The sequence below is a fragment of the Pseudomonas sp. IT-P395 genome, from assembly GCF_949767675.1.
Classification (GTDB): domain Bacteria; phylum Pseudomonadota; class Gammaproteobacteria; order Pseudomonadales; family Pseudomonadaceae; genus Aquipseudomonas.
This window is the reverse complement of sequence record NZ_CATKPW010000008.1, coordinates 1-115,343: the sequence shown is the minus strand read 5'-3', so window position 1 is coordinate 115,343 and position 115,343 is coordinate 1. Positions and strand designations below refer to the sequence as shown.

Sequence of the window (115,343 nt, the reverse complement as noted above, 5' to 3'; positions counted from 1 at the left end):
GGTGTCCAAAGACAAGAAAGTCGCGATGCTGGTGGCCGAACTCGGCACCAAGCAGGACGACGCTCAGGCGCAACTGCGGGCTTATCAGATCGTGCGCGGCATCGTCGCGCAGTATCAGGCCGAGCACCCGGAGTACAAGGACGAAATCTTCATTGCCGGCATGCCGATCTTCATCGCCGCGCAGCAGGAAATCATCGATCACGACCTGGCCGTGCTGTTCCCGATCGTGTTTTTGCTGATTACCTTGCTGCTGATTTTCTTCTTCCGCAAACCGCTGGGCGTGCTGTTGCCGCTGTTCAACATTCTGTTCTGCACCATCTGGACCTTGGGCCTGATGGCGCTGTTGCGGGTGCCGTTCGACCTGCTGACCAGTGTGCTGCCGGTGTTCCTGTTCACCATTTGCTGCTCGGACGCCATCCACGTGATGGCCGAATATTACGAGCAGAAAAACGCCGGCAAGAGCAATCGTGAGGCCAACCGCGAAACCCAGCGCTTGATGGTGGTGCCGGTGGTGTTGACGACCGTGACGACCATCGCCACGTTCATGATTTCCACCACCAACAACATTGTCAGCATCCGCAATTTCGGCGTGTTCATGTCGATCGGCCTGACGGCGGCGCTGATTATTTCGCTGTTGCTGATTCCGGCGTGGATCTCCATCTGGGGCAAGGATCAGCCGCAGCAGGCCAAGGCTGAGGTGCACAAGGAATCGATCATCTCGCGGTATCTGGTCGCGTTCTGTGCCTGGATGATCCGCTTTCGCAAACCGATCCTGATGGTCATGCTGCCGCTGCTGGCGCTGGCCACCGTGTTCACCTTCCGCGTCGATATCGAAGACTCCGGCATTGCTTACTTCAAGCCTGAGAGCCACATTCGTGTGTCCGATCAGTTCATCAACCACGCCAAAGTGGCGGGCACGGCGCCGGGCTGGATCGCGATCGACAGCAAAGAACCACGCGGCGTGCTGACCACCGAAGTGGTGCAGTTCATCGACAAGCTCGACCACTTCATCAAGCAGCAACCGAACGTCAGTTACGGCTACTCGCTGGCCACCTACGTCAAGCGCATGAACCTGGTGCTCAACGACATGAACCCGGAGTATCTGCGGGTGCCGAATGCCGTGGAGAAAGTGACATCAGTCAATGACGACGGGCAGATCGAGCGTTTTGAGGTGCCGGGCAATTCGCTGATCGAGCAGCATGTGATGTTGTTCGAAAACGGTGGCGGTTCCGACCTGAACAACGTGCTCAACGCCGATTTCTCCAAGGCCTTGACCCTGTACACCATGACCTCGTCGGTCGCCAGCGACTATCAGGGCATGCTCGATCGCCTCGATGCCTGGTTGCTGGTGAACAAACCGGCGAACCTGGAGGTGACCCACGCGGGCACGCCGTTGATCTGGACGGGCGTCCTGCAGGAAATCACTCAGGGCCAGGTGCTGAGTTTTTCCCTGGCCTTGCTGGTCGTTACGCTGATGATGATGTACTGGCTCAAATCGGTGCGCCTCGGTGTGCTCGGCATGTTGACCTTGCTGACCACGTCGGTGACGGTCTACGGCTTCATGTTCCTGTTCGGTATCGAGCTGAACATCGGCACGACGCTGGTGACGTTCCTGGTGGTCGGGGTGGTGGATTACGCGGTGCACCTGCTGTCACGCATCAAGTTGCTGGTGCAGCAGGGCATTGAGATCGACGCGGCCATTTTGCAGGCGATGCACAGCGTTGGTCGTTCGACGGTGATCAACGTGGTGATCTTCTCCGTGGGTTTTATGGCGCTGCTGTTTTCCGACTTCAAGCCGATTGTCGATCTCGGCGCACTGGTGGCGATGGCGCTGTTTTCCAGCGGGGTAATGACCATTGTCCTGGTGACACTGGTATCGCCGTGGTTCTTTGCGGCGATTGCGCCGGTGCTTGCGCCGGCCCCAGCACTGCGCACAGAGGGGGAGCCGGTGCCGGGCTGATTTGCCAACGCACGGTCGCGCCTGCCCTGAGACGGCAGGCGATTCTGGTCATGCGGCGCAGCAGGGTTTTCAGTTCAGTGTATTGACCGGGTTTTTTTCGCCATAGCGGGCGATGCGTTCGAACTGGCATTCCTGGCGGGCGTCGTTGAGGTTGTGTTCAAACGCCTCGAGGCCATCATGCAATTGCTGCAAATCGCCGATCTGGGTTACCAGTTCGGCTTTTTTTTCGGCGATGGCTCTTTGTGCCATGTCCCACGGGAATTCGTCGCCGCGGTAGTTGTTGAGGATCACCTGCAGCTCTTTGAGCTTGAAGCCCAGTTGCTGGGCGCACTTGATGAACGTCAACACTTCGACACTTTGCTGGCTGTAGATGCGGTATTTGCCTTCACGCTTGGGCTCGGGCAACAGGCCGATTTCTTCGTAATGGCGAATGCTTTTGACTGTGGTGCCCGACAGCTGGGCGGCTTTGCCGATATACATAAAGGTCCGTCTCGATGGTCAAACATAGCTAGCGCGATCAGGCGTCATGCCGGATCGGCGGCGATTATATGTCCAATACCATCTGAAAATTGCAACTGCGCGTAAATGACGTGCACAGGCGACGGACGGGCGCGTGAAGGGGAGCCCGAAGAGGCACTGACGGCGGCTTGTGCGCCGTCAGCTGAGGCGGCTGGAAAGCCTTAGACGGCGGCGGTCACGCGCGCCTGTTCCAGCCAGGCATCGCGCTGGTTTGGCTTGGAGCCGAGGATCGGCCCGAAGGTCAGCGTCTTCAGGGGCTTGATGCCGCAGAATTCCAGCGTGGTCTTGCGCATCTGATGCAGCCCGGGCATGCCATAAATCCATTTGTAGTACCAGTACGGCGTGTCCATGGTCACCAGCAAATGCGCGGTGCGGCCCTTGAGCAGCTTGTCGGGGAAGGCTTTGCCTTCGCGGTATTTGAAGGCGAAACCCGGCAGGAAAATCCGGTCGACGAAGCCTTTCAAGAGTGCCGGAATCCCGCCCCACCAGATCGGATAGACAAATGTCAGGTGCTCGGCCCAGGTGATATCGGCCTGCGCTTGCAGCAGGTCCGGCTCCAGTGGCTGCACCTTGTTGTAGCCTTCGTGCAGGACCGGGTCGAACTCCAGCGCATCCAGACGCAGCAACCGCACGTCATGCCCGGCGTCTTTGGCGGCCTGAACATAGGTTTCACTCAATGCCCCGCAAAAGCTGTCGGTGGAGGGGTGACCCAGTATCACGAGCATTCGTTTGCTCATTGTGTGTACTCCTGAAATGAAGCGCACAGGATAGAGTCTGCCCCTAGCGGTAGAGTCAAGGCACCAGCGCATCAAACAAGGCCCGGGCGTAACCGGGCAGGTTGTCGAAGTCGCGTGCGCACAGTTGCAAGGTGCGATGCGCCCAGACTTCGTCCAGCGGCCGGCACGTTACCGAGTGCACCGCCGCCCAGCGCTCGATGGCCACCTTGGGCACGATGGCCAGCCCCGCACCTCGCGCCACCATGCGCATGACCCCCTCGAAGCCATCGGCGCGGATCCGGATCGACATGCGCTGGCCGATGTGCAGCGCTTGTTCCTCCAGGTGAATCGCCAGCGCGCTGTGGCTGCCAAGCGCGACATAGTCGTGCGCCAGGGTTTCACCAAACGTCAGTGACGGCCGACTCGCCAGAGCATGGTCAGGGGGCAGGATCAGTACCAATGGATCGTCGCGAAAGGGCCGGGTTTGCAGGCCATGGGTGTCGACCGCATCGGAGACGATCCCGAGGTCCGCCGCGCCTTGGCGCAAGGCGTGGGTGATGCGCGCGCTGGGCAGCTCCTGCAAGTCGATGTCGAGATTGGGATGATCGCGCAGAAAGTCCGCGAGTACTTCCGGCAGGTATTCGGTGATCGCTGTGGTGTTGCATAGCAAGCGCACCTGACCTTTGACGCCTTGGGCATAGTCGGCCAGATCCTGCTGCAGGCGTTCGGCTTGTTGCAGAAGGATGCGCGCGTGTTGGGCGAGGGCTTTGCCGGCCGGCGTCGGCGTGACGCCACGGCGGCCGCGCTCGAGGAAATCGGTGCCGAGTGAGGCTTCCATGGCGCGGATTCTGGCGCTGGCGGCTGCCAGCGAGAGATGGCTGCGGGCGGCGCCGGCGGTGATGTTGCCGGTGTCGAGGATGTGCAGGTAGAGGCGCAGGTCGGTGAGGTCGAAGTGCATGATTGGCAGCCTCTGGTTTTTGTGGTGTCTGGGCTGGCCCCATCGCTGGCAAGCCAGCTCCCACAGGTTTCAGTGTTGATCTCAAAATGTGTGAACAACAAAAAAACTGTGGGAGCTGGCTTGCCAGCGATGAGGCCAACAGCTTCAAAAAAATATCAGCCTCTTGTCAGGAGAGAGGCAGCCTCAGTATATGGCAGATTTTCAGCCAACCCCGACTGGCGCAGAGTAGCGCCATGCACACACTCACAGATTTCTACCAGCACCTCGGCCTGGCCCTGTCCATGCTGGTCATCATGACCTTCATCCTCGCCGGCCTGATCAAAGGCGTGATCGGCCTCGGCCTGCCGACCGTTGCCATGGGGCTGCTCGGTCTGGCTATGGCGCCGTCGCAGGCAGCCGCGTTGCTGATCATCCCGGCAACCCTGACCAATGTCTGGCAACTGGCATTCGGCGGTCATCTGAAAGGATTGATCAAACGCCTGTGGCCGATGTTGCTGATGATCTTCTTCGGCACCGCAATCGGCACGTTATCGATCGGTATGGCGGGCGGGCATTGGCTGGTGCGCGGGTTGGGCGCGGCGCTGTTGCTCTATGCGTTGAGTGGCTTGTTTCTGCCAACACTGCGCATCCAGCCGCGTCATGAAACCTGGCTCGGCCCGGCGTGCGGTTTGATCACGGGCGTCATCACCTCAGCCACCGGCGTGTTCGTGATTCCGGCGGTGCCATACCTGCAAGCGCTTGGCTTGAATCGCGATCAACTGGTGCAGGCGCTGGGCCTGTCATTCACCGTTTCGACGTTGGCATTGGCCGCTGGATTGCTCTGGCGTGGCGCGCTCGGTGGCGGCGAACTAAGCGCTTCGCTGCTGGCGCTGATCCCGGCCATTCTCGGCATGTTGCTTGGTCAATGGCTGCGCGAACGCATCAGCGCCGTGCTGTTCAAGCGGGTGTTCTTTATCGGTCTGGGCGCGCTCGGCGCCCATTTGTTGATCAGCGGTTAGCCGAGGCTTCGCTGAGCATCTCGATCTGGCGGATATCAAAATCACGCTCCAGATAATCCATGCGCCGTTCAAAAAACGCCTTCATGTGCGGCAGATTCGAATGCACATCCAGGTGCGCCTGCGACGCCCAGATCTCGTAGAAGATGAACAGCGTTGGGTCTTCCTTGTCGCGCAGCATGTGGTACTCGATGCAGCCCGGCTCGGCGCGACTTGGCTCAACGTAGGCGCGGAACAGCGTCTCGAAGGCTTCGGCTTTTTCCGGGCGGGTCTTGGCGTGCAGGATAAAACCCTGGCGTTCACTCATCGCAGCAACTCCTCAAATTCTGATGGCCGCAAATGCTATGGCAACAATCGGCATTCGATTCGTGCTTTTTGATCAAATGTATTTTGCGCAAAACCGGCTTATTCCGCGCGAGGCGGATCGTTAATCTGCCGCCATTCCCATTTCTCTTCTCCACCCAGCCCAATGGCTGCGCCGAGGCTTTCTCATGAAAAAAGTGCTGTTGCTCAATGGCGGTAAAAAATTTGCTCACTCCGACGGTCGCTACAACACCACCCTGCACGAGGCTGCACTGAGCGTGCTCGATCGCGGCGGTGTCGACGTCAAAACCACCTTCATCGACGAGGGCTACGACGCTGCCGAAGAGGTGGCGAAATTTCTCTGGGCCGACGTGATCATTTATCAGATGCCAGGCTGGTGGATGGGCGCACCCTGGACGGTGAAAAAGTACCTCGACGAAGTCTTCACCGAAGGCCACGGCAGCCTCTACGCCAGCGATGGCCGCACCCGTTCCGACGCGTCGCAGAAATACGGCAGCGGTGGCCTGATTCAGGGCAAGCAGTACATGCTGTCGCTGACCTGGAATGCACCGCAGCAAGCGTTCGATGACCCGACTGACTTCTTTGAAGCCAAAGGCGTGGATGCGGTGTACTTCCCGTTTCACAAGGCCAATGAATTTTTGGGCATGACCGGGTTGCCGACCTTTTTGTGTGTGGACGTGATGAAGCGGCCGAACATTGAGGCTGATGTGGCGCGTTATGAGCAGCATTTGACCGAGGTGTTTGGTCTCAAGGCCTGAATGGTTTCGGGCTACTATCGGTGGTAACAGCAAAAGATCGCAGCCTGCGGCAGCTCCTACAGAGAGTTGCAGTCATCTGCGATCTTGGCGATCTCAAAGAGGACACCCGTGAAAGCCAGATCCGATGAGTTGCAGATTTTCGTCTGCGTGATCGAGTGCGGTTCGATCTCCGCCGCCGCCGAGCAAGTCGGGCAAACGCCGTCGGCGGTCAGCCGCACGTTGTCGAAGCTGGAAGCCAAGCTCGACACCACGCTGATCAACCGCACCACGCGGCGCATGGACCTGACCGAGGAGGGCAAGTATTTCTTCGAACAGGCCAAGTTGATTCTCGATCAGATGGATCAACTCGAAGAACGTCTGTCATCACGTCAGCAAACCCCGTCCGGGCGCTTGCGGATCAATGCCGCATCACCGTTCATGCTCCACGCGGTTGTCCCGTATATCGACGAATTCCGCCGCCTCTATCCGGACATCCAGCTCGAACTCAACAGCAACGACCTGATCATTGACCTGCTGGAACAAAGCACCGACGTCGCCATCCGCATCGGCACTCTCGCCGATTCGACGCTGCACGCGCGCTCGCTCGGCTGCAGTCCGCTGCTGATCGTCGCCAGCCCGGCCTATCTGGAAAAGCACGGCGCGCCGCAGCAAGTCGCAGACTTGAGCGAACACACCTTGCTCGGCTTCACCCAGAACGAAGGCCTCAACCAATGGCCGCTGCGCTATGTGCACGGCGACCGCTGGCCAATCACCCCAGCGATCAGCGCCTCCAGCGGCGAGACCGTGCGCCACCTGGCGCTGGAAGGTCAGGGCATCGCCTGTCTGTCGCACTTCATGACCATCGATGACATTCGGGCCGGGCGCCTGAAAGTCCTGCTCGGTGAATTCAACAGCGGTTATCGCCAGCCGATCAACGCCGTGTACTACCGTAACTCGCAACTGGCGTTGCGCATTCAATGCTTCCTCGATTTTATCCAGAGCAAACTCGCCGCCTACGCCAGCGCTGATTTCAAGGGCTGATTCGTGACCTCTGCGCAAGAGTGAATTGGGCGGGGGCGGGTTTTTCCCTTCGGTTCGCGGGCCGATACTCGTCCCATCACTTACTCACGCAGGGAGTTTCTCCATGAACGTATTCGTCACCGGCGCTGCCGGTTTTATCGGCGGCTCGATCGCTACCGGTCTGGTCAAGGCCGGGCACAAAGTCACAGGCCTGGTGCGTAGCGCCGAACAGGCTGAAGAGCTGAAAGCCATCGGGATCACCCCGGTCATCGGCACTCTCGACGACAAAACACTGCTCGCCGAACAGGCCCGCGCTGCCGACGCGGTGATCAACGCCGCCAGCAGCGATCATCGCGGCGCAGTCGAAGCGTTGCTCGATGCCTTGCGCGGTTCCAACAAAGTGTTCCTGCACACCAGCGGTTCGAGCATCGTTGGTGATGCGTCGGGCGGCAAATCCAGTGACGTCATCTACTACGAAGACAACCTGCCAGAGCCGACCGTCGACAAAGCCGCGCGTGTGGCCATCGACAACCTTATTCTCGCGGCGGCAAAGCACGGCGTGAATTCCGCCGTCATCTGCAACACGCTGATTTACGGCCACAGCCTGGGCGTCAATCGTGACAGCGTGCAATTACCGCGACTGCTCAAACAAGCACGCAAAAGCGGCGTAGTGCGCCACGTCGGCACTGGCCAGAACATCTGGTCCAACGTGCACATTGAAGACGTCGTCGCCCTGTACTTGCTGGCGCTGACCAAGAACGTCCCGGGCACTTTCTACTTCGTCGAGAGCGGCGAAGCGTCGTTTATCGACATGACCACCGCCATGGCCGAAGCCCTGAACCTGGGTCAACCACAAGACTGGCCGTTGAAAGACGCCGAAGCCGAATGGGGCTACGAAATGGCCAACTATGGCCTCGGCTCCAACAGCCGCGTACGCGGCAAACACGCCCGCGAACTGTTGGGCTGGGCGCCGAAGCGCACGTCGGTGGTTGAATGGATTCGTGAAGAGATGGTGTGAGCGGCTTGTTTGACGTTGTAAGTCGCAGCGGGCAGACGAATCTTGCCCGCTGCTGCCGAGACGCCCCGCGCCATCGTAGGAACCGGTACAGGACGTTCTGGCATTAACCGGAAATATGCCTTCGGCGAGAGGCCCCGGCATGGCGCCCTAACGGCAGGATGCCGGTGGCAACAGTAACAATGTCAGGAATGATGCCGGTGCAGTTGCCACAGGCCGGAAAGTCCTGATTGAGTCCAGGGTTAGTCAGTTTTTGTACAAAAACGACGCTGTCGGACAACGCTCGTTTGAAGCCCCTCGAATCGAATTTTCCGTCCCTGAGAGGTAATTTATTGGCAATGTCGTTGACGGTCTGCACGTCAGCATGCAAGCCGGCAATGCCTGCGCGGATCGGGATTTCGGGATGTGCCCGAACATGATTCATGATCAGTTTCATTGTTTCGGGATGCAGAAATACCCCGTTGCGTCTGTATTCTTCACGCAGGCCCTTCTTGAATCGTCTTCTCGACGCCACGGTATACGTACCCAAATCACCCGGGGGCAGAAAGTCACTGTCTATCCTGTCTTCCTCCTTCTTCTTAGCGCCTTCCATAGTTGGAACTTGAAATTCCCGGGGTCTTTCTGTCGGGTATGAGTTAATGCCTGGAAAAATATTGTTTCCCGATGGGCTGCCTTGAAAGTTATGGAAGGCGACCATCTCTGAAGAATTGCCGCGCATGACGTAACTGGCATGTGCGATGTACTTTTTCAGGTTTTTTCCGCTGGGCGGGCCAGGGTCAGACTCGGATCGCTTATGCGCTCTTCTTCTGGGTTTGGCTTTAGCCTTGGGCTCGGGCATGGCATTTTCGTCTGGCGTGCCGGTCAGCCACCGGGTTTTTGCCGAAAACCTGCCGTAGGAACTGTTCGGTTGATCTATCAAATGAGCGAGAGGGGCTCTTTCAATCGCGCTGGCTGGAATGTCCAGATGGTTTAACGATTCGTACTTCTGCAAGCCGCCCTGATCGCTATATCTGATCGGGTTGTTGCCCACCATGCAAAACAGGTTCAAGCCGTCGACGGTTCCGGCGGGGTCCGCGCTGATCCAGCGTTGCAACCAAGGGGCGTAGTAACGGTGGCCGTAGTAATACAGGCCGCTGCTGTCGCGTTCCTTGCCCGAGTAGCGCACCGTTGTGTATTGCGCCTCGATTACTGACCGCGCGGCGCTCCAGGCCGTGCCGCCAAAGGGGTAGTACGCTTCCTGGCTGATCAGATTTGCGTCGTCATCAAGTTCCAGCATGCAAGATCCACAGGGTTCGTCCAGGCTATAGCGCAGTTGCTGGCGGGAGCCGATGGCTGCAGGTTTGCCCTCAGCCCAGTGCAGATAACGGATGTTGCATCGACCGGCCTGCAGAGTAATGACTTCCAGACGCTGCTTGTTCTGCGAACGCAATTCCAGTCCCGGCAGATAAACCACCTCATCGCGATGGGTGAGCGTCCCGCCGTGAAACGTGCGGGATTTGCGCACCCGCTGGCCGCTGCCATCATAGGTGTAGCGTTCCTCGTCATTGACGCCGTTGGCACGGCTGACCAGTGTCACGCCAGCCAATTGGTTCAAGGCATTCCATTGCAGCGGCTGACCGGGCTGCAAGGTCAGCAGGTTACCGTGGTCATCCGAGCCTGTGGCGGTGCCGGTGGCCGAGTCGCCCTGATTCCAGGCAACAAGACGATTGCTGTCTTCGGCAATGTTGAGGTTTCTCGTGTATTGATTGCCATCGCGAACATGGCGCAAGGTCGTCAGATTGCCCCCTGTGTCGTAATCAAAATGCTGGGTGTAATTGAACAACTCTCCGACCGCAATGGTCATGCTGGCAGCGGGCACCAGTTTCGGCTGGGTGATTGCTGCCTGTGCCTCGCGGCCGGTGGCGCTGGTCAATTGGTAAAGGCTGTCATACGTGAAGCGGCTGACGGCCTCTACCTGTTGATTGTTCGCGAAGCTGGCGGGCTGAGCCTTGTCGGTAATGGATAAAACGTTGCCCACCGCGTCGAAGACATACTGCAAATCCTGCAGGACCCGGCCAGCCTTCGAGGCATTCAGCTCACAGAGACGACCGCTGGCCATATCGTACTTCGCGCGGTTGAGCACGCCGTTTGCGGCCCGTTGGGACTGGATCTGCCCAAACGCGTTGTACTCGATGTCGCTGATGATCAGGCGTTCTGCGGGCTGGTCGGCGATCTTCAGGTGCAGCGTTTTGAGCTGCCCGGCGACATTGAAGCTGTAGCGTTGGGTGTGGCCTTTCGCATCGGTTTGTTTGAGCATCGTACCGCTGCTGTCGTACTGCCAATGTGTGGTATGGCGTCGATCCTCAAGCAGGGCGTCACGTTTTTCGACGGTGTCTGGCCAGTCGGGCAATTGTGCAGCGATTAACAGTTGCCGTGTCTGGTCGGACGGTTCTCCGCACAGCGCATAGGCATTGTTCGACAGCGTGCCCGCACTGTCATCGTGACGCACCAGTCGGGCGCAGCAATTGCGCTGTGCCGAGTCGACAGAGCTGTCGCCATAGGTAAAGCGTTCGGCAACGCGCATGGCTTGACCGGGCGATTGTTCATCGACCCTCACCGGGCGTAACTGGCGATCATATTCCATGTTCCAGAGGTTGCCGCGTTGATCCCAACGCCTGCCAGTCTGGCCGGTGGCCTGAGCCAGTGACAGGCTCCATCCGGAATCGGCACAAACCACGCCCAATGGCGTGCCGGCCAGCGAGTAGGACATCGTGCGATTAGGCACGAGTTTTCGTGCGTCCTGTCTGGCATCCCACTGCTCGATCAGGTGTCCGGCAGTGTCGTAGGTATGCCGCGTGACCCTGGGGGTTGCGGGTACCTCCGATTCACTGCTGCGGTAATAAGCGATGTGGCGCACCATCAGTCCACGGCTGTCGATGACGCTGACGTCAGGTGTCTTGTTGTGCAGGCGGGCGCTCATGCTTGCACTCCTTTCGAGGCGGCGGACATGACTTCTTCAAGGGTGTCGTTCTCGTCTTCCATGACTGAATACCAAGGGTGATAACGGTGGCGACGCAGGTATGAAATCGCGCCCTGTTTTGCCAGAAATGTTTCGGTCGGTCTGCCCAGTGCGTCGTAATGCTGAAGGTCGTAATGGTCCAGTGTGCGCATCGACGTGTCCTTGACGTAGCAGTGACGATCGGCGAAGTACGGTCGATAGATGCGGATTGGCAGGCCCTTGTTGTTGTATTCCTGCCTGCCGGTGACGCACCAGCGTGTGGTGGTGGCGCTTTCGTGCGCGACGTCGTTAACGAGGACGAGTCTGTTGTCGTCGCCGACGAGGTATGCCAGTCCCGGATCGACCTTTTGTTTGCTTTGCAACTCCCGCCCGAAGCCATCAAGGCAGCTCAGGGAAATATGGATCTGCTGCTGATCGTCGGGATAACGGTCCGCACTCAACAAGGCTGTGTGCACGGGCTCGCGATGTGCCTGCTTAATCAGTGCTGCAAGCTGTTGCGCATCACCGCTCAGCCGAGCGCCACTGGCGGCAAGTTCGCGGGCGCGTGTGCAGATGTGGCCGTCGGGTAACAGAAGACCTTGTGCTACGCAGCGCTTCAGCCATTCGATATCGCGCCGTGCGTTTTCTTTAATGCGGCCCATCCAGCTGAACACATCGTAGGCTGCGATACTTGCGGCGTTCTGCAGTGCGCCCTGCGGATCGGCAATTGCGCTCGACGGTGTCAGCGAGTCCGGTCGTCGGTAGCTGCTCAGCCTGGCGAATCCGACCGGTCGGCCCTGCTCGGTTCCATGCACACTGCTGGCCAGTACCTGACCGAAAGGGTTCACCAGCACTTCATTGATGTTGCCATTGGCGTCGGTGATTTGCGTTGGTGCCATGACACGGTAATCGTATCTGGCCTGGGTGGTGCAGCCATCCTCCTGACGAATGGCGAGCACACAGCAGTGATACGCATCATGCTCTACGGTCACCCGACCCTGGAGTGCGGTGGCTTGCAGGGACTCAGGTTTATGGAAGCCTTTTCCTGAGGCCACGCTCACGAAGCCGCTTTTGACCGACCAGAACTTGTTTTGCGCCCCGGCGGGCGCGAGCCAGTCGCTCATGCGCTCATAGCCAAAACGGCTCAGCAACGCGTCGTCTGGCCGAAGATCGGGCGCCAGGGTATCGAAGGCACGCAGGGCTGATTGATCAAATTCAGCTGTTTCGACGTAGGCGCCAATGCCGGCGAATTCAGCCACGCCGTCGGGCAATACCAGGCCGCTCCGGGCGTTTTGATAGCGTTGTACAGACAATCCGGTCAACACTCCCGTCTTCGCAACGCCAGAGTCGACAAGCCATTTCGCGAACTTTTCGTAATTGATGTCACTTGGGTTCAACCCATCGACTGCCGTTGACTTACCTGCTTCGTATGCCTGGCTGCGCTGGCGCCATGGCAGGCCGAGACGCCAGCCCTGATCATCGCTGAGATGAATGTATTCGGCACAGTGCTCACTGATGTAGAAGCGCTGTTGCGCCGGATCATGAGCGTCTTTCCACCAGTCGCTTTCATGGATTTGATCGAAGGGGGCGGTGTCACTGGCGGTCATGCGTCGCGCGTAATGGATCTGGAAACTCTGCTCTACGGCACCGAACCGGTCCCGGCGGGCATTGATCGTGTGCAGGCATTGCGGATCTGCAACGAAGCCGTCGTAGTTGTAATTAATCGATTCGAGTTCCAGAGGCAGTACACGGACGTGGTCTCGCGCAACCTGTTGTGGTGTCAGCAGACGGACGTGATAACGGTGTTCTTCAACCTGCAGCAGCTTGCGCAATTTCGACCCTGCGCCGAGATCAAAGACCTCGCGCCGCAGCAGGCGCCCGCACAGGGCCCTGGCAATCGCCCGGCGGGTGGCTTCATCGGTCGCTTCGACGGCGAGGTCTTTTGCGTCCTGATACCGACTCACATAGACATTGCCCAAGGGGCGCGCGTGTTTGTCGGATGTGTCATAGCCGCGGCGAGATGGCTCGCTTGGCTGGCCGGTATGAAACCACTGGCGGGTTCTGCTCGGCGGCATGAAGTCGGCACTGGACAAGCGTTCGCTGCTGCTTTCGATCAGCAGCCCAAATCCGCGCAGTTGCCGCTCCTTGCTGTCGTAGTAGCCCTGGCGATAGTTGAAGCGTCGAGTCAGCTGATTTTCAGTGATTTCATCCCGTTGCGTCTGGCTCCTGACCAGATGCAAGGCAAAGGGCAAGTGGCAGGTCAGGTCGACCTTTTTCCCCTTCATGCGCTCGGTTTTTTCGTCCAGCCATTCCTGCGCGGAACTGCGGTAAACAATGCTCGTGGACTGCCCCATGTTGTTGTTTGAGGTGGTCAGCAGGTAGGGCTTGTGCTGGACGAAGTCATAGCGCCAGTGATGTGGGGAGTTTCGGGGCGCATGGAGCACCAGACTGGAGCAGCCCAGACCACGGGTGTCGACCAGATCGACACGGGACAGATCGTCGAAGCGCCAAGTCTCGGGCCAGGTCAACGTCACTGCTGAATCGAAGCCGTGGCCGGCGCGATTGATGAAAATCAGCGCGCGTTCGGCTGTCAGGTAAATCAGGTCTGCCGCGCCCGAACCGTCCAGATCCGCAAGACGAATGCGCGAAGCGTCGAAAGTTTCGCGCGCTAGACCGGGCCAGGTTAAAACCCGGCCCGTGCCAAAACGCCCGCGACCAAGGTTCGGCCACACCTTGATTTCATCGTGACGGATGCGCACCAGATGCTGCTGGCCGCTGCCAAGCAGATCGCTGAACGCGACCAGCTCCTGCTTCGAATCGCTGAAAATCGGAAGGTTATCTTCGTCATCGGAGCGGGCGACTTCATGTGCAGGGCTGAACCCGTCACTCCTCTGGTTGGCGTACAGCCGGACGCTGCGTGGCCCGATCATTGCCAGATCGGCCAAGCCTTCGCCCATCAGATCGGCCTGAAGGGCCTTGTTGTTGAAGAAGTCCAGAGGAAACGCATTGAAAGCGTTGAAGTCGGTCCACGACCGATTCGGCGACATGGAGAAAAAACCGCTCATGGCCGGTTGCGCAATGACCCAGTCCAGACGCCCGTTGCCGGTCAGGTCGGACAGCGATTGCCGGGATGCATTGTTCAGCGTTGGCAGGGCGGGCAGAAGCTGCCCGTCGCCGTACACGACGTGGTCGGTGTTCGGCTTGCCGCGTAACGGCTCACGGTAACGCCAGTGGTCTTGGTGTCGGTAGAGCAACCCTGGCAAGCCTTCGCCATACAGGTCGACCCACTCCATGCGGTGGCTCTCGACCGTGGGCATCTGGCTGAAGGATGTCCAGGCAGAGGCCGATGGTTGCAAATTGAATTCGCTGTAGCTGAATTCAACAGGCGGATGGCTTTCGGGCTCGGGCGCCGCGTCGAATGCCTGCTGATGGGCGGCTGACAGCAAATGGTAACCCGCCTCGGTTTGCTGATAGTCGAGCAGCAGGCGCCTGACTAGCTGCGGGTCGTCTCCCAGTTCGGTGGGGAACCAATGGAACATCAGAATCTGCCGGCACAAGCGCTTCGTGCGCAACTCAAACCCGTAAGCGTAATTGAGAACTTCATCTTCGCGATGGACTGCATTGCCAGCGACATATCCGGGTTTTTGCGAGTACCCGGTATCGCGTCCGCCGTAGTCCAATACCAGTTCAAAATGCCAGCGCACGGACTCCAGACGCTTCGGATGCCACAGATACAGGTGTTGCTGAGATTTTTCGTTGCCGTAGCAGACACGGCTCAGATAACGCTGTGCCGTCGCTTTACCAGCAGCAACGTCGGCCTGATATTCATAGTAGATGTGCTCGCCTGAAGCGTTGACGCTTTCTTGCAGCAGCCATTCGCCGACGTGCTGTAGATCCGCAGGGTCGGCCCGTCGTGCAATGGCCTGGCGGCCGAACAGGTGAAGGGTGCCATCGGCGGCATGAACCAGCCAGAAACCGGCGGGGTCATCGTCGGTAGACCAGTGTTCAATCCGGTCGAAAGCGCTTTCCACTCGAGCCAGATAGCGCGTTACCGTGTAGCTTTTTTTCAGATCAAGATTATTGTACTTGTCGTGTCGGCTCGACTGCGCCGGATACCACTCGACGCCGTCCGGGCCGGCAACTTCGTCTTCGCTGGTGTAAGTGGGCGCCCCTTTGCCGGTCACGCGGGTCACTGCCGGTGTCGGCAGATTCCATCCGATGCCGAACACGCCGTTGCCTGCCGAGCTCGAATAACCCAGCGTCATGGCCGGGTCAAACCCGCGCCCCGTCGAGATCGGCAACGCCAACTGGAAACTGGAAGCGCCGGTCGGTCCTACAGGCCCCCAGCCTTTACCCACGCTTTGAATGGCACCACCACCCTTGGGCAGCGCCGGAATATAGATGGAAACGGACTCAGGGCGACTCATTGCTGGCCTCCCGTCGACCTGGCCGTGTAGCTGATGTGAACAAGCACGTCAGTCAGCGAGTCGATGAAAGTCGTGCGCTCTTCTTGATTGGAAAGGCACAGACTCCAACTGGAAATGGCGCCGGTGAATTCGAATGGCAGGTAGCGCTCGTCGTTGAAATTAAGAGTGAACAGGCCGTTATCGTCAACGCCGGTCGACAGCGCGATCATTTCGTTGACTCGTTGGTTTTTCAGGGCTGGCGAGCCCGGTGCGGATGTCAGCTGGACTTCGCTGGAGAGCTGCATCAGGGTCGCCCGAACGTTTTCATACGGCGCGAGAACTGCCGGGAAGGAAACGCTGATGGTTTTGATCCGGCGCAGATAGTGCTTTTTGTAATCCTGCTCGAACAGGTTTTTTGTAAAGGCGAAATTGCACTTGCCCGTGGATTTGAAATCACTCAGGACTTTGCTCCAGTCCTCATTGCTGGCGGCTTTGAGCTGACGCAACGATACCGTTTTGCGAATCTCCAGTTCCCTGCAATTGCGTTGCAAGTAGTCTGCATGCATTTTCATCAAGGCCAGCTTTAGCGGCTCCCCGGCTCCAAGCCCACGCCGGGAATTTTGCCACGTGCCATGCGGCAGGAAGACTGTGCTGAAATCGGCAATCTCGTACTGCCAGGCTGCCTCGGCGGCCTTGCACAGTACCAGGGTCATGTCGTAAGCCTGACTGTAGATAGGGGCGAGTTGAGTGCCAAGCCACTGATACAACTGTGCCTGGGAGAAGCGCGTGCTGAGGAAGTCGTAGTTGCTCTTGGCCTGGGACAAAGTTGTTTGCGCCTGACGCATCAATAGCTCTGTGGCTTTCTGCTGTTCCTCCTGCGATTTCAACTGGGCGTCGATCTGGGTCAGCTCCAGTGCGGCTTGATCACGCGCAAGTGTCCATTCTTCACGGCGCCGGGTGAATTGTGCCGTACGATCCAGGTGGCTGGCGGCCGTTCGGTCAGCGGCCGCTCCCCCTTGGGCGATGGCGCTCAAGGCATGCAATGCGCCCTCCCAACGCATGCCGCCATTGGCCAGGCCGAAAGTGTTCGGCGCCAGCATCAGGGCACCGGCACCTGCCTGTGAGGCTAAAGCTAGTTGTTCGGCTACACCGCTGCGCAAGTACAACTGACTGGCATTGGCCTCCTCGGCACTGAGGTCCTGTTTGAGCAACGTTTCAAAATGCTCAAACCGCTGCTGCACGATCGCTTTGCCCACCTGCAACGCTTTGAGATTCTGCTGTTCGCCGCGCAATGCCTGTGTCTGTAAGTCAACCGCCAGCGATGCCTGCGCCCAGGCTTGCTGTTGCTGCACTTCCTGAAATTGCGATTGTTCCTGACGCTCGATCAGTGAGAGGAGCGTAAAGCCGAACTGAATCAGACTGTCAACGGCGCTCAACGCCTGTCCATGCATCACATTGAAGCGGTAATGCGGGATTTGCGTCGAGGCAAGGGCCGAAGGCGTGCCGCTCTGGCCACCGGCGTTGGCTGTCAGCAACAGCGTGCGTGGGTCTTGAGGCGATTCGAACAAGCGAACGGACTGGCGTTTACCGGCGATGTCCAGACCATGCCTCAAGTTATACAGGCGACTGTCCACCTGATCCCAACGCTTGAGTAAATCCGGATGGAATGGAATACGCAGATGTTTGATCGCCGGGAGCTGCAGTTGTACCGGGTTTTTTTGCCTGTTCAGATGCAGCGGGACGTTGCCATCCTTCTTGATGAGCTCCTGTTCAAGCTCTTTCATCTCCGTCAGGTCATCGTTTGCCAGTGTCTCAAGTGTGATCGGCTTCCAGAGGTCTTTCCGCCCGTTGATCACCGGGCGATTGCCAAGCAGATGACGCGCTTGCAGATAGAGCGACTTCGCCTGGTTAAGACTCTCGGTTGTCAGGCGGCGATAAGCCTCGTCTGCGCGATTGAGCAGAATGTCGATATAGAGAAAAAACACCGCCTTGCGAAAATGCACACGATGGCTGAGCGCAATCTGATGCGGGTCGTAGGGATTTTTATGCGCATAGGAAGGCTCTTCGACAGGATTCAGGGGTTCTGATTTCCAGAGTTGTTGCTGGCCATTGTTATCCTGGCCCCAAGGGTCGAAGAGGTAACTGACCCATTTTATCGCTTCTTCGTAGCGGTGCTCGGCATTCAAGCGACTCGCGAGCAGCCATGGGACGTACAAAAACAGTTCTGTGAAGTACTGTCCGTAAGCGCCATGAAAATCCAGCGCCTTATCCCTCGTGTGGGCTGAACCTGGCGCGGACAGTTCGGATGTCGGTGAGTCGAGGTTGAACAGTTCGTCCAGACTGTTTTCCGCGCGGCGAATCATTTCGGCGGCGAAACCGGTGTCGAGACTGATCATGTTCTCATGGGATAGAGTCGTTTCATCCGGTTGAACGGTACGTTTCAATAGTTGCGATGAGTCTTCATCAACGATATCCCAGTAAGTGTTTTCATTGTTTTTCGTCATTACGCGTCGAGGGTTGACGGCCTCTAAAAGGGCCTTCAATTTCTCTGTTTGTGCTTTGGTAAAGGTGCTTATATCCGTTGCTTTAACAAAAAAGTTCTTATCGATATGGCCAGTCAGGCTAACGTCACCCAGCGTCAGGCCTAATACGATCTGATTATCTTGTTCATAAGCGTAGATCGAGACACGTTTATTAAAATCCTCGGTTTTTGTGTTCGGGTAACCTTGGAAAAAGCCCTCGAGACATGTTTTTGGCAGACTCCAGGTGCCGTCGATTTTTCGCCACGCATAAATAAGTTTAAGTTGTGGGTTGCTTTGTCCTCTTGGGTTTTTATCCGTAAGCTGGTCAGGATGCTGATGGTGACTCTCTGCCCAGAATACATATAGTCGATTGTTGAACCAAACGGGCCGAATGGTATGTTGAATGGCATTTTGTGAAATCGGAACATCTGCTTTTTCCCATTGACTCCAGGCTAGAGGATCAGGGCGCTTGAGTTTCTCGGCTCCCTCAGCGGTGAGCCTCACTGGCCGCTGCGACATATCGAGCGAGCGCCAATAATAGCGATCAGCTGAGCGCGATTTGGCCAGCACATAATGAACACCGTTGTCGACGTCATCACCATCGATATAACCATTGAGGATACTCAGGTTCGCCACTTCTTCAAACCGGGTCAGATAACCCAGTATTGCTTTTTGCGCGGTCGCTGAGTCGATCCGTCCCTGTGTCAAATCGTTTTCCAGTTGGCAAAAGTTTTCGCTTTTATCGACCCGCAATGCTGGATCAAGATAAAGCGAAGGGAAATACATCAGTTGCTGGTGGGCTGCCCAAGTCGGGTAATGACTCAAAACATTGTGCCAGTAAGAGCGCTGCTCCTCGCTCTTTGAATAACCGGACGAACGGCGAGTAAAAATCAGTTCGATGTGATGCTGAAGGCTGGAGATGGCAAAGCTGACCGGCGTCGCCGAAACATCGTTGCTAATGAGTGCATCGAGCAAACAGTGATCGTAAAGCGCTTCGGCAGTCTTGACTTCCGTTTTGGGGTTTGCAGACACTTCGAGGTGGAGATAATAAGCTACCTGGGCATCGCGCAGCCCCTCTTCCAACTGCTTTTGAATTTCCATGTTGTTCATGTTAATTCCCTTGAACATTTGCATTGTGGAGAAGTTCGGCAGCGACGGTACGCCATTCATCCATTGAGCTTTCGCTGTTCAACTTCAAGATGTCACGCAGTTTTTCCAACGAAAGCCCCGTGTTTTTGGATAATTCAAGGTGGCGGATGATCCAGTCCAGTTGCTGCATGTTTTCAACTTTCTCCGTGGGTAACTCCTTGGTCAGAGTGGTCAGGGATTGCTTGGTAACAAGAAAATTTGCCAGCGCGTCGTTGGCTGTTTTTGAATTATCGGTACGGGAAAGTTTTAGGAAATCGAGAAGCTCGTGACTCGCGCCTGGATCGTGCCGGCTGTAATTGGCGAAACGTTCGAGACAATAGAGGTCTTGCAATTTAAATGCGCTTCCCCAGTCCGGTTTTATCAGTGAGCTATCGCTCAGCAAGTTGAGCAATATTTCGCTGCTTATGTTTAATGCCTGGCAGATTTCAGCGGCGGCCAGTGACTCGCGTAACAGCAGGGTTTTCCCTTTCTTGATTTCCGCACATATTTTTTGCTCGGCGGTATTGGCCATTTTCATGACGCACGGAACGTATTGCACCGAAAGCCCTGCGACGTCCTGCAGCAACTGGTGCACAGCAAGGGTCTGTTCGTTTTCAGCGGTGGTATCTCGCATGGCACTTATCGCAGCGACATGCACGGGAAGTGTTTCACGAGCAGACGGCAAGTGGCGTTTGAGCATGCGCAACAGTTGTGCGACTGTAAGGCCGGCTGATCGTAACCAAGTCATCACCCCGTCCAATGCCATCAACAGATGCAGGATGTCGGGTTCGCATTTGCTGCTCAATTCTCCTGATACCAGCAATCGCTCGAATGCTTTGCCCCCCAGTAAATTGACTAACTCCGTGCATTCAAGAGGGGATAAACCAAACAGCCGCGCTATGCGTGCCTGACGATAAAGAGATGAAGCGGTCTGTAAGTTTTGATGCAGGCTTTTCAAGTGGGTTGTGGCCAATTTTATGCACAAGTCGCGCGACTCTTGCGTCATTTGAAGATCCATACCATCGGCAAGGCGGATGGCAGATATTTCAGTGAGTCCTCCATCTTGTTTAAATAAATTGGCTGCCGGGAGATCGCGATGGAAAACACGATCAAACAAAGAATCCCGGCCGTTGATCGAATGGGTGGGTAAGCGGTACAGAAGGGCTGCGAATTCCTCTGCCTCAATCCCATAATGTTGATTGAGATATTGATAAACACCCACGGCGCGCAGCGTGGACCTGGGAATAAATGTGTCACTGCCATCGCTGGAAATTGCACTGTAGACCAGAGTGTCGAGCTCCCCCGGCGAAATGTTGCTCCACCTGTGCAAACGTATCATGCGCTGGACACGATCAAGGGCAGTAAACATATGTGCGTCTGGATTTTCGTAAGTCAGCGAAATGATTTTTTCTTCGCTGTCGGGTGCTTTGTCCACTACAAGGTGCTTATCGCTTGATGGGTATGATCTGGTAATTTGAAGATCAATGAATTGTTTGATTTCCGACGGCGAGCAATGGGTTTGGGAGGCAAACAGGTTAAGGTCATAGCGACCTTCTTTTATCTCCGATTTATCTACGACGCTGTGTGTCGTGCCTGTCTCCGTATCTATTGGACTGATATATTCCGCGAGCTTGGCCGTCAGGATTTTGATTTGCTTTTCGCTCAGATTCGACATCTTTATCTGAGCTTCGCAAAGCAGTTTCACGTTTACCTTCTCAGCGTCCTGAAAAAACATGTTTGGCCATTGATGTTGCAATTTATAGTCCAGAACGCCCAATCCAAGGTTCTTCGCAGCGAGCGCTACTACACATTGTCGATGAGGGTGATGGTAGGGGAAGAAAAGAGGTTTAGACTGTATGGACATTATCTCCTGAGACGTCTTGTCGTTGGCGTGCTTTGGGTGATTTTTTATTTTATCGCCCAGCACCCTGTTGACGAGTTGCAATGCCGGGAGTGGTTCGAAAACACTGGAAGCATCTATCTGTTGAGTGGCAATATCTGGACGAATCGCGCTTATTCTGCGCGCGTATTTTTCTTCCGAATCAAGCTGGCCAGAAAAAATGTACAGGGCGCGCAGATAAGCTGCTGGCGAGTCGATAGCATTTAAATCGTTTTGGGCGCAAAAACTATTCCAATTTTCTTCAAATAGTTTTTCATAAATTGGCGCAACGCCATTTAGAGCGCGCTTATCGCGTTTTTTATCTGTCTTGTGAAGCTGGCGCTCCATTTGCTCCCGTGTTATTTGCCGGGCAAGACTGCTGGCGTAGTCGTGAGCTATTTCGGCATTTAGCTTTTTACCGGGGGTTTCTTGTATTTGCTTGTATTGGTCTCTGGACAGTTGAGCCACGCTGAGAGTGGATTCCATAGCTATGTCATGTATTTCAAAAGTCTGAGGGGTTGCAGTTTTTGCAGTGCCTGCAGTGGCAGTAAGTATTTTGAGTTTGTTAAGTTTTATGTCGCTCATTGTTTGGCTTTCCGGTTAATATTGTTTCTTTCGGGCAATGAACATAACTTACTGCGGGGAGTTCTAATTGTAGGAATTTTCTCTATTGCAGGTAAGGCGAAAAAATTTGAACTAAGTAGTTGGTAGGTAAACTTCTGAAAGGATTATTCTGCTTCGGCTTTATTGTTCTTTGCCTGGTTTTTGCTGGTTGTTTGTTTCCAGACATGCATTGGAATCGTCTGCTTGATTTTTTATAAAAGGTTTCGCTGACGAAAATATCAGGGTGTGATTTTCATTAATCACGACAAAACATACTCATTAGCGACACGACTTACCTCTCCACGAAAATTACTTTCATGGAATTTGAAATCTCGATCTCGAAATGATTTATGAGTTTCAAAACCCATTCGAACGTGACCCTTTCGAGGAGTACCGCATGACACCTTCCTTCGGCTATTGGCTGCTGGTCTATGCTGCCGTCGCCATCATTGCGCTGATCGTGTTGATTGCCCGTTACCGGCTCAACCCGTTCATCGTCATCACCCTGATTTCCATTGGTCTTGCGCTGGTCGCGGGGATGCCGCCGTCGGGTGTGGTGGGGGCGTATGAGGCCGGGGTGGGCAAGACGCTGGGGCATATTGCGCTAGTGGTCGCGCTGGGGACGATGCTCGGCAAGATGATGGCCGAGTCCGGCGGCGCCGAGCAGATGGCGCGTACGCTGATTGACAAGTTCGGCGAGAAGAACGCGCATTGGGCGATGGTCTGCATCGCCTTTCTGGTCGGGCTGCCGCTGTTTTTCGAAGTCGGTTTTGTGTTGCTGGTGCCGATTGCGTTCACCGTGGCGCGGCGCGTTGGCGTGTCGATTCTGATGGTCGGTTTGCCGATGGTCGCCGGCCTGTCGGTGGTGCATGCGCTGGTGCCGCCGCACCCGGCGGCGATGTTGGCAGTGCAGGCTTATCAGGCGTCGGTCGGGCAAACCTTGCTGTATGCGATTGCCATCGGCATTCCGACCGCGATCATTGCCGGGCCGCTGTACGCCAAATTCATCGTGCCGCGCATTCAATTGCCGGCGGATAACCCGCTGGAAAAACAATTCCTCGACCGCGAACCGCGCGACAAACTGCCGGGTTTTGGCATCACCATGGCGACCATACTGTTGCCCGTGGTGTTGATGTTGATCGGCGGCTGGGCCAACCTGATTTCCACGCCGGGCAGCAGCTTCAACCAGTTCCTGTTGTTCATCGGCAACTCGGTGATTGCCTTGCTGCTGGCGACCTTGTTGAGTTTCTGGACGTTGGGTATCGCCCAGGGTTTCAACCGCGAATCGATCCTCAAGTTCACCAACGAATGTCTGGCGCCGACTGCCAGCATCACTTTGCTGGTCGGTGCCGGTGGTGGCTTGAACCGCATTCTGGTCGATGCCGGTGTGACCGATCAGATTGTCGGCCTCGCCCATGAATTCCACCTGTCGCCGCTGATCATGGGCTGGCTGTTCGCGGCGTTAATGCGCGTCGCCACCGGTTCCGCGACCGTGGCCATGACCACCGCGTCCGGCGTGGTCGCACCAGTGGCCATTGGTCTGGGTTATCCACACCCTGAGCTGTTGGTGCTGGCGACAGGTGCCGGGTCGGTTATCTTTTCCCACGTCAACGACGGCGGCTTCTGGTTGATCAAGGAATACTTCAACATGACGGTCGCGCAGACGTTCAAGACCTGGACCGTGCTCGAGACGTTGATCTCGCTGGTCGCATTCGGCCTGACCGTCGGCCTTTCTTATCTGCTGTAACCGGAGCCCGCCGCCCATGGACATCCTCTACCAGATCCGCGCCCGCCAGGATTCCTTCAGCGCCGGTGAAGGCCGCATCGCCCGTTTGATGCTCGATGACGTTGGTTTCGCCGCCAGCGCCAGCCTCGAAGACCTCGCGCAACGCGCCGAAGTCAGCACCGCCACGCTGTCGCGTTTCGCCCGCACCGTGGGCTGCCGCGACCTGCGTGATCTGCGCCTGCAACTGGCCCAGGCGAGCGGCGTCGGCAGCCGATTTCTCGACCCGGCGGGCACGCCTGAGCAGTCGGCGTTTTACGGGCAGATCGTCGGCGATATCGAAACCACGCTGCGCCAGCACCTGGCCGGGTTCGACGAGTCACGCTTCGCCGATGCGGTGAAATTGCTCGGTCAGGCACGGATGATTCACGCCTTCGGCATGGGCGGTTGCTCGACGCTTTGCAGCGACGAATTGCAGGTTCGGCTGGTGCGCCTCGGCTACCCGATTGCGGTGTGTCATGACGCGGTGATGATGCGCGTCACCGCCGCCAGCCTCAACGCCGAACAAGTGCTTATCGTCTGTTCGCTGACCGGCATCACCCCGGAATTGCTCGAGACTGTCGAGCTGGCGCGCAACTACGGCGCGCGCATTCTGGCGATCACCCGCGCCGACTCGCCACTGGCAGAACTGGCCGACATCGTCCTGCCGCTGCAAGGTGCAGAAACCTCGTTCATCTACAAACCGACGGCGGCCCGCTACGGCATGCTGCTCGCCATCGATGTGCTGGCGACCGAGCTGGCACTGGCCAATCCTGAAGACAATCAAGAGCGTCTGCGGCGGATCAAACTCGCCCTCGACGAATACCGTGGCGGCGACGATCACCTGCCGCTGGGAGACTGACATGCTGTACGACACCTTGATTCGCAACGCCCTGATCATCGATGGCAGCAACGTGCCCGGCTACCACGCGGACGTGGCGATTCGCGATGGCCGCATCGAGCGTATCGGCGACTTGCACGATGCCACTGCGACCGAGGAAATCGACGCGGCCGGGCGCGTGCTGGCGCCGGGTTTCATCGATGTACACACCCACGACGACACTGTGGTCATTCGCCAACCCGAGATGCTGCCCAAGCTCAGCCAGGGCGTGACCACGGTGATTGTCGGCAACTGCGGGATCAGCGCTTCGCCCGTGACATTGAAGGGCAATCCGCCGGACCCGATGAACCTGCTCGGCACGGCGGCGGCATTCGTTTATCCACGCTTCAGCGACTACCGCGCGGCGGTCGAAGCGGCCAATACCACTCTGAACGTGGCGGCACTGATCGGCCATACGGCGCTGCGCAGCAATCATCTCGATGACTTGTTCCGCACCGCGACGCCAGAAGAAATCGCTGCGATGCGTGAGCAGTTACGCGAAAGCCTTGAGCACGGTGCGTTGGGTTTATCCACAGGTCTGGCGTACGCCAGCGCCTACAACGCTTCCACCGATGAAGTGATGCAACTGACCGAAGAGCTGACGGCATTCGGCGCGGTGTACACCACGCATTTACGCAGCGAATTTGCCCCGGTTCTAGAGGCGATGGACGAGGCGTTTCGGATCGGTCGACATGCGAAATCGCCAGTGATCATTTCCCACCTCAAATGTGCCGGCGTTGGTAACTGGGGGCGCAGTCCGCAACTGCTCGCGTCATTGGAAGAGGCCGCCAAAACTCATCCGGTCGGCTGCGATTGTTATCCGTACGCGGCGAGTTCATCGACACTGGATTTGAAGCAGGTCACCGATGCGCATCGCATCACAATCACCTGGTCGACGCCGCACCCGGAAGTCAGCGGCCGAGACCTGATCGACATCGCTGCCGAATGGAATCTGCCGTTGCTTGATGCCGCGAAACGCCTGCAACCGGCGGGTGCGGTGTATTACGGGATGGACGAGGCGGATGTACGAAGAATCCTCGCTCATCCGTTGTCGATGGTCGGGTCTGACGGACTGCCGGAAGACCCGTTCCCGCATCCGCGCCTGTGGGGTGCTTTCCCACGGGTTCTCGGACATTTCAGTCGTGATATCGGGCTGTTTCCGCTGCACACCGCCGTACACAAGATGACCGGTCTGTCGGCGGCGCGATTTGGTTTGAAGGAACGCGGTGAGATTCGTGAAGGGTATTGGGCGGATCTGGTGTTGTTCGATCCGGCGACGGTGCGTGATGTCGCGGATTTCAATGAGCCGCAACGGGCCGCGCAGGGCATCGACGGCGTTTGGATCAACGGTGTTTTGAGTTATCGCAACGGACAGGCGAATGGTCGCAGGGAAGGGCGGTTTCTCGCTCGCCACGGTGATCTGCGCGACAACTTTCACTGAGGTTTCGCGGACTGCGTCACGGTGGTGGCACATTGCGACTAAAGAAAGCCATCAACAGGCCGAATTGCTGACATCCACCCCGTCTACACTGTGGGGCCAATCAGTCAGGGAGCACCCCATGAGCTTCGGCAAAACCACCCCGATCCTGCGGATCTTCGATGAAGCCAAAGCTGTCGAGTTTTACGTCGACTTCCTCGGTTTCAAGATCGACTGGCAGCATCGCTTCGAGGCGAATTTTCCGTTGTATCTGCAGGTGTCGCGCGGCGAGTGTGTGTTGCATTTGTCCGAGCATCATGGCGATGCGTGCCCGGGTTCGGCGCTGCGCATCGAGACGGATGAGCTGGAGGCGTTTCAGCAGCAGTTGGTGGCCAAGGATTACAAGTTTTCGCACCCGGGCATTCAGGCGATGCCGTGGGGGAGTCAGGACATGACGATCGTTGATCCGTTTGGTAATCGGCTGGTGTTTACCAACGCGATCTGTCTCTGAACTGAACAGCCCCTCACCCTAGCCCTCTCCCGGAGGGAGAGGGGACCGATCCGGGGATGCTTGAGAGATACACCGACCTGAACCTGCTCGGTCGAATCCATAATCGACTCGGTCATTCAGGTCGATGTATAGCGCCAGACACCTCGGTCGGCCCCCTCTCCCTTTGGGAGAGGGCTGGGGTGAGGGGAAAATGGCCCACCGAAAAAAGGAGCCCGCCACCTAACCATCACAGTTTGGGTCGCGGGCTTTTTCGTTACTCGGTCGGCACGAACTTATCGAGCACCTGATTGACGGCCATTTCCGCCACCATCACCACTTGCGCGATGCCTTGCAGGGTCTTGCGGTGCGAACCTTCGAGCACGGCGGCGAAGTCGTTGAGCATCACCGAGGCAGAACCCAGTGTTTCGCAGGCGTCGACCAGCAAGGGTTCAGTCGCGGATGCCGGGTTGGCCATGTAGAGGCGGTTGGGTTGGTAAGGCGTGGCCATGATCTGCGCGGTGGGTGGGGCGAGATAATGGTCGAGCGCGCGCTCGGCGGCTTCGTGGAATTTCTTCGAATCGGCGGATTCGTAGGGGGAGGCCGGGTCAGTGACCGGCGGGTTTGGCGTTACTTTGAACATGGGAGCGTACCTTTTAAAGCCGCATCCATTTCGCCGCTAAGCAAAAGGGAGGCAGCTGTGCGCAAGTTAGCGGACCGGTCGCATCCCACCCCGGCGCACCCGAAGGTGCCATGCGCACAGCTACCATTAAGCGCAGGCAAATACCTGACTGGATGATACTCGTGCAGCGGGGAGCGAATGTAGCCGAGCCGCTAAGCTCGATCACTGGGAATCAGTGACGCAATCAAGTTACGCAGCATGCTCAGGGCGCACAAGCCGGCGGATTCTGGCGCAGGCGTAGGCAGCGGCGCAAGGATTTGTGGGCTGTTTCGCGTAACGCTGAGTGTCTTTAAACACCTGTGGTGCGGGATGTTTATTGCGCTCAAGTATCGAGGATTTACCTGTAGGAATTGGGTGCGGCAACTGGCGCATTCGCGAGCAGGCTCGCTCCCACATTGGGTCCGCGGTGAACATCGAATTTGTGAGCAGCCGAGATCAAGTGTGGGAGCGAGCCTGCTCGCGAAGAGGCAGGAACATTCACCCGCGATGCATCTGCCGAAACTCCCCCGGCGGCATCCCTCGCCGACTCTTGAACGTGCGATGAAACGACCTCGGTTCGGTAAACCCCAGATACTGCGCAATGTCCTGAATCGGCAGCGTGCTGTTGAGCAAATAATGCTCAGCCAGCTCCTGACGCAAATCATCGAGAATCTGCTGATACGACGTCCCCGCCTGATGCAATTGCCGCTGCAACGTCCGCACGGAAACAGCGAGCTGTTCGGCGACCTGTTCCTTGCGCGGCAAACCCTCCTTGAGCAACTGCCGCAGTATGTTTTTCACTTGCTGTTCGAGCGACGCATCCTCAAGCGTCGCCATCAACCCCAACGCATGTTCTTCCAGCGTCCGCAGCAACTGCGCATCCGCTTGGCGCAACGGCAACTGCAAATACGCCAGCGGCACGACCAGCGCCGAATACGGCTGATCGAACAACACAGGGCAATCGAAAAACGCTTCGTACTGCGCCGGTGTCGCCTCCGCCGGGCATGAATGTTCCAGCCAGACCCCGGCCGGCGACATCTGCGTATCGGCGATCCAGCGCGCATAGTGCAGCCACGAACCGAGAACGTTTTCCACCAGATGTCGACGGATCCGTGGTCGCTGATAACGGCAGGTCCAGATCAGATGCACGTGGCCATCCAGCATCTCGGCGCGACTGACGCCCATGTCCCCCACCAGTTTCTCGAACGGCATGATCCGGCTCATCGCATCACCGAGCGTCGCGCAGTTCATGGTGATGTAACCGAGCACGCTCCACGAATTGGGCAGGACGAAATTCGCCGCGTTAAGCCCGAACAGCGGATCGCCCGAGTGTTCGCAAAAATAATCCAGCAAGCGTTCATGCGCTTCACCGGGCAAACGCAGGGTGTTGTCGCTCAACTGCTGCGCCTGCAAACCCGCCGCCGCCAACGCCGGCTCGATGGCCATGCCCAGCTGTTCGGCATGGCGCAGGTATTTGAGCAGCGGCGGTACCGAGGTGAAGCCAAGCGATTGCATGATCCCTTCCTTTGATCGATGACGCGTGGGCGGATGAAGGCCTGAAAGGTAATTTGAAACCCCGACTAAAGTAAATGGCTGACGCTTGCGCGACGTTTGACTCAATTGGCTACACGAACTGGCCGGATGCGACCGTGACACTTTGCGGCCGCTGGCTAGTATGGAGGCCTGAAATATCACTGATCCGACGGTTAGAAGGACACACGCATGCGACGCTGGAACGGCTGGGGAGATGCAAGCACGGTGGTCGAACTGCCGGGCCAGGGAGCGGAGTTTCTTCATGAACGACTGGGCGAGGGGCGCGCGCTGCCCGATGCTTCGCTTGAGGCTGCTTTGGCGCGCGTGCCTGCATCGCGATTGCAAGCACATACCTTGTACAGCGTCGATGCCAATGACCGCTTGCTGCATGCACGAGGCCAGAGCCTGCCGGACTGGCTGGCGTTGCGTGAAGGTGCGCTGGGCAATTATCCCGATGCGGTGGCGTTCCCCGAGACCGCCGAGCACATCCGCCAATTGCTGGCGCTCGCTCACGAACAGGACTTGTGCCTGATCCCCTATGGCGGCGGCACATCGGTGGCCGGCCACATCAATCCGCCGGATTCGGCGCGGCCAGTGGTGACGGTGTCGCTGGCGCGGATGAATCGCCTTATCGACCTCGATGAACAGAGCCTGCTGGCGACGTTCGGCCCCGGTGCGAGCGGGCCGCAGGTGGAAAGTCAGCTGCGGGCGCGGGGCTACACCCTGGGGCATTTTCCGCAGTCTTGGGAGTTGTCGACGCTGGGCGGTTGGGTGGCCAGCCGTTCGAGCGGTCAGCAGTCGTTGCGCTATGGCCGGATTGAGCAGTTATTTGCGGGCGGGACGTTGGAAACCTTCGCCGGGCCTCTGGAAATTCCGACGTTTCCGGCCTCTGCCGCCGGGCCAGATCTGCGCGAAGTAGTGCTCGGTTGCGAGGGCCGTTTCGGGATTATTTCCGAGGTCAAAGTGCGGGTCAGTGCTTTGCCTGCAGATGAGCGTTTCTACGGGGTGTTTTTACCCAGTTGGACCAAGGCCCTGCAAGCCATCCGCCAATTGGCTCAGGCGCGTGTGCCGCTGTCGATGCTGCGTTTATCCAACGCCGTGGAAACCGAAACGCAACTGGCGCTGGCCGGTCATCCGCAACAAATCGCCTGGCTGGAAAAGTACCTGAAGCTAAGGGGGGCGGCAGAGGGCAAATGCCTGCTGACCTTCGGCGTCACCGGCAATCGCCGGCAAAACGCATTGTCGCTGACGCAGGCGCGGCAGCATCTGAAGGCGTTCGGCGGCGTGTTCACCGGTACCTTGCTCGGCAAGAAATGGGCGCAGAACCGCTTCCGTTTCCCCTACCTGCGCGAGAACCTGTGGAACGCCGGTTATGTGGTCGACACCCTCGAAACCGCTACCGACTGGAGCAACGTCGACAACCTGCTCAACCTTATCGAAAACAGCCTGCGCGAGGCCTTGGCCGCTGAGGGCGAGCGTGTCCATGTGTTCACCCACCTGTCCCACGTCTACGGCGAAGGTTCGAGCATCTACACCACTTACGTGTTTCGTCCGGCGGCGGATTACCCGGCGACGCTGGCACGCTGGAAAGCGCTCAAACACGCGGCCAGCCAGACCATCGTCGACAACCACGGCACCATCAGTCACCAGCACGGCGTCGGCAAGGATCACGCGCCGTACCTGTTGCGTGAGAAGGGTGCGCTGGCGATGGACACTCTGCAGGCGTTGAGCAAACACTTTGATCCGGCCGGGCGCCTCAATCCCGGCACGCTGCTGCCGGAGTGACGGCGATGAGTCCGGACTGGAACGCCGCATGGCGTCAGCAGATTCTGCCGACGCTGGCTGAGGAAACCTGGGACCTGATCGTCATCGGCGGCGGTATCAGCGGCGCCGGCATTCTGCGTGAAGCCGCGCGTCGAGGCTGGCGCTGTCTGCTGCTGGAACAGCGTGATTTTGCCTGGGGCACCTCTAGCCGATCGTCGAAAATGGTCCATGGCGGTTTGCGTTACATCGCCAAGGGCCAGTGGCGCCTGACTCGTGATTCGGTACGTGAACGTCAGCGCTTGCTCGACGAAGCGCCGGGGTTGGTCGAGCCGATGAGCTTCATGATGCCGCACTATCGCGGCGGCTTTCCCGGGCCTCGGGTGTTGGGTGGCTTGCTGAGCGTTTACGACGCCTTGGCGGGACGGCGCAGCCATCGTTTTCATGATGCGCAACAACTGCGTTATCTGGCGCCGGGCGTGAGGGAAAACGACTTGCTCGGCGGCACCAGTTTTGTCGATGCGCTGACCGATGATGCGCGGCTGGTGATGCGTGTGTTGAGTGAAGCGCGTGCCGAGGGTGCGGTCGTGGTCAATGGCGTGCGCGTCGAACATCTGCTGCGTGAAAACGGCCGAGTGTGTGGCGTTCAGGTCGAGGATTGCGAGGCTGGTGCTACCCTGCAATTGCGCTGCGGCGTGCTCGCTGTGGCGACTGGCGCGTGGGCTGAACGCTTGCGGCCGACTGAGGCGTCACGGCAACTACGACCGTTACGCGGCAGTCATTTATTGCTACCGGGTTGGCGTCTGCCGGTGGCGCAGGCGTTCACGTTTCTGCATGAGCGCGATCGGCGTCCGGTGTTTGTTTTTCCGTGGGAAGGCGCGACGGTGGTGGGCACCACGGACCTCGATCATCGTGAGGATCTGGATCAGAGTGCGAGCATCAGCGGCGAAGAACTCGACTATCTGCTGGCCGCCTGCACGCAACAGTTTCCCGGCGCCGAAGTGAGCGCGGCGGATGTGTTGTCGACCTGGTCCGGCGTGCGTCCGGTGGTGGGCAGCGCAGGTGCGCATCAAGACAAACCGTCGAACGAAACCCGCGAGCATGTGCTGTGGCAGGAGCCCGGTTGTGTGACCTTGGCCGGCGGCAAACTCACCACGTTTCGCCCGCAAGCCATCGAAGTGCTCAAGGCCTGCGCGGCGATGCTCGAACGTCCTTTCGTCGATGACGCCGCGCCCGTGTTTGCCGCTGTTCCTGTGCTGGCGATTTCTGAGTTGAGCAGCCATCAGTGGCGACGTCTGGCCGGGAGGCATGGCCGAGAACTGCCAAGGCTGGCGCAATTAATCAAAGAAATCGGCCACGCCACGGTCGGCGCCACGGACACCTTGTGGGCGGAATTGGCCTTCGCCTGTGAGACTGAAATGGTTCTGCACCTCGACGATCTGCTGCTGCGCCGCACGCGTCTAGGCCTGCTGCTGCCCCATGGCGGTGAAGATTATTTCACCGCAATGCGTCAACTCTGCCAGCCGCGACTGGGCTGGAGCGACGAACACTGGCAGCAAGAAATTCAGCGTTATCGGGCGTTGTGGCAACGCCATCACGGTTTGCCGGATGCCACGCCTTGATGCCCCTTGAAGAGAGCTCCATGGATAACCACCCGAACAAGCGTTACCTGCTGGCCATCGACAACGGCACCCAGAGCGTGCGCGCGCTGCTTTTCGATTTGCAGGGCAATCTGCTCGGCAAAGGCAAGGTCGAGTTGCAGGCGTATTACTCGACGCAGCCGGGCTGGGCCGAGCAGGATCCGGAGTATTACTGGGCGAAACTCGGCGAGGCGTGCCAGCAAGTGTGGGCGCAGACCGGCATTGATCGTTCGCAGATTGCCGGGGTGTCACTGACCACTCAGCGCGGCACGGTGATCAATGTCGATGCCGAGGGCAAACCGCTGCGCCCGGCGATTCTGTGGCTCGATCAGCGTCAGAGCGAAGTCGAGGGCGGGATCAAAGGACCGTGGGGCTGGTTGTTCAAACTGGTCGGCGCGCAAGGCACCGTGGATTATTTTCGCGCTCAGGCAGAGGCGAATTGGATCGCTCAGCATCAGCCAGAAGTGTGGGCGGCGACGGATAAGTTTTTGCTGTTGTCCGGGTTTCTCACACATCGCCTGTGCGGGCGCTTTGTCGACTCGGTGGGTTGCTGCGTCGGCTATGTTCCGTTCGATTTCAGACGGCTGAAATGGGCTGCGCCGAGTGACTGGAAATGGCAGGCACTGGCGGTGCGCCCCGAGCAATTACCGAGCTTGCAAAAACCCGGTGAAACCCTTGGCTACATCACCGCTGAAGCGGCTCGCCACACCGGTATTCCCGAAGGCTTGCCGCTGATTGCTGCGGGGGCTGACAAGGCTTGCGAAGTGGTCGGTGCCGGTGTGGTTGATGCGAGCACGGTGTGCCTGTCTTACGGCACTACGGCGACGATCACCAGCACCCGCTCGCGCTATCTGGAAATCGTCCCGTTGATTCCGCCGTACCCGTCAGCGGTGCCCGATCAGTTCAACTGCGAGGTGATGATCTATCGTGGTTACTGGATGGTCAGCTGGTTCAAGAACGAGTTCGGGTTGCGTGAAATGCAGCAGGCCAAAGAACAGGGCATCGAGCCGGAGCAGTTGTTCGATGCACTGGTTGAGGCTGTACCGCCGGGGTCAATGGGCTTGATGCTGCAACCGTATTGGTCGCCGGGGATTCGCGAGCCGGGTGTCGAGGCGAAGGGCGCGATGATTGGCTTCGGCGATGTGCACACCCGTGCGCATATTTACCGGGCGATTCTGGAAGGGCTGGCGTATGCGTTGCGTCAGGGTATGGAGAATATCGAGCGGCGTTCGAAGGTATCGATCAAGCGGTTGCGCGTGGCCGGTGGTGGTTCGCAGAGTGATGCGGCGATGCAGCTCACGGCGAATATTTTCGGCCTGCCGGCGGAGCGTCCGCATGTGTATGAAGCGTCGGGTCTGGGCGCGGCGATTTGTTGTGCGGTGGGATTGGGGCTGCATGCGGATTTCCCCACGGCCATCGCGGCGATGACCCGGGTCGGCGCGGTTTTCACACCGCAGCCCGAGGCCCGGAAAATCTATGAGCAACTGTACAAAGAGGTCTACCTGCGCATGTACCGCCAGCTCAAACCGCTGTACCAGAGCATCCGCAAAATCACCGGTTACCCCGCCTGAAAGAACACCACCAATCCCCTGTAGGAGCTGCCGAAGGCTGCGATCTTTTGATCTTGTTTTTTAAGATCAACGTCAAAAGATCGCAGCCTTCGGCAGCTCCTACAGGGAGCGTATTGCGATTCGATGTGGCGCCATCGGAGAACTTTTCTGGTGAGATCGGACAGTGTCAGCGCCGGGGTCGGTTGTTAGGCTCATCCCCCACGGCACCTCCTATAAGAACGACAAGCAATGAAGCTGACCTTCCTCCTGTTGCTGCTTTGTGCAACGGCCCCGAGCGCCTGGGGCTGGTCGAACCATACGGTCGGCAGCTATCTGGCGTTGCAGGATCTGCCGGCGTTGCGTGATGCACCGCAGGTTGAAGTCGAGCCGCTGGAGCGGTTTCTCACCGAGCAATACCCGGCCGTGCTGGCGCTGCTGGAGCAACAGGAAAGCTTCGCCCGCGAGCACTTCGCGCAATACCCGCCACGCCCCGACAAGCTGAAATTGCCCGCAGTGCCGAGTGACAATCTGCGCCACGATTTCCTCTCGGCGCTGCGCATCAATCCCGAAATACATCTGGCAATGGTCATCCAGCCATTGCCCGGCAAAGACCTGCCCGAGCGTGAGCACTTGCAGGCCAATCAAGTCATGGTCGAGCAAACCCTGTCACCGTGGAATCGCCAGCGTTTCATCGTCGTTACCGAGCACGAAAAAGTCGCGCCTCTCGTGGTGCTCGCCAGCGCCGCCGACGAACCGGATTACGGCCACGACATCAACCTGTTCAGCGACAACCCCGGCGCAGTCGGCGCGGCCTATGGCTTCGGCCCGCAGCCGTTCGGCGACGCGCGTTTCCAGTACAGCTCGCAGGCGCCGTTCCACATGGGCTTCTTCCATGAAAGCGCGGTGGTGTATGCCGCTGCTGGTTTCCTTGAACGCAGTTGGCCGGACTGGCGCGCCTATCAATACATGGGCCTGGCGCGATTGGCGTTTGCCAGCGGTCATCCGTATTGGGGTTATCGTTTTCTTGGTTGGGGCCTGCACCACATTCAGGACCTGACCCAGCCGTATCACGCCAAGCCGTTGCCCGGTGTCGACCTGGCCAGTCTTCTGTTGCTGGAAGGCAAGGCAATCGCCGGTTTCGCTGAGGACAAACAAGCCTCGATCGAACGCGTCGCCACTCGACACATGGAAGTGGAGAAGTACCAGTCGACCTGGCTGCGCCGATTGCTGCGCACCGGTCAGCCGCACCCGATGCTGGCGGCTTACGCCGATGTGGCTCAGGACAAAACCTACCCGCCGTACTCGGTCGACTACCTGCGCGAAGTGGTCAGTGCCGAGTCGGTCAACGATTCCGCAGCGTTCGACGAGGCCATCGGCCAGTGGCTGGAAACCGCGCCCGTCAGCAGTGATTTCAGCCGCGGCAATCAACTTCATAGCGAAGATTTTGACCACCCGGCACTCAACCAGCAGCTGTTGAAGTTGCTCGGGCATTTCGGCGCGCACAGCCGGATTTACGTCAGCGCGGGATTGGCGCCGTAGCGCGGTAACGAACACCAAAACAATAAAAACAGGGAAGGAGGAACACATGATCAACTCTCGATTGCGCCTGACGGGCGCCGCGCTCCCCGGTGTCGGCCTGGCCGGGCTGCTGCAACTGTGCGCAGTCGATGCGGCGCACGCGGTGGAGTTCAGCCTGATGGACAAGCAGGTCACCGGCTCCCTCGACACGACCTTGTCCTACGGTCGTTTGTGGCGGGTGCAGGGCCGCGACAAGACTAACGATGACGTCAACACCAACGACGGCAATCGCAACTTCGACACCGGGCTGGTTTCCGAGGTGTACAAGATCACCTCCGAGCTTGAAGCCAACTATCAGAATTACGGTTTGTTTGTGCGCGGCACCGCGTTCTACGACACGCAACTGATGGACAAGCGCAACGACTACTACGACAACAACAGCCCGTCGCAACCGAGCCAGAGCTACCCGCAGGACGATCATTTCACCAGTCAGACCCGCGACATCGCCGGCAGCCGCATCGAGATGCTCGACGCCTATGTGCATGGTAGTTGGGACGTTGCGCAGATGCCGGTGACCGCGCGCATCGGTCGGCAGGTGTTCAACTGGGGCGAGGGGATTTTCTATCGCGGCGGGATCAACACCACCAACCCGGTGGACGCCGCCAAGTACCGCTTGCCTGGCGCGGAAGTGAAGGAAGTGCTGGTGCCGGTCGAGGCGCTGAGCTTCAACATCGGCCTGACCGACTCGCTGACCATGGAGAGTTTCTACCAGACCAACTGGAAGGAAACCCGCATCGATCCGGTCGGCACCTTCTACTCGCAAACCGACTTGTTCGCTGACGGAGGCAACACCGGTTACAACAACTTCAGCGGCACAGCGCTCGACACGCCGGTTCCGGGGTTTGGCAACGTCATCGGTTTGTACAGCGCGTTGGGCAATAACCCGTTACTGAGCTCCGCCCTGCAAACCACTGGCCTGTACGCCAACGGCGTGACGCCGGCCTATGGCAATACGTTGAAAGTGGCGAGCATCGGCAAGGACTACAACGCGCGCAACGATGGCCAGTTCGGCTTTGCCTTTCGCTACATCGCCGAGCAGCTCAACAGCACCGAGTTCGGGTTGTACATGGTCAATTACCACGCCAAGGAACCGACCATCGCGGCGGATCTGGGCGGGTACAAAGGCATCGACATGGATGCGTTGACCAATCTGCTGGCGGGCGTCGCTGGCAGTCAGGCCGGGGCGCTGGCCAACGGTCTGGCCACGGCGGATGTGATGGGCAATATCCAGGCGCATCGGCGTTACGCCGAAGATATTCGCATGTACGGCTTCAGCTTCAACACCACGTTGGGTGAGGCGTCGGTGTTTGGTGAAATTGCTTATCGGCCGAACCTGCCGATCGGCGTCGCGGCCACCAATGATCTGATCGGTGACCTGGCCAACGGCGCAGCGGCAGCGGTGACCGGCAAGTCGATCAACGTCGGCGGGCAGATGGTGACGCTCGACAGCCAGATCAATAACGCCGAGCGTGTGGAAGCGTTCAACACCTCGCTGGGGACCATTTACAACTTCGGCCCCACGGCTTCGTTCGACTCGCTGTTCGGCATCTTCGAACTGGCCTCCGAACACCTGCGCGGCAGCAGTCTGCAATACACTGCGTATGACGGCAGTCGTCGTTACTACGCCGGCACCGGTAACTTTTCCTATGTCTCTGGCGGTGATCGCGACGATCAGGTCAACCGCAATTCCTACAGCTACACGGCAATGCTCAACGGCACCTGGAACGACGTGTACGCCGGGGTCAACGTCTCGCCCTACATCGTTTACAAGGACGATTTCGAGGGCAACAGCTATCAGGCCGGCAACACCATCGAAGGTCGCAAGGCCTACACGCTGGGGATCAAGGCCAACTACCAGAACAAGCTCGAAGCCGAGTTGCAGTACACCGAGTTCTATGGCGGCGGGCAAAACAACGGCATTCGCGACCGCGACAACGTCGGGTTCAACCTCAAGTATTTCCTTTGATTGCCCGGAACAAAACTTGCGGCACCCCGTCCCCCTGTGGGAGCGGGCTTGCCCGCGATGACGGCAGCACATTCGACATCAATGATGGCTGACCCAGCGCAATCGCTGGCAAGTCGAGTCGTCGCACCGCAGCTCCCACAGGTTTCTGTATTTTGGAGAAGATCATGGTTCACACTTCAAGATTGACCAAGGCTTCGCTAGGGTTTGTGTTGGGCCTGGCTGCCAGCTCCGCTCTGGCCGCCATTACCCCACAACAAGCCGAACAACTGAAAACCACCCTGACCCCCATGGGCGCCGAGCGCGCGGGCAACGCCGCCGGCACCATCCCCGCCTGGACCGGCGGCATCACTCAAGCCCCGGCCGGCTACAAACCGGGCCAGCATCACCCCGATCCGTACGCGGCCGACAAACCGCTGTTCACCATCACCAAAGCCAATCTCGATCAATACAAAGCCCACCTCAGCCCCGGCCAGATCGCCCTGTTCAACAGCTATCCCGACACCTTTCAGATGCCGGTCTACCCGTCCCGCCGCTCCGGCTCAGCACCGCAATGGCTGTACGACAACACCCTGAAAAACGCCACCTCAGCAAAATTGCTCGAAGGCGGCAGCGGCTTCTCAGATGCCTACGGCGGCGTACCTTTTCCGGTGCCCAAGGATGGCGTTGAAGTGTTGTGGAACCACATCACTCGCTATCGCGGCATCTACGTCGTGCGCCGCGCCTCCGAAGCACCGGTCCAGCGCAACGGCAGCTTCGCGCTGGTGACCTCGCAGCAGGAAGCGCTGTTCAACTACTACCGCCCGAACGGCCAGTTCGCCGACCTGAAAAACATCCTGTTCTACTACCTCGCCTTCGTGAAAAGCCCGGCGCGACTGGCCGGCGGTGCTGCACTGGTGCACGAAACCCTCGATCAACTCAAGGACGCACGCCAGGCCTGGATCTACGACGCCGGCCAACGTCGCGTGCGCCGCGCACCGAACCTCGCTTACGACACGCCGATCGCATCCTCCGATGGCCTGCGCACCGCCGACGACACCGACCTGTTCAACGGCTCACCGGATCGCTACGAGTGGAAGCTCAAGGGCAAACAGGAAATCTACATCCCCTACAACAACTACAAAGTCGCCAGCCCCGAGGTGAAATACGCGCAGTTGCTGACCCCCGGCCACCTCAATCCGCAATACACCCGCTACGAGTTGCACCGGGTCTGGGTGGTGGAAGGCAACCTGAAACCCGGGTCGCGGCACATCTATTCCAAGCGTGTGCTGTTTCTCGATGAAGACAGCTGGGGCGCGGCACTGGTTGATCAATACGACGGGCGAGGGGAGTTGTGGCGGGTGTCGATGGCTTACCTGAAAAACTTCTACGACCTGCCCACCACGTGGAGTGCGCTGGACGTGTTCCACGATTTGCAGGCGCGCCGTTACTACGTGCAGAACCTTGATAACGAAGAGGCGGAGACTGTCGATTTTGCGCAGCCGGTGCCGGAGGATGCGTATTTTATGCCGTCGGCGTTGCGGCAGCGTGGGACGCGGTGATGACTGAAGTCTAAGTCCACCACTGACAGAAAGAGCCCGAAGCCACTGATGCATTTGGCTTCGGGTTTGTTCTGTAGAGCTAAAAATATCTGCTTTACAGATATCTGTATTTGAGATAATTTGGCTGCATGTAGGGATACCAGAACCGATAATTGTATGAGAGTGATCACAAAAGCGGCGGTTGCGCGGGCCATTGAGACTCATGGCCAGTGGAGAGATCCTCTCACCTTGTGGCTAACCATCTTCGACAGAGCATCGCTGCGCTTCGAGTCGTTTGAGAAGCTTCGTCAAGACTGGGCCAGCGCCTCAGGTTGGAACGTCGATCGTATCCCTCACTCGAAGCTGAGGCTGACGAGCAAGAAAGGCCCGCTTGATATTTACGTTTTTGATATCAAGAAAAACGAGTGCCGTGTCATTACGTGGATCAACACGAAGACTGGCACTATCTATATCAAGGACATTCTTCCCCATGCCGGATATGACAAATGGTGGAAGGGTGATGTCAAGTAGTTGGCCAGAATGAAATACGCTATTTATGTTTAACGAAAATACAGGTGATCTCAATGAAGCGTAATAAAGTCGAAGCGACAGGACTGGATTCCTTCATAGCCGATATTTCACCCATGCTTGAGGGACTGGGCGATCAGCTAGCGACTTTGTCCAAGTTGTTGTCTGCCTGCCATGATCCGATAAAAAATGATGACGATCTGCAAGTGCGAATGGCCCTGATTGATGAGCTTTATTCCCACGCAAGCACCGAGGATCATGCTGCGGCACGATTTGCGGAGTTTGTGGCTGATCGGGTTTATGAGTACGAGAATGAAACGGTGTTGATTGCTTATTCGTCCCAATCTGAAGCGCTGGCGTTTCTGCTGTCGGAAAGAGGTGTCAAACAGAAGGACTTGTCTGAGATCGCAACTCAGAGTGCTGTTTCAGAGATATTGAATAACAAGCGAAAAATGACCGTTGCCCAGATAAAGGGATTCGCCGAGTTCTTTAAAGTGCCGGTTGAGTTTTTTATGCACGGTGTGGTTTGACGGGATGCCGTGAAAGGTCTAACGCAATCGCGAGCAGGCTCACTTCTACAGGGGATTGGCGTCGCCCACATAATCTGTGATCGACGCGTTACCTGTAGGCCTTCGCCTGCTCGCGATGCGGTTGTAGCTTCAGCGCTGAATCAGGGTCAAACGCGGAAGTGGCTGACCATCTGCTGCAACTGACCTCCCAAACGCGCCAGTTCAACACTCGACGCCGCCGTCTCATCACTCGCCGCTGCGGTCTGTTCCGACACGTCGCGTACGTTGATGATGCTGCGGCTGATCTCTTCAGCCACGGCGCTCTGCTGCTCAGCCGCTGCGGCGATCTGCTGGTTCATCGACTGGATGTTCGACACCGTGCGGGTGATGTTTTCCAGCGACGCGCCAGCCTTGCGGGTCAGGGCGACGCTGCTGTCGGTCAGGGCGCGGCTGTTGCTCATCACGGCGGAGACTTGCTGGGTGCCGTTCTGCAGACCGGCGACCAGGCCTTCGATTTCCTCGGTGGATTTCTGTGTGCGCTGAGCCAGGCCACGAACCTCGTCGGCGACCACGGCAAAACCACGACCGGCTTCACCGGCGCGCGCGGCTTCGATCGCAGCGTTGAGGGCCAGCAGGTTGGTCTGCTCAGCAACAGCCTTGATCACGTCCATGACGCTGCCGATCTTGTCGCTTTCCTGTTGCAGCACGCTCATGGCTTCGGTGGAACGCACCACTTCGCTGGCCAGACGTTCGATCTGCGCGATGGCTTCGTTGACCACTTTGTCGCCCTCACGGGCTTCGCCGTCAGCGGCGGCAGCGGCTTGCGAGGCTTCTTCGGCGTTGCGCGCGACTTCCTGCACGGTGGCGGTCATTTCGTGCATGGCGGTGGCGACCTGATCGGTCTCGACTTTCTGGCTGTTCACACCGGCGCTGGTCTGCTCGGTGACGGCCGACAGTTCTTCAGCGGCGCTGGCAATCTGGGTGACGCCGTCGCGGATGCCGCTGATCAAGTCACGCAGGGTCACACCCATGCGGGCGATGCCTTGTTGCAGCACGCCGAGTTCGTCGCGGCGGGTGACGGTGACGTTCTGGGTCAGGTCGCCGCTGGCGATGCGCTCGACCACGGCCAGGGTTTCTTGCAGCGGACGGGTGATTTGACGGGTGATGATCACCGCTGCAATCACGCCAACCAGCAGGGCGAGCAGGGTGCTGATCAACTGGAAGGTGCGCGCTTGGGCACTTTCGATGTCACGACGGTCGAGCTGGATCTGGTACAGCTGCTCGCTCGTAGTGACGATGGCGGCGCCCTGATCAGTCATTTCCTTACGCGCCTGCACGGCGTCGGTGTTGGCATTTTTATACGCCATCAACGCGCTGCGATAGTTGACCAGTGCGGTTTCCAGCTGACGCAGGGCGTCTTGCTGAGAGTCGGCGAAATGCACGTTCAGTTGCTTGAGGCTGGCAATGGCGGCGTCAATCTGGCCGATGGCTTTCTGCTCGGTTTCGGCGTTGGTGGTGGCGGTGTAACCGCGCACTTCGTAGCGCGCGAGGATGAACGCTTCCTTGGCGGCGGTGATCGCCTGGAACTGTTCGAAACGCTGCTCGCTCATGTCCATCTGCTGCACGCGTTTGCTGATCGATTCGATCTGGTTGTATGCGGTCTCGGCACTCACGCTCATGCTGTCGCGGGCGCTGTTGCCGGTGCGATAGGCGTTACGCATTTTGTTCAGCGACGTCTGGTATTCAGCGATGGTCGCTGCCTGCTCCTTGAGCAGTTTGACGTTTTCCGGGCTCTTGAAGCTGTTGATCAGCTTCTGTTGCTGCGCGGCGAAGCTTTCGAGGGTGGTCTGCACATTCTGCGCGGCGGTTTCATCGCCGTTGGTCAGCATGTACTGCAGGCGCACCACGCGCAGTTTGGTCAGACCGGCATTGAGCTGGGTGATATCGCTCATCCAGTTGCTGCGGTCGATCAGGCCACCGAGGCTGGTCCAGCCTGTCAGGGCCAGCACGCAGGTCAGGGCCAGCACCAGGCCGAAGCCCAGGCCTAATTTCATGTTCACGCTGATGTTGCCGAACCAGCTATTCATCAAAAATCCTCCAGAAACGTTGGGTTTCTTGTCGTCAGTTAGGCTGGAAGATTGTTGTTTTTTTGAGCCAGCAAGGGTGTTAGCAGGTTTGTATCGGCCGCATTTCCCAGAGCTGAAAGGATTTTGTCCTACGGAATTTGTAACATCGGATCCCAAGACTTTTTTCACATGGGTTTCACTGGCTGCCTACGCCCGCCTCTGTACCTTCGCCGCATCGAATGAACCCGTGATGCAGAGTGGCGAGGCGGTTTTTGTGGAATTGAGACTGAGTCTGTTCGGCGTCAAACGCTCGATCGATCTGAGCTTTTTGGCGCGTTTTCGCAACACTTGGGTGGTGTTGGCGGCATCGGTATTGGTTATGCCACTGACCCTGTGGTTGCTGGCGCCGGCGGCGGTGCCGGACCTGGCCCACGGCAACGTGGCGGGTGCGCAAGCGTTGGCGACGGGCTGGGCCAAGGGCGAGATGATCGTGCTGGTGCGTCACGTCGAGCGCTGCGATCACTCTAAAGCTGCCTGCCTGAGTGGCAACGACGGCATCACCGATCGCTCACGCAGTGTCGCGGTGGCGGTCGGTGCAAGGTTCGAACAACTGGGTCTGAACAACGCCGACATCTATAACAGCCCATCGATGCGCACGGTGCAGACCGCCGGTTACATGTTCAACCATGCCGCCAGCGGTGACGATTGGTTGATCAACTGCCGTGGTCGCATGTTGCAGGATGCGCTGGCCCACAAGCTGCCCGGTCGCAATCTGGTCCTGGTGACCCACAGCGAATGCATGGCGCAAATCGAGAAAGACCTCAAAGTGCCGACCTCGGACATGGGTTATGGCTCGTCATTGTTTGTTTCCGCTGCCAGCCCGGCGGCTCCCAAGATGCTCGGCTTTATTGAAGCCTCCGACTGGCGCACGGTGAATACCCGATGAAATCCCGCTTCTACGCTTACAACTTTGGTATTCCGTTGGCCTGTGCGGCGCTGGTGTTCCTGATGTTCGACATGACCAAGATCGACATCGCCTTCAGCAACCTGCTGTTCGATCCGCTGACGCAGACCTTCCCACTCGACAAAATCCACTTCTTCGAAAAGCTCACGCATAAATGGGCGCGGATCATTCCCAACTGGACGGCAGAAATCGCCCTGATCGGCGCGCTGTTATCGCTGGTCTGGCCATTGGTCAATCCGCAGAAACGTCCGCGACTCGGTGCAATGCTGGAGCGCAGCAAAGTCGCGCCAGTGCTGCGATTTGCCGCTGATCATCGTAGGGATTTTCTGTTTGTGGTGGTCGCATTTGCGGTCTGCACCGGGGTGATTCATTTCCTCAAATCCCACACCAGCGTTTACTGCCCGATCGAGACCACGTTGTACGGCGGCAAAATGGCTCACGTTGAGTGGTACAGCAATTTTCAACTGTTCCATGAAGCCGGGAGTGGCCGGTGCTGGCCGGGTGGTCATGCGTCGGGCGGCTTCACCATGCTGGCGCTGTATTTCGTGGCGCGACGTTATCAATGGCGTTTTTCCAGTGCCATCTTGTGGGGCTCGCTGTTGCTGGGGTTCGTTTATGGCACTACTCGCGTCCTGCAAGGCTGGCACTACATGTCCCACACGTTCTGGGCCGGAATCTTCGTGTGGCTGGCGTGTTTACTGACGGCGTTGGCCTTCTACGGACGCGCGCGGCTGGATGTGCCGGTGCTGGGCAAGCGCGCACAGAAAGCTTTCAGTGCGCAGCCTGAGGTCTCTCTCTGAACCCGTTCAGATGAAATGAAAACCCGCCATCACGGCGGGTTTTTTATGGGCCTGCGCAGGTCTCAATAGCCGACGAAGTAATACGCCTGTCGTCCGACCATCATGGTCTTGAGCACTTTCAGTGGGGCGGCGGGTTCGCTGTCGCCAGCCATCACCACGACATGGGATGGCGAGGCCGCGAGGAAATCTCGCAACTGCACTTCGGTATCCAGGCCTTTGAGCACTTGCTGGGTATAGAAGACCGTAGCGCCACCGACCCGCTCATTGGCCTGAAACAGCGCGACTTGATGCCCAGCGGTTTGCAGCGTCTGAATTTCAGCGCTCAACGGCAGGAACGAAAGCTTTTTGTCGGCGTGGGGCAGTGCCCACTGCGCGGCGGCGAGGTAACTGCCGATCACCAGCGTGAGCACACCGACTGCCAGTATCTGACGATGCCGGGCGATTCGGCCTACGAATCCATTACCGGATTCGTACTGCTTCAATCGCTCAAACAGCACCCCTGCATACTCCGCAGCGATCACCGCGGCGGCCGGTGTCATCGACATCAGATACACCGTGCGTTTGCTCGACGCCAACGTCAGCATGATGAATTGCGCCACGATCCACAGGCTGAAAAACAGCAGGTAACGGTCGGCCTTCAATTGTTTGCGGAAATGCCAGAGCCCCAGGTACACCAGAATATTCCACGGCAGGAAGGCTTCCGGCAGTTTGGCCAGGTAGTAATAGAACGGTTCATAGTGCCCGGCTTCGACGAACGAACCGCTGAAGCGCCCGACGCTGTTGGTCAGCAGCACCTCTTTGACGGCCTGCGCACCGCCGTGCTGGAAGAGGATGACGAGCCAGATCAGCAGCGGAATCAAACCGACCAGTGTCAGTAAACCCGGGCGCAGCCAGTCGGCGATTTTCAGGCGCTTGTCCATCAGGCTGTCGGCCAGCAGATAGGCGAAAATCACCACGCCCGGCATGGCCAGCCCCAGCACACCCTTGCTCAATGTAGCGATGGCGATCCCAACGACAAACAACAGCGAGTTGCCCGCGGTCGACGCCCGTTGCGCCTGGAAAAAGGCCAGCAGCGCGGTGGTCACGCCGAGGGCGAGCAACGCGTCCTCACCGACCCCGCGCACGTTGCTCCAGTAACTGGCCATGGTCGCGAGCAGAATGCCTGCGGTCCAGGCAATCATTTTCGGCCGCTCGAAACGCCGCAACATGCCGTACAGCAGCATCACGCTGAGCAAGCCCGCCACCGCCGACGCCAGCCGCACGGCCCACGGTGAAACGCCGAACACACGCATGGCGCCAGCATCCAGCCACAGGCTTAACGGTGGTTTTTCCAGAAACGGTTCACCAAACAGACGAGGTGTCACCCAGTCGTCGTCCAAATGCATCTCCATGGCGATGCCAGCCACGCGGGCCTCGGTGGAGCCTTGCAATTGATGGCCGCCCAATGCGAAGAAAAACAGCAGGGCGGCAAGCAGAAACAGCGAAGTGACGGCACGCGACATGGGGTTCAGGCAACCGGGAGGGGCGGGAGGCCTGAGCATACGTCGGCAATCCTGAACAAATTGTGAAGCTAGGCCAGTTGTCGTGACCAACGCTTCTCCGGCGTTTCGAACAGCGGATTGACCAGCGCCGTCAGCACATGATCCTGCCAGCGCCCGGCAATGTTCAGATACGCCTTGGCGTAACCCTCGCGCTCGAAGCCCAGACGCTCAAGCAAGCGCTCACTGCGCTCGTTGCCGGGAATGTAGTTGGCCATGATCCGATGCAGGTTCTGTGTGTCGAACATGTAACCGATACCCGCCTCCAGCGCTTCCTGCATCAGGCCCTGACCCTGTTGGGCCTCATCGATGTGATAGCCCAGATAACACGCCTGAAAGGCACCGCGAATAATGCCGCTGAAGTTGCACGCGCCGATCATCTGCTGGCCATCCGGCGTCAACAGCGCAAAATGCATGGCCAGCCCGGCCTCGAATACGCTGGCCTGTATTTCAAGGCGCCGGCGAATCTGCTCGGTGGAAAAATATTCAGTGGTGCGGATCGGAGACCATGGCGCGAGGTGGCGCTGGTTGCGTCGGTAGAACTCGCTTTCCAGCTCGGCCTGCTCCGGTGAAAGTATCGCGAGCGTCAGGCGTTGGCAGGGCAGGGTCAACAGCGGCATCGGGCGCTCCGGGGTTTGGGATCTTCCGGCAGAGTCGCGCAATCAGCGGGGTCACGGCAAGTCGTGGCGAGGAAGGGGCTTTATTTCAGGCAAAAAAAAGCCCGCAGGAGCGCGGGCGAACCGTAGTTTCTTGAATGAGCGAGCGGACTGTACAAGGGTTGGCCGCGCAGCTGCAGTGAAGAAAAATTCATCTCGATGGGCGGCCCCAATGCAGTCCGATGCGCAACCGAACGCTGGATTTTCGCCCGTCAATGGCGGGTTTCAGGCCCGGTAGTGTTCTGTGGTTTCTGCGGATCAAGATTGTCCCGTGCCCGACAAATCAGGATCTCGGCCAGTGCGCTCAGTTGCTTCATCGCCACCGCCACATGGCGCTTGGAGCCGTCGAACTCATCGGCAAAGTTTGCGCTGATGGCCGCGAGGGAATCGAGGATCTCGCTGGCGTGGGTGAGCAGGGTCAGGGTGTCGACATCGTCGCGCACCCTGATGAGTTGATTGAGCGGGATGCTACGGCGCCGTTTGTGCGCTTCGCTGTGTGCGCTGTTATTCGATTGCGGTTGGGTGCTGGACGTTGGCGCGTCGGACGGTGCCGGGCCAACCAGCGAAAGACGGGGGATTTTCTTCATGACGTAGCTCCGTGGAGTGAACATTCACTGCAATTGCGGCTGCCAAACCGTCCGCTGGATGGCAGTGGTCGTGGAGCGTAACGCCCTGAGGAACTGTGCACCAGTTCATCAAAGTCGACGCGTGTTGCAGGAATTTTCCTAGGACGTTCGATGTGGGAAGGCGGGCGTGGCGATAAAACCAAACGGCAGTCGCGGTGATCACGGATAGTCCTTTCAAGACGTGTGGTCCGGACGGGAACTCAATCCTCCGCCACCTTATCTTCGCGCAGAACCCACCCGGCCTCGCCCGTCACCAACGTGTATTGAACCTGGCGCATCTTCCCCGTGCGGCCTGCGCCTGCGTCAGTGCTGTCATATATCGGGAAGCGCTGCACCAAGGCGTTTTCCACCACCGCAAACGAATCCTCGCCCTGATAGCCCTCGGCGATGTTTGGATTGTCGCTGACCGGGCGCAGGTAGATTTCGCTCAGGGATTTCTTGTTGTTGGCTGAATAGGCAATCAGCTCGCCCGGCATGCCGCGTCCTGGAATGCGGGTGAAAACGTAGATTTCGGGCGAGCCGTCGTTGTTCAGGTCGCCAATCTCGGCGCGGACGATATCGCCCTTGAGCGGCCGGGTAATCGCGCTGTTGTCGATTTCCAGGCCTTTGGGTTCAATGCGCAAAACGGGTTGGCCATCGGCCTGTTCACGGCTGACGTGAAAGCGGATGCCCTGCAATTCCAATGTCTGCTCGAACGGTTTCGTCCCGTCCGCCGCATCAGCAGTGGCGAGCCTCAGAGACAACGCATAGTTGGCGACTTCGTTGCGCCGTGCCGCATTGCGCATGAGGTATACCTGAACGGTGTACTCGCCATCGGAAGGTAAGGTGCCGGAAAAGTGATTGCCCATGATCGAGCCGTTGAACAGTGCGTAATCCGCGCCCTTGGCAGTAATGTTGAAGTAAGCGGAGGTGTTGGATGGTTTGAAATCGACGGTGAGCATCTGGCCGGTCCTGGCGTTGAATCGGTACTCCGCCGTTTGGTCACCCTTGATCGACTGTTTGCGCTGGACCCTGTCCGCGCTGGTTGTGAAAGCGATCGGTTCGACGCGCACAGCGCCAGCATCTGCTGCGTGGACAGGCAGGGAAATCAGTGCCGCCAGCGTGGCGGCGATCCAGATCTTCATCTTCAACTCCATTCATCTCGATGTTTGCAGCATAGAGGCTGCGTCGAGCCAGCGTCCTGGATTGCGCGGATTAAATGTTGCTGGATTTGAGCGTGTGCTTGAAGGGGCGGCCAGCGTTGGATGTTCGATCCATCAGGAAACCGTTCACATAATTCTCACCTGAGTTCTGCCATGATCATCACCGGCATTCCATCAGCCCGAGCGAGTGATTTCGTCATGAATGTGAGCGTGCTCTACGCGTTGGTTGCGGCAGCATTGTTTGGCGCCAGTACGCCACTCGCCAAGCTGTTGGGGGTACAGATTTCACCGATTCTATTGGCCGGGTTGCTCTATCTGGGCAGCGGGCTGGGTCTGACCGTCCTGCGTTTTGCCCGCGATCGAGGCTGGCAGCGCTCCGGACTCGGCACCGGCGAATGGCCGTGGCTGATCGGAGCCATCGGCTTCGGCGGTGTACTGGCGCCAGTGGCATTGATGTTCGGTTTGACCAGAACATCCGGCGCGAGCGCGTCACTGATGCTCAATCTGGAATCAGTGCTCACGGCACTGCTAGCGTGGGTCGTGTTCAGGGAAAACGCCGATCGGCGAATCGTGATCGGCATGCTCGCCATCGTGGCCGGTGGTGTCGTGTTGTCCTGGCCGCAAGAGGCCGTGTCGGCGCAGGACTGGACAGGCCCGCTGGCCGTCGCGTTCGCCTGCTTTTGCTGGGCCATCGACAACAACCTGACGCGTAAGGTCTCTGCCTCGGATGCACTGTTTATCGCGGGCAGCAAAGGTCTTGTGGCGGGGTTGGTCAACTGCGGCCTCGCCTTGTTCATCGGCAAACATCTGCCCGCAGCCGACTCGCTGGTGCCCATCCTGCTGGTCGGGTTTCTCGGCTACGGCGTCAGCCTGGTGATGTTCGTCCTCGCCCTGCGCGGGCTGGGCAGTGCGCGCACCGGCGCGTACTTTTCCACCGCGCCGTTTCTGGGCGCAGCGATCTCGATTCTGCTACTAGGCGAGTCGGTATCGCTGATGTTCCTGCTCGCAGCAGCGTTGATGGCTGTGGGGGTGTGGATTCACCTGATGGAAAACCATAGTCATGAGCACCAGCACGAACGGCTCGAGCATGAGCATCGCCACATACACGACGAGCATCATCAGCATACGCACGGGTTTGAATGGGATGGTAGGGAGCCGCACAGTCATTCGCATGTGCATGTGCCGATGCGGCATAGCCATGCGCATTTTCCGGATGTGCATCATCGGCATGAGCATTGATGTGTGCGGGGAGGGATTGGTTTTTGGCGGTAGGGGCTGGATGGGACGGCCAGATGCGACAAAGCCCGCACTTGGCGGGCTTTGTCGTTGAGAGTTGGTGGAGCCGGGGGGATTTGAACCCCCGTCCGCCAGTACTCCGCTGTCGGTACTACATGCGTAGCCGTTTCTATTAAGTTAACCCTCAGCGACCCGAAGGGCAGGGTGCTTTGGGCGAGTTGTGTAAGTTTTAGCCGCTTCGTCCACAACGTACTGCACGGCGATTCTGTTCTATATGACAATCATTTTGGGTTTACAGACATCCCCTGATGATTGCTGGACCCGAAGGTACCAGGAGCATTGTCAGCTGCAATTAAGCAGCGAGAGCAACACCGTATTGGTCGTCATTGGCAACTATAAGTAGTTGCAACAGTGGATTTACGACTTCTGTTACCAAGTCGGCATGCACCTAAAGTTTCGCAACCGGCGTCGAATCCTAAACGGCCCCGAACTCATTGCTCAGTACATCTGTTTGAGCAACAAGCCTGCGCAGTGTACGCCAATCAGCCCGTAAGGCCAACCCGAAGGTTGGCCGGGACGCTGATCAGTTGTTGGTGCCGGTGGCTTTGCGCAGTTCTACGATGGTTTGCGAGGTTTCCGCAACACAGTCATCGATCTTGCCCTCGGCCTTGAGCGACTGGGCTCTGGTCACACTGGCTTCAGCGCGCTGGCTCAGTTCTGGGTTCGCAGACAACTGCGCCTTGCCACTTTGAATGGTTTGAATATTCGCATCACACAGGTCAGCAGGCTTGTCCGCGGCGAACGAAGTGGAAGCCATCATCGATGCAGTAACGAACAGACCTAACAGTACAGAACGTTTCATGTGTATCTCCTTGAACCGAGTGGGTCCAGACTTCGCTGGCCGTCAGGACGGGCAACCGTATGGAAGAAAAACCCCGATCAGCCGGGGTTATTCTGTGGACTACAGTCGAACTCAAGGGTTCTATTTTTCTTCAGCAGGCCTTCGCCCGGGTCACGCGATCCACCAGATAGACCAGCCCGTGGTAGTCAATTCCGCCGTGTTGCGTCAGGCCGATCTCACAGGTGCGACTAGTGGAAATCCCCTCGCTGCAATGCTGCACCGCATCCTTTAGCGTGCGCAGCGAGTGGCTGTTCAGCTCCGGCGTGGTGAAGCCTTTGTCGCCGGCAAACCCGCAGCAATGAATGCCTTCCGGGATCACCACGTTATTGCTGCACTTGCGCGCCAGATCGATCAACGCCTGGCTTTCGCCCAGATGTTGCGTGCTGCAGGTCACGTGTACGGCAATCGGTGCGTCTTGCGGAGTGAAGTCCAGTCGATCGAGAAGATGCGTACGGATGAATCGCACCGGGTCGTACAGATCCAGACGGGTTTCTCCTGCGTCCTGCACCAGTCGCAACGTACACGGACTGGTATCGCAATAGATTGGATCAAGTCCGCCGCGACTGGCGTGCAACAGGGCGCTGATCAACTCCTGACGCTTGTGTTCGGCTTGTTCAGCGTAGCCTTTCGAGGCGAAGGGCTGACCGCAGCAGAGGTTGTCCTGATTGTCCGGGAAGACCACCTGGTAACCGGCCTTTTCCAGCAGTCCACGGGTTTTGTCGTAGAGCGACACTTGCTCTTTATCACCCGCCGCCGGACCCATGACTCGCGAGACACACGCTGCGAGATACACCACACGCGGACGTTCGTCTGAGACGCAGGGGCTGAAGCGAATGGCCTTCTCTGGCTGCGGCATCGCATTCGTCCACAACGGCACCTGACCTTTGGACAGTCGCGTAATGGTTGCCGAAAGCTTCGCCAGACGCGGCGCCCCGAGCAGCATCCGCGCACCGTTGGCCACGTGCAGAGTGAAGCGTGCGCCTTGCAGGGTCTTGGCGAAATTTCCTTCGATCCAGTCGGCGGTTTTCTGATGCGTTGCGTGCCTGCCACGAAGCTTTTTCACCAGCTCACCGGTATTGATGCCTACAGGACAGCGTTGCGCGCACAGACCGGTGGCGGCACAGGTTTCGATGCCTTGGTACTCGTAGGCTTTTTCCAGTTCGGTGGTGTCGACGCCTGCGCGTTTCTTCGCCTGAATATCACGCCAGATCACGATGCGCTGACGCGGACTCAAGGTCAGTCCTTTCGACGGGCAGACCGGTTCGCAGAAACCGCACTCGATGCACTTATCGATAATCTCGTCAGCCGCCGGCAGCGGTTTCAGATGCTTGAGGTGGATCTGCGGATCTTCGCTGAGCACTACGTCCGGGTTGAGAATGCCGTTCGGGTCGAGCAGCCGTTTGAGCTGCCACATCAGTTGATAGGCGTCGCTGCCCCATTCCAGTTCCACGAACGGCGCCATGTTGCGGCCGGTGCCGTGTTCGGCTTTCAGCGAGCCTCCGAATTCCACCGCGACCAGTTGCGCGACGTCGTCCATGAACGCTTGATAGCGTGCGACTTCTTCCGGGTTGTTGAAGCCTTGGGTGAAGACGAAGTGCAGATTGCCTTCCAGCGCGTGTCCGAAAAGGATCGCTTCGTCGTAGGCATGTTTGTCGAACAACTCGATCAAGCGATTCACGCCGATGGCCAGTTGTTCGACGGGGAAAGTCACGTCTTCGATGATCACCGTGGTACCGGTTTTGCGCACCGCGCCGACAGCGGGGAAGGTGTCCTTGCGGATGGCCCAGAGCTTGGCATTTTCCACAGGGTCTTCGCTGAAGTCGACCTGCTTTTCCACCGGGAAGCTACTGAGCGACGCCATGATTTGCGCCAGTTGTTCCTGCAACAAAGTAGAAGACGCGGCGCGGGATTCGATGAGCAACGCGCAGGCATTGTTCGACAGCTGCTGTACGAAAGCAGGCATGCCCGGTTTGTCCTGCACCGAACGCAAACTGCGGCGATCCAGCAGTTCTACGGCGGATACCGGTTGGCTCTTCAGTACGGTGACGGCGTTGCAGCAGGTTTCCACATCCGGGAAGACGATCAGCGCCGACGCCTTGTTCGGGTGATCGATCACCGTGTCGTAAGTCACCGCGCTGATGAAACCGAGGGTGCCTTCGGAGCCGACCAGCAAGTGGCTCAAGATATCCACAGGCTCATCGAAATCCACCAAGGCGTTGAGTGACAGGCCGGTGGTATTTTTCAGGCGGTATTTGTGGCGGATTCGTGCAGCCAGTTCGGCGTTGGCGCGGGTCTCGCGGCCCAAAGTCGCCAAGCGTTCGAGCAGATCGCCGTGACTGCTGCGAAACGCTGCAACACTGGCAGCGTCTTCGGTATCGAGTCGCGTGCCATCGGCGAGTACCAGACGAATCCCGGCCAGCGTGTGGTAGGTGTTTTGCGCCGTGCCGCAGCACATGCCGCTGGCGTTGTTTGCAACAATGCCGCCAATTTTACAGGCGTTGATCGACGCCGGATCAGGGCCGATCTTGCGGCCAAACGGTGCGAGCCATGCGTTGGCCTGTGCGCCGATCACACCAGGTTGCAGGCGGATTTGCGTGCCTTGGCCACGAATCTCGCGCGCGTTCCAGTTATCCCCAAGCACGATCAAAACGGAATCGCTGATCGCCTGACCAGAGAGACTGGTGCCCGCTGCACGGAAGGTCACTGGAACATGGTCGCGCTGAGCCAGCTTCAGCAGGGCCACGACTTCGTCCTCCGATTCGACGCGGATTACCAGTTGCGGAATCAGTCGATAAAAACTGGCGTCGGTGCCGAAGGCCAGAGTCGATAACGGATCGTCAAAGCGGCGTTCAGCCGGAATCAGTTGCTGCGCATCACGCAGGAAATTAGCCGGAAGCGTCATTGGTCCTCCAGAATCAGAACCACCAGATCTTTCGGACCGTGGGCGCCGTAGGCCAGCACTTGTTCAATGTCGGCGGTTTTCGACGGGCCGGACACCAGCAACGCGTTGGTCGGCATGCCTTGCGCCCATTCGAATTCCTGCTGCACTTGATAGAAGTTGTCGCGGATTTCACTGGCCTTTAGCAGGGCAAAATGCACCGGTGGCACCAGACTCATCAAACGCGGTTCTTCGCGGGTTGGCCACATGATCAGGCTGCCGGTAGCGGCGATCGCACCAAGGGTGCCGGTGAGACTCGCCGGAGTGTCGTTGAACAGCTCGGCTTTCCACTCTTCCATCGGCCGGTCGTAGGATTTCAGTGCTGGCAGATCAGGATTGTTCGCCCAGTGCTGTGTGATTTTCTGCCCGTGCGCGGTAGTCGGTGCAATCAACAGGCTCGGCAACTGACGGTCGCGCAGTAATTGCGCAAGCAACGCCGGCCATGCTTCGCCCGAGGTCAGGTGGATTTCGGTGTGCACTGCTTCCATCAATTTGCGCAGTTGCGGAATGCGTTGTTCGGCGCTGTAGGTGTAAGGCTGCGTCACTAGATCGACGTCGAAGTCGTCGGCAATAGGTGTGGTCCCCGTCAGACTTTTCCGCAGTTTGCCGAGGATATTTTGCTTGGCGCTCATCAGCGGTCTCCCTGTTTGGCCAGATGCTCGCGGGCCATGTCGTGCAGTGAGCGAGCGGCAGGTTTCGGCGCGCTGTGGTTTTGCGTCCACGGGCCGACGTTACTCGGGGTCAGGGCACGCAGGCGCGTGGCGAAGAAACCGAACAATCGATACAGCGTTGGAGAGCTGTTGAGCCTGGCCCAGGCGTTCCAGATGAAGCGTTCTTTGCGCGAATATTTGCTGCCCTGACCGCGCATCACTTGATTCGGGCTGTCCGGGGCTTTGACGTTTTCTTCGCGCAGGCGACGCAGGATCGCCGGAATCGGAATTTTTACCGGGCAGACTTCACCGCAGGCACCGCACAGCGAAGAGGCACTCGGGTGATCCGGAACCTTGGCCAAGCCAACCATGTGCGGGGTGATGATTTTGCCGATCGGCCCGGGATACACCTCGCCATAGGTGTGACCACCGACGCGGGTGTAGACCGGGCAATGGTTCATGCAGGCGCCGCAGCGGATGCAGTTCAACGTCTGGCGTAATTCACTGTCGGCGAAAGCCTGGCTGCGACCGTTGTCGAGCAGTACCAGATGCACTTCCTGCGGGCCGTCGAGTTCGTGTGCCTTGCGCGGGCCGGAGATCATGTTGACGTAAGTGGTGATCGGAATACCCAGCGCCGAACGTGTCAGCAATGACAGCAACGGCACCACGTCGCGCAGGTTTTCCACAACCTTTTCGATGCCGGTGACGGCGATGTGCACTGGTGGCACGGTGGTGGTCATGCGCCCGTTGCCTTCGTTTTCCACCAGCAGCAGGGTGCCGGTTTCGGCCACGGCGAAGTTGACGCCGGAGACGCCGATGTCCGCTTCGAAGAATTTCTGCCGCAGGACTCTGCGACCGATCTGAATGAGTTGGTCAACGTCCTTGGTGTATTCCACGCCAAGTTTGTCGTGGAACAAGGACGCGACCTGACCGGCATTCTTGTGGATCGCCGGCATAATGATGTGTGAAGGCTTCTCGTGGTCGAGCTGGACGATGTACTCCCCCATGTCGGACTCCAGACATTCAATGTCCCGAGCCTCGAGGAAATGGTTCATCTCCATCTCTTCGCTGACCATCGATTTGCCCTTGATCACTTGCCGCGCCTCGTGAGCGCGGATGATCGATAAGACGATGCCATTGGCCTCGTCCACCGTTTCCGCCCAGTGCACTGTCACACCGTTGCGGGTCAGGTTCTGTTCCAGTTGCTCGAGCAGCTCGGGCAACTTGGAGAGCGCGCGGGCCTTGATCGAATTGCCCAGTGCGCGCAAATGTTCTCTTTCATGGGGGTCACTGAAAGCGGCTGCCCGCTTGACCATCAGTGAGTCCATGGCAGTGCGGAAGTTGTTCCGCAGCTGCTGATCACCCAAGGCATTGTGTGCCCGGGTGCGGAAATCTTCTTCTACGGCGACCGTAGGGATAATCGCGGAAGTGCTCATTGCGCACCTCCGGTTCGTTGCCACAAGAAGCTGGCGAGATGTTGCCCGCGTAGCGCTTCTTTTTGTTTCTCCAATGCGCCGTTGATGTTCATCAAACAGCCACAGTCGGCGCTCAACACCCTGTGCGCGCCGGAATCCTTCAACGCTTTGGTCTTGTCAGCCACCATCGCGCCGGAAATGTCTGGCATACGGACGCTGAATGTCCCACCGAAGCCACAGCATTCGCTTTCGTGGTCGTGGTTGACCCGTTCCACGTTGCTCAACTGCGCCAACAACTCGCGACCGTGCAGGTGGGTGTTCATTTCGCGACGTGCCGAACACGAAGTGTGCAGCGCGACTTTGACCGGTTCGCCGCTGTCCTTGAGCTGCACCTTGCAGACGAACAGCAGAAATTCGGCCAGTTCATAGGTGCGGGCCGCGAGGGCCTGAACCTGTTTTAACGTCTCCGGCTCGTCCTTGAACAAGTCGGCGTAATGCTCGCGCAGCATGCCGGCGCAGGAACCCGACGGCACCACCACCGGATAATCTCCGGCAAACAGCGCCAGTTGCGAGCGCGCTACCGTCCGTGCCTGCTCGGTGTAACCCGAGGTGTAGGCCGGCTGGCCGCAGCAACTCTGCCCTTGCGGATACTCGACCCGGATCCCTTCACGCTCCAGCAAGTGGATCGCGTCCATCCCGGCTTCGGGGTAGAACAGGTCGACCACGCACGTGCCAAACAGGTAGACCCGCGACGGTTTCTCGCTGGGATATTGCCGAGGTTCGGGCAGTGGCGGTGCCACGCGGGGCGCGTTTGGCACGGCGTTATAAAAAAGCTCGCTCATCAGGCGTGTCTCCGGGTGGTCCCGGTTATCCGTCCGCTGAGGCTGCTGAATATAGAGAGCGTTGCTTTCAGCAGCCTTACAGACCGGGTTGTGAATTGCTGACGCCGGCATCACGAACCGGCGTCGGTTTTTTCTGTGTTTCTTGTAGGTTTAGTGCACTAGCATGCCGGTGAACCAGTAAGCCTGAGCCAAGGTGATCAGACCGACAATCGTTGCAAAGAATAGGCTGTGCTTGAGGGTGAAGCGGAACAGATCCGATTCCTTGCCCACCAGCCCGGTCGCGGCGCAGGCCACGGCGATCGATTGTGGCGAGATCATCTTGCCGGTCACGCCGCCGCTGGTGTTCGCCGCCACCAGCAGGGTGTCGTTGACGCCGATCTGGTGTGCGGTGGTCGCTTGCAGCGAACTGAACAGGGCGTTGGACGAGGTATCCGAGCCGGTGAGGAACACGCCGAGCCAGCCCAGGAACGGCGAGAAGAACGGGAATGCCGCGCCGGTTCCGGCCAATACCAGGGCCATGGTCGAAGACATGCCGGAGTAGTTGGTGACGAAGGCGAACGCCAGCACCATGCCGATCGACAGGATTGGCCAGCGCAGTTCGTAGAAGGTTTCTTTCAAAGTGGTAAGACCAGTTTTGAAATTGATCTTCAGTACCAGCATCGAGATCAGCGCGGAGAAGAAAATCGCCGTGCCGGTCGCGGAAATCGGATCGAGTTTGAACACCGCGGGTATTGCTGTTGGAGCAGCCACGATCGGTGCGGTTTTGATCACCAGTTGGTCAAGATGCGGGATCGCGAAGTTGAACACCCAGCTGTACATCGAGCCGCCGGCGGCGAACATCGCTTTGAAAGGTTTCAGCGTCCAGATGGTCACCAGCACAGTGAGAATCAGGAACGGCGACCAGGCTTTGAAAATTTCTCCGAGGCTGTAAGGCGACGCCACGGTAGTGCGCTTCTGGCCGAAACCGCCGACGCTGGCGGTCACCACCGAGGCGGAAACGGCACCGGCGATGTGTTGGCCGGCGGCGCGTTTCGGCTGCCAGACTTTCAGGAACAGGGTCAGGGAAATCAGGCTGGCCAGTGCCGAAGTGATGTCTGGCAGCTCTGGGCCGATGAAGTTGGACGTGAAGTACTGAGTGACGGCGAAGCTCAGGCCCGCGACCAATGCAGCCGGCCAGGTTTCACGCACGCCGCGCAGGCCGTCCATCATGAATACCAGCCAGAACGGCACGAACAGCGACAGCAGCGGCAGTTGGCGACCGGTCATGGCGCCGATCTTGAACGCGTCGATGCCGGTGACTTGGCCGGCAACAATGATTGGAATCCCCAAGGCGCCAAACGCCACCGGCGCGGTGTTGGCGATCAGGCACAGGCCGGCGGCGTACAGCGGGTTGAAGCCCAGGCCGACCAGCAGCGCGGCAGTAATCGCCACGGGCGCGCCGAAACCGGCGGCACCTTCCAGGAACGCACCGAAGCAGAAACCGATCAGCAGCACTTGCAGGCGCTGGTCGTCAGTAATCGATAACACCGAACTGCGAATGACCTCGAACTGACCACTTTTCACTGTCAGTTTGTAGAGGAATACCGCTGCGACAATGATCCAGGCAATCGGCCACAGACCGTAGGCAAAGCCATACCCGGCGGCGGCAAAGGCCATGTCGACCGGCATTTGGAACGCGAAGATCGCTACGGCAATCGACAGGGCGAGGGTGATGCTCCCGGCCACGTGGCCTTTGAGGCGGAACACCGCCAGCGCGAGGAAAAAGAAAACGATGGGAATGACGGCCGCAAGTGCGGACACGCCGAGACTGCCGAGCGGGCTGTAGAGCTGTTGCCAGGTTTGCATATGGGGTGGCCCCTAATTGTTGTTGGTCAGGCACTGTCAGCGTTCTTGGATAATTGGTAATACCAATTTACAATCGCTGTTGGCTAGGGTAAAAGCCTTGATGGCGGTGTGTCAATTTGCCGCCCTAAAACTTTTGTCGAACAAGCGGTGCAGATCGCATCTGATCCGGTTTCGGCAACTGGCGTCTGGTAGGTGTCGAGAAGGCGCCGATAGGCCAGAATAGAGAGCCCGGCGAGCGGTCGGGATCGTGGAGAAATGAGTTATGGGGTTTGATCAGATACGTCAGCGCCGTTTGTCTGACGATATTGTCGAGCGACTTGAGGGGATGATCCTTGAGGGCACGCTGAAGTCCGGCGAACGGCTGCCGGCGGAGCGCACGCTGGCCGAACAATTTGGCGTATCACGGCCATCTCTGCGTGAAGCGATTCAGAAACTGGCGGCGAAAGGGCTGCTGGTCAGTCGCCAGGGCGGCGGCAATTATGTAGTGGAAAGCCTCGGGTCGACGTTCAGCGATCCGCTGTTGCAACTGCTTGAAAGCAACCCCGAAGCACAGCGTGATTTGCTCGAGTTTCGGCACACTCTGGAGGCATCGTGCGCCTATTACGCGGCATTGCGCGCAACTGATGTTGATCGTGAAAGGCTCACCGCAGCCTTCGAAGAGTTGCAGGATTGCTACTCGCGCCACGATGAAGTCAGCCGGGCGGAGGAGGGCGCGGCGGATGCGAAATTTCATCTGGCGATTGCCGAAGCCAGTCATAACGCGGTGTTGCTGCACACTATTCGCGGGCTGTTCGATCTGCTCAAGCGCAACGTGGTCACCAACATCGGCGGCATGTACAAGCAGCGCACGGAAACCCGCGACATGCTGATCACTCAACATCGGGAATTGTATCTGGCGATTATTGAAGGTCGCGCGGAGCAGGCGCGGGAAGTCTCCAGTCGACATATTTTGTATGTGCAGGAAGTGCTGGAAGAGGTGCGGCAGGAGGTTCAGCGCATGGCTCGGGCAGAGCGGCGCAAGGGAATGTGATTCTTTAAAGCAAAAGATCGCAGCCTGCGGCAACTCCTACAGGGAAATGCGAATCCCAGTGTAGGAGCTGCCGAAGGCTCGGGCCGCGATCGGACGATCTTTGCTTTCAAGGTCGGAAGATCAGTCTTCCTTGCCCTTATTGCGCACCGCACGCTGCAGTTCACGACCGGCATCGCGCTCGCGCTCGGTATCACGCTTGTCGTATTCCTTCTTGCCCTTGCCCAGAGCAATTTCGCACTTGACCATGTGCTTGCTCCAGTACCAGGACAGGCAGACGCAGGCGTAACCCTTTTGCTGCACGGCGGCAGCGAGCTTTTCCAGCTCGCGGCGGTTGAGCAGCAATTTGCGTGTGCGCACCGGGTCGGCGATGACGTGGGTGCTTGCGGTCATCAGAGGCGTGATGTGGCTGCCGAGCAACCACGCTTCGCCATCCTTGAGCAGCACATAGCTGTCGACCAGCTGTAGCTTGCTTGCCCGCAGACTTTTTACTTCCCAGCCGGCCAGGACCAGACCAGCCTCGAACTTATGTTCGATGAAGTAATCGTGTCGCGCCTTTTTGTTCTGCGCGATGGTCCCTGTTGGGTGTTTCTTCTGTTTAGCCATAGGGGCGGCATTATATGGAGATAAACGGCTGTCGGCTACGGTGATGCTGCGTGCTTGAGCAGGTTGAGTGAATCCCGGACAATGCGGCCTCTTTTTCTAACGCTTGGGCGTGATAAACGATGTCGACAGACAAGGTTTCTGTCCACGGCAGTTGGGCTAGCCGCTGGGTTTTCATACTCGCCGCGACCGGTTCGGCCGTGGGACTGGGTAGCATCTGGAAGTTCCCCTACATGGTCGGGGTCTACGGCGGCGGCGCCTTTGTGCTGATGTTTCTGGCGTGCATCGCGCTGATCGGCATCCCGGTCATGCTCGCTGAAACCCTGATCGGCCGGCGCGCCCGGCAAAGTCCGGCGAACGCCTTGAAGGTGCTGGCGCTGGAAGCCGGGCACTCGGGCAAGTGGTCGTGGGGGGCATTTGCCGGGATGATCACGGCATTGCTGATCCTGTCTTTCTACAGTGTGGTCGGCGGCTGGTCGCTGGACTACATCGTCGACATGGGTCGCGGCGACTTTCAGGGCGCCACGGCCGATCAGGTCGGTGCTTATTTCGGTAACGTCATCTCCAATCCATGGCGCCTGACACTTTGGCACACGATTTTCATGCTGCTGTCGGCCTTCGTCATCGCCAAAGGCGTGGTCGCCGGGCTTGAGCGCAGCCTGCGCATCATGATGCCGCTGCTGTTCGTGATGATTCTGGTGTTGCTGGGTTACAGCATGACCACCGGGCATTTCATGGAAGGCGTGCATTTCATGTTCGATTTCCACCCGGAAAAAGTCCTCGACGGCTTGTTACCAGCGATGGGGCACGCGTTCTTCTCGCTGAGCGTCGGTGTCGGTTCGATCATGATCTACGGCGCTTACATGCCGAAGAGTTCGTCGTTGTCCGGCACGGTTGTCGGTGTGGCCCTGCTCGATACCTTTGTTTCGCTGGTCGCCGGTTTGGCTCTGTTCCCGATTGTGTTTGCCGGCGGCCTGAACCCTAGCGAAGGGCCTGGCTTGATGTTCGTCAGCCTGCCATTTGCCTTTGGTAACGTGGCTTTCGGGCAACTGATGGGCGTGGTGTTCTTTGTGCTGGTGGCGATTGCGGCCTGGAGTTCGGCGATTTCGCTTCTGGAGCCGATGGTTGCCTATTTGGTTGAGCGCACGAAAGTCAGTCGCGCGTGGGTGACTTTCTGGCTGGCGTTCATCTGCTGGTTCGTCGGTCTGGGCACGGTGTTCTCCTTTAATATCTGGAAGGAAGCCAAATTTTTCGTGAACGAAGGCGGGATGTTCCACCTCTACCAATGGGGTGCGCAGAGCGGTCTGGACTTCTTTGGCGTGATCGATTTCTTCACCTCGCGGATCATGTTGCCGCTCGGTGGCCTGTGTTTTGTGCTGTTTGCCGGATGGGTGATGGGGCGTGAAGCGGTACGCGACGAGTTGTCGATCCGCAATCCGGCACTGTTCGCCCTGTCTTTGTTTTTGATGCGCTACGTGGCGCCCATCGGCATTCTTGTAGTGTTTGCCGCTCAGCTCTGGAAGTAACGCTCACATGACGACACATATTCAACGATCGGCATTACTGCCGTACCCGGCGCAATTCCTCTACGACCTGGTCAACGACGTGGCGCGTTACCCGGAATTTTTGCCGTGGTGCTCTGCCGCTGAAGTGCTGGAAAGTTCGCCGGAGCATATGCGCGCCAGCGTTGGCGTGGCCAAGGGCGGTCTCAGCCAGCATTTCGTGACGCGTAATACGCTGGTGCCGGGGCAGTCGATCGAGATGAACCTGGAAGAAGGTCCGTTCAATCAATTGCACGGCGTCTGGGTGTTCAAGGCCTTGAATGAGAAGGCCTGCAAGATCAGTCTGGATCTTTCGTTCGATTACGCCGGGCCACTGGTACGCGCGACGTTGGGGCCGCTGTTCAATCAGGCTGCCAACACGCTGGTGGACGCGTTCTGTCAGCGCGCCAAGCAGATGCATGGTTGAGCCGGTGATTGAGATAGAGGTCGTTTACGCCGCCGTGGACCGTCAGGTTTTACGCACTGTCAGCGTGAAAGAGGGCGCGACGGTTCGCGCTGCGGTTCTGGCGTCAGGTATCGGTAGCGAATTCCCTGAGCTGAATCTGGCGGAGTGCCCGTTGGGTATCTTCGGCAAAGTAGTGGCTGATCCGGATACGCGGGTAATTCAGGCGGAAGATCGCATCGAGATTTACCGCCCATTGCTTGCCGACCCCAAAGAAGTTCGACGTTTGCGTGCTGCCAAGGCTGCGGAAGCCAAGGCTCGAAACGCGTAAAAAGACAAATTGCAGGCAATAAAAAACCCGGAATTTCCGGGTTTTTTATTGCGTCGCAAATTATTGCGGCGAGGTGTCCAGCGGCTCTGGTGTTGGAACCGGAACGGTTTCTACCCCATCGACGTCCTTCTGGATCTGATCCAGCAAGGAACCTGGCTTGACCGGTTTTTCCGGTGTTGGCTTCTCGGCGTTTTCAGCAGGAGCGGTCACCGTAGTGCCACTGTCCTTGCCGAGAATGGCTTCGTCACGGCTTACGCCCGGCATAAAGTCACCGGACAGGCTGACAAGCTGGTCGTTTGAGTTGAAAATAACGCTGATGCGTTCCTGTTGGCGTTCACCGCCACCCGGTTGCAGGCTGTACAGATAATCCCAGCGATCGGCATGGAACGTGTCGACAAGCAGAGGGTTACCCATGATAAACCGTACTTGCGGCCGGGTCATTCCCGGGCGTAACTGGTCTATCATGTCCTGCGTGACGACATTGCCCTGCTGGATGTCGATTTTGTAAACCCCGGGGAATGAACAACCGGCGAGTGCGAGCAGTCCCACAAAGGTGAAACTGGTTAGCAAGAGCTTGGTGTTTTGCATCGGTGGGCGACTTCCACTATCTTGGCTGGGACAACGTAAACGCCGATCATACCCGCATTAAGAGAAGCTGCGAAGCAGCATCGCGAGAAAGCTGACCATGGTTGAAAATAGCGAACTACGCAAAGCCGGCCTTAAAGTGACCCTGCCACGGGTCAAGATCCTGCAAATGCTCGACTCTACAGAGCAGCGTCACATGAGCGCCGAGGACGTCTACAAGGCGTTGATGGAAGCTGGCGAGGACGTCGGTCTGGCCACGGTTTACCGTGTTCTGACCCAGTTCGAAGCGGCTGGCCTCGTGGTCCGTCACAACTTCGACGGCGGCCACGCGGTTTTTGAGTTGGCCGACAGTGGTCACCACGACCACATGGTTAACGTGGAAACCGGTGAGGTTGTCGAATTCGTCAGCCCGGAAATCGAAAAGCTCCAGAAGGCAATTGCCGAGGAGCACGGTGTCGAGTTGGTGGATCACAATCTGGTGCTGTACATCCGCAAGAAAAAGTAAGCATGTCGCGCGAATTTCACATTCGCGAAACGAACGAAGGCGACCCAAGGGTCGCCTTCGTGCTTTCTGTCGTTTCTAAACCTTGGCGGTAACGACCATTTTTTTCGCGTGAGCCAAGGACTCTTTGGTCAGATCGATGCCGCCGAGCATGCGCGCCACTTCTTCTATACGGTCGTTCTTGCTCAGTTTGGAGACGGCGGTGTGCGTTGCCTCTTCACCGCGCACCTTGTGCACGAACAGATGCTGATGACCCTGCGCTGCTACTTGTGGCAAGTGCGTCACGGTCAATACCTGGCCGCGATCGCCGAGACGGCGCAACAGTTGGCCGACAATTTCAGCCGTCGGGCCGCCGATGCCGACGTCCACTTCGTCGAACACCAGTGTCGGAACGCGGGAGGTCTGTGCGGTGATCACCTGAATTGCCAGGCTGATCCGTGACAGCTCACCACCGGAAGCGACTTTTGCCAGTGCCTTCAGCGGCTGGCCCGGGTTGGCGCTGACCAGCAATTCGACCTGTTCCAGCCCGTTGGGCAGCAACTCATCGCTGCTGTTAGCCTTCAATTCGATAGTGAATCGGCCGCCAGGCATGCCCAGTCGCTGAATCTCCTGCTCAACCGCGCTGGCGAGACTGCCGGCAGCCTGATGCCGCAAATCGCTCAGTTCCCGTGCCTTCTCTTGATAGTGGCGGGCATAGGAGGCCAGCTCTTCACCGAGGCGCTCGATGGATTCATCATTGGCGTTGAGGGTTTCGATTTCATCCAGCAACTTCTGCTGCATCTCACCCACTTCGGTCGGCTGGATCCGGTGCTTGCGCGCCAGGGTGTAGATCGCGTCGAGGCGTTCTTCCAGATACTGCAGGCGTGCCGGATCGGCATCGAAGTTATCGAGGAAGCGATTGAGTTCGCCAACGGCCTCTTCGACCTGGATCTGCGCACTGGTCAGCAGGCTGCTGGCTTCGCCCAGTGCGCCGACGGAGTTATTCACGCTCGACAGGCGGTTGAGGCTGGCGGTCAGTGCATTCAATACATTGCCAGAATCGCTTTCGCTGCATTGCTCGACCACTTGCCGGCAAATGCCCAGCAGCGTCTCGGCATTGGTCAGGTTTTTGTGTTCCTGCTCCAGTTGCTCCAGTTCGTTATCACCGAGACCGAGGTTTTCCAGCTCTTCGAGCTGATAGCTCAGCAATTGATGGCGCGCGCGTTGTTCGTCGCCGGAATTGGAGAGGCGTTCCAGTTCCTGGCGAGTCTGTCGCCAGCGCTGGGCGGCGAGCTGAACCTGGCGCGCCAGGTCGGTAGCGCCGGCGTACTCGTCCAACAGGCGACGATGGGTATCGGTTTTCAGCAGGGACTGGTGTTCATGCTGGCTGTGGATATCGATCAACAACTCGCCCAGCGACTTGAGGTCGCCGAGTGGGCAAGGGGTGCCGTTGATGTAGCCACGCGAACGACCCTCCGACGTGATCACCCGGCGCAGAATGCACGGGCCATCCGTTTCCAGGTCGCGCTCGGCCAGCCATGCGCTGGCTTCAGGGATGTCCGCCAGATCGAAGGTCGCGAGGATGTCGGCCTTGTCGGCGCCGGGGCGAACCACGCCGCTGTCGGCACGATCACCTAGAGTCAGGCCCAGCGCGTCGAGCATGATCGACTTGCCGGCGCCGGTTTCACCCGTGATCACGCTCATCCCGCGATCGAGTTCGAGATCGAGATGTTCAACGATGGCGTAGTTATGTACGGACAGGTGCACCAGCATAAAGGCCGCTCCCAAGCTTTAGATCTGGTTATTTATACAGTGTTTTGTTTCAGGCTGACAATGCCCGCCCTTAGCTCGATTTGCTTGAAGGTCAAATCTGCTTAGCGCATTGAGGAATGAATATTCGACACTTTTTTGTAGGGTTAATGCTTGAAGGCCCTTGAAGCCTGATTTTGCGGCCCCATATATCGGGGCAGAAGCGCGAGTCAGGCTCGCGGACGAAATTGAAAGGAGAATTCTATGGCTGACGAACAGACAGTAGATACGCAAAACCCAGAAGCCAATCAGGCGCCCGAAGGTTCGGGTGATGACCTGGCGACCCGTGTACAAGTGCTCGAAGAGCAATTGGCCGCCGCGCAGGATCAATCTCTGCGTGTTGCTGCCGATCTGCAGAACGTCCGTCGCCGTGCCGAACAGGACGTCGAGAAGGCGCACAAGTTTGCCCTCGAAAAATTTGCCGGCGACCTTCTGCCGATCGTCGATAGCCTGGAGCGCGGCCTCGAGCTGTCGAACCCGGACGACGAAAGCATCCGTCCGATGCGCGAAGGCATCGAGCTGACGTTGAAAATGTTCCACGACACCCTCAAGCGTTATCAGTTGGAAGCGATCGATCCGCATGGCGAACCGTTCAACGCCGTTCAACATCAGGCGATGGCCATGCAGGAAAGCGCCGACGTAGAACCGAACAGCGTTCTGAAGGTGTTCCAGAAGGGCTACCAGCTCAACGGTCGCCTGTTGCGCCCGGCCATGGTTGTGGTCAGCAAGGCGCCTGCGCCAATTTCGCCTTCGATTGACGAGAAGGCTTGAAATTAGCCGCAAGGCCCCCATTTAGAAGTCAAGCGTTTAAGTATTACCGCAGTCAGCCACCACTGCTGCGGCAAAAAAATCCAAAGTTTCGGGAGAGTTAACATGGGCAAAATTATCGGTATCGACCTGGGGACTACCAACTCCTGCGTCTCCGTGCTGGAAAACGGCAAAGCAAAAGTTATCGAAAACGCTGAAGGCGCGCGTACCACGCCGTCGATCATCGCTTACGCCAACGATGGCGAAATCCTGGTAGGTCAGTCGGCCAAGCGTCAGGCTGTGACCAACCCGCACAACACTCTGTACGCGGTAAAGCGTCTGATCGGTCGTCGTTTCGACGAAGAAGTGGTGCAGAAAGACATCCAGATGGTCCCTTACAAGATCGTCAAGGCTGACAACAACGACGCCTGGGTTGAAGTGAACGGCCAGAAAATGGCACCGCCACAAATCTCGGCTGAAATCCTGAAAAAGATGAAGAAAACCGCCGAAGACTACCTCGGCGAGACCGTGACCGAAGCGGTGATTACCGTTCCGGCCTACTTCAACGACAGCCAGCGTCAGGCGACCAAAGACGCCGGCCGCATCGCCGGTCTGGACGTAAAACGTATCATCAACGAACCAACCGCAGCCGCTCTGGCTTACGGTATGGACAAGGCTAAGGGCGATCACACCGTGATTGTTTATGACCTGGGTGGCGGTACGTTCGACGTTTCCGTAATCGAGATCGCTGAAGTTGATGGCGAGCACCAGTTCGAAGTTCTGGCGACCAACGGTGACACGTTCCTCGGCGGTGAAGACTTTGACATTCGTCTGATCGACTACCTCGTTGACGAATTCAAGAAAGAAAGCGGCATGAACCTCAAAGGTGATCCGCTGGCCATGCAGCGCCTGAAAGAAGCCGCTGAGAAAGCCAAGATCGAGCTGTCTTCCGCTCAGTCGACCGACGTTAACCTGCCGTACATCACTGCAGATGCGACCGGTCCTAAGCACCTGAACGTGAAGATTTCGCGTGCCAAGCTCGAAGCACTGGTTGAAGACCTGGTTCAGCGCACCATCGAACCTTGCCGCATCGCCATGAAAGACGCCGGTCTGGACGTTGGCGCGATCAACGACGTGATTCTGGTCGGTGGTCAGACCCGTATGCCGCTGGTACAGAAGCTGGTTACCGATTTCTTCGGTAAAGAAGCTCGCAAAGACGTTAACCCGGACGAAGCTGTTGCCATGGGTGCTGCGATTCAGGGCGCCGTTCTGGCCGGTGACGTGAAAGACGTTCTGCTGCTCGACGTTAGCCCGCTGACCCTGGGTATCGAAACCATGGGCGGCGTGATGACTGCGCTGATCGAGAAAAACACCACGATTCCTACCAAGAAATCGCAAGTGTTCTCGACTGCCGACGACAACCAGGGCGCTGTGACCATTCACGTGCTGCAGGGCGAGCGTAAGCAAGCCACTCAGAACAAGTCCCTGGGCAAGTTCGACCTGGCCGACATTCCACCAGCTCCACGTGGCGTGCCGCAGATCGAAGTGACCTTCGACATCGACGCTAACGGCATTCTGCACGTTGGTGCGAAAGACAAAGCGACCGGCAAGACCCAGTCGATCGTGATCAAGGCCAACTCCGGTCTGTCCGACGAAGAAATCGAGCGCATGGTGCGTGACGCCGAAGCTAACGCTGAGGAAGACCGCAAGTTCGAAGAGCTGGCCGCTGCCCGTAACCAGGGTGACGCACTGGTTCACTCGACTCGCAAGATGATTGCCGACGCGGGCGACAAAGTCACCGCTGAAGAGAAGACTGCGATCGAAGCTGCTGTGGTTGCTCTGGAAGCCGCTGTCAAAGGCGACGACAAAGCTGCTATCGAAGCCAAGGTTGAGGAGCTGTCGAAAGTCTCCGCTCCGGTTGCTCAGAAGATGTACGCCGAACAGGCTCAGCCAGCTGATGGCGCGGCCCCGCAAGGCGAATCGGCTGAGAAGGCTGACGACGTTGTCGATGCAGAGTTCGAAGAAGTCAAAGACCACAAGTAAGTTGTTGGTCGGTCGGTTGACTGCCTTCAGGCAGTGACTGGTAGGATGTCGCCGCGCGGGAGCTAGCTCCCGCGTTGGCGTATCTGGAATACGCGAATTTTTACAGCATGCGACAAGGTTCGGATGTTGGCGGTATGGCCGGGAATGCTCCTGCTTTTCGTGCCGAAAGTACCGCAAGAAACAAAGACCAGGATCGTTGAATTGACGTGAGTTGGGTCCGGGCCTGTATTGGGGCTCAACGAGTTTGGCCATCCTCAGGAGGGGTTTGCCGAACGTCCTCAAGAGTGCAGAAGACTTATGGCAAAGCGTGACTATTACGAAGTGTTGGGTGTTGAGCGCGGCTCAAGCGATGCGGACCTGAAGAAGGCTTACCGTCGTCTGGCGATGAAGCACCACCCGGACCGTAATCCCGATGACAAAGCGTCGGAAGAAATGTTCAAAGAGGCCAATGAGGCCTACGAAGTGCTGTCCGACTCGAGCAAGCGTGCGGCGTACGATCAGTACGGCCATGCCGGCGTCGACCCGAGCATGGGTGGCGGTGGTGCCGGCTTCGGTGGTCAGAACTTCTCGGATATCTTTGGTGATGTCTTCAGTGACTTCTTCGGTGGCGGTCGCGGCGGTTCCCGTGGCGGCGCTCAGCGTGGCAGCGACTTGCGCTACACCCTGGAGCTGAACCTGGAAGAAGCGGTGCGCGGCACCACCGTGAATATCCGTGTGCCGACGCTGGTCAATTGCAAGCCGTGCGATGGTTCCGGCGCGAAAAAAGGCTCATCGCCATCGACGTGCCCGACCTGCGGCGGCATCGGTCAGGTGCGCATGCAGCAGGGCTTCTTCTCGGTGCAGCAGACCTGCCCGCGTTGCCATGGCCAAGGCAAGATCATTTCCGATCCGTGCGATTCCTGCCACGGTGACGGTCGCGTTGAAGAGTACAAAACCCTGTCGGTCAAAGTGCCGGCCGGCGTCGATACCGGCGACCGCATTCGTCTGTCCGGCGAAGGCGAGGCGGGTACGCAAGGTGGTCCGACGGGCGACCTGTATGTAGTCATCAATGTGCGCGAGCACGACATTTTCCAGCGCGATGGCAAGCATCTGTTCTGCGAAGTACCGATCAGCTTCGTTGACGCAGCACTGGGTGGTGAGTTGGAAATCCCGACCCTCGACGGTCGCGTCAAACTGAAAATCCCTGAGGGTACTCAGACCGGCAAGCAGTTCCGCGTGCGTGGTAAAGGCGTGGCGCCGGTACGTGGCGGCGGTGCGGGCGATTTGATGTGCCGTGTGGCGGTCGAGACGCCGGTCAATCTGAATCGTCGTCAGCGCGAGCTGCTGGAGGAGTTCCGCAGTTCGCTGGCAGACGACAACAGTCATTCGCCGAAAACCACTGGCTGGTTCGATGGTGTGAAGCGCTTCTTCGGCGATCTCTAAGGAGTCGGCATGCGACGTATAGCTGTGATGGGCGCTGCTGGGCGCATGGGTAAGATTCTGGTCGAGGCCGTGCAGCAGAGTGCGCCGCTGACCGGTTTGACCGCCGCGGTGGTTCGTCCTGGCAGCACGCTGATCGGCGTCGATGCCGGTGAGCTGGCCTCGCTGGGTCGCATCGGCGTGCCGTTGTCCGGGCATGTCGAAGCTGTGGCTGAAGAGTTCGACGTATTGATCGACTTCACGCTGCCGGAAGTGATGCTGAAAAATCTGGCGTTCTGCCGCAAGGCAGGCAAGGCCATGGTCATCGGCACCACCGGGCTGGACGCTGCGCAGAAGCAGTTGCTGGTCGAGGCGGGCAAGGACATTCCTATCGTCTTCGCGGCCAACTTCAGTGTCGGTGTCAATCTGTCGCTGAAGTTGCTCGATATGGCAGCGCGTGTGCTGGGTGATGATGCCGACATCGAAATCATCGAAGCTCATCACCGTCACAAGATCGATGCGCCTTCGGGTACGGCGTTGCGCATGGGTGAAGTGATCGCCGGTGCGCTGGAGCGTGATCTGCAGAAAGTCGCGGTCTACGGTCGTGAGGGTCATACCGGCGCTCGTGAGCGTGAAACCATCGGTTTCGCCACCGTGCGTGGTGGTGATGTGGTGGGTGATCACACCGTGCTGTTCGCCTGCGAAGGTGAGCGTCTGGAGATCACGCACAAGGCGTCGAGCCGCATGACGTTTGCCAAGGGCGCGGTGCGTGCGGCGGTGTGGCTGGATGGTCGCGAGCCTGGCCTGTATGACATGCAAGACGTGCTCGACCTGCGTTGATACACTGCTGAACCCAGCGCAAACGCCCTGTTTGCGCTGGTTTTTCTCCGCTTGGCGACGACCTGTCGCATTCTCCGGCCTTTTAGGCTCTTTAGCGGTGGACCAAAAAAGCCTTTTTCTGTAAGCTACAGCTTTAGTGTGTCCACTAAAAGCGCGCAGAATAATTCAGTGAAGAAGCGGGGTGACGTGTCCATACGTCACTCCGCTTTTTTACAACCTGCGATCGCCCTTTCATGCGTTATTTACGGGAGGTCTTCTTGACTAAGCCAGCCATACTTGCCCTTGCTGATGGCAGCATTTTTCGCGGCGAAGCCATTGGTGCCGACGGTCAAACCGTTGGTGAGGTGGTGTTCAACACCGCAATGACCGGCTATCAGGAAATCCTTACCGATCCTTCCTACGCCCAACAGATCGTTACCCTGACTTACCCGCACATCGGCAACACCGGCACCACGCCGGAAGACGCCGAGTCCGATCGCGTCTGGTCCGCTGGCCTGGTCATCCGTGACCTGCCGCTGGTAGCGAGCAACTGGCGTAACACGATGTCCCTGTCCGACTACCTGAAAGCCAACAACGTTGTGGCAATCGCCGGTATCGACACCCGTCGCCTGACCCGCATCCTGCGTGAAAAAGGCGCACAGAACGGCTGCATCATGGCCGGCGACAACATCTCCGAAGAAGCGGCAATCGCCGCTGCGCAAGGCTTCCCGGGCCTGAAGGGCATGGACCTGGCGAAAGTCGTCAGCACCAAGACTCAATACGAATGGCGTTCGACTGTCTGGGATCTGAAAACCGACAGCCACGCGACCATCGACGCTTCCGAGCTGCCGTACCACGTGGTTGCCTACGACTACGGCGTCAAGGTCAACATCCTGCGCATGCTGGTCGAGCGCGGCTGCCGCGTCACCGTGGTGCCTGCCCAGACTCCAGCTGCCGATGTACTGGCGCTGAAGCCGGACGGCGTGTTCCTGTCCAACGGCCCTGGTGATCCGGAGCCATGCGACTACGCGATCAAGGCGATCAAGGAAGTCCTGGAAACCGAAATTCCGGTATTCGGCATCTGCCTCGGTCACCAACTGCTGGCACTGGCCTCCGGCGCCAAGACCCTGAAAATGGGCCACGGCCACCATGGTGCCAACCACCCGGTGCAGGATCTGGACACTGGCGTCGTGATGATCACCAGCCAGAACCACGGTTTCGCGGTAGACGAAGAAACCCTGCCAGCCAACGTGCGTGCGATCCACAAATCGCTGTTCGACGGCACCCTGCAAGGCATCGAGCGCACCGACAAGAGCGCGTTCAGCTTCCAGGGTCACCCTGAAGCGAGCCCGGGCCCGAACGACGTCGCGCCACTGTTCGACCGCTTCATCAACGAGATGGCCAAGCGACGCTAAGCGTTCGCCTTGAGACTGTAGAGAGAAGCCCCTCGAGGGCGGCCCCGACACCGGCGGCCCCTTCGAGACTTCAGAAATCGATCAAGACGGCTTGCCGACTGACCTGCGGATTTGAGTGACAAACCCATGCCAAAACGTACAGACATTAAAAGCATCCTGATTCTCGGCGCTGGCCCGATCGTTATCGGCCAGGCCTGCGAATTCGACTACTCCGGCGCCCAGGCCTGTAAAGCCCTGCGCGAAGAGGGTTACCGCGTCATCCTGGTGAACTCCAACCCGGCCACCATCATGACCGACCCGGACATGGCCGACGCTACCTACATCGAGCCGATCAAGTGGCAGACCGTTGCCAAGATCATCGAAAAAGAGCGTCCGGACGCGGTGCTGCCAACCATGGGCGGCCAGACGGCTCTGAACTGCGCCCTGGACCTGGAGCGCGAAGGCGTTCTGGAGAAGTTCGGCGTAGAAATGATCGGCGCCAACGCCGACACCATCGACAAGGCTGAAGACCGTTCGCGTTTCGACAAGGCGATGAAATCCATCGGCCTGGCGTGCCCGCGTTCCGGTATCGCCCACAGCATGGAAGAAGCCAACGCGGTTCTCGAAACCCTGGGCTTCCCGTGCATCATCCGTCCGTCCTTCACCATGGGTGGCACCGGTGGCGGTATCGCTTATAACCGTGAAGAGTTCGAAGAAATCTGCGCCCGTGGTCTGGACCTGTCGCCGACCAAAGAGCTGTTGATCGACGAATCGCTGATCGGCTGGAAAGAATATGAAATGGAAGTTGTCCGCGACAAAAAGGACAACTGCATCATCGTCTGCTCGATCGAAAACTTCGACCCGATGGGCGTGCACACCGGTGACTCGATCACCGTGGCTCCTGCGCAAACCCTGACCGACAAGGAATACCAGATCCTGCGTAACGCCTCCCTGGCGGTACTGCGCGAGATCGGCGTCGAGACGGGCGGTTCCAACGTTCAATTCGGTATCTGCCCGAACACTGGCCGCATGGTCGTGATCGAAATGAACCCGCGTGTATCGCGTTCCTCGGCACTGGCTTCGAAAGCCACCGGTTTCCCGATCGCCAAAGTTGCGGCCAAGCTGGCTGTGGGTTACACCCTGGACGAACTGTCGAACGACATCACCGGCGGCAAGACCCCGGCGTCCTTCGAGCCGTCGATCGACTACGTCGTGACCAAGCTGCCACGTTTTGCCTTCGAGAAATTCGCCAAGGCCGACGCACGCCTGACCACGCAAATGAAGTCGGTTGGTGAAGTCATGGCCATCGGCCGTACTTTCCAGGAATCCCTGCAGAAAGCTCTGCGCGGTCTGGAAGTGGGCGTTTGCGGTCTGGACGAGAAGCTCGACCTGAGCAACCCGGAAAGCATGAGCGTGCTCAAGCGTGAACTGACCGTGCCGGGCGCTGAGCGTATCTGGTACGTGGCGGATGCTTTCCGCGCCGGCCTGTCGGTCGAAGACATCTTCGGCATGAACATGATCGATCCGTGGTTCCTGGTGCAGATCGAAGATCTGATCAAGGAAGAAGAGAAGGTCAAGACCCTCGGTCTGTCCGCTATCGACCGCGACCTGATGTTCAAGCTCAAGCGCAAAGGCTTCTCCGATCAGCGTCTGGCCAAGCTGCTGGGTGTGACCGAGAAGAACCTGCGTACGCACCGCCAGAAGCTGGAAGTGTTCCCGGTCTACAAGCGCGTTGACACCTGCGCCGCCGAGTTCGCCACCGACACCGCTTACCTCTACTCGACCTACGAGGAAGAGTGCGAAGCCGCACCGTCGGGTCGCGACAAGATCATGATTCTGGGTGGTGGTCCGAACCGTATCGGCCAGGGCATCGAGTTCGACTATTGCTGCGTTCACGCTGCCCTCGCTCTGCGCGAAGACGGCTACGAAACCATCATGGTCAACTGCAACCCGGAAACCGTTTCCACTGACTACGACACTTCCGACCGTCTGTACTTCGAGCCGGTAACCCTGGAAGACGTGCTGGAAATCTGCCGCGTCGAGAAGCCGAAAGGTGTGATCGTTCAGTACGGCGGCCAGACTCCGCTGAAACTGGCTCGCGCTCTGGAAGCCGCTGGTGTGCCAATCATCGGCACCAGCCCTGACGCCATCGACCGTGCTGAAGACCGTGAGCGCTTCCAGCAAATGGTTGAGCGCCTGAACCTGCGTCAGCCGCCTAACGCCACCGTGCGTAGCGAAGACGAAGCGGTTCGCGCTGCCGCGAAAATCGGTTATCCGCTGGTGGTGCGCCCGTCCTATGTACTGGGCGGCCGCGCGATGGAAATCGTTTACAAGGAAGACGAGCTCAAGCGTTACCTGCGTGATGCAGTGCAAGTGTCCAACGACAGTCCGGTGCTGCTCGACCACTTCCTCAACTGCGCCATCGAAATGGACGTGGATGCGGTCTGCGACGGTAAAGACGTGGTGATCGGCGCGATCATGCAGCACATCGAACAGGCTGGCGTTCACTCCGGTGACTCCGCGTGCTCGCTGCCGCCGTACTCGCTGCCGGCGCATATCCAGGACGAGATGCGCGAACAGGTCAAGAAAATGGCCCTGGAACTGGGCGTTGTCGGCCTGATGAACGTGCAGCTGGCTTTGCAAGGCGAAGACATCTACGTCATCGAAGTCAACCCGCGTGCTTCCCGTACCGTACCGTTCGTATCGAAGTGCATTGGTGTTTCCCTGGCGATGATCGCTGCCCGCGTAATGGCCGGTAAGACTCTGAAAGAAATCGGCTTCACCAAAGAAATCATCCCGAACTTCTACAGCGTGAAAGAGGCGGTGTTCCCGTTCGCCAAATTCCCTGGCGTTGACCCGATCCTTGGCCCAGAGATGAAGTCGACCGGTGAAGTGATGGGCGTCGGCGACACCTTCGGTGAAGCATTCGCCAAAGCCCAGATGGGCGCCAGCGAAGTGCTGCCGACCGGCGGTACTGCGTTCATCAGCGTGCGCGATGACGACAAGCCACTGGTTGCAGGCGTAGCCCGCGATCTGATCAACTTGGGTTTCGAAGTGGTTGCCACTGCCGGTACTGCCAAGCTGATCGAAGCCGCAGGCCTGAAAGTGCGCCGTGTGAACAAGGTGACCGAGGGGCGTCCGCACGTGGTCGACATGATCAAGAATGACGAAGTCACCCTGATCATCAACACCACCGAAGGTCGTCAGTCGATCGCTGATTCGTACTCCATTCGTCGTAATGCCTTGCAGCACAAGATCTATTGCACCACCACCATTGCTGCTGGCGAAGCTATCTGTGAAGCGCTGAAGTTCGGTCCGGAAAAGACCGTGCGCCGCTTGCAGGATCTACACGCAGGATTGAAGGCATGATCAAATACCCAATGACCGTCCAGGGCGCTAAAGCCCTGGAAGAAGAACACGCTCACCTGACCAAGGTCGTCCGTCCGAAGCTTAGCCAGGACATCGGTACGGCCCGCGAGTTGGGTGACTTGAAAGAGAACGCTGAATACCATGCCGCCCGCGAACAGCAAGGCATGGTCGAGGCGCGGATTCGCGACATCGAAGGCCGGATTCAGAATCAGGTCATCATCGATGTCACAACTATTCCGCACACCGGCAAAGTGATTTTCGGTACCACCGTCGAAATCGCCAACGTCGAGACCGATGAAAGCGTCACTTACCACATCGTGGGTGAGGATGAGGCTGACTTCAAACTCGGCAAGATTTCGGTCGGCTCGCCTTTGGCCCGTGCCTTGATTGGCAAGGAAGAGGGCGATGTGGTCGCCGTGAAAACGCCAAGCGGCGTGATCGAGTACGAGATTGTCGAAGTCCGTCACATCTGAAAAAGGGCGCCCGCTGCACGCGGGCGCCATGCTTTGGCAGCTGACTCAGATGCTCTGGGTCGGCGGTCTATGGCTGATTCATCTCGGTTTGCAGCCGGCGCTGGGCCAGATTGGCCTGGCACCGTTGCTGATCGATGAAGTCGCCAGTGCATTTGAAGTGCTGGTGGTGGGGTTTTCCGCCGCATGCGTTATTTTTCAGGCTTTGGTGCTGGTACAGGCCGAGGGCCTTGCCAGTCTATGGCGAGATTTTCGCGGACAGGTTCTGTTGATGGCGATGTACGCGTGTGCGATGTTTGTCGCAGTGCGTGTCGGCTGGCCGGATGCGCAGCGCTGGCAGGTATTCAGTTATCTGGTTCTGGGGTTTTCCGGGCTGGTGCTGGTGATGCAGCCTGTGCCGGGATGGAGTGGCAGGGTGCGCCAGGCACACCCTTGACCCCATTCATCACTTGAAGCGATGAACGTTCGACAGCTGCTTGTTGACGCTGAAGTTCTTGCGGTAAATCAGTGCCATCTTGCCGATGACCTGCACCAGGTCCGCTTTGCCAACCTTGCACAGTTCTGCGATGTGCGCCAGGCGCGACTCGCGATCGAGGATGTTGAGCTTGATCTTGATCAGCTCGTGATCCGCCAAGGCGCGTTCAAGTTCGGCTAAAACACCTTCAGTCAAACCGTTGTCAGCCACCGTCAAAACCGGTTTCAGGTGGTGGCCAATGGATTTGTACTGTTTCTTCTGCTCTGGAGTGAGCGGCATAATCTGACCCTTTCGTCTGGATTCTGTAAAATGGCGGCCATTTTACCCGAGGGCTCGTGGATCCGCCCAATTAATCACGACCCTTATCAACGAGGTGCCCAATGGCGCGTTCCAAGACAAGCCTTGGTTGGCTGAAAAGACATGTCAATGATCCTTATGTGAAACAAGCACAGAAGGATGGCTACCGCTCGCGTGCGAGTTACAAGCTTCTGGAGATCCAGGAGAAATACAAGCTGATCCGTCCCGGCATGAGCGTGGTCGACCTGGGTGCAGCGCCCGGTGGCTGGTCGCAGGTCACCAGCCGGCTGATCGGTGGTCAGGGGCGTCTGATCGCCTCGGACATCCTGGAAATGGACAGTATCCCTGACGTGACCTTCATTCAGGGAGACTTCACCGAGGACGAAGTGCTCGGGCGGATTCTTGAGGCTGTGGGTAATTCGCAGGTGGACCTTGTGATTTCCGATATGGCCCCCAATATGAGTGGTACGCCTGAAGTGGATATGCCAAAAGCCATGTTCCTTTGCGAGTTGGCGCTTGATCTGGCTGAACGGATACTCAAGCCGGGTGGTAATTTCGTGATCAAGATTTTTCAGGGTGAAGGGTTTGATGTTTACCTGAAGGATGCTCGCAAGAAGTTCGACAAGATCCAGATGATCAAGCCGGACTCCTCTCGTGGCAGCTCCCGCGAGCAATACATGCTGGCTTGGGGTTATCGCGGGCGTAGCGAGTAAAACGAGGTTTTTGTGCGGGGTGATAGGTTTTTAGTATTTCGCCCGGCTAGCATTAACGAATATTGTGTAGAAAGTGTTTCACAAAGGGTTACAGACGGCGCCTGCCAGAGTCGTAGGTAATGTAGTAAGTTAGGCCGGTGAATATCATGCGAAGCGCGCGCCAGTAGCGGAGCTTGCTTCAGAGGGTAGTTAATTGAACGATATGGCAAAGAATCTGATCCTGTGGTTGATCATCGCGGCTGTCCTGGTGACGGTGATGAACAACTTCTCCAGCCCTAACGAGCCGCAGACCCTCAACTATTCCGACTTCATCCAGCAGGTCAAGGATGGCAAGGTCGAGCGCGTAGCCGTTGATGGTTATGTGATTACCGGCAAGCGTAACGACGGCGACAGCTTCAAGACCATTCGTCCGGCAATCCAGGACAATGGCCTGATCGGCGATCTGGTCGACAACCACGTTGTGGTTGAAGGCAAGCAGCCTGAGCAGCAAAGCATCTGGACCCAGTTGCTGGTAGCCAGCTTCCCGATCCTGGTGATCATCGCGGTGTTCATGTTCTTCATGCGCCAGATGCAGGGCGGTGCCGGTGGCAAGGGCGGACCGATGAGCTTCGGCAAGAGCAAGGCGCGCCTGCTCTCCGAAGATCAGGTGAAAACCACTCTGGCTGACGTTGCTGGTTGCGACGAAGCCAAAGAAGAAGTCGGCGAACTCGTTGAGTTCCTGCGTGATCCGGGCAAGTTCCAGCGTCTGGGTGGCCGCATTCCTCGTGGCGTGCTGATGGTCGGCCCTCCGGGTACCGGTAAAACCTTGCTGGCCAAGGCGATTGCCGGCGAAGCCAAGGTTCCGTTCTTCACCATTTCCGGTTCTGACTTCGTCGAGATGTTCGTCGGTGTCGGTGCCAGTCGTGTTCGTGACATGTTCGAGCAGGCGAAGAAGCACGCGCCTTGCATCATCTTCATCGATGAAATCGACGCCGTCGGTCGCCATCGTGGCGCCGGCATGGGTGGCGGTCACGACGAGCGCGAGCAGACCCTCAACCAATTGCTGGTTGAGATGGACGGCTTCGAGATGAATGACGGCATCATTGTTATCGCTGCCACCAACCGTCCAGACGTACTCGACCCTGCGCTGCTGCGTCCGGGGCGTTTCGACCGTCAGGTCGTGGTTGGTTTGCCGGATATCCGTGGCCGCGAGCAGATTCTCAAGGTTCACATGCGCAAGGTGCCAATGGGTGACGACGTCGCTCCGGCCGTAATCGCGCGTGGTACTCCGGGCTTCTCGGGTGCTGACCTGGCCAACCTGGTCAACGAAGCGTCGCTGTTTGCTGCGCGCAGCGGCAAACGCATCGTTGAAATGAAAGAATTCGAACTGGCCAAAGACAAGATCATGATGGGCGCCGAGCGCAAATCGATGGTCATGTCCGAGAAAGAAAAGCAGAACACCGCTTATCACGAAGCGGGCCATGCCATTGTTGGTCGCGTCGTCCCTGAGCATGATCCGGTCTACAAGGTGTCGATCATTCCGCGCGGTCGTGCGCTGGGTGTGACGATGTTCCTGCCGGAAGAAGATCGCTACAGCCTGTCCAAGCGCGCGCTGATCAGTCAGATCTGCTCGCTGTACGGCGGCCGTATTGCGGAAGAAATGACCTTGGGCTTCGACGGTGTGACTACCGGCGCTTCCAACGACATCATGCGTGCCAGCCAGATTGCGCGGAACATGGTGACCAAGTGGGGCTTGTCGGAAAAACTCGGTCCGTTGATGTATGCCGAAGAAGAGGGTGAAGTATTCCTCGGTCGTGGCGGTGGTGGGCAGGCTGCCAGCTTCTCCGGTGAGACAGCCAAGCTGATCGACTCCGAAGTGCGCAGCATCATTGATCAGTGCTACGGCACGGCCAAACAGATTCTCACGGATAACCGTGACAAGCTCGACGCCATGGCTGATGCCCTCATGAAGTATGAAACGATCGATGCTGAACAGATCGATGACATCATGGCAGGTCGTACACCTCGCGAGCCTCGCGACTGGTCGGGTGGCACAGGTACTCCGCCACCACCAGTGGTTCGGGACGAGCGTCCGGAAACACCGATTGGCGGTCCGGCTGCTGACGTTTAAGGTTTGAAATGACTTCTGTACAGTCCCTGACCCGGTTGCCTTGCGGCAACCGGGTTCTTGATTTGGCCCAGACGCATGTCATGGGCATTCTCAATGTCACCCCCGATTCTTTCTCCGACGGCGGCCAATACAGTCAGCTGGATGCGGCCTTGCGTCACGCCGAAGCTATGGTTGCAGCCGGTGCGACGCTGATTGATGTCGGTGGCGAATCCACGCGTCCCGGTGCGCGAGCTGTCTCTCCGCTTGAGGAGCTTGAGCGCGTCGCGCCGATCGTCGAGCTGATCAATCGCGAGCTTGATGTGATCATCTCGGTGGATACGTCTACTCCTGCCGTCATGCGCGAAACTGCGCGGTTGGGCGCCGGGCTGATCAACGACGTGCGCTCGCTGCAGCGCGATGGTGCGCTGGATGCGGCGGCAGCTACCGGTTTACCGGTGTGCCTCATGCATATGCTCGGTGAGCCCGGTGACATGCAGGACAATCCGCAGTATCAGGATGTCACGCGCGAGGTGGGCGAGTTTCTCGCTGAGCGCATGACACAGTGTGCGGCGGCAGGTATTCCTGCCGAGCGCATCATCCTCGATCCGGGTTTCGGTTTCGCCAAAACCCTGCAGCACAATCTAAGCTTGTTCAAGCACATGGAAGCCCTGCATGCGTTGGGTCGGCCGCTGCTTGTTGGTGTTTCTCGAAAAAGCATGATTGGCCACGCCCTGAATCGTCCTGTGGGCGAACGGCTGCACGGTGGATTGGCATTGGCTGCATTGGCATCGGTAAAAGGTGCGCGAATTTTGCGTGTCCATGACGTGGCGGAAACGGTAGACGTGGTGCGGATGATCGCGGCCGTGGAATCAGCCGAATAAGAATGATGGAGCACTTATGAGCAAGAAATACTTTGGTACTGACGGCATTCGTGGTCGAGTCGGTGAATACCCGATTACTCCTGACTTCATGCTCAAGCTCGGCTGGGCGGCCGGCATGGCCTTTCGCAAAATGGGCGCCTGCAAAGTGCTGGTCGGCAAAGACACGCGGATTTCCGGTTATATGTTTGAGTCGGCACTTGAGGCTGGTCTGACGTCGGCGGGAGCTGATGTGATGCTGCTAGGCCCGATGCCGACGCCGGCCATCGCCTACCTGTCGCGAACGTTCCAGGCTGAGGCCGGTATCGTGATCAGTGCCTCGCACAACCCGCATGACGATAACGGCATCAAATTTTTCTCCGGTAAGGGCACAAAGCTGCCGGATGAGCTGGAGTTGATGATCGAGGAATTGCTCGATACTCCGATGACCGTGGTCGAGTCGAGCAAAATCGGCAAGGTTTCGCGGATCAACGACGCATCGGGTCGCTACATCGAATTTTGCAAGAGCAGTGTGCCAACCGGTACCAGTTTTTCCGGCCTCAAAATAGTAATCGACTGTGCGCACGGCGCGACCTATAAAGTGGCTCCGAGTGTCTTCCGGGAGCTGGGTGCAGAAGTCGTCGTACTGTCGGCCCAGCCTAACGGTCTGAACATCAACGAGAATTGCGGCTCGACCCATATGGGGCAGCTGCAGGCGGCGGTACTGGCTGAACATGCTGATCTAGGTATTGCCTTTGATGGCGACGGTGATCGGGTTTTGATGGTCGATCACACGGGCGCCATCGTTGATGGCGACGAATTGTTGTTCATCATCGCTCGTGATCTGCATGAGCGTGGCAAATTGCAGGGCGGCGTGGTCGGTACATTGATGAGCAACCTGGGTCTGGAGTTGGCGCTGGCCGATCTTTCGATTCCGTTCATTCGTGCCAATGTCGGCGACCGCTACGTGATCGCCGAACTGCTTGAGCGCAATTGGCTGGTCGGTGGCGAGAATTCGGGGCATATCGTTTGCTTCAATCACACCACAACCGGTGATGCGATCATCGCAGCTTTGCAAGTACTGATGGCACTGAAGGCCCGCAATGAAGGACTGGCGCAAACACGTCAGGCTTTGCGCAAGTGCCCTCAGGTGCTGATCAATGTGCGTTTCGGTGGTGGCGAAAGTCCGCTGGAACACCCGGCTGTCAAGGAAGCCAGTGCGCGCGTCACCCAGGCAATGGCAGGACGCGGACGCGTGCTTTTGCGCAAGTCCGGGACAGAGCCTCTGGTGCGCGTAATGGTCGAAGGCGAGGACGAAACTCAGGTTCGTAACTATGCCGAAGAGCTGGCAAAACTGGTAACTGAAGTTTCTGCCTGATTCGGCTTGCAAGCCATGATTGTGTTGGGTAACATCTGCGCCCACTTTGACCGACGAGGTACAGCATGCGTCGCCCTATGGTAGCTGGTAACTGGAAGATGCACGGTACCCGCGCCAGCGTCGCTGAGCTGATCAACGGCCTTCGTCATCTGGCCTTGCCAAGCGGTGTTGATGTCGCGGTATTTCCGCCTTGCTTGTATATCAATCAAGTGATTGATGGCTTGAAAGGCAAATCGATTTCGGTCGGTGCGCAGAATTCTGCGGTGGAAGCCATGCAAGGTGCATTGACCGGTGAAATTGCTCCGAGTCAGTTGGTGGATGCAGGTTGTTCCCTGGTACTTGTCGGGCACTCCGAACGCCGCCAGATAATGGGCGAGCGAGACGGTATGCTGAATCGCAAGTTCGCAGCGGCACAGGCATGCGGCTTGATTCCGGTGTTGTGCGTAGGGGAGACTCTCGAGCAGCGCGAAGCCGGGAAAACTCTTGAGGTTGTCGGGCGTCAGCTGGGCAGTATCATTGAGGAGCTGGGTGTAGGTGCCTTTGCCAAGGCAGTCATTGCTTACGAGCCTGTCTGGGCCATTGGTACCGGACTGACTGCAACGCCGCAACAGGCTCAGGATGTGCATAAAGCCATTCGCGAGCAGTTGGCGGCAGAGAATTCTGAAGTCGCACGAGGTGTGCGGCTTCTATACGGCGGCAGCGTGAAGGCGGCCAATGCGGTCGAACTGTTCGGCATGCCGGATATCGATGGGGGGCTCATTGGTGGAGCTTCCCTGAATGCAGATGAGTTCGGTGCGATCTGTCGCGCCGCGGGAAACTGAAAAAATGCTGGAAACAGTCGTAGTCGTTTTTCATCTGCTGGGTGCATTGGGCGTAGTTGCTCTGGTTTTGCTGCAGCAGGGTAAGGGTGCGGACGCTGGCGCGTCTTTCGGAGCAGGTGCTTCAAATACTGTGTTCGGAAGCCAAGGTTCCTCTACCTTTCTTAGTAAGTTTACTGCTATACTTGCCGCCGGTTTCTTCATAACCAGCTTGGGGTTAGGTTACTTTGCTAAAGAGAAGGCTCATCAGCTGACTCAGGCAGGTCTCCCAAATCCAGCAGTGTTGGAAGTGCCTAAGCAACAACAACCGGCTTCTGATGATGTCCCGGTGCTTCAAGAGCAAAAGTCGGCTACTCCAGCGACTGACGTACCTCCAGCTCAAGAGCAGAAGTAAGAAGGTTTCAAACGTAGTTTTGCCGAGGTGGTGGAATTGGTAGACACGCAACCTTGAGGTGGTTGTGCCCATAGGGTGTAGGGGTTCGAGTCCCCTTCTCGGTACCAATTAGTCAGGAGAGCCCGCTGTTGCGGGCTTTCTTGCAGGTGGAAGGTTACATTGACCCTATAAGGGATCGGTCGTATACTTCCGCCCCAGCTTTGTCGCGGGGTGGAGCAGTCTGGTAGCTCGTCGGGCTCATAACCCGAAGGTCGTCGGTTCAAATCCGGCCCCCGCAACCAGTTTAAGGAGCCCCTTTTAAGGGGCTTTTTGTTAGCTGGACACTTTCAACGCCGCTGTTCGACGGCGTTTCAAGGATGGGCGTTTCGCCCATTTTTTTATTTTGCAAAGCATGCACATATCATGCACTAGGGGGTTCAGGTGTCGAGCAAGCTAGAAGAGTTGCAGGCCTTGCTGGCCCCGGTGGTCGTGGCCCTGGGCTATGAATGCTGGGGTATCGAGTTTTCGGCTCAGGGTCGTCACTCGATGTTGCGCGTTTATATCGATAAAGAGGGCGGCGTGCTGGTGGACGATTGCGCCATTGTCAGCCGTCAGATCAGCGGTGTACTGGATGTTGAAGATCCTATCTCCGTTGAATACACCCTCGAAGTTTCCTCGCCTGGCATGGAGCGCCCACTGTTCACTCTTGAGCAGTTTGCAAAATTTGCCGGTGAACAAGTGAAGATCAAGCTGCGCTCGCCTTTTGAAGGTCGACGCAACTTTCAGGGCCTTCTGCGCGGTGTAGAAGAACAGGATGTCGTGGTGCAGGTAGATGACCATGAGTTCCTGTTGCCGATCGATATGATCGACAAGGCCAACATTATTCCCAGTTTTGACTGAGACGCGGATCCCGCGGATCCAATGGCTTGCGAAAGGCGAGGCGTACGATGAGCAAAGAAGTACTGCTGGTTGTTGAGTCGGTATCCAATGAAAAGGGCGTACCGGCGAGCGTAATTTTTGAAGCGCTGGAGCTGGCTCTGGCCACTGCTACCAAAAAGCGTTTTGAAGACGAAGTTGACCTGCGTGTGGAAATTAACCGCCACACCGGTTCTTACGAAACTTTCCGTCGCTGGACGGTCGTCGAAGAGAATGATCTCGACGATCCGGCCATCGAAACCTGGCCAACCAAGGTTGCTGAAACGCATCCAGGTGCCAAGGTTGGCGACGTCGTTGAAGAAAAGATCGAATCCATCGAGTTCGGCCGCATCGCTGCGCAGACTGCAAAGCAAGTCATCGTGCAGAAAGTTCGCGAAGCCGAGCGCGCTCAAGTGGTCGACGCTTATCGCGAGCGCCTGGGAGAAATCATCTCCGGCACCGTGAAAAAAGTCACCCGCGACAACGTGATCGTCGATCTGGGTAACAACGCTGAAGCGTTGCTGGCCCGTGAAGACATCATTTCTCGCGAAACTTTCCGTGTCGGCGTGCGTCTGCGTGCGCTGCTCAAGGAAATCCGCACCGAGAACCGCGGCCCGCAGCTGATCCTGTCGCGTACCGCGCCGGAAATGCTGATCGAGCTGTTCCGCATCGAAGTGCCGGAAATTGCCGAAGGCCTGATCGAAGTAATGGCAGCGTCCCGTGATCCGGGTTCGCGCGCCAAGATCGCCGTCCGCTCCAAGGACAAACGCATCGACCCGCAGGGCGCTTGCATCGGTATGCGCGGTTCGCGCGTCCAGGCAGTGTCGGGTGAGTTGGGCGGTGAGCGTGTTGATATCGTCCTCTGGGATGACAACCCGGCTCAGTTCGTGATCAACGCCATGTCCCCGGCTGAGGTTGCGGCAATTATCGTTGACGAAGATGCCCATGCAATGGACATCGCCGTTGGCGCAGACAATCTGGCTCAGGCCATCGGTCGCGGTGGTCAGAACGTGCGTCTGGCCAGCCAATTGACTGGCTGGACCCTGAACGTGATGACCGAATCGGACATCCAGGCTAAGCAGCAAGCAGAAACCGGCGACATCCTGCGCAACTTCATCGACGAGCTGGAAGTCGACGAAGACCTGGCACAGGTGCTGGTAGATGAAGGCTTCACCAGCCTGGAAGAGATTGCCTACGTACCGTTGGAAGAAATGCTCAACATCGACGGCTTTGACGAAGATACCGTCAACGAGCTTCGCGCTCGTGCCAAGGATCGTTTGTTGACCAAAGCCATCGCTACTGAGGAAAAGCTGGCAGACGCCCATCCGGCCGAAGACCTGCTCTCGCTTGAGGGTATGGACAAGGATTTGGCGATGGAACTGGCGGTGCGCGGCGTAATTACCCGCGAAGACCTGGCCGAGCAGTCTATTGACGACCTGCTCGACATCGACGGCATTGACGATGATCGTGCCGGCAAGTTGATCATGGCCGCCCGAGCCCACTGGTTCGAGTAATTAGGCGCGGCCTGAGGAGAGAAGTGCATGACGCAAGTCACGGTGAAACAACTGGCCGATGAGGTCAAAACACCGGTAGAGCGCCTGTTGCAGCAGATGCGTGAGGCAGGTCTGCCGCACACCGCCGCCGAAGAAAATGTGACTGACAGTGAGAAGCAGTCCCTGCTGACTCACTTGAAAAGCAGCCACAAGGCGAAAGTGGAAGAACCACGCAAGATCACGCTGCAGCGTAAAACCACCAGCACCCTGCGTGTGGCTGGTAGCAAAAGCATCAGCGTAGAAGTTCGCAAAAAGAAAGTTTTCGTACAGCGTAGCCCGGAAGAAATCGAAGCCGAACGCAAGCGTGAACTGGATGAGCGTCGCGCAGTAGAAAATGCTGCTCGTCAGAAGGCTGAAGAAGAAGCCAAGCAGCGCGCCGAAGAAGAAGCGCGCCGCCAGCCTGCTGCTGCGCAGACCGCTACCAGCGACGCCGTTGCGGCGCCGGCTGCAGCTGCCGAACCTGTTCGCGAAAGCGCGCCGGTGGTTGCCGCTGCTCCAGCTCCGTCTGCTGATGTTCGCAACAAGCAGAACGAACAGCGCCGTCCTGACAAGCCGCGTGCCGACGACAACAATCGTCGCAGCGGTGGTGGTGATGGCGAGCGCAAAAACGCTCCGCATCGCGCATCGGTCAAAGAAAAAGCGCCGGCTCCACGTGTGGCGCCACGCACTACCGACGAAGAAAGCGATGGCTTCCGTCGCGGTGGTCGCGGCAAGGCCAAGCTGAAGAAGCGCAACGCCCACGGTTTCCAGAGCCCAACCGGCCCTGTCGTGCGTGATGTGCAGATCGGCGAGACCATCACTGTTGGCGATCTCGCCAATCAGATGTCGGTCAAGGCTGCTGAAATCATCAAGTTCATGTTCAAACTGGGTACTCCAGCGACCATCAACCAAGTGCTTGATCAGGAAACTGCTCAACTGGTAGCCGAAGAACTGGGCCACAAAGTGACCCTGGTCAGCGACACCGCTCTGGAAGATTCCCTGGCCGAGTCCCTGAAGTTTGAAGGTGAGTCGTTCTCCCGTGCGCCAGTCGTGACCGTAATGGGCCACGTTGACCACGGTAAAACTTCCCTGCTCGACTACATCCGTCGTGCCAAGGTAGCTGCTGGCGAAGCCGGTGGTATCACCCAGCACATCGGTGCATACCACGTTGAAACCGAACGCGGCATGGTCACCTTCCTCGATACCCCGGGTCACGCTGCGTTTACCGCAATGCGTGCTCGTGGTGCCAAGGCGACCGACATCGTGATTCTGGTGGTTGCAGCGGACGATGGCGTGATGCCGCAGACCATTGAAGCTGTTCAGCACGCAGTAGCGGCTGGCGTTCCACTGGTTGTTGCAGTGAACAAAATCGACAAGCCGGGCGCCGATCTTGATCGCATCCGTAGCGAGCTGTCGGTTCACGGCGTGACTTCCGAAGAGTGGGGCGGTGATACGCCGTTCGTACCGGTGTCGGCGAAAGTCGGTACTGGCGTGGACGAGCTGCTTGAAGCCGTTCTGCTGCAAGCTGAAGTTCTCGAACTGAAAGCAACTCCATCGGCTCCTGGCCGTGGCGTTGTGGTTGAATCGCGTCTCGACAAAGGTCGTGGCCCGGTTGCAACCGTTCTGGTTCAAGACGGTACCCTGCGCCAAGGCGACATGGTCCTGGTCGGTTCGAACTATGGCCGTGTGCGTGCCATGCTCGACGAGAACGGCAAGCCAATCAAGGAAGCCGGTCCTTCCATCCCTGTCGAGATCCTCGGCCTGGACGGTACTCCGGACGCTGGCGACGAGATGAGCGTGGTTGCCGACGAGAAGAAAGCCCGTGAAGTGGCTCTGTTCCGTCAAGGCAAGTTCCGCGAAGTCAAATTGGCTCGCGCTCATGCTGGCAAGCTGGAAAACATCTTCGAAAACATGGGTCAGGCCGAGAAGAAGACGCTCAACATCGTCCTCAAGTCCGACGTCCGTGGTTCGCTGGAAGCGTTGAACGGTGCCTTGAATGGCCTGGGCAACGACGAAGTACAAGTGCGCGTAGTGGGCGGCGGCGTTGGTGGTATCACCGAGTCCGACGCTAACCTGGCACTGGCTTCCAACGCTGTACTGTTCGGCTTCAACGTGCGTGCCGATGCTGGCGCACGGAAGATCGTCGAGCAGGAAGGTCTGGACATGCGTTACTACAACGTGATCTACGACATCATCGAAGACGTCAAGAAAGCCCTGACCGGCATGCTCGGCAGCGATGTTCGCGAGAACATCCTGGGTGTGGCCGAAGTGCGTGACGTGTTCCGTTCGCCGAAGTTTGGCGCGATCGCTGGTTGCATGGTGATCGAAGGTGTTGTGCACCGTAACCGTCCGATCCGTGTACTGCGTGAAGACATCGTTATCTTCGAAGGCGAGCTGGAATCCCTGCGCCGCTTCAAGGATGACGCTTCCGAAGTACGTGCCGGCATGGAATGCGGTATCGGCGTGAAGAGCTACAACGACGTCAAAGTCGGCGACAAGATCGAAGTCTTCGAGAAGGTTCAGGTTGCTCGCAGCCTCTAACTCGCGTACTTCAGGAGCCGTGATGGTCGGCCGCACTCAACAGTGTGGCGCATCACCCGGACTCTAAACGCAACGCCCGGTCTGGCTTTTGTCAGGCCGGGCGTTTGCCGCTTTCAGACCTTGCGGGTTTCGCCGCGGGGCAGTAACAGGTAACAAAATCATGGCAAAAGAATACAGCCGTACCCAACGTATCGGCGATCAGATGCAGCGCGAGCTGGCTCAACTGATCCGTCGCGAAGTCAAAGACCCGCGCGTCGGCCTGGTCACCATTACCGCAGTAGAAGTCAGCCGTGACGTTGGTCACGCGAAGATCTTCATCACCGTGATGGGCCAGGACAACGCCGAAGATATCGCGCAAAGCATCAAGGTGCTGAATGCCGCCGCAGGTTTCCTGCGGATGCAACTGGCCCGTGAAATGAAACTGCGCAGCGTGCCGCAATTGCACTTCCACTACGACGAATCCGTTGTCCGTGGTGCGCACCTGTCGGCCCTGATCGAGCGTGCCGTGGCTGAAGACAATCAGCATCCGGTCGCTGCTGAACCTGAAGACACCAAGGAGTAATTCGGTGGCTCAGGTCAAACGTATCCGTCGTAACGTCAGCGGTATCATCTTGCTCGACAAGCCGTTGGGGTTCACTTCCAACGCCGCGTTGCAGAAGGTTCGCTGGCTGCTCAATGCCGAGAAGGCCGGTCACACCGGCAGCCTCGATCCATTGGCCACCGGTGTCTTGCCGTTGTGCTTTGGTGAGGCCACCAAGTTCTCGCAGTACCTGCTCGATTCCGACAAGGCTTATGAAACCCTGGCGCAGCTGGGCAAGACCACCACCACGGCGGATGCCGAAGGTGAAGTTTTGCAGGAGCGCCCGGTGACCGTTGGTCGCACCGATATCGAGGCAGCATTGCCGAAATTTCGTGGGCAAATCAGTCAGATACCGCCGATGTACTCGGCGCTCAAGCGTGATGGCCAGCCGCTGTACAAGTTGGCGCGTGCAGGCGAAGTAGTGGAGCGCGAACCGCGTTCTGTTACTATTGCGCGCTTGGAATTACTGGCCTTCGAAGGCGATACTGCGCGACTTGCGGTGGATTGCAGCAAAGGCACCTATATTCGCACCCTGGTGGAGGATATCGGTGAGCAACTCGGTTGTGGTGCGTACGTCGCTGAATTGCGCCGTACCCAGGCCGGGCCTTTCACCCTGGCGCAGACCGTGACCCTCGAAGAGCTTGAGGCGGTTCATGCCGAAGGCGGCAACGAAGCGGTTGATCGCTTCCTGATGCCATCGGACAGCGGCCTGCAGGATTGGCCGCTGCTGCACTTCTCGGAAGCGAGCGCGTTCTACTGGCTCAACGGCCAGCCGGTGCGTGCCCCGGATGCTCCGAAGTTCGGCATGGTGCGGGTACAGGATCACAATGGTCGCTTCATCGGTATCGGTGAAGTGAGCGAAGACGGGCGCATTGCGCCACGTCGACTGATTCGGTCGGAATGACCGAAACCGGTCTGTGTCAAAGCAGGCTGGCGAGGGTGGCTGTTAACAGGCACGGTCACTACTCATTTATAGATACAGGGATTTGTCCCTGGCCTGTTGAAGTTGTTTCTTTGAAACAGCTTCCTGATAAAAGGATTGCCTCATGGCTCTCGACGTTCAAGAAAAAGCTCAAATCGTTGCTGACTACCAGCAAGCTGTTGGTGACACTGGTTCGCCAGAAGTGCAAGTTGCACTGCTGACCCACAACATCAACAAGCTGCAAGGTCACTTCAAGGCCAACGGTAAAGATCACCACTCCCGTCGTGGTCTGATCCGCATGGTAAACCAGCGTCGCAAGCTGCTGGACTACCTGAAAGGCAAGGATCTGGGTCGTTATCAGACTCTGATCGGTCGCCTGGGTCTGCGTCGCTAATCAGCGATTGCGCTATGAGGTTGGTTGTCTGTCGGACGTCTGCGGTTTACCGCCGACGGCTTGCAGGCTCCCAGCCTCAAGTTTTATCTGGATACACGTTTTACCCTGGACAGGCGTTGGGCCGATTCCCGACATTGCCCAAGAATTCGCAAGAAACCAGTTCCCCCAAGAGCCACAAAGAAGGTAGGACACCGTGAACCCGGTAATCAAAAAATTCCAGTTCGGTCAATCGACCGTTACCCTCGAGACTGGCCGTATCGCCCGTCAGGCCTCCGGCGCAGTATTGGTCACCGTTGACGACGACGTCAGCGTATTGGTGACTGTAGTCGGTGCAAAACAAGCCGATCCAGGCAAGGGCTTCTTCCCTCTGTCGGTTCACTACCAGGAAAAGACTTACGCTGCCGGTAAGATCCCTGGCGGTTTCTTCAAGCGTGAAGGCCGTCCTTCCGAGAAAGAAACCCTGACTTCCCGACTGATCGACCGTCCGATCCGTCCGCTGTTCCCAGAAGGCTTCATGAACGAAGTGCAGGTTGTCTGCACCGTCGTTTCCACCAGCAAAAAGACCGATCCGGACATCGCTGCGATGATCGGTACCTCGGCTGCCCTGGCCATCTCGGGCATTCCGTTCGACGGCCCGATCGGCGCCGCTCGCGTAGCTTTCCACGAAAGCACCGGCTACCTGCTGAACCCGACTTACGAGCAGCAAGCAGCTTCGAGCCTGGACATGGTCGTTGCCGGTACTTCCGACGCCGTACTGATGGTTGAATCGGAAGCCAAAGAGCTGACCGAAGACCAGATGCTGGGCGCGGTACTGTTTGCTCACGACGAGTTCCAGGTTGTGATCAACGCGGTTAAAGAACTGGCTGCCGAAGCTGCCAAGCCAACCTGGACCTGGGCTCCTGCGCCAGAAGCCACCGAACTGCTGGGCGCTATCCGTGCCGAGTTCGGCGAGGCGATCTCCCAGGCTTATACCATCACCGTCAAGGCCGACCGTTATGCGCGTCTGGGCGAGCTGAAGGATCAAGTCGTTGCCAAGCTGTCCGGTGAAGAAGGCCAGCCTTCTTCCAGCGAAGTCAAAGCCGCTTTCGGCGAAATCGAATACCGCACCGTTCGCGAAAACATCGTTAACGGCAAGCCACGTATCGACGGTCGCGACACCAAAACCGTACGTCCGCTGAACATCGAAGTCGGCGTTCTGCCGAAGACTCACGGTTCGGCGCTGTTCACCCGTGGTGAAACCCAGGCTCTGGTAGTCGCGACTCTGGGCACCGCCCGTGACGCACAGCTGCTGGACACCCTGGAAGGCGAGAAAAAAGACCCGTTCATGCTGCACTACAACTTTCCTCCGTTCTCGGTAGGTGAGTGTGGTCGCATGGGTGGCGCTGGTCGTCGTGAAATCGGTCACGGCCGTCTGGCCCGTCGTTCGGTTTCGGCCATGCTGCCAGCCGCTGACGTGTTCCCGTACACCATCCGCGTGGTTTCGGAAATCACCGAATCCAACGGTTCGAGCTCGATGGCTTCCGTTTGCGGCGCTTCCCTGGCCCTGATGGACGCTGGTGTGCCGATGAAGGCGCCGGTTGCCGGTATCGCCATGGGTCTGGTTAAAGAAGGCGAGAAATTTGCCGTCCTGACCGACATCCTCGGTGACGAAGACCACCTGGGCGACATGGACTTCAAAGTAGCCGGTACCGCCAAAGGCGTTACTGCGCTGCAGATGGACATCAAGATCAAGGGCATCACCGAAGAAATCATGGAGATCGCTCTGGGCCAAGCCCTGGAAGCGCGCCTGAATATCCTCGGTCAGATGAACCAGATCATCGGCCAGTCGCGTACCGAACTGTCGGCCAACGCTCCGACCATGATCGCGATGAAAATCGACACCGACAAGATCCGTGACGTTATCGGTAAAGGTGGCGCGACCATCCGTGCGATCTGCGAAGAAACCAAGGCTTCGATCGACATCGAAGACGACGGTTCGATCAAGATCTTCGGTGAAACCAAGGAAGCTGCTGAAGCTGCACGTCAGCGCGTTCTGGGTATTACCGCTGAAGCCGAGATCGGCAAGATCTACGTCGGTAAAGTTGAGCGCATCGTCGACTTCGGCGCATTCGTCAACATCCTGCCGGGCAAAGACGGTCTGGTGCACATTTCGATGCTGAGCGACGCTCGCGTAGAGAAAGTGACCGACATCCTGAAAGAAGGCCAGGAAGTGGAAGTGCTGGTACTGGACGTGGACAACCGCGGCCGTATCAAGCTGTCCATCAAAGACGTGGCAGCGGCCAAGGCTTCGGGCGTTTAATCAGCCCAAAGCGTTAGCGCAATAAAAATGCCCCGCCGTGAAAACGGTGGGGCATTTTTTTGTCTGTGAAATACCCGGACATTCTGCGAAGTTGCCGGACTTCAAGACCGGTGCTAGGTTTAGCCCACCGCCCGTGTAGCTCAGCCGGTAGAGCAGCGCACTCGTAACGCGAAGGTCGCAGGTTCGATTCCTGTCTCGGGCACCACCTCTCTTATTTCACCTTGCGGCTCAGATCCTCGACGGTACGTTTGAGCTGATCCATCGCCCGATCCTGATCGTTGATTTTCTGCTTCAGATTCGAAATCTCGCTGCTGTTCGAGTTGGAACTGGAGCCACTGTTGCGCTTGAGGTCTTCGACCTGACGACCTAGCGTGTCCAGTTCACGGTCCTGGTCTTTGACCTTGTTTTTCAGATCATCGATTTCCTTGCCGCTGGAGCTGGAGTTCGAACCGTTGCTGCGTTTGAGCTCTTCGATCTGCCGCGACTGGTCACTGATCGTGTCGCGCATTTTTTGCAGTTCGTCGACGCTGATGTCGCTTCTGATGACGACATCTTTGCCGTAATCGTTGTGAATCAGGGCAACCTTGTCGCCGTAGGAGGAACTGCTACTGCTCAACTCGACAGCCATTGCGTTTGCAGGCAGGGCCAGAACAGCCATCAGCGCGGTAGCGGGCACAACAGAGAGAATCTTCGAAAAGCTGCGCATCACTGGTTTTCCTTGTGAACAGCGAAGACGTGCCGAAGTGGCACATCGCTATGACTCGAAATCCGCATTTATGTTCCGCAGGTCAACTTTTTGTGCGAGAGATGTAAAGAGCCGTGTAATTCGTCACGCAAACGTCCTATATTCAGTGCCTGCATGAGCATCGCCCAGCAGTTTTCAGATGATCCCGAATGGTTCCGAAGGCCGGAAAAATCCGCGTCAGAGAGATCCTTGATGATCCAGATCCATCCTCCATTCTTACGATCAGCGAGAACGCCATGACCGAACTAACTCAAGAGCAACGTCACGAACAAGCGCTGGAAAAGTACAAGCTTGATGCGCCCCAGCTGCTGGAAGAGATCAAGGATCTCAGTTCCGACGATCAGAAAGACCAGATTCAGTGGGCATTCGAAGACGAAGCCGAAGCCCAGGGCCTGCAGCCGTGGGAGCTGACACTCAAGTACACGAGCACGCCGCAGGAGTTCGAGGCACAGCGCCTTGTGCTGCACAAAGAGGCGGCCGAAGTGCTGGGTGTCGAGTGGGACGAGTACTGCGAGATGAATAATCTGGTGGTCTGAAACAAAAACGCCAGCCTCAACCGGGCTGGCGTTTTTTATTGCGTGAATCCTTCAGAGGCTCAAGCGCATCGACAGGTCCACCGCTTTGACATCCTTGGTCATCGCGCCGATCGAGATGTAGTCCACCCCGGTTTCGGCGATCGGCAGCAGTGTGCTTTCGTTGATGCCGCCGCTGGCTTCCAGTTTCGCCTTGCCGCCGTTCAGGCGCACTGCTTCGCGCATGTCATCCAGGCTCAGTTCGTCGAGCATGATGATGTCGGCGCCGGCGGCCAGTGCCTCTTTCAGCTCCTCCAGACTTTCCACTTCGACTTCCACCGGTTTGCCCGGCGCAATCTTGTGCGCGGCGGCAATGGCCTGCGGGATGCCACCGCTGGCGGCGATGTGGTTTTCCTTGATCAGGAACGCGTCGTACAGACCGATGCGATGGTTGTGGCAGCCACCGCAGGTCACCGCGTATTTCTGCGCCAGCCGCAGGCCTGGCAGGGTTTTTCGGGTGTCGAGCAACTTGACCTGAGTGGTGCCGACGAAATCGGCCAGGTACTGCGCGCGCGTGGCCACACCGGACAGCAGTTGCAGGAAGTTCAGCGCACTGCGTTCACCGGTCAGCAGCGAACGGGCCGGGCCTTCCAGATGAAATAGCGGTTGATTGGGCTTTACCCGCTCGCCATCGATCACTTGCCAGTGCACCGCGACCCGCGGATCAAGCTGGCGAAACACTGCATCGACCCAAGCGGTGCCGCAGATGACAGCCGCGTCGCGAGTGATGATGGTGGCTTTGGCCAGACGTTCGGCCGGGATCAGTTGCGCGGTAATGTCGCCGCTGCCGATGTCTTCGAGCAACGCACGGCGCACGTTGGCTTCGATTTCGGCGGTCAAATCGGCGAGACGTAGATTCGGCATAACGGGCTCCACAAACAAAGTGGTTCGATTATAGGGGCATGGCGCGAGCCAACCCAAGGCGAGAACGCGCGTGGCAGCCTGCATCCGGTCGATTTTCTTTGAGCAAAACCGGCCAGGCGTGGTCACTGAAAGGGGCGGTATAGGGGAAACCCTGACGGCTATGGCGCCGGGTGCAAGTTATGAAAGATAATTCGCCTTGCATTTGACGTCATAGCTTTGACGTGCAGAGCGGCCAAAGTTGTTGAGACCTGTGGGAGCGAGCTTGCTCGCGAAAGCGCAGTGTCAGTCACCAACAATGTCACTGACAGATCGCCTTCGCGAGCAAGCTCGCTCCCACAGGAGGCTTATGTTGAAAGTGACCGAACGAATCACCGTTTCAGGAGGCTTGGATGCACAACGACGGGAAAGTAGTGCCTTTGCACAAGGCGGCTACCGATCAGGCGAATCATTCGCCGCTCGCCCGCCTGCCTGTGATTCTGCTTCAGGTTCGCGACAAGGCTGCCCAGCAACTGCGTCACGGTTTGCAGGAACTGTTCGATAACGCCGACGACACACTGTTTGAAATGGCCGACCGGGCGCGCAACGACATTGAGCAGAACATCTTTTTCGAAGCCATGCGCGACCTGCGTCTCAAACGTAAAAACATCGAGCGCGGCTTTCTTGAGCAATTCTTCGAAGCCTTCGTCGGTCTGACGCAATACGATCCCACGCACAACACGCTGCCCCATGCCTTGATATACGACGAGTTGGCCCCCCGCAGCGACGACATGGAGCGCAGCGTGGCGGTCGAGACCATGGTTGGTCGCGTACTCAAGCGTGACGGCTTCGCGCTCGATCAACTGACCGCGCGGCTTAACGCGCTGCTCGGCAACACCCTCGACGATCAACACAACCCGCTTGGCCCGGCGATGCTTTGCGAGTTTTTCCTGCAGGCCGGGCGAAACCTGGGCGTGGAGATCAAGGTCAAGCTGATCCTGCTCAAACTCTTCGAGCGTTATGTCTTGACCGACACCGAGCAGCTTTACGCCGAAGCCAATCAATTGCTGCTCGCCACCGGAGTGTTGCCCGAGCTGAAAGCGGCCCCGGCGCGCCGTGCGATTGATCGTGCGATCGCCAATGTGAACAGCGATGAAAGCGACGACACGCCGCCCGTCGACGAAGGCGTGCAGGAGGTTTTCGCCGCACTGCAGCAACTGCTCGCGCACGTCCGTGGCAGTGTCGCGCCGACGCTGGAATCCAGCGTTGCGGCGCAGCCGATTTCCACTCGCGACCTGCTGCGCCTGCTCTCGCATTTGCAACAGTACGTGCCGACGCTGGCGGCTCAGGATGACTTCGATCTGCGCAATCAGCTCGAACAACTGCTGACCCGGGTCAGCGTCAGAAGTGGCAAATCGCGGATCGTGGGCGATGCGGACGAAGACGTGATCAATCTGATTGCCATGGTCTTCGACTGCATTCTTGAAGACCGCAATGTGCCGGATTCGCTTAAGGCGCTGATCGCCCGGTTGCAGATCCCGATGCTCAAGGTCGCGGTGCTCGACAAGAGTTTCTTCAGCCGCAGCAGTCATCCGGCGCGGCGCCTGCTCAACGAAATCGCCGAGGCGGCCATGGGCTGGGGCGGCTGCGACGGTGAGGCGCGCGACAGCTTGTACCTGCGTATCGAACAAGTGGTGCAGCGTCTGCTGACCGATTTTGTCGATGATCCGGCGATTTTCTCCGAGTTACTGGCTGATTTTCTCGCCTTCACCAGCGATGAGCGCCGCCGCAGCGAGTTGCTTGAACAGCGCCTGCGTGACGCCGAAGAGGGGCGAGCGAAAACCGAGCTGGCGCGGCGCCGGGTCGAGCGGGCGTTGAATCAAGCGCTGCTGGGTAAAGTACTTCCACCGTCCGTGGTCACCTTCGTACAGGACGCCTGGAGCAAAGTATTGCTGTTGACGTGCCTCAAGCATGGTGATCAGTCAGCCGAATGGCAGGCCGATGTGCAGACCATGGAGCAATTGATCTGGAGTGTGCAGCGTCATGAAGACGCTGAATCCAGCTTGCGCTTGCTGGCACTGGTGCCGGGGTTGCTCAAGTCGCTGCGTGATGGTCTGAGCAGTTCGGCGTTTGACCCCTTTGCCACCAGCGAGTTTTTCAGTGAACTGGAAGCCCTGCATGTGCAGGTGCTGGAGCGTTCCGTTGCGGCTGATCAGGCCGCGCCCATGATCGAGGTGTCGCAGCAGATCGTGCTGCAAACCGCCGACGACAGCAGCATGGCATTGACGTCGGTACGCTTGCCCCACGATGCCGCCGGTCTGCGCCAGGTCGAGCAACTGCGCCTGGGCAGTTGGGTGGCGTTTCAGGAAGACGATGAACACAGTCTGCGCTGCAAACTGGCGGCCATCATCGAAGCCACCGGCAAGTATGTATTTGTCGATCGCACCGGCATGAAGGTGCTGGAGCGCAGCCGCAGCGCGCTGGCCGTGGAATTCGAGCGCGGCGCGGTACGTGCGCTGGATGACACCTTGCTGTTCGACCGCGCGCTGGAGTCGGTGCTGGGCAATCTGCGGCGACTCAATCGCGGCAAGTGATCGCGCGCCGGGGGCTGATCGCGGCATACTGGGCGCCTACACAGTCGGCGTTGAAGGAATCGGTATGCAGTTGGATCCCGCTAGCGGGTGGTGTCACGGGGTGCAGGTCTGCCCATCGCCCAACTTCAATGAACGCCCGGCGGGCGAAATTTCCCTGTTGGTCATTCACAACATCAGCCTGCCGCCGGCGCAGTTTGCCACGGGCAAGGTGCAGGAGTTTTTCCAGAATCGTCTGGATGTCACCGAACATCCCTACTTTGCAGGGATCGCTGACCTGCGCGTCTCGGCGCATTTCCTGATTGAACGTGACGGCAAGGTCACCCAGTTTGTCTCCTGTCTTGAGCGGGCGTGGCATGCCGGCGTGTCGGTCTTCGAAGGACGGGAAACCTGTAACGATTTTTCCGTGGGCATCGAGCTCGAAGGCACTGATGATCTACCGTTCACCGACGCGCAGTATCAGGCGTTGACGGCGTTGACCCGCCAATTGCAAAGCGCATTTCCGGCGATCACCGGCGCCCGCATTTGTGGGCACAGCGATATTGCACCCGGGCGTAAGACCGATCCTGGCCCGGCATTCGACTGGGTGCGTTACCGCGCAGCCCTGGCACAAGAGGAAGGACAATGAGTTTTCTGGTGTTACTGCTGGCGTTGTGGATCGAGAAGTTTTCGGCCCTGCGCCATCGGGTTCAACGCGATGGCGGATGGATCCGCGAACTGAACAAACTCGAAACCAGCGCGCGGCTGGCCAAACAGCCCTGGCTGGTGCTGACGATTCTGGTGCTGTTTCCGGTGGCGTTGCTGGCGCTGTTGCTAGTGGTGCTGGAACCGGTGGCCTACGGCTTGCTGGCGTTGCCGGTGCATTTGCTGGTGGTGATTTACAGTCTGGGGCGCGGCGACTTGCTTGGCGGTCTTGGGCCGTTTCGCGATGCCTGGCGCCGCGAGGATCTGCAAGCGGCGGCACATGTGGCCAAACGCGATCTGAACATTTGCGCCGACAGCGGCGAGCAGTTGCTTGAAAGCGTGCAGGGGCATCTGCTGTGGCAGGCTTATCAGAGCTTTTTTGCGGTGATCTTCTGGTATTTCGTGCTCGGCCCGGTGGCGGCATTGGCGTATCGCCTGCTGGCGCTGGCGCAGGAACACGGGCAGAACCCGGCATTGGTCGAGCGTGCCGCGCAATTGCGGCATGCCTTTGACTGGCTGCCGGTACGTTTGCTGGCCGCGAGTCTGGCGCTGGTCGGCAACTTTGTCGCGGTCAGTCGGGTGATGCTGCATGAATTGCTCAACTGGAATATCAGCGCGGCGCAACTGATCAACCGGGTCGGTCTGGCGGCGGGCGAGATTCCACCTCCCGTGGTCGGGCCGGAAGGCATCAATACCCTCGATTGCCTGTGGGAGTTGCTGTTGCGCGCGGCGGTGCTGTGGTATGCCGGGTTTGCCTTGTGGACGGTTCTGGTTCACTGATTCAAAGAAAGATCAAAAGATCGCAGCCTGCGGTAGCTCCTACGAGGAGGTCTGTGTGTCGCGGGCTGCGATGTCGTTAACCTTAAGTTACAAAACCTCCCTTCGATTTGAGCTATACAGAGATGGCGCCCGATAGTGGCTATCTGCTGTCGCCCCGCGCCTGCCAATAAAAACAAGAAAAACCAAGGGAGACTTCCAGTGAAGAGCTTGCTCTATCCCGCCGTCTCGCTGATGAACCGTCTGAGCTTCGGCATGAAGTTCAGCCTGATCAGCGTGCTGTTCCTGGTGCCGATGCTGGTGACCAATTTCTATCTGGTGCGCGATTCCTATCGCGAATTCCAGGGCACTCGGGTCGAACTGCAAAGCCTCGATCTGCTGGGCAGCAGCCTAGCCCTGCGCCGGGATCTGGAAACCCTCAACAATCTGGTGCAGATCAACGTCACCCTCGGCCAGTCCGGCAAGGCCGGCAATGTCGAGGCGCAGATCACCACCCTCGAGCAAGCGGTTTTGACGCGCTTGCAAGAGCTGACGGCGATGACCGACGATCCCGAACAGATTCAGGTGTTCGACGGCAAACGCGATGAAATGATCGCCGCGTTCAAGGCCCAGCAAACGGAAAACTCGCTGCAAAGCAAAAGCGCGCTGATCGGCAAATTGTTGGCCAGTGCGCAGATTTTCAGCCAGATCATCAGCAGTCAGGCCGGACTCAGCCGCGATAATCAGAGCGATATCCGTCAGCTCAGCGAACTGGTCACCCTGATCACGCCGACCGTCACGCAAACCCTCGGCGAAGGCCGGGCCATGGGTTCGTATTCATTGGGCCAGGGTTTTCTTAACAGTTCGTCGAGCACGCGTTTTGATGAGCTGATGGTGCAGATCGAAAAACTCCAGGCCGAATACGGCCTGAAGCTGCAGGACGCCCTCGGCTCCAGCAAAGCCGCGCGGGAAAACCTCAGCGCGGCGGCCGAGAGCAGCAAGGGCTCGCTGAAACAGGCCAGCGAACTGTTCGAAGAACAAGTGGTGATGGCTGACACGCTCGATGCACCGTGGCAGGCGTTTTACGATCAGGTCACCGGGCTGATCGACCGGACTTACCAGCTCAACGAAGCCACGTTGAAATTCCTCGACACTCAATTGCAGCAACGTCTGGCGCAGAACCGCACGCACATGGTCTTGCAGGCGGTGGCGCTGTCGGTGGTGTTTGTGCTGATTTTCTACCTCTATGGTGGTTTCTACGCCTCGACCCGCACCACGCTGAAACGCTTGGGCGCGATGATGGACAAGGTCGCGGCCGGCGACATGACGGTCAACTTCATGGCCAACAGTCGCGATGAATTGGGTGAGTTGGGCGAAGTGTTCAATGGCACGGTGCGCAAGATTCATGACTTGATCGAGCGCGTGGGGCAGACCGTCGCCGAGGTCGAGCGCCAGGCCGGGCAGGTTGAAAACGTCTCGGCGCAAAGCAACCAGGCGGTCGCCGGACAGCGCACGCAGATTGAGCAAGTGGCGACGGCGATGAATCAGATGTCGGCAACCTCACTGGAGGTGGCGCGCAGTGCCGCCGCAGCGGTGAGCAGTGCCCACAGTGTGAATGACGAGACTATCAGCGGTCGCGGTCTGGTCGAATCACAACAGGGCAGCATTGCCGCGCTGGCCAGCGAAATCGATCAGTCGGTGTTGGTGATCAACCAGTTGGCCAGTGACAGCCAGGCGATCAGTCGTGTACTGGAAGTGATCAAGAGCATCGCCGAACAAACCAACTTGCTCGCGCTCAACGCCGCGATCGAAGCAGCCCGTGCTGGCGAGCAGGGACGCGGTTTTGCTGTGGTTGCCGACGAAGTGCGCACCCTGGCCAAACGCACCCAGCAATCGACCGAAGAAATCGAACAGATGATCGCCAAACTGCACGGCGGTGTCGGCGCGGCGGTGAAAGCCATGGGCGTCAGCCATCAGATGGCCAATGGCACGGTCGGGCAGTCGGAGAAGGTCCAGCAGGCGCTGGAAAACATCCTCGGTGCGGTCGGCATGATCGTCGATCAGAACCAGCAGATCGCTGCGGCGGTTGAGCAGCAAACGGCGGTGGCCCATGACATTGATCAGAATATCGTTGAGATCAACCGCGCCGGTGAGCGTACGGCGCAGGGGGCGCACCAGACTGAGGATGCCAGCCGGGCGTTGTCGGCCCAGGTGGTAGAACTCAAACAGCTGATCAGCGCCTTCCGCGTCTGAGCTGTACACAAATCCCCTGAAGGAGCTGCGGCACGCTGCGATCTTTTGATCTTGATTTCAAAGATCAAAAGATCGCAGCCTCGTTTCACTCGACAGCTCCTACAGGGGGGGTTACCAGCCGAATACTTCGCAGCTGTTGGCGGTGCTGGTGGCGGCCAGTTGTTCGGGGGTGATATTCATCAGCTCGGCCAGCGCCGCGCAAATCGCTGGCAAGTGCGCCGGTGAATTGCGAACGCCGGGAAACATCGCGGGCGCCATGTCCGGTGAGTCGGTTTCCAGCACGATCGACTCCAGCGGCAGTTCCGCCAGTACCCGATGCATGCGCAACGCCTGCGGCCAGGTCGGTGCGCCGCCCAGGCCCAGTTTGAATCCGAGTTTGATGTACTCCCGCGCTTCTTCACCGCTGCCGGCGAAGGCGTGGATGATTCCCGCGCGTTTGAGCTTGAAGCGTTTGAGCGTAGCGATCACCGCCGCATGGCTGCGGCGCACATGGATCAGCGCCGGCAAATGAAAGTCAGCGGCCAGTTGTAGCTGCGCCTCGAACAGCGCCTGTTGCCGCGCGCGGTCGAGGGTTTCGATGAAGTAGTCCAGACCGATCTCGCCCACCGCACACAACTGCCGATGACCGCGTAATCGCGTCAGCCAATCACCCAGCGCCGACAAATCTTCGGGACGATGCTGATTGAGATAAACCGGATGCAGACCGAACGCCGCGTACAAGTCCGCATCGCTCTGCACCAGATCCCACACCCGTTGCCAGTTACCCTCATGGACACCCAACACCACCATCCGCCGCACCCCGAGCGCACGGCTTTCGGCGAGCAACGCCGAGCGATCGGCGTCGAAGTCGGGGAAGTCGAGATGGGTGTGGCTGTCGATCAGCTCCACGGCTCAGTCCCGGTGAATACGCTGTTTGAAGGTCCGCGCAATGGCCTGCACGCCAGGCTTGTACTCCGACTGCTCGACTGCCGCCAGCGCCAGTTCCAGCGCCTTGTCGGCGATCAGTTGGTGCTGCTGGGCCATGGCGTTGACCGGCAGCGGCAGGAAATCCAGCAACTGTGTATCACCGAAGGTGCCGAGACGCAGCGGCCGGGATTTCAGCGGAAAGTCATGCAGCGCATCGAACACGCCTTGCAGCAGCACGTAGGACGTCGTCACCAGTGCATCCGGCAAATGCCCCAGACGTTGCAGGAGTTCTTCCATCAGTTGCTTGCCGCACTCACGGCTGAAGGATTCGGCGTGTTCGACCAGCACTTCGCCTTTGAAATCGACCAGCGCCTCTTTGAAACCGGCGGCACGTTCCTGGCTGATGCTCAGTTCCGGGCGCGCGCCGAGCAGCACAATCTGCTTCGGTTGCGGATCGAGCAGGCTCTGGGTCAGGTGCAGGCTGGCTTCGCGGTCGTCACTGATCACCGAGCAGAAATGTTCCGGCTCCATGACGCGGTCGATGGCGATGATCGGCAGCCCTTTGGCCTGCAACTGCCGATAGCTGTCATCGCCGGCGGGCAGGCAACTGGCGACGATCAACGCATCACAACGACGCGCGCGGAACAGTTGCAGCAACTGCCGCTCGCTGTCCGGCGCATCGTCGGAGCTGGCGATCAGCAATTGATAACCACGTGCCCGCGCACCTTGTTCGAGCAGCTTGGCGATCCGCGCGTAACTGGGGTTTTCCAGATCCGGCAGAATAAAGCCCAGCGTGCGCGTATGCCGACTGCGCAGCCCGGCCGCTTGAGGGTTTGGCGTGAAGCCGTGCAGATCGACCACCGCCCGCACCCGCTCGACGGTGGCGTTGCTGATGCGTTGCTGTTCGGCCTTGCCGTTGATGACGTAGCTGGCGGTGGTCACGGACACTCCGGCCAACCGCGCGATATCACTGAGTTTCAACCCGGGATTTCCTTGTTTTTTCGAGCTTGCCGCCACATTTTCGCCAATCCTACCCGATTAGGGCAGGCGACTATTGTCGCAGCGCATCCGACAAGTTGGACTTCAAGGATGGGACATTATCGAGTAACGTGCCGATCAATCTAGATTAAACGTTTCAGCAAGCGTATTTTCTACGTTTTAGACGTCTTTGGCCGGTTCTGCCGTGAAACCGCCAAAACTGCCGCTGAAAAGCAAAGCGGTAAAGCGCCTAAGCTGCAAACCATCCAAAACAATACCTGGCACTCATGAAGCGCCAAAAAGGAGATCGCATGCTCGAGCTCACTATAGAGCAGATATCCATGGGCCAATCGGCTGTGGATAAACCCGCTGCCCTGCAACTGCTCGCCAATCACCTGGTGGCCGATGGTCTGGTTGCCGACGGTTACCTCGCTGGATTGCAGGCACGGGAAGCCCAGGGCTCGACCTTTCTCGGTCAAGGTATTGCCATTCCCCACGGGACCCCGGAAACCCGCGATCAGGTGTTTGCCACTGGCGTGCGCCTGATGCAGTTCCCGGAAGGCGTGGATTGGGGCGATGGCCAGATCGTTTATCTGGCGATTGGCATTGCCGCCAAATCCGACGAACACCTGCGCCTGCTGCAACTGCTGACCCGTGCCCTCGGCGAGACCGATCTGGGCCAGGCCCTGCGTCGCGCCAGTTCACCTGAGGCGCTGCTGAAATTGCTGCAAGGCGCGCCGCAGGAACTGGCGCTCGATGCGCAGATGATTGGCCTCGGTGTCTCGGCCGACGATTTCGAAGAACTGGTCTGGCGTGGCGCGCGTCTGCTGCGTCAGGCCGATTGTGTGAGCAACGGTTTTGCCGGCGTGTTGCAGCAGGTCGAAGCGCTGCCGCTGGGCGATGGTTTGTGGTGGCTGCACAGCGAGCAAACGGTGAAGCGTCCGGGCCTGGCGTTTGTTACGCCGGACAAACCGATGCGCTACCTCGGTCAGCCGCTTAGCGGTCTGTTCTGCCTGGCCAGCCTCGGCGAGGCACATCAAGCGTTGCTTGAACGCCTGTGTGCGTTGCTGATCGAAGGTCGCGGCCATGAATTGGGCCGCGCTACCAGCAGTCGCAAAGTTCTCGAAGTGCTCGGCGGTGAATTGCCCGCCGACTGGCCGAGCGCGCGTATTGCCCTGGCCAACGCCCACGGTCTGCACGCGCGCCCGGCGAAGATCCTCGCGCAACTGGCGAAGAGTTTTGATGGCGAGATTCGCGTGCGCATCGTCGACGGTCAGGACAGCGCCGTGTCGGTGAAGAGTCTGAGCAAACTGCTCAGCCTTGGCGCCCGTCGTGGTCAGGTGCTGGAGTTGATCGCCGAGCCGAGCATTGCCGCCGACGCTTTGCCGGCACTCTTGGCCGCTATCGAAGAGGGTCTCGGCGAAGAAGTCGAGCCGCTGCCAGCGGTGAGCCAGCAACGCGAAGTCATCGCCGACATCGCCGAAGTGCTGCTCGCCCCGGCCTCCGGCAGCCAGTTGCAAGCAATCCCGGCGGCACCCGGCATCGCTATCGGCCCGGCACACATCCAAGTGCAGCAAACCATCGATTATCCGCTGCGGGGCGAGTCCGCTGCCATCGAACGCGAACGTCTCAAGCAAGCGCTCAGCGATGTGCGCAGCGATATTCAGGGCCTGATCGAGCGCAGCAAAGCCAAAGCCATCCGCGAGATCTTCATCACCCATCAGGAAATGCTCGACGACCCGGACCTCACCGACGAAGTCGACACCCGCCTCAAACAAGGCGAAAGCGCCGAAGCGGCATGGATGGCGGTGATCGAAGCGGCGGCCAAACAGCAGGAATCGTTGCAGGACGCTTTGCTCGCCGAGCGTGCGGCGGATCTGCGTGACATCGGTCGCCGCGTGCTGGCGCAACTGTGTGGCGTGCAGACCGCGAGCGAGCCTGAACAACCGTACATTCTGGTGATGGACGAAGTCGGCCCGTCCGACGTCGCGCGGCTGGACCCGGCGCGTGTCGCGGGGATTCTCACCGCACGCGGCGGCGCCACCGCGCACAGTGCAATCGTTGCGCGAGCGCTCGGGATTCCGGCGCTGGTTGGCGCTGGCGCGGCAGTGTTGCTGCTGCAACCGGGCACGCCATTGCTGCTCGACGGCCAACGCGGTCGTCTGCACGTCGACGCCGATGCCGCGACTCTGCAACGCGCCACCGAAGAACGCGATACCCGCGAACAACGGCTGAAGATTGCCGCCGAACAACGTCATCAACCGGCACACACCACCGACGGTCACGCCGTCGAAGTCTTTGCCAACATTGGCGAAAGCGCTGGCGTGATCAGCGCGGTGGAGCAGGGCGCCGAAGGCATCGGTCTGCTGCGTACCGAACTGATTTTCATGGCCCATCCGCAAGCACCGGACGAAGCCACGCAAGAAGCCGAATACCGCCGCGTCCTCGATGGCCTCGCCGGTCGACCGCTGGTGGTGCGTACGCTGGACGTCGGTGGCGACAAACCGCTGCCGTATTGGCCGATTGCCAAGGAAGAAAACCCGTTCCTCGGCGTGCGCGGCATTCGCCTGACCTTGCAGCGCCCACAGATCATGGAAGCGCAATTGCGCGCCTTGCTGCGTTCGGCGGATAACCGTCCGTTGCGGATCATGTTCCCGATGGTCGGCAGCGTCGAAGAATGGCGTCAGGCCCGCGACATGACCGAACGTCTGCGTCTGGAAATTCCGGTGGCCGATCTGCAACTGGGGATCATGATCGAAGTGCCGTCCGCCGCGTTGCTCGCGCCGGTGCTGGCCAAGGAAGTCGACTTCTTCAGCGTCGGCACCAACGACCTCACGCAATACACCCTGGCCATCGACCGTGGTCACCCGACCCTGTCGGCACAGGCGGACGGCTTGCACCCGGCGGTGCTGCAACTGATCGACATCACCGTGCGCGCGGCCCATGCCCATGGCAAATGGGTCGGCGTCTGTGGCGAACTGGCGGCGGACCCGCTGGCGGTGCCGGTGCTGGTCGGCCTCGGTGTCGATGAACTCAGTGTCTCCGGGCGCAGCATTGCTGAAGTGAAAGCGCGCATCCGCGAACTCAGCCTGACCCAGGCGCAAACCCTTGCTCAACAGGCCCTGGCCGTGGGCAGCGCGAATGAAGTGCGCGCATTAGTGGAGGCCCTGTAATGGCCAAGATTCTTACCCTGACCCTCAACCCGGCACTCGACCTCACCGTCGAACTGCCACGCCTGGAGGCCGGTCAGGTTAATCGCAGCGACGAGATGCACACCCACGCCGCCGGCAAAGGCGTGAACGTCGCGCAAGTGCTGGCCGACCTTGGTCATCAACTGACGGTCAGCGGTTTTCTCGGCGAAGACAATCTGCAAGCGTTCGAAACCCTGTTCGCCAAACGCGGATTTGTCGACGCGTTTATCCGTGTGCCGGGCGAGACGCGCAGCAATATCAAAGTGGCGGAGCAGAGTGGGCGCATCACCGACATCAACGGCCCGGGACCGGTGGTCGATGCCGCCGCGCAGCAGGCGTTGCTGGAGCGTCTGGTGCAGATCGCACCGGGTCACGATGCGGTGGTGGTCGCCGGCAGTTTGCCGCGTGGCGTCACGGCGCAGTGGTTGCGTGAACTGATCGAACGGCTCAACCAGCTCGGTCTGAAAGTCGCCCTCGACTCCAGCGGCGAAGCGTTGCGCGAAGCGTTGAAAGCCAGTCCATGGCTGATCAAACCGAACACTGAAGAGCTCGCCGATGCACTCGGTTGTGACGTGGTTTCACACGCAGCGGAAGCGCAAGCGGCGGCGCGTTTGCATGCCCAAGGCATCGAGCACGTGGTGATTTCCCACGGTGCTGACGGTGTGAATTGGTTCAGCGTCGGTTCGGCACTGCACGCCACGCCGCCGAAGGTCAGCGTCGCCAGCACGGTCGGTGCTGGTGATTCGCTGTTGGCCGGCATGCTTCACGGTTTGCTCAGCGCCGACACGCCTGAACAAACCCTGCGCACGGCCACCGCGATTGCGGCGATGGCGGTGACCCAGATCGGTTTTGGCATCAACGACGCTGCGCAACTGGCGCAGCTCGAACAGGGCGTGCGCGTGCGCCCCCTGACAGAACAATAAGAGGGTTTGTCATGAAATTAGCCATTGTTACGGCTTGCCCGAACGGCATGGTCACCAGTGTGCTGTGCGCGCGTTTGCTCGATGCGGCGGCGCAGCGTCAGGGCTGGAGCACCAGCGTTGAAGTGGTCGATGCGGCGCACCCCGAACGCGAATTGTCGGCGGCGACCATTGCAGCGGCCGAGTGGGTTTTGCTGGTCGCCACAGGCGCGGTCGATATGACGCGTTTTGTCGGTAAACGAGTCTTTCAGATTGCCCCGGCACAAGCGCTGCAGGATGTCGAAGCGGTGCTGCGTCGTGGAGCTGAAGAGGCTGAAGTTTACGTCGCCGGCGCTGCTGAACCGGTTGCTGATGCGCCGCGCGCGCCACGTCTCGTCGCTATCACTGCGTGCCCGACCGGTGTCGCCCACACCTTCATGGCGGCCGAAGCCCTACAGACAACCGCCAAGCGTCTGGGTTACGAACTGCAGGTCGAAACCCAAGGCTCGGTGGGCGCGAAAACCCCGTTGAGTGCAGCGGCAATTGCCGACGCAGACGTGGTGTTGCTGGCAGCGGACATCGAAGTCGCCACCGAGCGTTTCGCCGGCAAGAAAATCTATCGTTGCGGCACAGGGATCGCCTTGAAGCAGTCCGAAGCCACACTGAAAAAAGCCTTGGCCGAAGGTGCGGTGGAAAGCGCGGCGGCTGACGGCAAAGCTCCGACGAAGCAAGAGAAGACCGGCATCTACAAACACCTGCTGACCGGCGTGTCGTTCATGCTGCCGATGGTGGTGGCCGGCGGTTTGATGATCGCGCTGTCGTTTGTGTTCGGCATCACCGCGTTCAAGGAAGAAGGCACGCTGGCCGCTGCGTTGATGCAGATCGGTGGCGAGACCGCGTTCAAATTGATGGTGCCGCTGCTGGCCGGTTACATCGCTTACTCGATCGCCGACCGTCCGGGCCTGGCGCCGGGGATGATTGGCGGCTTGCTCGCGAGTACGTTGGGTGCTGGTTTTATCGGTGGCATCGTCGCCGGTTTCATCGCCGGTTATGCGGCCAAGGCGATCAGTCGATATGTCGCCTTGCCGCAAAGTCTCGAAGCACTGAAACCGATTCTGATCATCCCGTTGTTCGCCAGTCTGTTCACCGGTCTGGTGATGATTTACGTGGTCGGCAAACCGGTCGCCGGCATGCTTGGGGCGCTCACGCATTTCCTCGACAGCATGGGCACCACCAACGCGATTCTGCTCGGTGTGTTGCTCGGCGGCATGATGTGCGTCGACCTCGGCGGGCCGATCAACAAAGCCGCCTATGCGTTCTCGGTGGGGCTGCTGGCGTCGCAGAGTTATGCGCCGATGGCGGCGACCATGGCCGCGGGCATGGTGCCGCCAATCGGGCTTGGTATCGCCACGTTTATTGCGCGGCGCAAGTTCGCTCAGACTGAGCGCGAAGCCGGTAAAGCAGCGCTGGTGCTGGGGCTGTGCTTTATCTCCGAAGGGGCGATTCCGTTTGCCGCGAAAGACCCGTTGCGGGTGATTCCGGCGAGCATTGCCGGTGGTGCGCTGACCGGTGCGCTGTCGATGTATTTCGGCTGCAAACTAATGGCGCCGCACGGTGGCTTGTTTGTGTTGGCGATTCCGAATGCGATCAACCATGCGTTGTTGTATTTGCTGGCGATTGTCGCGGGGAGTTTGTTGACCGCTGTGGTCTATGCGACGGTCAAACGCCCGGAAGCCGTCGAGCTGGCGCTGGAACCCGCCAAGGCCTGACTGACACCGCAAACCCCTGTAGGAGTGAGCCTGCTCGCGATATCGGTCTGTCAGTGACATGAGTGTCGGCTGATACACCGCTATCGCGAGCAGGCTCACTCCTACAATTGGTTCTGCGGTGTGTCTGGTGTCATGTGTGTTTCATGATCGCGTGCTTAAGTTTTCCTTTTTTCAGGGAGAACACCATGAGCGATTTCAACCCCGGTCGCCGGCGTGTCATGCAAGTCGTTGGTGCCGGTCTGCTGATGCCAAGCCTGGCGCCGGCAGTGATTGCCTCGGTCAAGGATCGCCCGCAGTTGACCGACGGCGTGCAGTCCGGCGACCTGCAAGGCGACCGCGCGATGATCTGGAGCCGCAGCGATCGCCCGGCGCATATGGTGGTCGAGTGGGACACCCGCAGCCAGTTTCGCCATCCCCGCCGAGTGGTCTCGGCGCTCGCCGATGCGCGCACAGATTTCACCGCTCGGGTCGAGCTCACCGGGCTGCCCGCCGATCAGGCGATTTTCTATCGCGTGTATTTCAAGGACGCCCGCACCGGCGTCGCCAGCGAACCATGGTTGGGTCACCTGCGCAGCGCTCCGACGGCGCGGCGCAATATTCGTTTCGTCTGGAGCGGTGACACAGTCGGCCAGGGCTTCGGCATCAACCCGGACATCGGCGGCATGCGCATCTATGAAGCCATGCGTCTGCGCCTGCCGGACTTCTTTATCCACAGCGGCGACACCATCTATGCCGACGGCCCCGTACCCGCGCAGCTCACGACTGAAAACGGTCGCATCTGGCGCAACCTCACCACCGAAGCCAAGAGCAAAGTCGCACAGACCCTCGACGATTATCGCGGCAACTACCGCTACAACCTGATGGACGAAAACATCCGTCGCTTCAACGCCGAAGTGCCGCAGATCTGGCAATGGGACGACCATGAAGTGGTCAACAACTGGTCGCCGGGCAAGCAGCTCGACGAGCGCTATCAGGAGAAAGATATCCACACCCTGGTCGGGCGCGCACGCAAGGCGTGGCTGGAATACTCGCCGATGCGTTTGCAGGCTGCCGACGGCGGCGGGCGGATTTATCGCAAGATCAGTTACGGGCCGATGCTCGATGTGTTCGTGCTCGACATGCGCAGTTATCGCGGCGCCAATGACGACAACCTCGGCGCGGCGAAACCGTTCCTGGGGCGTGAGCAACTGAACTGGCTCAAGCGCGGTTTGAAGAAATCCAAAGCCCAGTGGAAGGTCATCGCCGCCGACATGCCGATCGGCCTTGGCGTGCCGGATGGCGAGGTCAGCCCGGGTGTCGCGCGTTGGGAAGCGGTGGCTAACGGTGATCCGGGACCGGCGCAGGGGCGCGAGGTGGAAATCGCCGAGTTGCTCGGCTATCTGCGTGCGCAGCAGGTGCGCAATTTCGTCTTTCTGACGGCGGATGTGCATTACTGCGCGGCGCATCACTATCACCCGGATCGCGCGGCGTTTCAGGATTTCGAGCCGTTCTGGGAGTTTGTCGCCGGGCCGTTGAATGCCGGGAGCTTTGGGCCTAATCCGCTGGATAAAACCTTTGGCCCGGAAGTGGTGTTCGAGAAGGCACCGCCAGCGCAGAACACTTCGCCGTTTGCCGGGTTTCAGTTTTTTGGCGAGGTGAATATTGAAGGGGGGAGTGGGGAGATGAGTGTGGTGTTGCGGGATTTGAATGGGGTGGCGGTTTTTGAGAAAAAATTGCAGCCCGCTTGAAGATCAAAAGCTAACCCTCACCCCAGCCCTCTCCCGGAGGGAGAGGGGGCTGACCGAGTTGTCTTGCGTCATACATCGACCTGAGAGATCGAGTCGATTATGGATTCGGTAAAGCAGTCGCAGGTCGGCGTACTTCTCAAGCATCCCCCAATCAGTCCCCTCTCCCTCCGGGAGAGGGCTAGGGTGAGGGGCTTTTAATAGACATCACGCCGATATCGACCCTGCTCAATCAACCGCTCCACTTCGGCTGCCCCGAGAATGTCGTTAAGCACCTGATCAACCCCCGAAGCCATCCCCTGCAAGCTGCCACAGATATAAATAACCGCCCCCTCCGCCAGCCATTTCTTCAACTCCTCAGCTGACTCACGCAAGCGATCCTGCACATAAACCTTCTCCGCCTGATCCCGCGAAAACGCCAGATCCAGCCGTTCCAGATCGCCATTGATCAACCACTCTTCCAGCTCCGCGCGGCAGAGGAAATCATGTTCGCGATTACGCTCGCCAAACAGCAACCACTGGCGCTGTTGACCATCGGCAATCCGCGCCTTGAGCAAGCTGCGCAACCCGGCCAGACCCGTACCGTTGCCCAGCAGAATCATCGGCACGGGTTCGTTCGGCAGATGGAAACCACTGTTGCGCCGCACCCGCAAACTGATGCTGCCGCCCACCGGCGCATGCTCGGTCAGCCAACCGGAACCGATGCCAAGGGTGCCATCGGCATGCTGTTCCTGACGCACGATCAACTCCAGCACACCGTCGGCGGCAATCGAGGCGATCGAGTATTCGCGCATGGCCAGCGGCACCATTGCATCGACCAGCGATTGCGCATGCAAACCCACCAGATGTGCGCGGTGCTCGGGCAATTGCCGCGACGCCAGCGCGACTTCCAGAGGTTCGTCGAGGCCGTTGATTTTTACTGTGGTCTCGCCACGAATGCCGAGGCCGTCGAGGAAGTGTTCGATGGCCCACGGGCAGTTGCGTGGCAGTACTTCGACCAGGTCGCCGGCCAGCCAACTGCTGGTGTTCGGTGCGCTCAGGCCCAACAAGTAAACCGGCGCACCGCTGCTGTCCGGGTTCAACAGTTCGCGGCGTGTCAGCGTCCAGTTGTCGTAGTTCGGCGCTTGCCAGGTATCGATGGGGGCTTGCCCGGTGAGCAGGCCGAGTTGGGTTTGCCAATGGCGCAGCGCGTACGGGTCGCCACTGTCGACTTCCACCGGGGCGAACAGGGTCTTGCCGCCGTGTTCGCTCAGCCACTGATGCAGTCGCTTGGCGAAGCCGCAGAAGTGCTGATATTGACGATCACCGAGGCCGAGCACCGAGTAATTCAGGCTATCGAGCGTTGCCGCCTTGCCCAGCACTTTGCGCTCGAACCCGCGCGCGCTGTCCGGTGCTTCGCCGTCGCCGAACGTGCTGACCACAAACAGCGCGTTGTTCGATTCACGCAAATCCTGCTCGCTGACATTCGCCAGTGGCTGCACCTTCACCGGCAATCCGGCTGCCTGCAATTGCCCGGCGGTCTGCCACGCCAGTTGCTCGGCAAAACCGCTCTGGCTGGCGAAGCCGATCAGCCAGGCCGACGCATCGCCCGCCGGTTGAGCGAGACCTTTGCGCGCATCCTTGATCTGCTTTTTCTTGCGTCGACGATCGAGGTACAGCAGCCATCCGGTAATGAAAAACAGCGGCATGCACACCGCAGCCAGGGTGATGATGATCCGCCCGACCAGACCGAAATAACTGCCGACGTGCAGCGCATAAATGCTGGTCAGCAGTTGCGCCTTGAAGCTCTTGTCGGCGTAGCGGTCGACGCGTTTGACGATGCCGGTGGCCGGGTCGAGGGTGATCTGGTTCAGCGCGCGATCATGCGGCGAGCTGTCGAGCAGGTAGAACACCGTTGCCGGTTGGCCCGCGACGGCCGGCATACGGATGTTGTAGGCGGCCAGACCCGGGCCGGCAGCGCTGTAGATGCTGCTCCACATCGCTGCGTAATCGGCGGTCGGTGCCGGGCCTTCCGGCGCCGGGCCGCGACCACCGCGCACGCGCTCGTTTTGCGGCGCGTCGGAGAGCAGTTTGGTCAGGCCTTTGTTGTACCACTCATACGACCAGGACAACCCGGTCAACGCCAGCAGCAGATAGACCAGCAGACACCACGTGCCGGCCACCGAGTGCAGATCCCAGTTGAAGGCGCGACCTTTTTTCTTCCAGTCCAGCGTCAGCCACACGCGCCAGCTGTTCCATTGACGCGGCCAGCGCAGGTACAGGCCGGAGAGGCAGAAGAACAACAGAATCAGCGTGCAGGCGCCGGTGATGTTGCGGCCGGTATCGCCCATGGCGAGGAAGCGGTGCAGTTGCAGCATCAGGCCGAAGAAATCCTGGCCGACGGCATCGCCCATGAAGTCGGCGGTGTACGGATCGAAATAGCGCATCTCACCGCGCCGTTCACCCTTGGGCGGGGTGAAGAAGACTTTCGCCGCGTTGCCGCTGTCGGTTTCGACCCAGAGCATCGAAACCTTTTTGCCCGACGTGGCTTCGATGCGCTCGACCAGTTCGACGGGCGGCAGCACGCCGGCGACTTGTTTTTCCACCTGCAGAACGGAAGGATTCAGCGCCCGCAGGATTTCGTCCTGAAACGAATAGGCCGCGCCGGTGATGCCCATCAACGCCAGCACCAGGCCTGCGGTGATGCCAAAAAACCAGTGCAACTGGAACAGGGTTTTCTTCAACACGTCACTCGCCGTCCATTCGGAAATTGTCTTCACGGCGCGCATTATGCCGTGGGTTATCGAGAAGCGTTCTTTCTTACGCACAAAAGCCCCGTTCAATTGAATGAACGGGGCCCACTGTTTTTTGTAGGAGTTGCCGAAGGCTGCGATCTTTTGATTTTTTTTCAGAATCAAAAGCAAGATCAACAGATCGCAGCGTGCCGCAGCTCCTACAGGGTCAGAAGTGGAAGTTGGTGCTCAACAATGCCGTACGGCCCGCCGCCTGGTTGGCGAAGTGGGTCGAGAAGGCTTTGTCGTAGTAGGTTTCGTTGGTCAGGTTCTGCACGTTGAGTTGCAGGTCGATGTTCTTGGTCAGCTTGTACGCCGCCATTGCGTCGTAGCGAACATACGAGTCGACCATGGTGGTGTTGGCCACGCTGCCGTACACGTCGTCGACGTAGAACGCACCGCCACCGATCGTCAGCTTCGGCGTGACCTGGTAAGTGGTCCACAGGCTGGCGCTGTTTTTCGGCGTGTTAGGCAGCTCGTTGCCATCGTTGGCCCGGCCCAGTGGACCGCCATCGACTTGTTCGCTGTCCATGAAGGCGTAACCGGCGAACACTTGCCACTTGTCGGTGATCTTGCCGCTGGCCGACAGCTCGACACCTTGCACACGGGTCTTGCCGGCGTTTTCGTACGAGGTGGTGTCGACTTGCACACGAGCGTTTTCTTTCTCGGTGCGGAAGATGTCAGCGGTCAGCGACAAGCGATCGTTGAGCAGATCCCACTTGGTGCCGATTTCATAGTTCTTGGTGGTTTCCGGCTCCATGTCGCTGCTCAGCAGGTTGCCGCTGCGATCCGGGGTGCCGCCCAACGGGTTGCCTTCCTGACCTTCGCCCAAGGTGTTGCCCGGTGGCGTGGCCGAGGTGGCGTAGGAGGCGTAGATGCTGCCGTTTTCCGCAGGCTTGTAGACGACGCCGAACTGACCGGTGACGAACTCGCTGGTGTCATCGCCCTTGGACGTGGTGGTGCCAGCGGCGTTGTAGGTCTTGTAGTCGGTGTCGAAGTGGTCGTAACGCAGGCCCATGTTCACCAGCCACTGCTCGTTCAGCTCCAGGGTGTCGAACACATACAGCGCGTAGGTGTTGGCCTGGGTGTCGGTGCCGGCGTAGTTGCGCGAGATTGCGCCGTTCCACGGATCGTTCGGGTTCGGGTTCGACAGCGAGGTGCAGTTGTAGCCACTGGCTGCGCCGATCAGGCCCGGGTTGCAGTTAGTGGTCACTGCGCTGGTGCGCGGCGTGGTGTCGGTGTTGACGTTATACGAAGACTTCTGGCTTTCCTCACGGGTGTACTCGACGCCGGTGGAGAAGCTGTTCTTGAAGCCGGCGACGTAGAAATTGCCGAACAGGTCAGTCTGGTTGGTGGTGGTTTCGGTGTTGCTCACCCGCGTATTGGCACGACGCCAGAGGCTGCCATTGTTGACGTTGCCCTTGCTGTCGTCCGGCTGGGTCAGGATGTAATCCTGCATGCTGCTGCCGTGGCGCAGGGTGTTCTTGATCGTCAGCGAATCGCTCAGGTCATGCTCGATGGCGAAGGTCGCAGTGTCGGTGCGGCCCTTGCGGAAGTCGCGATCCAGACCGTAGAAATTGCTGTGGTCACCGCCGGCGTACGGCTTGTCCGGATTGGACTTGGTGCGTGCAGCGGAGCCGCCAGCAGGAATGGTGTACGGCACGCCCGAATCCGGGGTGTCGTTGCTTTCGAGATGGTAGTAGTCGAGGTTGACGCGGGTGTCGGTGCCCAGGCCAAAGGCCAGGGACGGGGCGATGCCCCAGCGGTCGTAATCGACTTTGTCGCGACCGGCGACGTTGCTCTCGTGGCTCATCAGGTTCAGACGGCCGGCGGCGGTGTCGCTGAACTGGTAATTGCCGTCGAGGGTGTAACGCTGGGTCTGATCGGAACCCCAGGTGAAACCACCATCGAACGAGTTGCCCAGGTGCGCTTTCTTGCTCACCAGGTTGATGCTGCCGCCTGCCGCGCCGCGACCGCCGATGGCAGAGTTCGGGCCCTTACTGACTTCAATGTTTTCCACGGCGAAGATCTCGCGGCTCTGCGAACCGGTGTCGCGCACGCCGTCGAGGTAGGTGTCGCCCTGCGCGTCGAAACCGCGGATGAACGGACGGTCACCCTGTGGGTTGCCGCCTTCACCGGCGCCGAAGGTGATGCCCGGCACGGTGCGCAGCGCGTCCTGCATGTTCAGCGCGCCGGTGTCTTTCAGAACCTGCTGTGGAATAACGGTCACCGAGCGCGGCGTGTCGACCAGCGGCGCGGTGTACTTGGGCGAGGAGGCTTTTTCGACCTGGTAGGACGTCGAGTCCTGGGCTTCGCCGGTGATGGCGGTGGCGTCCAGGGCGATGGCATTGCCGGCGGCTTTGCTGTCGGTTTTTTCCGCGGCGAAGACCATCTGGCCAGCGGAGCCGGCGGTGATTGCCACACCGATTGCAGAGGCGAGCAGACGTGGTGAACTGACCGGTAATTGTGCGTGTTGACGTGCCATTTTTATTCCCCTCCCCAAGGATTTGAGGCGGCGGAATATAGGGTAAACAGGTATTCGTATCAATTGCGAAACATTGTTATTCGCACTGAATTTACATTCTTTACAATTTAACCTTACGGTTTTTGCCAGTTCATTCGTCTCTCGGGTTTTACAGAGACAATAAGAATCAATACCATTGCCGCCTCTTTGCCATCAGGTGTCATTGCCATGCTGTTGCACATCCCCGGGCTGTTCGCGAAAGACGAAGTGCAGCGCATCCGCGAGGCACTGGAGCAGGCCGATTGGGCCGATGGCAAGATCACCGCCGGCTTTCAATCGGCCAAGGCAAAGCACAATCTGCAACTGCCAGAAGGTCATCCGCTGGCCAAGGAAATCGGCGCGGCAATGCTTGAACGGCTGTGGAAAAACCCGCTGTTCATGTCCGCCGCGCTGCCGCACAAAGTCTTCCCGCCGTTAGTGAACTGTTACACGGCCGGTGGCAGCTTCGATTTCCACATCGACAACGCCGTGCGCCAGCCCAAGGGCAGCATCGAGCGCGTGCGCACCGATCTGTCGGCGACGTTGTTTTTCAGCGAGCCTGCGGATTACGACGGCGGCGAGCTGGAAATCCAGGACACCTATGGCACCCAGCGGGTGAAGTTGCCGGCCGGCGACATGGTGTTGTACCCGGGCACCAGCCTGCACAAGGTCAATGCGGTCACTCGCGGTGCGCGTTATGCGTCGTTTTTCTGGACACAGAGTCTGGTGCGCGAGGACAGCCAGCGTGCGTTGCTGTTCGAGATGGACGGGGCGATTCAGCAACTGACTCAAGACCTGCCTGATCACCCTTCGCTGATCCGCCTCACCGGCACCTATCACAACTTGCTGCGGCGCTGGGTCGAGGTATGAGTTTCCAGCTGCGCCGCGAGGAAGTCCTCGACGGCGAACAACTTAGCGCCATGCTCGGCGAAAGTCCGGCCCGTGCTGCGCAGGCGATTTTGCTGGCGGCGGGGGAGGGCGAAGTTGAAGCGCAGGCGTTGCTCGGACAAATCCTGCTCGACGGCCAAGGCATCGCCCAGGATCAAGCGCTGGCGCTACGCTGGTTCGGCATCGCCGCCGGGCGCGGGCATCTGATGGCGCGCAATATGCTCGGGCGTTGTCATGAGCATGGCTGGGGCGTTGCTGCGGATGCATCGGTTGCTGCGCAGCATTACCGGATCGCAGCGAATGCCGGGCTGGATTGGGCGATGTACAACCTCGCCAATCTGCTGGCGACCGGGCGGGGAGTGGCGGTGGATCATCAACAGGCGTTGGCGCTGTATCGGCGCGCGGCTGAATTGGGCCATGCGAAGTCGATGAACCTGCTGGGGCGGTATCTGGAGGAAGGGCAGGAGTGCCCGGCGGATCCGGTTGCGGCGCGCGATTGGTATCGGCGTTCGGCCGAGGCTGGGGATTTTCGTGGGCAGTTCAGTTTCGCTGCAGTTTTAGCGGATGAGGGGCGGATTGATCAGGCGGTCGATTGGCTTGAGAAAGCTTTGGTCGGCGGCAATCTGAATTTTTTGCGGGTGGCGAGTCAGACGCTGTCAGGTGCGACAGATCCCAGGATTCAGGCGTTGGCTGAGCGGTATGCGCATCGGTGCCAAGAGCCCTCACCCTAACCCTCTCCCACAGGGAGAGGGGACTGACCGAGTTGGATGTTCCGGATACACCGACCTGAGATATCCGGTCGAACTCAGCTTTTGAAAGGTCCCCGATCTGCTCCCTTTCCCCCTCGCCCCCTTGGGGGAGAGGGCTGGGGTGAGGGGGATAGATCGAAAGCACACCACAAAT

Annotated in this window: 88 protein-coding genes, 3 tRNA genes, 1 other RNA gene and 1 pseudogene (1 of these 93 running past the window's edge); 60 read left to right on the top strand and 33 right to left on the bottom strand. The window is 58.6% G+C overall.

Annotated elements, in window-relative coordinates; translation table 11 throughout:
* Window positions 1–1,960 carry the 3' portion of an efflux RND transporter permease subunit gene (locus ACM6IN_RS07300; RefSeq protein WP_414915670.1) on the top strand. It extends 656 nt beyond the left edge of the window, so the window shows 1,960 of its 2,616 coding nt (coding positions 657–2,616); its start codon lies beyond the left edge, outside the window; the stop codon is at window positions 1,958–1,960.
* 69 nt (window positions 1,961–2,029) lie between these two features.
* Here the strand turns inward: ACM6IN_RS07300 and ACM6IN_RS07295 are convergent, their stop codons facing one another.
* From ACM6IN_RS07295 to ACM6IN_RS07285, 3 genes are all read right to left on the bottom strand, one after another.
* Window positions 2,030–2,440, bottom strand: a complete 411-nt coding sequence (locus ACM6IN_RS07295) for a MerR family transcriptional regulator (protein WP_034154373.1) — start codon at window positions 2,438–2,440, stop codon at window positions 2,030–2,032.
* A gap of 200 nt (window positions 2,441–2,640) precedes the next feature.
* The gene (locus tag ACM6IN_RS07290; protein ID WP_007911589.1) at window positions 2,641–3,216 is read right to left on the bottom strand and encodes an NAD(P)H-dependent oxidoreductase; all 576 of its coding nucleotides are present in this window, start codon (window positions 3,214–3,216) and stop codon (window positions 2,641–2,643) included.
* 55 nt (window positions 3,217–3,271) lie between these two features.
* Entirely contained in the window at window positions 3,272–4,153 is an 882-nt protein-coding gene (locus ACM6IN_RS07285; RefSeq protein WP_414915669.1) for a LysR substrate-binding domain-containing protein, read from the bottom strand.
* A 233-nt stretch (window positions 4,154–4,386) separates the two neighbouring features.
* Between ACM6IN_RS07285 and ACM6IN_RS07280 the strand changes: the two genes are divergently transcribed.
* Window positions 4,387–5,151, top strand: a complete 765-nt coding sequence (locus ACM6IN_RS07280; RefSeq protein ID WP_095114181.1) for a sulfite exporter TauE/SafE family protein — start codon at window positions 4,387–4,389, stop codon at window positions 5,149–5,151.
* Here the strand turns inward: ACM6IN_RS07280 and ACM6IN_RS07275 are convergent.
* A complete protein-coding gene (locus ACM6IN_RS07275) occupies window positions 5,141–5,455 on the bottom strand; it encodes a putative quinol monooxygenase (protein ID WP_414915668.1) in 315 nt (104 codons plus the stop codon). The two genes, ACM6IN_RS07280 and ACM6IN_RS07275, sit on opposite strands and share 11 nt — an antisense overlap.
* A 184-nt stretch (window positions 5,456–5,639) precedes the next feature.
* Between ACM6IN_RS07275 and ACM6IN_RS07270 the strand changes: the two genes are divergently transcribed.
* From ACM6IN_RS07270 to ACM6IN_RS07260, 3 genes are all read left to right on the top strand, one after another.
* Window positions 5,640–6,230, top strand: a complete 591-nt coding sequence (locus ACM6IN_RS07270; RefSeq protein ID WP_095114183.1) for an NAD(P)H-dependent oxidoreductase — start codon at window positions 5,640–5,642, stop codon at window positions 6,228–6,230.
* Between the two features lie 108 nt (window positions 6,231–6,338).
* The gene (locus tag ACM6IN_RS07265; protein WP_095114184.1) at window positions 6,339–7,250 is read left to right on the top strand and encodes a LysR family transcriptional regulator; all 912 of its coding nucleotides are present in this window, start codon (window positions 6,339–6,341) and stop codon (window positions 7,248–7,250) included.
* Between the two features lie 103 nt (window positions 7,251–7,353).
* Window positions 7,354–8,247 carry an NAD-dependent epimerase/dehydratase family protein gene (locus ACM6IN_RS07260; RefSeq protein ID WP_414915667.1) on the top strand — a complete coding sequence of 298 codons (894 nt, stop codon included), beginning with the start codon at window positions 7,354–7,356 and terminating at the stop codon, window positions 8,245–8,247.
* 103 nt (window positions 8,248–8,350) lie between these two features.
* Here ACM6IN_RS07260 and ACM6IN_RS07255 read toward each other — a convergent pair whose 3' ends face one another.
* The 4 genes from ACM6IN_RS07255 to ACM6IN_RS07240 are packed head-to-tail and all read right to left on the bottom strand — an operon-like array spanning window position 8,351 to window position 21,741.
* On the bottom strand, window positions 8,351–11,203 hold the full coding sequence (locus ACM6IN_RS07255; protein ID WP_414915666.1) for an RHS repeat-associated core domain-containing protein: 2,853 nt from the start codon (window positions 11,201–11,203) through the stop codon (window positions 8,351–8,353).
* Window positions 11,200–15,648, bottom strand: coding sequence for a SpvB/TcaC N-terminal domain-containing protein (locus ACM6IN_RS07250; protein ID WP_414915665.1), 4,449 nt, complete (start codon window positions 15,646–15,648; stop codon window positions 11,200–11,202). The genes ACM6IN_RS07255 and ACM6IN_RS07250 overlap by 4 nt, the downstream gene beginning before the upstream one ends.
* Window positions 15,645–19,259, bottom strand: coding sequence for a neuraminidase-like domain-containing protein (locus ACM6IN_RS07245; protein ID WP_414915664.1), 3,615 nt, complete (start codon window positions 19,257–19,259; stop codon window positions 15,645–15,647). Before ACM6IN_RS07245 ends, ACM6IN_RS07250 begins: the two co-directional genes overlap by 4 nt.
* A 1-nt stretch (window position 19,260) precedes the next feature.
* Complete coding sequence (locus ACM6IN_RS07240) at window positions 19,261–21,741, bottom strand: Tc toxin subunit A (RefSeq protein ID WP_414915663.1); 2,481 nt, start codon at window positions 21,739–21,741, stop codon at window positions 19,261–19,263.
* 415 nt (window positions 21,742–22,156) lie between these two features.
* Here ACM6IN_RS07240 and ACM6IN_RS07235 point away from each other — a divergent pair, with 415 nt between their 5' ends.
* The 4 genes from ACM6IN_RS07235 (at window position 22,157) to ACM6IN_RS07220 (ending at window position 26,329) form a co-directional block, all read left to right on the top strand.
* A complete protein-coding gene (locus ACM6IN_RS07235) occupies window positions 22,157–23,506 on the top strand; it encodes a GntP family permease (protein WP_401394546.1) in 1,350 nt (449 codons plus the stop codon).
* Between the two features lie 16 nt (window positions 23,507–23,522).
* A complete protein-coding gene (locus ACM6IN_RS07230) occupies window positions 23,523–24,383 on the top strand; it encodes a MurR/RpiR family transcriptional regulator (protein ID WP_095191405.1) in 861 nt (286 codons plus the stop codon).
* A 1-nt stretch (window position 24,384) separates the two neighbouring features.
* Entirely contained in the window at window positions 24,385–25,842 is a 1,458-nt protein-coding gene (locus ACM6IN_RS07225; RefSeq protein WP_007911552.1) for an N-acyl-D-amino-acid deacylase family protein, read from the top strand.
* 118 nt (window positions 25,843–25,960) lie between these two features.
* Entirely contained in the window at window positions 25,961–26,329 is a 369-nt protein-coding gene (locus ACM6IN_RS07220) for a glyoxalase superfamily protein (RefSeq protein ID WP_007911550.1), read from the top strand.
* A gap of 253 nt (window positions 26,330–26,582) precedes the next feature.
* Here the strand turns inward: ACM6IN_RS07220 and ACM6IN_RS07215 are convergent, their stop codons facing one another.
* On the bottom strand, window positions 26,583–26,948 hold the full coding sequence (locus tag ACM6IN_RS07215; RefSeq protein WP_077570959.1) for a DUF6124 family protein: 366 nt from the start codon (window positions 26,946–26,948) through the stop codon (window positions 26,583–26,585).
* Between the two features lie 516 nt (window positions 26,949–27,464).
* Window positions 27,465–28,481, bottom strand: coding sequence for an AraC family transcriptional regulator (locus ACM6IN_RS07210; RefSeq protein ID WP_414915662.1), 1,017 nt, complete (start codon window positions 28,479–28,481; stop codon window positions 27,465–27,467).
* 207 nt (window positions 28,482–28,688) lie between these two features.
* Here ACM6IN_RS07210 and ACM6IN_RS07205 point away from each other — a divergent pair, with 207 nt between their 5' ends.
* From ACM6IN_RS07205 to ACM6IN_RS07170, 8 genes are all read left to right on the top strand, one after another.
* The gene (locus ACM6IN_RS07205) at window positions 28,689–30,284 is read left to right on the top strand and encodes an FAD-binding oxidoreductase (protein WP_414915661.1); all 1,596 of its coding nucleotides are present in this window, start codon (window positions 28,689–28,691) and stop codon (window positions 30,282–30,284) included.
* 5 nt (window positions 30,285–30,289) lie between these two features.
* Entirely contained in the window at window positions 30,290–31,882 is a 1,593-nt protein-coding gene (locus ACM6IN_RS07200; protein WP_414915660.1) for a glycerol-3-phosphate dehydrogenase/oxidase, read from the top strand.
* 20 nt (window positions 31,883–31,902) lie between these two features.
* A complete protein-coding gene (locus ACM6IN_RS07195) occupies window positions 31,903–33,471 on the top strand; it encodes an FGGY-family carbohydrate kinase (protein ID WP_414915659.1) in 1,569 nt (522 codons plus the stop codon).
* Window positions 33,472–33,699: 228 nt separating this feature from the next.
* The gene (locus ACM6IN_RS07190; RefSeq protein ID WP_414915658.1) at window positions 33,700–34,989 is read left to right on the top strand and encodes a phospholipase; all 1,290 of its coding nucleotides are present in this window, start codon (window positions 33,700–33,702) and stop codon (window positions 34,987–34,989) included.
* A gap of 46 nt (window positions 34,990–35,035) precedes the next feature.
* A complete protein-coding gene (locus ACM6IN_RS07185; protein WP_414915657.1) occupies window positions 35,036–36,994 on the top strand; it encodes a DUF1302 domain-containing protein in 1,959 nt (652 codons plus the stop codon).
* A gap of 164 nt (window positions 36,995–37,158) precedes the next feature.
* Window positions 37,159–38,532, top strand: a complete 1,374-nt coding sequence (locus tag ACM6IN_RS07180) for a DUF1329 domain-containing protein (RefSeq protein ID WP_414915656.1) — start codon at window positions 37,159–37,161, stop codon at window positions 38,530–38,532.
* 156 nt (window positions 38,533–38,688) lie between these two features.
* Entirely contained in the window at window positions 38,689–39,042 is a 354-nt protein-coding gene (locus tag ACM6IN_RS07175; protein ID WP_228759094.1) for a type II toxin-antitoxin system HigB family toxin, read from the top strand.
* Between the two features lie 53 nt (window positions 39,043–39,095).
* Window positions 39,096–39,569: a helix-turn-helix domain-containing protein gene (locus ACM6IN_RS07170; RefSeq protein WP_100846304.1), complete on the top strand. Its 474-nt coding sequence runs from the start codon at window positions 39,096–39,098 to the stop codon at window positions 39,567–39,569.
* A 146-nt stretch (window positions 39,570–39,715) separates the two neighbouring features.
* Here ACM6IN_RS07170 and ACM6IN_RS07165 read toward each other — a convergent pair whose 3' ends face one another.
* Both ACM6IN_RS07165 and ACM6IN_RS07160 read right to left on the bottom strand, forming a co-directional pair.
* On the bottom strand, window positions 39,716–40,429 hold the full coding sequence (locus ACM6IN_RS07165) for a methyl-accepting chemotaxis protein (RefSeq protein WP_371042694.1): 714 nt from the start codon (window positions 40,427–40,429) through the stop codon (window positions 39,716–39,718).
* 144 nt (window positions 40,430–40,573) lie between these two features.
* A pseudogene (locus ACM6IN_RS07160) lies at window positions 40,574–41,500 on the bottom strand (methyl-accepting chemotaxis protein); the annotation flags it as partial.
* A gap of 388 nt (window positions 41,501–41,888) precedes the next feature.
* Here ACM6IN_RS07160 and ACM6IN_RS07155 point away from each other — a divergent pair.
* Both ACM6IN_RS07155 and ACM6IN_RS07150 read left to right on the top strand, forming a co-directional pair.
* Complete coding sequence (locus ACM6IN_RS07155) at window positions 41,889–42,560, top strand: histidine phosphatase family protein (protein ID WP_414915655.1); 672 nt, start codon at window positions 41,889–41,891, stop codon at window positions 42,558–42,560.
* Complete coding sequence (locus ACM6IN_RS07150) at window positions 42,557–43,378, top strand: phosphatase PAP2 family protein (protein WP_414915654.1); 822 nt, start codon at window positions 42,557–42,559, stop codon at window positions 43,376–43,378. Before ACM6IN_RS07155 ends, ACM6IN_RS07150 begins: the two co-directional genes overlap by 4 nt.
* Window positions 43,379–43,440: 62 nt before the next feature.
* Here the strand turns inward: ACM6IN_RS07150 and ACM6IN_RS07145 are convergent, their stop codons facing one another.
* The 4 genes from ACM6IN_RS07145 to ACM6IN_RS07130 all read right to left on the bottom strand — a co-directional run bounded on the left by ACM6IN_RS07145 (window position 43,441) and on the right by ACM6IN_RS07130 (window position 47,322).
* Window positions 43,441–44,880 (bottom strand): ArnT family glycosyltransferase, encoded by a 1,440-nt coding sequence (locus ACM6IN_RS07145; RefSeq protein WP_414915653.1) that lies wholly within the window; start codon window positions 44,878–44,880, stop codon window positions 43,441–43,443.
* Between the two features lie 68 nt (window positions 44,881–44,948).
* A complete protein-coding gene (rimJ, locus tag ACM6IN_RS07140; RefSeq protein WP_414915652.1) occupies window positions 44,949–45,536 on the bottom strand; it encodes a ribosomal protein S5-alanine N-acetyltransferase in 588 nt (195 codons plus the stop codon).
* A gap of 248 nt (window positions 45,537–45,784) precedes the next feature.
* Window positions 45,785–46,159, bottom strand: a complete 375-nt coding sequence (locus ACM6IN_RS07135; RefSeq protein WP_414893446.1) for a DUF6124 family protein — start codon at window positions 46,157–46,159, stop codon at window positions 45,785–45,787.
* Window positions 46,160–46,398: 239 nt separating this feature from the next.
* On the bottom strand, window positions 46,399–47,322 hold the full coding sequence (locus ACM6IN_RS07130; protein WP_414915651.1) for a hypothetical protein: 924 nt from the start codon (window positions 47,320–47,322) through the stop codon (window positions 46,399–46,401).
* A 216-nt stretch (window positions 47,323–47,538) separates the two neighbouring features.
* Between ACM6IN_RS07130 and ACM6IN_RS07125 the strand changes: the two genes are divergently transcribed.
* A complete protein-coding gene (locus ACM6IN_RS07125; RefSeq protein ID WP_414915682.1) occupies window positions 47,539–48,579 on the top strand; it encodes an EamA family transporter in 1,041 nt (346 codons plus the stop codon).
* Window positions 48,580–48,674: 95 nt separating this feature from the next.
* On the opposite strand, the gene ssrA is transcribed toward ACM6IN_RS07125, so the two are convergent.
* The 7 genes from ssrA to ACM6IN_RS07090 form a co-directional block, all read right to left on the bottom strand.
* Window positions 48,675–49,063: a transfer-messenger RNA gene (gene ssrA, locus ACM6IN_RS07120) on the bottom strand.
* 96 nt (window positions 49,064–49,159) lie between these two features.
* Complete coding sequence (locus ACM6IN_RS07115; RefSeq protein ID WP_064387864.1) at window positions 49,160–49,438, bottom strand: hypothetical protein; 279 nt, start codon at window positions 49,436–49,438, stop codon at window positions 49,160–49,162.
* A gap of 130 nt (window positions 49,439–49,568) precedes the next feature.
* Window positions 49,569–52,379 (bottom strand): FAD-binding and (Fe-S)-binding domain-containing protein, encoded by a 2,811-nt coding sequence (locus ACM6IN_RS07110; protein WP_414915650.1) that lies wholly within the window; start codon window positions 52,377–52,379, stop codon window positions 49,569–49,571.
* Entirely contained in the window at window positions 52,376–53,047 is a 672-nt protein-coding gene (locus ACM6IN_RS07105; protein WP_095114212.1) for a LutC/YkgG family protein, read from the bottom strand. Before ACM6IN_RS07105 ends, ACM6IN_RS07110 begins: the two co-directional genes overlap by 4 nt.
* Window positions 53,047–54,501, bottom strand: a complete 1,455-nt coding sequence (locus ACM6IN_RS07100) for a LutB/LldF family L-lactate oxidation iron-sulfur protein (protein ID WP_414915649.1) — start codon at window positions 54,499–54,501, stop codon at window positions 53,047–53,049. Before ACM6IN_RS07100 ends, ACM6IN_RS07105 begins: the two co-directional genes overlap by 1 nt.
* A complete protein-coding gene (locus tag ACM6IN_RS07095; protein WP_414915648.1) occupies window positions 54,498–55,322 on the bottom strand; it encodes a (Fe-S)-binding protein in 825 nt (274 codons plus the stop codon). Before ACM6IN_RS07095 ends, ACM6IN_RS07100 begins: the two co-directional genes overlap by 4 nt.
* Before the next feature lie 150 nt (window positions 55,323–55,472).
* Window positions 55,473–57,167, bottom strand: a complete 1,695-nt coding sequence (locus tag ACM6IN_RS07090; protein ID WP_122595216.1) for a lactate permease LctP family transporter — start codon at window positions 57,165–57,167, stop codon at window positions 55,473–55,475.
* Window positions 57,168–57,429: 262 nt separating this feature from the next.
* Between ACM6IN_RS07090 and ACM6IN_RS07085 the strand changes: the two genes are divergently transcribed.
* Complete coding sequence (locus ACM6IN_RS07085; RefSeq protein WP_007915207.1) at window positions 57,430–58,197, top strand: FCD domain-containing protein; 768 nt, start codon at window positions 57,430–57,432, stop codon at window positions 58,195–58,197.
* 120 nt (window positions 58,198–58,317) lie between these two features.
* Here ACM6IN_RS07085 and smpB read toward each other — a convergent pair whose 3' ends face one another.
* Window positions 58,318–58,800, bottom strand: coding sequence for an SsrA-binding protein SmpB (smpB, locus tag ACM6IN_RS07080; RefSeq protein ID WP_007915208.1), 483 nt, complete (start codon window positions 58,798–58,800; stop codon window positions 58,318–58,320).
* Window positions 58,801–58,919: 119 nt separating this feature from the next.
* Between smpB and ACM6IN_RS07075 the strand changes: the two genes are divergently transcribed.
* From ACM6IN_RS07075 to ACM6IN_RS07065, 3 genes are read left to right on the top strand one after another with little or no spacing between them, the layout of a single operon-like run.
* Entirely contained in the window at window positions 58,920–60,323 is a 1,404-nt protein-coding gene (locus tag ACM6IN_RS07075) for a sodium-dependent transporter (protein ID WP_007915211.1), read from the top strand.
* Window positions 60,324–60,330: 7 nt separating this feature from the next.
* Window positions 60,331–60,765: a type II toxin-antitoxin system RatA family toxin gene (locus ACM6IN_RS07070; RefSeq protein WP_007915213.1), complete on the top strand. Its 435-nt coding sequence runs from the start codon at window positions 60,331–60,333 to the stop codon at window positions 60,763–60,765.
* Entirely contained in the window at window positions 60,758–61,072 is a 315-nt protein-coding gene (locus tag ACM6IN_RS07065) for an RnfH family protein (protein WP_414893457.1), read from the top strand. Before ACM6IN_RS07070 ends, ACM6IN_RS07065 begins: the two co-directional genes overlap by 8 nt.
* A gap of 60 nt (window positions 61,073–61,132) precedes the next feature.
* Here the strand turns inward: ACM6IN_RS07065 and ACM6IN_RS07060 are convergent, their stop codons facing one another.
* A complete protein-coding gene (locus ACM6IN_RS07060; RefSeq protein ID WP_007915215.1) occupies window positions 61,133–61,660 on the bottom strand; it encodes an outer membrane protein assembly factor BamE in 528 nt (175 codons plus the stop codon).
* Between the two features lie 97 nt (window positions 61,661–61,757).
* Between ACM6IN_RS07060 and fur the strand changes: the two genes are divergently transcribed.
* Window positions 61,758–62,162 (top strand): ferric iron uptake transcriptional regulator, encoded by a 405-nt coding sequence (gene fur / locus ACM6IN_RS07055; protein ID WP_007915216.1) that lies wholly within the window; start codon window positions 61,758–61,760, stop codon window positions 62,160–62,162.
* A gap of 75 nt (window positions 62,163–62,237) precedes the next feature.
* Here fur and recN read toward each other — a convergent pair whose 3' ends face one another.
* Entirely contained in the window at window positions 62,238–63,911 is a 1,674-nt protein-coding gene (gene recN / locus ACM6IN_RS07050; protein WP_007915217.1) for a DNA repair protein RecN, read from the bottom strand.
* 240 nt (window positions 63,912–64,151) lie between these two features.
* Between recN and grpE the strand changes: the two genes are divergently transcribed.
* From grpE to ACM6IN_RS07010, 8 genes are all read left to right on the top strand, one after another.
* Window positions 64,152–64,718: a nucleotide exchange factor GrpE gene (grpE, locus tag ACM6IN_RS07045; RefSeq protein ID WP_007915219.1), complete on the top strand. Its 567-nt coding sequence runs from the start codon at window positions 64,152–64,154 to the stop codon at window positions 64,716–64,718.
* Window positions 64,719–64,820: 102 nt separating this feature from the next.
* Complete coding sequence (dnaK, locus tag ACM6IN_RS07040) at window positions 64,821–66,737, top strand: molecular chaperone DnaK (protein WP_007915221.1); 1,917 nt, start codon at window positions 64,821–64,823, stop codon at window positions 66,735–66,737.
* Window positions 66,738–67,034: 297 nt separating this feature from the next.
* Entirely contained in the window at window positions 67,035–68,159 is a 1,125-nt protein-coding gene (gene dnaJ, locus ACM6IN_RS07035; RefSeq protein WP_007915222.1) for a molecular chaperone DnaJ, read from the top strand.
* A 9-nt stretch (window positions 68,160–68,168) separates the two neighbouring features.
* Complete coding sequence (gene dapB / locus ACM6IN_RS07030; RefSeq protein WP_007915223.1) at window positions 68,169–68,975, top strand: 4-hydroxy-tetrahydrodipicolinate reductase; 807 nt, start codon at window positions 68,169–68,171, stop codon at window positions 68,973–68,975.
* Between the two features lie 257 nt (window positions 68,976–69,232).
* Entirely contained in the window at window positions 69,233–70,369 is a 1,137-nt protein-coding gene (gene carA / locus ACM6IN_RS07025; protein ID WP_007915228.1) for a glutamine-hydrolyzing carbamoyl-phosphate synthase small subunit, read from the top strand.
* Between the two features lie 126 nt (window positions 70,370–70,495).
* Window positions 70,496–73,717 carry a carbamoyl-phosphate synthase large subunit gene (carB, locus tag ACM6IN_RS07020; protein ID WP_007915231.1) on the top strand — a complete coding sequence of 1,074 codons (3,222 nt, stop codon included), beginning with the start codon at window positions 70,496–70,498 and terminating at the stop codon, window positions 73,715–73,717.
* Window positions 73,714–74,190, top strand: coding sequence for a transcription elongation factor GreA (gene greA / locus ACM6IN_RS07015; RefSeq protein WP_003221530.1), 477 nt, complete (start codon window positions 73,714–73,716; stop codon window positions 74,188–74,190). The genes carB and greA overlap by 4 nt, the downstream gene beginning before the upstream one ends.
* A 28-nt stretch (window positions 74,191–74,218) precedes the next feature.
* Window positions 74,219–74,623 (top strand): hypothetical protein, encoded by a 405-nt coding sequence (locus tag ACM6IN_RS07010; RefSeq protein ID WP_007915233.1) that lies wholly within the window; start codon window positions 74,219–74,221, stop codon window positions 74,621–74,623.
* A 9-nt stretch (window positions 74,624–74,632) separates the two neighbouring features.
* Here ACM6IN_RS07010 and ACM6IN_RS07005 read toward each other — a convergent pair whose 3' ends face one another.
* Complete coding sequence (locus ACM6IN_RS07005; protein ID WP_007915235.1) at window positions 74,633–74,941, bottom strand: YhbY family RNA-binding protein; 309 nt, start codon at window positions 74,939–74,941, stop codon at window positions 74,633–74,635.
* Between the two features lie 101 nt (window positions 74,942–75,042).
* On the opposite strand from ACM6IN_RS07005, the gene rlmE reads away from it, so the two are divergent.
* The 16 genes from rlmE (at window position 75,043) to ACM6IN_RS06925 (ending at window position 90,575) form a co-directional block, all read left to right on the top strand.
* Entirely contained in the window at window positions 75,043–75,672 is a 630-nt protein-coding gene (gene rlmE, locus ACM6IN_RS07000) for a 23S rRNA (uridine(2552)-2'-O)-methyltransferase RlmE (protein ID WP_007915237.1), read from the top strand.
* 202 nt (window positions 75,673–75,874) lie between these two features.
* The gene (gene ftsH, locus ACM6IN_RS06995) at window positions 75,875–77,782 is read left to right on the top strand and encodes an ATP-dependent zinc metalloprotease FtsH (RefSeq protein ID WP_016986501.1); all 1,908 of its coding nucleotides are present in this window, start codon (window positions 75,875–75,877) and stop codon (window positions 77,780–77,782) included.
* 8 nt (window positions 77,783–77,790) lie between these two features.
* The gene (folP, locus tag ACM6IN_RS06990; RefSeq protein WP_095114216.1) at window positions 77,791–78,642 is read left to right on the top strand and encodes a dihydropteroate synthase; all 852 of its coding nucleotides are present in this window, start codon (window positions 77,791–77,793) and stop codon (window positions 78,640–78,642) included.
* Window positions 78,643–78,658: 16 nt separating this feature from the next.
* Entirely contained in the window at window positions 78,659–79,996 is a 1,338-nt protein-coding gene (gene glmM, locus ACM6IN_RS06985) for a phosphoglucosamine mutase (protein WP_007915247.1), read from the top strand.
* Between the two features lie 65 nt (window positions 79,997–80,061).
* On the top strand, window positions 80,062–80,817 hold the full coding sequence (tpiA, locus tag ACM6IN_RS06980; protein ID WP_007915248.1) for a triose-phosphate isomerase: 756 nt from the start codon (window positions 80,062–80,064) through the stop codon (window positions 80,815–80,817).
* A 4-nt stretch (window positions 80,818–80,821) separates the two neighbouring features.
* The gene (secG, locus tag ACM6IN_RS06975) at window positions 80,822–81,208 is read left to right on the top strand and encodes a preprotein translocase subunit SecG (protein WP_016986497.1); all 387 of its coding nucleotides are present in this window, start codon (window positions 80,822–80,824) and stop codon (window positions 81,206–81,208) included.
* A gap of 21 nt (window positions 81,209–81,229) precedes the next feature.
* Window positions 81,230–81,315: transfer RNA gene (locus ACM6IN_RS06970), tRNA-Leu, on the top strand.
* A gap of 97 nt (window positions 81,316–81,412) precedes the next feature.
* A tRNA-Met gene (locus ACM6IN_RS06965) sits at window positions 81,413–81,489 on the top strand.
* Window positions 81,490–81,628: 139 nt separating this feature from the next.
* On the top strand, window positions 81,629–82,087 hold the full coding sequence (gene rimP / locus ACM6IN_RS06960) for a ribosome maturation factor RimP (RefSeq protein WP_007915250.1): 459 nt from the start codon (window positions 81,629–81,631) through the stop codon (window positions 82,085–82,087).
* 47 nt (window positions 82,088–82,134) lie between these two features.
* Window positions 82,135–83,616, top strand: coding sequence for a transcription termination factor NusA (gene nusA / locus ACM6IN_RS06955; RefSeq protein WP_007915252.1), 1,482 nt, complete (start codon window positions 82,135–82,137; stop codon window positions 83,614–83,616).
* Between the two features lie 27 nt (window positions 83,617–83,643).
* Window positions 83,644–86,175, top strand: a complete 2,532-nt coding sequence (gene infB / locus ACM6IN_RS06950) for a translation initiation factor IF-2 (protein WP_007915253.1) — start codon at window positions 83,644–83,646, stop codon at window positions 86,173–86,175.
* A gap of 160 nt (window positions 86,176–86,335) precedes the next feature.
* The gene (gene rbfA / locus ACM6IN_RS06945) at window positions 86,336–86,737 is read left to right on the top strand and encodes a 30S ribosome-binding factor RbfA (RefSeq protein WP_007915259.1); all 402 of its coding nucleotides are present in this window, start codon (window positions 86,336–86,338) and stop codon (window positions 86,735–86,737) included.
* A gap of 4 nt (window positions 86,738–86,741) precedes the next feature.
* Window positions 86,742–87,659 (top strand): tRNA pseudouridine(55) synthase TruB, encoded by a 918-nt coding sequence (gene truB, locus ACM6IN_RS06940; RefSeq protein ID WP_007915261.1) that lies wholly within the window; start codon window positions 86,742–86,744, stop codon window positions 87,657–87,659.
* A 142-nt stretch (window positions 87,660–87,801) separates the two neighbouring features.
* Window positions 87,802–88,071, top strand: coding sequence for a 30S ribosomal protein S15 (gene rpsO, locus ACM6IN_RS06935; protein ID WP_003177875.1), 270 nt, complete (start codon window positions 87,802–87,804; stop codon window positions 88,069–88,071).
* Window positions 88,072–88,264: 193 nt separating this feature from the next.
* Entirely contained in the window at window positions 88,265–90,370 is a 2,106-nt protein-coding gene (gene pnp / locus ACM6IN_RS06930; RefSeq protein WP_007915263.1) for a polyribonucleotide nucleotidyltransferase, read from the top strand.
* A 129-nt stretch (window positions 90,371–90,499) separates the two neighbouring features.
* Window positions 90,500–90,575: transfer RNA gene (locus ACM6IN_RS06925), tRNA-Thr, on the top strand.
* A 6-nt stretch (window positions 90,576–90,581) separates the two neighbouring features.
* On the opposite strand, the gene ACM6IN_RS06920 is transcribed toward ACM6IN_RS06925, so the two are convergent.
* Entirely contained in the window at window positions 90,582–91,076 is a 495-nt protein-coding gene (locus tag ACM6IN_RS06920) for a hypothetical protein (protein WP_007915265.1), read from the bottom strand.
* A 275-nt stretch (window positions 91,077–91,351) separates the two neighbouring features.
* Between ACM6IN_RS06920 and ACM6IN_RS06915 the strand changes: the two genes are divergently transcribed.
* Window positions 91,352–91,651 (top strand): DUF6388 family protein, encoded by a 300-nt coding sequence (locus ACM6IN_RS06915; RefSeq protein WP_007915266.1) that lies wholly within the window; start codon window positions 91,352–91,354, stop codon window positions 91,649–91,651.
* 51 nt (window positions 91,652–91,702) lie between these two features.
* Here ACM6IN_RS06915 and nadC read toward each other — a convergent pair whose 3' ends face one another.
* Window positions 91,703–92,551, bottom strand: coding sequence for a carboxylating nicotinate-nucleotide diphosphorylase (gene nadC / locus ACM6IN_RS06910; protein ID WP_007915269.1), 849 nt, complete (start codon window positions 92,549–92,551; stop codon window positions 91,703–91,705).
* A gap of 389 nt (window positions 92,552–92,940) precedes the next feature.
* Between nadC and ACM6IN_RS06905 the strand changes: the two genes are divergently transcribed.
* The 4 genes from ACM6IN_RS06905 to ACM6IN_RS06890 all read left to right on the top strand — a co-directional run bounded on the left by ACM6IN_RS06905 (window position 92,941) and on the right by ACM6IN_RS06890 (window position 98,811).
* Entirely contained in the window at window positions 92,941–95,121 is a 2,181-nt protein-coding gene (locus tag ACM6IN_RS06905; RefSeq protein WP_123375778.1) for a DUF1631 domain-containing protein, read from the top strand.
* Between the two features lie 64 nt (window positions 95,122–95,185).
* Window positions 95,186–95,746: a 1,6-anhydro-N-acetylmuramyl-L-alanine amidase AmpD gene (ampD, locus tag ACM6IN_RS06900; RefSeq protein WP_414915647.1), complete on the top strand. Its 561-nt coding sequence runs from the start codon at window positions 95,186–95,188 to the stop codon at window positions 95,744–95,746.
* Complete coding sequence (gene ampE / locus ACM6IN_RS06895; protein WP_150691832.1) at window positions 95,743–96,582, top strand: regulatory signaling modulator protein AmpE; 840 nt, start codon at window positions 95,743–95,745, stop codon at window positions 96,580–96,582. Before ampD ends, ampE begins: the two co-directional genes overlap by 4 nt.
* Window positions 96,583–96,780: 198 nt before the next feature.
* Window positions 96,781–98,811, top strand: a complete 2,031-nt coding sequence (locus ACM6IN_RS06890; protein WP_414915646.1) for a methyl-accepting chemotaxis protein — start codon at window positions 96,781–96,783, stop codon at window positions 98,809–98,811.
* A gap of 111 nt (window positions 98,812–98,922) precedes the next feature.
* On the opposite strand, the gene ACM6IN_RS06885 is transcribed toward ACM6IN_RS06890, so the two are convergent.
* Together ACM6IN_RS06885 and cra are read right to left on the bottom strand one after the other, a co-directional pair.
* A complete protein-coding gene (locus tag ACM6IN_RS06885) occupies window positions 98,923–99,699 on the bottom strand; it encodes a TatD family hydrolase (protein WP_414915645.1) in 777 nt (258 codons plus the stop codon).
* Window positions 99,700–99,702: 3 nt separating this feature from the next.
* Window positions 99,703–100,698, bottom strand: a complete 996-nt coding sequence (gene cra / locus ACM6IN_RS06880; RefSeq protein WP_095114223.1) for a catabolite repressor/activator — start codon at window positions 100,696–100,698, stop codon at window positions 99,703–99,705.
* Window positions 100,699–101,006: 308 nt separating this feature from the next.
* On the opposite strand from cra, the gene ptsP reads away from it, so the two are divergent.
* The 4 genes from ptsP to ACM6IN_RS06860 all read left to right on the top strand — a co-directional run bounded on the left by ptsP (window position 101,007) and on the right by ACM6IN_RS06860 (window position 108,281).
* Window positions 101,007–103,868 (top strand): phosphoenolpyruvate--protein phosphotransferase, encoded by a 2,862-nt coding sequence (ptsP, locus tag ACM6IN_RS06875; protein WP_007915287.1) that lies wholly within the window; start codon window positions 101,007–101,009, stop codon window positions 103,866–103,868.
* Window positions 103,868–104,809 carry a 1-phosphofructokinase gene (gene pfkB, locus ACM6IN_RS06870; protein WP_095114225.1) on the top strand — a complete coding sequence of 314 codons (942 nt, stop codon included), beginning with the start codon at window positions 103,868–103,870 and terminating at the stop codon, window positions 104,807–104,809. Before ptsP ends, pfkB begins: the two co-directional genes overlap by 1 nt.
* An 11-nt stretch (window positions 104,810–104,820) precedes the next feature.
* Window positions 104,821–106,554, top strand: coding sequence for a PTS fructose-like transporter subunit IIB (locus ACM6IN_RS06865; RefSeq protein ID WP_414915644.1), 1,734 nt, complete (start codon window positions 104,821–104,823; stop codon window positions 106,552–106,554).
* A 185-nt stretch (window positions 106,555–106,739) separates the two neighbouring features.
* Window positions 106,740–108,281 carry an alkaline phosphatase D family protein gene (locus ACM6IN_RS06860; RefSeq protein WP_414915643.1) on the top strand — a complete coding sequence of 514 codons (1,542 nt, stop codon included), beginning with the start codon at window positions 106,740–106,742 and terminating at the stop codon, window positions 108,279–108,281.
* 194 nt (window positions 108,282–108,475) lie between these two features.
* On the opposite strand, the gene ACM6IN_RS06855 is transcribed toward ACM6IN_RS06860, so the two are convergent.
* Together ACM6IN_RS06855 and ACM6IN_RS06850 are read right to left on the bottom strand one after the other, a co-directional pair.
* Entirely contained in the window at window positions 108,476–111,004 is a 2,529-nt protein-coding gene (locus ACM6IN_RS06855; RefSeq protein ID WP_414915681.1) for a PepSY domain-containing protein, read from the bottom strand.
* Window positions 111,005–111,218: 214 nt separating this feature from the next.
* The gene (locus ACM6IN_RS06850; protein ID WP_414915642.1) at window positions 111,219–113,534 is read right to left on the bottom strand and encodes a TonB-dependent receptor; all 2,316 of its coding nucleotides are present in this window, start codon (window positions 113,532–113,534) and stop codon (window positions 111,219–111,221) included.
* A 207-nt stretch (window positions 113,535–113,741) separates the two neighbouring features.
* Between ACM6IN_RS06850 and ACM6IN_RS06845 the strand changes: the two genes are divergently transcribed.
* On the top strand, window positions 113,742–114,422 hold the full coding sequence (locus ACM6IN_RS06845; protein ID WP_007915302.1) for a Fe2+-dependent dioxygenase: 681 nt from the start codon (window positions 113,742–113,744) through the stop codon (window positions 114,420–114,422).
* A complete protein-coding gene (locus ACM6IN_RS06840) occupies window positions 114,419–115,171 on the top strand; it encodes a tetratricopeptide repeat protein (RefSeq protein ID WP_414915641.1) in 753 nt (250 codons plus the stop codon). The genes ACM6IN_RS06845 and ACM6IN_RS06840 overlap by 4 nt, the downstream gene beginning before the upstream one ends.
* The last annotated feature ends 172 nt before the right edge of the window (window positions 115,172–115,343 follow it).

Coding starts and splice junctions, on each gene's coding strand:
- glmM (WP_007915247.1), top strand. CDS start 78,659: ATGAGCAAGAAATACTTTGGTACTGACGGCATTCGTGGTCGAGTCGGT.
- ACM6IN_RS07190 (WP_414915658.1), top strand. CDS start 33,700: ATGAAGCTGACCTTCCTCCTGTTGCTGCTTTGTGCAACGGCCCCGAGC.
- secG (WP_016986497.1), top strand. CDS start 80,822: ATGCTGGAAACAGTCGTAGTCGTTTTTCATCTGCTGGGTGCATTGGGC.
- ACM6IN_RS07145 (WP_414915653.1), bottom strand. CDS start 44,880: ATGTCGCGTGCCGTCACTTCGCTGTTTCTGCTTGCCGCCCTGCTGTTT.
- ACM6IN_RS07260 (WP_414915667.1), top strand. CDS start 7,354: ATGAACGTATTCGTCACCGGCGCTGCCGGTTTTATCGGCGGCTCGATC.
- ACM6IN_RS07010 (WP_007915233.1), top strand. CDS start 74,219: ATGCTTTGGCAGCTGACTCAGATGCTCTGGGTCGGCGGTCTATGGCTG.
- ACM6IN_RS07135 (WP_414893446.1), bottom strand. CDS start 46,159: ATGAAGAAAATCCCCCGTCTTTCGCTGGTTGGCCCGGCACCGTCCGAC.
- ACM6IN_RS07285 (WP_414915669.1), bottom strand. CDS start 4,153: ATGCACTTCGACCTCACCGACCTGCGCCTCTACCTGCACATCCTCGAC.
- ACM6IN_RS07100 (WP_414915649.1), bottom strand. CDS start 54,501: ATGAGCACTTCCGCGATTATCCCTACGGTCGCCGTAGAAGAAGATTTC.
- ACM6IN_RS06865 (WP_414915644.1), top strand. CDS start 104,821: ATGAAATTAGCCATTGTTACGGCTTGCCCGAACGGCATGGTCACCAGT.
- grpE (WP_007915219.1), top strand. CDS start 64,152: ATGGCTGACGAACAGACAGTAGATACGCAAAACCCAGAAGCCAATCAG.
- greA (WP_003221530.1), top strand. CDS start 73,714: ATGATCAAATACCCAATGACCGTCCAGGGCGCTAAAGCCCTGGAAGAA.
- carB (WP_007915231.1), top strand. CDS start 70,496: ATGCCAAAACGTACAGACATTAAAAGCATCCTGATTCTCGGCGCTGGC.
- ACM6IN_RS07220 (WP_007911550.1), top strand. CDS start 25,961: ATGAGCTTCGGCAAAACCACCCCGATCCTGCGGATCTTCGATGAAGCC.
- ACM6IN_RS07180 (WP_414915656.1), top strand. CDS start 37,159: ATGGTTCACACTTCAAGATTGACCAAGGCTTCGCTAGGGTTTGTGTTG.
- nadC (WP_007915269.1), bottom strand. CDS start 92,551: ATGCCGAATCTACGTCTCGCCGATTTGACCGCCGAAATCGAAGCCAAC.
- ACM6IN_RS07290 (WP_007911589.1), bottom strand. CDS start 3,216: ATGAGCAAACGAATGCTCGTGATACTGGGTCACCCCTCCACCGACAGC.
- ACM6IN_RS07200 (WP_414915660.1), top strand. CDS start 30,290: ATGAGTCCGGACTGGAACGCCGCATGGCGTCAGCAGATTCTGCCGACG.
- ACM6IN_RS07205 (WP_414915661.1), top strand. CDS start 28,689: ATGCGACGCTGGAACGGCTGGGGAGATGCAAGCACGGTGGTCGAACTG.
- rimJ (WP_414915652.1), bottom strand. CDS start 45,536: ATGCCGCTGTTGACCCTGCCCTGCCAACGCCTGACGCTCGCGATACTT.
- ACM6IN_RS07195 (WP_414915659.1), top strand. CDS start 31,903: ATGGATAACCACCCGAACAAGCGTTACCTGCTGGCCATCGACAACGGC.
- ampD (WP_414915647.1), top strand. CDS start 95,186: ATGCAGTTGGATCCCGCTAGCGGGTGGTGTCACGGGGTGCAGGTCTGC.
- ACM6IN_RS07230 (WP_095191405.1), top strand. CDS start 23,523: ATGGACATCCTCTACCAGATCCGCGCCCGCCAGGATTCCTTCAGCGCC.
- nusA (WP_007915252.1), top strand. CDS start 82,135: ATGAGCAAAGAAGTACTGCTGGTTGTTGAGTCGGTATCCAATGAAAAG.
- ACM6IN_RS07105 (WP_095114212.1), bottom strand. CDS start 53,047: ATGAGCGCCAAGCAAAATATCCTCGGCAAACTGCGGAAAAGTCTGACG.
- dnaJ (WP_007915222.1), top strand. CDS start 67,035: ATGGCAAAGCGTGACTATTACGAAGTGTTGGGTGTTGAGCGCGGCTCA.
- ACM6IN_RS06845 (WP_007915302.1), top strand. CDS start 113,742: ATGCTGTTGCACATCCCCGGGCTGTTCGCGAAAGACGAAGTGCAGCGC.
- ACM6IN_RS07070 (WP_007915213.1), top strand. CDS start 60,331: ATGACGACACATATTCAACGATCGGCATTACTGCCGTACCCGGCGCAA.
- folP (WP_095114216.1), top strand. CDS start 77,791: ATGACTTCTGTACAGTCCCTGACCCGGTTGCCTTGCGGCAACCGGGTT.
- ACM6IN_RS07255 (WP_414915666.1), bottom strand. CDS start 11,203: ATGAGCGCCCGCCTGCACAACAAGACACCTGACGTCAGCGTCATCGAC.
- ACM6IN_RS06905 (WP_123375778.1), top strand. CDS start 92,941: ATGCACAACGACGGGAAAGTAGTGCCTTTGCACAAGGCGGCTACCGAT.
- ACM6IN_RS06840 (WP_414915641.1), top strand. CDS start 114,419: ATGAGTTTCCAGCTGCGCCGCGAGGAAGTCCTCGACGGCGAACAACTT.
- ptsP (WP_007915287.1), top strand. CDS start 101,007: ATGCTCGAGCTCACTATAGAGCAGATATCCATGGGCCAATCGGCTGTG.
- ACM6IN_RS07110 (WP_414915650.1), bottom strand. CDS start 52,379: ATGACGCTTCCGGCTAATTTCCTGCGTGATGCGCAGCAACTGATTCCG.
- ACM6IN_RS07295 (WP_034154373.1), bottom strand. CDS start 2,440: ATGTATATCGGCAAAGCCGCCCAGCTGTCGGGCACCACAGTCAAAAGC.
- ACM6IN_RS07210 (WP_414915662.1), bottom strand. CDS start 28,481: ATGCAATCGCTTGGCTTCACCTCGGTACCGCCGCTGCTCAAATACCTG.
- ACM6IN_RS07185 (WP_414915657.1), top strand. CDS start 35,036: ATGATCAACTCTCGATTGCGCCTGACGGGCGCCGCGCTCCCCGGTGTC.
- ACM6IN_RS07075 (WP_007915211.1), top strand. CDS start 58,920: ATGTCGACAGACAAGGTTTCTGTCCACGGCAGTTGGGCTAGCCGCTGG.
- ACM6IN_RS07065 (WP_414893457.1), top strand. CDS start 60,758: ATGGTTGAGCCGGTGATTGAGATAGAGGTCGTTTACGCCGCCGTGGAC.
- ACM6IN_RS07170 (WP_100846304.1), top strand. CDS start 39,096: ATGAAGCGTAATAAAGTCGAAGCGACAGGACTGGATTCCTTCATAGCC.
- ACM6IN_RS07125 (WP_414915682.1), top strand. CDS start 47,539: ATGAATGTGAGCGTGCTCTACGCGTTGGTTGCGGCAGCATTGTTTGGC.
- ACM6IN_RS07060 (WP_007915215.1), bottom strand. CDS start 61,660: ATGCAAAACACCAAGCTCTTGCTAACCAGTTTCACCTTTGTGGGACTG.
- rlmE (WP_007915237.1), top strand. CDS start 75,043: ATGGCGCGTTCCAAGACAAGCCTTGGTTGGCTGAAAAGACATGTCAAT.
- ACM6IN_RS06850 (WP_414915642.1), bottom strand. CDS start 113,534: ATGGCACGTCAACACGCACAATTACCGGTCAGTTCACCACGTCTGCTC.
- ACM6IN_RS07270 (WP_095114183.1), top strand. CDS start 5,640: ATGAAAAAAGTGCTGTTGCTCAATGGCGGTAAAAAATTTGCTCACTCC.
- ampE (WP_150691832.1), top strand. CDS start 95,743: ATGAGTTTTCTGGTGTTACTGCTGGCGTTGTGGATCGAGAAGTTTTCG.
- ACM6IN_RS07090 (WP_122595216.1), bottom strand. CDS start 57,167: ATGCAAACCTGGCAACAGCTCTACAGCCCGCTCGGCAGTCTCGGCGTG.
- ACM6IN_RS07130 (WP_414915651.1), bottom strand. CDS start 47,322: ATGAAGATCTGGATCGCCGCCACGCTGGCGGCACTGATTTCCCTGCCT.
- ftsH (WP_016986501.1), top strand. CDS start 75,875: ATGGCAAAGAATCTGATCCTGTGGTTGATCATCGCGGCTGTCCTGGTG.
- rpsO (WP_003177875.1), top strand. CDS start 87,802: ATGGCTCTCGACGTTCAAGAAAAAGCTCAAATCGTTGCTGACTACCAG.
- ACM6IN_RS07250 (WP_414915665.1), bottom strand. CDS start 15,648: ATGAGTCGCCCTGAGTCCGTTTCCATCTATATTCCGGCGCTGCCCAAG.
- ACM6IN_RS06915 (WP_007915266.1), top strand. CDS start 91,352: ATGACCGAACTAACTCAAGAGCAACGTCACGAACAAGCGCTGGAAAAG.
- pfkB (WP_095114225.1), top strand. CDS start 103,868: ATGGCCAAGATTCTTACCCTGACCCTCAACCCGGCACTCGACCTCACC.
- ACM6IN_RS06860 (WP_414915643.1), top strand. CDS start 106,740: ATGAGCGATTTCAACCCCGGTCGCCGGCGTGTCATGCAAGTCGTTGGT.
- infB (WP_007915253.1), top strand. CDS start 83,644: ATGACGCAAGTCACGGTGAAACAACTGGCCGATGAGGTCAAAACACCG.
- ACM6IN_RS07245 (WP_414915664.1), bottom strand. CDS start 19,259: ATGAACAACATGGAAATTCAAAAGCAGTTGGAAGAGGGGCTGCGCGAT.
- rbfA (WP_007915259.1), top strand. CDS start 86,336: ATGGCAAAAGAATACAGCCGTACCCAACGTATCGGCGATCAGATGCAG.
- dnaK (WP_007915221.1), top strand. CDS start 64,821: ATGGGCAAAATTATCGGTATCGACCTGGGGACTACCAACTCCTGCGTC.
- ACM6IN_RS07240 (WP_414915663.1), bottom strand. CDS start 21,741: ATGAGCGACATAAAACTTAACAAACTCAAAATACTTACTGCCACTGCA.
- ACM6IN_RS07165 (WP_371042694.1), bottom strand. CDS start 40,429: ATGCACGAAATGACCGCCACCGTGCAGGAAGTCGCGCGCAACGCCGAA.
- dapB (WP_007915223.1), top strand. CDS start 68,169: ATGCGACGTATAGCTGTGATGGGCGCTGCTGGGCGCATGGGTAAGATT.
- tpiA (WP_007915248.1), top strand. CDS start 80,062: ATGCGTCGCCCTATGGTAGCTGGTAACTGGAAGATGCACGGTACCCGC.
- ACM6IN_RS07005 (WP_007915235.1), bottom strand. CDS start 74,941: ATGCCGCTCACTCCAGAGCAGAAGAAACAGTACAAATCCATTGGCCAC.
- ACM6IN_RS07275 (WP_414915668.1), bottom strand. CDS start 5,455: ATGAGTGAACGCCAGGGTTTTATCCTGCACGCCAAGACCCGCCCGGAA.
- smpB (WP_007915208.1), bottom strand. CDS start 58,800: ATGGCTAAACAGAAGAAACACCCAACAGGGACCATCGCGCAGAACAAA.
- ACM6IN_RS07095 (WP_414915648.1), bottom strand. CDS start 55,322: ATGAGCGAGCTTTTTTATAACGCCGTGCCAAACGCGCCCCGCGTGGCA.
- ACM6IN_RS07280 (WP_095114181.1), top strand. CDS start 4,387: ATGCACACACTCACAGATTTCTACCAGCACCTCGGCCTGGCCCTGTCC.
- recN (WP_007915217.1), bottom strand. CDS start 63,911: ATGCTGGTGCACCTGTCCGTACATAACTACGCCATCGTTGAACATCTC.
- ACM6IN_RS07235 (WP_401394546.1), top strand. CDS start 22,157: ATGACACCTTCCTTCGGCTATTGGCTGCTGGTCTATGCTGCCGTCGCC.
- ACM6IN_RS07215 (WP_077570959.1), bottom strand. CDS start 26,948: ATGTTCAAAGTAACGCCAAACCCGCCGGTCACTGACCCGGCCTCCCCC.
- ACM6IN_RS07175 (WP_228759094.1), top strand. CDS start 38,689: ATGAGAGTGATCACAAAAGCGGCGGTTGCGCGGGCCATTGAGACTCAT.
- ACM6IN_RS07085 (WP_007915207.1), top strand. CDS start 57,430: ATGGGGTTTGATCAGATACGTCAGCGCCGTTTGTCTGACGATATTGTC.
- ACM6IN_RS07150 (WP_414915654.1), top strand. CDS start 42,557: ATGAAATCCCGCTTCTACGCTTACAACTTTGGTATTCCGTTGGCCTGT.
- ACM6IN_RS07225 (WP_007911552.1), top strand. CDS start 24,385: ATGCTGTACGACACCTTGATTCGCAACGCCCTGATCATCGATGGCAGC.
- fur (WP_007915216.1), top strand. CDS start 61,758: ATGGTTGAAAATAGCGAACTACGCAAAGCCGGCCTTAAAGTGACCCTG.
- ACM6IN_RS07115 (WP_064387864.1), bottom strand. CDS start 49,438: ATGAAACGTTCTGTACTGTTAGGTCTGTTCGTTACTGCATCGATGATG.
- ACM6IN_RS06920 (WP_007915265.1), bottom strand. CDS start 91,076: ATGCGCAGCTTTTCGAAGATTCTCTCTGTTGTGCCCGCTACCGCGCTG.